General features: G+C 48.0%; 87 protein-coding genes and 1 pseudogene. 38 read left to right on the top strand and 50 right to left on the bottom strand.

All coding sequences use genetic code 11. The annotated features are described in order from the left end of the window. The first annotated feature begins 273 nt into the window (after positions 1–273). On the top strand, positions 274–2,151 hold the full coding sequence (locus tag MMIC_RS07050) for an alkaline phosphatase D family protein (protein ID WP_072659754.1): 1,878 nt from the start codon (positions 274–276) through the stop codon (positions 2,149–2,151). Between the two features lie 104 nt (positions 2,152–2,255). Here MMIC_RS07050 and MMIC_RS12475 read toward each other — a convergent pair whose 3' ends face one another. Beyond that, on the bottom strand, positions 2,256–4,043 hold the full coding sequence (locus MMIC_RS12475; protein WP_143144902.1) for an immunoglobulin-like domain-containing protein: 1,788 nt from the start codon (positions 4,041–4,043) through the stop codon (positions 2,256–2,258). A gap of 136 nt (positions 4,044–4,179) precedes the next feature. On the opposite strand from MMIC_RS12475, the gene MMIC_RS07025 reads away from it, so the two are divergent. Both MMIC_RS07025 and MMIC_RS07020 read left to right on the top strand, forming a co-directional pair. After that, positions 4,180–4,434, top strand: coding sequence for a VF530 family protein (locus MMIC_RS07025; RefSeq protein WP_072659753.1), 255 nt, complete (start codon positions 4,180–4,182; stop codon positions 4,432–4,434). A gap of 83 nt (positions 4,435–4,517) precedes the next feature. Further along, positions 4,518–7,994, top strand: coding sequence for a PPi-type phosphoenolpyruvate carboxykinase family protein (locus MMIC_RS07020; RefSeq protein ID WP_072659752.1), 3,477 nt, complete (start codon positions 4,518–4,520; stop codon positions 7,992–7,994). 38 nt (positions 7,995–8,032) lie between these two features. On the opposite strand, the gene MMIC_RS07015 is transcribed toward MMIC_RS07020, so the two are convergent. Together MMIC_RS07015 and MMIC_RS07010 are read right to left on the bottom strand one after the other, a co-directional pair. Further along, positions 8,033–10,297: a nitric oxide reductase activation protein NorD gene (locus MMIC_RS07015; protein WP_072659751.1), complete on the bottom strand. Its 2,265-nt coding sequence runs from the start codon at positions 10,295–10,297 to the stop codon at positions 8,033–8,035. Between the two features lie 38 nt (positions 10,298–10,335). Next, on the bottom strand, positions 10,336–11,139 hold the full coding sequence (locus MMIC_RS07010; RefSeq protein ID WP_072659750.1) for a CbbQ/NirQ/NorQ/GpvN family protein: 804 nt from the start codon (positions 11,137–11,139) through the stop codon (positions 10,336–10,338). A gap of 209 nt (positions 11,140–11,348) precedes the next feature. Here MMIC_RS07010 and MMIC_RS07005 point away from each other — a divergent pair, with 209 nt between their 5' ends. Genes MMIC_RS07005 through MMIC_RS06995 form a run of 3 tightly spaced genes read left to right on the top strand, consistent with a single transcriptional unit; the run spans position 11,349 to position 14,044 of the window. Beyond that, the gene (locus tag MMIC_RS07005) at positions 11,349–12,272 is read left to right on the top strand and encodes a metal ABC transporter substrate-binding protein (RefSeq protein ID WP_171966473.1); all 924 of its coding nucleotides are present in this window, start codon (positions 11,349–11,351) and stop codon (positions 12,270–12,272) included. Beyond that, complete coding sequence (locus MMIC_RS07000; RefSeq protein ID WP_072659748.1) at positions 12,269–13,096, top strand: metal ABC transporter permease; 828 nt, start codon at positions 12,269–12,271, stop codon at positions 13,094–13,096. Before MMIC_RS07005 ends, MMIC_RS07000 begins: the two co-directional genes overlap by 4 nt. A 60-nt stretch (positions 13,097–13,156) precedes the next feature. Next, positions 13,157–14,044, top strand: a complete 888-nt coding sequence (locus MMIC_RS06995; protein WP_072659747.1) for a hypothetical protein — start codon at positions 13,157–13,159, stop codon at positions 14,042–14,044. Here MMIC_RS06995 and MMIC_RS06990 read toward each other — a convergent pair. The 3 genes from MMIC_RS06990 to MMIC_RS06980 all read right to left on the bottom strand — a co-directional run bounded on the left by MMIC_RS06990 (position 14,031) and on the right by MMIC_RS06980 (position 15,863). Further along, a complete protein-coding gene (locus tag MMIC_RS06990) occupies positions 14,031–15,113 on the bottom strand; it encodes an adenylate/guanylate cyclase domain-containing protein (RefSeq protein WP_072659746.1) in 1,083 nt (360 codons plus the stop codon). The two genes, MMIC_RS06995 and MMIC_RS06990, sit on opposite strands and share 14 nt — an antisense overlap. A 5-nt stretch (positions 15,114–15,118) precedes the next feature. Then, complete coding sequence (locus MMIC_RS06985; RefSeq protein WP_072659745.1) at positions 15,119–15,499, bottom strand: PilZ domain-containing protein; 381 nt, start codon at positions 15,497–15,499, stop codon at positions 15,119–15,121. Between the two features lie 106 nt (positions 15,500–15,605). Then, entirely contained in the window at positions 15,606–15,863 is a 258-nt protein-coding gene (locus MMIC_RS06980) for a hypothetical protein (RefSeq protein ID WP_072659744.1), read from the bottom strand. Positions 15,864–16,265: 402 nt separating this feature from the next. On the opposite strand from MMIC_RS06980, the gene ppdK reads away from it, so the two are divergent. Next, a complete protein-coding gene (gene ppdK, locus MMIC_RS06975) occupies positions 16,266–19,028 on the top strand; it encodes a pyruvate, phosphate dikinase (RefSeq protein WP_072659743.1) in 2,763 nt (920 codons plus the stop codon). A gap of 104 nt (positions 19,029–19,132) precedes the next feature. On the opposite strand, the gene MMIC_RS06970 is transcribed toward ppdK, so the two are convergent. The 3 genes from MMIC_RS06970 to MMIC_RS06960 all read right to left on the bottom strand — a co-directional run bounded on the left by MMIC_RS06970 (position 19,133) and on the right by MMIC_RS06960 (position 22,210). Then, positions 19,133–19,759 carry a class I SAM-dependent methyltransferase gene (locus tag MMIC_RS06970; RefSeq protein ID WP_072659742.1) on the bottom strand — a complete coding sequence of 209 codons (627 nt, stop codon included), beginning with the start codon at positions 19,757–19,759 and terminating at the stop codon, positions 19,133–19,135. A gap of 189 nt (positions 19,760–19,948) precedes the next feature. Continuing rightward, positions 19,949–20,419 (bottom strand): cyclic nucleotide-binding domain-containing protein, encoded by a 471-nt coding sequence (locus MMIC_RS06965; RefSeq protein WP_072659741.1) that lies wholly within the window; start codon positions 20,417–20,419, stop codon positions 19,949–19,951. Between the two features lie 375 nt (positions 20,420–20,794). After that, entirely contained in the window at positions 20,795–22,210 is a 1,416-nt protein-coding gene (locus MMIC_RS06960) for a ribulose-bisphosphate carboxylase (protein WP_072659740.1), read from the bottom strand. 169 nt (positions 22,211–22,379) lie between these two features. On the opposite strand from MMIC_RS06960, the gene MMIC_RS06955 reads away from it, so the two are divergent. Then, positions 22,380–23,318: a LysR family transcriptional regulator gene (locus MMIC_RS06955; RefSeq protein ID WP_072659739.1), complete on the top strand. Its 939-nt coding sequence runs from the start codon at positions 22,380–22,382 to the stop codon at positions 23,316–23,318. Positions 23,319–23,341: 23 nt separating this feature from the next. On the opposite strand, the gene MMIC_RS06950 is transcribed toward MMIC_RS06955, so the two are convergent. From MMIC_RS06950 to rraA, 3 genes and pseudogenes are all read right to left on the bottom strand, one after another. Then, positions 23,342–25,051: a Na/Pi cotransporter family protein gene (locus tag MMIC_RS06950; protein ID WP_072659738.1), complete on the bottom strand. Its 1,710-nt coding sequence runs from the start codon at positions 25,049–25,051 to the stop codon at positions 23,342–23,344. A 126-nt stretch (positions 25,052–25,177) separates the two neighbouring features. After that, positions 25,178–25,930: a hypothetical protein gene (locus MMIC_RS06945; protein ID WP_072659737.1), complete on the bottom strand. Its 753-nt coding sequence runs from the start codon at positions 25,928–25,930 to the stop codon at positions 25,178–25,180. Between the two features lie 141 nt (positions 25,931–26,071). Beyond that, positions 26,072–26,542, bottom strand: a pseudogene (gene rraA / locus MMIC_RS06940) (ribonuclease E activity regulator RraA); the annotation flags it as partial. Positions 26,543–26,779: 237 nt separating this feature from the next. Between rraA and MMIC_RS06935 the strand changes: the two are divergent. From MMIC_RS06935 to MMIC_RS06920, 4 genes are read left to right on the top strand one after another with little or no spacing between them, the layout of a single operon-like run. Continuing rightward, the gene (locus MMIC_RS06935) at positions 26,780–27,007 is read left to right on the top strand and encodes an OadG family protein (RefSeq protein ID WP_072659736.1); all 228 of its coding nucleotides are present in this window, start codon (positions 26,780–26,782) and stop codon (positions 27,005–27,007) included. A gap of 36 nt (positions 27,008–27,043) precedes the next feature. Then, positions 27,044–28,825 carry a sodium-extruding oxaloacetate decarboxylase subunit alpha gene (oadA, locus tag MMIC_RS06930; protein ID WP_072659735.1) on the top strand — a complete coding sequence of 594 codons (1,782 nt, stop codon included), beginning with the start codon at positions 27,044–27,046 and terminating at the stop codon, positions 28,823–28,825. Between the two features lie 33 nt (positions 28,826–28,858). Then, positions 28,859–29,995 (top strand): sodium ion-translocating decarboxylase subunit beta, encoded by a 1,137-nt coding sequence (locus MMIC_RS06925; protein ID WP_072659734.1) that lies wholly within the window; start codon positions 28,859–28,861, stop codon positions 29,993–29,995. A gap of 15 nt (positions 29,996–30,010) precedes the next feature. After that, positions 30,011–30,472, top strand: coding sequence for an FKBP-type peptidyl-prolyl cis-trans isomerase (locus MMIC_RS06920; RefSeq protein WP_072659733.1), 462 nt, complete (start codon positions 30,011–30,013; stop codon positions 30,470–30,472). Between the two features lie 318 nt (positions 30,473–30,790). Here the strand turns inward: MMIC_RS06920 and MMIC_RS06915 are convergent, their stop codons facing one another. Beyond that, positions 30,791–31,762, bottom strand: coding sequence for an oxidoreductase family protein (locus MMIC_RS06915; RefSeq protein ID WP_072659732.1), 972 nt, complete (start codon positions 31,760–31,762; stop codon positions 30,791–30,793). A gap of 76 nt (positions 31,763–31,838) precedes the next feature. On the opposite strand from MMIC_RS06915, the gene MMIC_RS06910 reads away from it, so the two are divergent. After that, entirely contained in the window at positions 31,839–32,216 is a 378-nt protein-coding gene (locus tag MMIC_RS06910; RefSeq protein WP_072659765.1) for a YbaN family protein, read from the top strand. On the opposite strand, the gene MMIC_RS06905 is transcribed toward MMIC_RS06910, so the two are convergent. Both MMIC_RS06905 and MMIC_RS06900 read right to left on the bottom strand, forming a co-directional pair. Continuing rightward, the gene (locus MMIC_RS06905) at positions 32,213–32,542 is read right to left on the bottom strand and encodes an ASCH domain-containing protein (protein WP_072659731.1); all 330 of its coding nucleotides are present in this window, start codon (positions 32,540–32,542) and stop codon (positions 32,213–32,215) included. The genes MMIC_RS06910 and MMIC_RS06905 overlap by 4 nt on opposite strands. A gap of 238 nt (positions 32,543–32,780) precedes the next feature. Then, the gene (locus tag MMIC_RS06900) at positions 32,781–35,495 is read right to left on the bottom strand and encodes a PAS domain S-box protein (protein ID WP_072659730.1); all 2,715 of its coding nucleotides are present in this window, start codon (positions 35,493–35,495) and stop codon (positions 32,781–32,783) included. Between the two features lie 149 nt (positions 35,496–35,644). Between MMIC_RS06900 and MMIC_RS06895 the strand changes: the two genes are divergently transcribed. Beyond that, a complete protein-coding gene (locus MMIC_RS06895; RefSeq protein WP_373855351.1) occupies positions 35,645–35,806 on the top strand; it encodes a type II toxin-antitoxin system YoeB family toxin in 162 nt (53 codons plus the stop codon). On the opposite strand, the gene MMIC_RS06890 is transcribed toward MMIC_RS06895, so the two are convergent. The 15 genes from MMIC_RS06890 to tmk all read right to left on the bottom strand — a co-directional run bounded on the left by MMIC_RS06890 (position 35,797) and on the right by tmk (position 53,126). Continuing rightward, a complete protein-coding gene (locus tag MMIC_RS06890) occupies positions 35,797–36,252 on the bottom strand; it encodes a paraquat-inducible protein A (RefSeq protein WP_373855349.1) in 456 nt (151 codons plus the stop codon). The two genes, MMIC_RS06895 and MMIC_RS06890, sit on opposite strands and share 10 nt — an antisense overlap. 52 nt (positions 36,253–36,304) lie before the next feature. Further along, positions 36,305–37,747 (bottom strand): DNA recombination protein RmuC, encoded by a 1,443-nt coding sequence (locus tag MMIC_RS06885; RefSeq protein WP_227819405.1) that lies wholly within the window; start codon positions 37,745–37,747, stop codon positions 36,305–36,307. 10 nt (positions 37,748–37,757) lie between these two features. After that, positions 37,758–38,219 carry a YccS family putative transporter gene (locus tag MMIC_RS06880; RefSeq protein WP_072659727.1) on the bottom strand — a complete coding sequence of 154 codons (462 nt, stop codon included), beginning with the start codon at positions 38,217–38,219 and terminating at the stop codon, positions 37,758–37,760. A 4-nt stretch (positions 38,220–38,223) separates the two neighbouring features. Then, the gene (gene alaS, locus MMIC_RS06875) at positions 38,224–40,839 is read right to left on the bottom strand and encodes an alanine--tRNA ligase (RefSeq protein WP_072659726.1); all 2,616 of its coding nucleotides are present in this window, start codon (positions 40,837–40,839) and stop codon (positions 38,224–38,226) included. Positions 40,840–40,856: 17 nt separating this feature from the next. After that, positions 40,857–41,303 (bottom strand): regulatory protein RecX, encoded by a 447-nt coding sequence (locus MMIC_RS06870; RefSeq protein ID WP_373855348.1) that lies wholly within the window; start codon positions 41,301–41,303, stop codon positions 40,857–40,859. A 7-nt stretch (positions 41,304–41,310) separates the two neighbouring features. Continuing rightward, positions 41,311–42,318, bottom strand: coding sequence for a recombinase RecA (gene recA, locus MMIC_RS06865; RefSeq protein WP_072659725.1), 1,008 nt, complete (start codon positions 42,316–42,318; stop codon positions 41,311–41,313). Next, entirely contained in the window at positions 42,311–42,916 is a 606-nt protein-coding gene (thpR, locus tag MMIC_RS06860) for an RNA 2',3'-cyclic phosphodiesterase (protein WP_072659724.1), read from the bottom strand. The genes recA and thpR overlap by 8 nt, the downstream gene beginning before the upstream one ends. A gap of 262 nt (positions 42,917–43,178) precedes the next feature. Continuing rightward, positions 43,179–46,310 (bottom strand): efflux RND transporter permease subunit, encoded by a 3,132-nt coding sequence (locus tag MMIC_RS06855; RefSeq protein WP_072659723.1) that lies wholly within the window; start codon positions 46,308–46,310, stop codon positions 43,179–43,181. 9 nt (positions 46,311–46,319) lie between these two features. Next, positions 46,320–47,558, bottom strand: coding sequence for an efflux RND transporter periplasmic adaptor subunit (locus MMIC_RS06850; protein WP_083530489.1), 1,239 nt, complete (start codon positions 47,556–47,558; stop codon positions 46,320–46,322). Continuing rightward, positions 47,555–48,796 (bottom strand): TolC family protein, encoded by a 1,242-nt coding sequence (locus MMIC_RS06845; RefSeq protein ID WP_143144901.1) that lies wholly within the window; start codon positions 48,794–48,796, stop codon positions 47,555–47,557. Before MMIC_RS06845 ends, MMIC_RS06850 begins: the two co-directional genes overlap by 4 nt. A gap of 108 nt (positions 48,797–48,904) precedes the next feature. Beyond that, positions 48,905–49,225: a hypothetical protein gene (locus tag MMIC_RS12575; RefSeq protein ID WP_143144900.1), complete on the bottom strand. Its 321-nt coding sequence runs from the start codon at positions 49,223–49,225 to the stop codon at positions 48,905–48,907. 400 nt (positions 49,226–49,625) lie between these two features. After that, positions 49,626–49,787 (bottom strand): hypothetical protein, encoded by a 162-nt coding sequence (locus MMIC_RS12695; protein ID WP_171966472.1) that lies wholly within the window; start codon positions 49,785–49,787, stop codon positions 49,626–49,628. A gap of 151 nt (positions 49,788–49,938) precedes the next feature. Beyond that, positions 49,939–51,477 (bottom strand): methionine--tRNA ligase, encoded by a 1,539-nt coding sequence (gene metG, locus MMIC_RS06840; protein ID WP_072659760.1) that lies wholly within the window; start codon positions 51,475–51,477, stop codon positions 49,939–49,941. Positions 51,478–51,537: 60 nt separating this feature from the next. Then, positions 51,538–52,491, bottom strand: coding sequence for a DNA polymerase III subunit (locus MMIC_RS06835; RefSeq protein WP_072659722.1), 954 nt, complete (start codon positions 52,489–52,491; stop codon positions 51,538–51,540). Beyond that, on the bottom strand, positions 52,488–53,126 hold the full coding sequence (tmk, locus tag MMIC_RS06830; protein ID WP_072659721.1) for a dTMP kinase: 639 nt from the start codon (positions 53,124–53,126) through the stop codon (positions 52,488–52,490). Before tmk ends, MMIC_RS06835 begins: the two co-directional genes overlap by 4 nt. Before the next feature lie 219 nt (positions 53,127–53,345). On the opposite strand from tmk, the gene MMIC_RS06825 reads away from it, so the two are divergent. Continuing rightward, positions 53,346–53,714, top strand: coding sequence for a YMGG-like glycine zipper-containing protein (locus MMIC_RS06825; RefSeq protein ID WP_072659720.1), 369 nt, complete (start codon positions 53,346–53,348; stop codon positions 53,712–53,714). 119 nt (positions 53,715–53,833) lie between these two features. Here MMIC_RS06825 and MMIC_RS06820 read toward each other — a convergent pair whose 3' ends face one another. From MMIC_RS06820 to MMIC_RS06810, 3 genes are all read right to left on the bottom strand, one after another. Beyond that, entirely contained in the window at positions 53,834–54,202 is a 369-nt protein-coding gene (locus MMIC_RS06820) for a hypothetical protein (RefSeq protein ID WP_072659719.1), read from the bottom strand. 104 nt (positions 54,203–54,306) lie between these two features. Then, positions 54,307–55,119, bottom strand: a complete 813-nt coding sequence (locus tag MMIC_RS06815; RefSeq protein WP_072659718.1) for a lytic transglycosylase domain-containing protein — start codon at positions 55,117–55,119, stop codon at positions 54,307–54,309. 82 nt (positions 55,120–55,201) lie between these two features. Continuing rightward, complete coding sequence (locus MMIC_RS06810; protein ID WP_072659717.1) at positions 55,202–55,975, bottom strand: ribonuclease H family protein; 774 nt, start codon at positions 55,973–55,975, stop codon at positions 55,202–55,204. Positions 55,976–56,218: 243 nt separating this feature from the next. Between MMIC_RS06810 and MMIC_RS06805 the strand changes: the two genes are divergently transcribed. Next, the gene (locus tag MMIC_RS06805) at positions 56,219–56,725 is read left to right on the top strand and encodes an FKBP-type peptidyl-prolyl cis-trans isomerase (RefSeq protein ID WP_072659716.1); all 507 of its coding nucleotides are present in this window, start codon (positions 56,219–56,221) and stop codon (positions 56,723–56,725) included. A 349-nt stretch (positions 56,726–57,074) separates the two neighbouring features. Continuing rightward, positions 57,075–57,569, top strand: a complete 495-nt coding sequence (locus tag MMIC_RS06800; protein WP_072659715.1) for a hypothetical protein — start codon at positions 57,075–57,077, stop codon at positions 57,567–57,569. Here the strand turns inward: MMIC_RS06800 and MMIC_RS06795 are convergent. The 3 genes from MMIC_RS06795 to MMIC_RS06785 are packed head-to-tail and all read right to left on the bottom strand — an operon-like array spanning position 57,561 to position 59,891. Beyond that, positions 57,561–58,352: a dienelactone hydrolase family protein gene (locus MMIC_RS06795; RefSeq protein ID WP_072659714.1), complete on the bottom strand. Its 792-nt coding sequence runs from the start codon at positions 58,350–58,352 to the stop codon at positions 57,561–57,563. The genes MMIC_RS06800 and MMIC_RS06795 overlap by 9 nt on opposite strands. A 2-nt stretch (positions 58,353–58,354) precedes the next feature. Beyond that, the gene (locus tag MMIC_RS06790) at positions 58,355–58,969 is read right to left on the bottom strand and encodes a class I SAM-dependent methyltransferase (RefSeq protein ID WP_072659713.1); all 615 of its coding nucleotides are present in this window, start codon (positions 58,967–58,969) and stop codon (positions 58,355–58,357) included. A gap of 19 nt (positions 58,970–58,988) precedes the next feature. Continuing rightward, positions 58,989–59,891 carry a D-hexose-6-phosphate mutarotase gene (locus MMIC_RS06785; protein ID WP_072659712.1) on the bottom strand — a complete coding sequence of 301 codons (903 nt, stop codon included), beginning with the start codon at positions 59,889–59,891 and terminating at the stop codon, positions 58,989–58,991. A 148-nt stretch (positions 59,892–60,039) separates the two neighbouring features. On the opposite strand from MMIC_RS06785, the gene MMIC_RS06780 reads away from it, so the two are divergent. Next, entirely contained in the window at positions 60,040–60,957 is a 918-nt protein-coding gene (locus tag MMIC_RS06780) for a 3'-5' exonuclease (protein ID WP_072659711.1), read from the top strand. Next, positions 60,957–61,370 carry an alternative ribosome rescue aminoacyl-tRNA hydrolase ArfB gene (gene arfB / locus MMIC_RS06775; protein ID WP_072659710.1) on the top strand — a complete coding sequence of 138 codons (414 nt, stop codon included), beginning with the start codon at positions 60,957–60,959 and terminating at the stop codon, positions 61,368–61,370. Before MMIC_RS06780 ends, arfB begins: the two co-directional genes overlap by 1 nt. 21 nt (positions 61,371–61,391) lie before the next feature. On the opposite strand, the gene MMIC_RS06770 is transcribed toward arfB, so the two are convergent. From MMIC_RS06770 to MMIC_RS06755, 4 genes are read right to left on the bottom strand one after another with little or no spacing between them, the layout of a single operon-like run. Next, positions 61,392–62,177 (bottom strand): PhzF family phenazine biosynthesis protein, encoded by a 786-nt coding sequence (locus MMIC_RS06770; RefSeq protein ID WP_072659709.1) that lies wholly within the window; start codon positions 62,175–62,177, stop codon positions 61,392–61,394. Continuing rightward, the gene (locus MMIC_RS06765; RefSeq protein WP_171966471.1) at positions 62,177–62,440 is read right to left on the bottom strand and encodes a DUF4911 domain-containing protein; all 264 of its coding nucleotides are present in this window, start codon (positions 62,438–62,440) and stop codon (positions 62,177–62,179) included. Before MMIC_RS06765 ends, MMIC_RS06770 begins: the two co-directional genes overlap by 1 nt. Beyond that, entirely contained in the window at positions 62,430–63,413 is a 984-nt protein-coding gene (gene mltG, locus MMIC_RS06760; protein WP_072659707.1) for an endolytic transglycosylase MltG, read from the bottom strand. Before mltG ends, MMIC_RS06765 begins: the two co-directional genes overlap by 11 nt. Continuing rightward, complete coding sequence (locus tag MMIC_RS06755) at positions 63,410–64,192, bottom strand: aminotransferase class IV (protein ID WP_072659706.1); 783 nt, start codon at positions 64,190–64,192, stop codon at positions 63,410–63,412. Before MMIC_RS06755 ends, mltG begins: the two co-directional genes overlap by 4 nt. Before the next feature lie 39 nt (positions 64,193–64,231). Here MMIC_RS06755 and ilvA point away from each other — a divergent pair, with 39 nt between their 5' ends. Further along, entirely contained in the window at positions 64,232–65,743 is a 1,512-nt protein-coding gene (gene ilvA, locus MMIC_RS06750) for a threonine ammonia-lyase, biosynthetic (RefSeq protein WP_072659705.1), read from the top strand. Between the two features lie 40 nt (positions 65,744–65,783). Here the strand turns inward: ilvA and MMIC_RS06745 are convergent, their stop codons facing one another. Then, positions 65,784–66,887, bottom strand: coding sequence for a THUMP domain-containing class I SAM-dependent RNA methyltransferase (locus MMIC_RS06745; RefSeq protein WP_072659704.1), 1,104 nt, complete (start codon positions 66,885–66,887; stop codon positions 65,784–65,786). Positions 66,888–67,044: 157 nt separating this feature from the next. Between MMIC_RS06745 and MMIC_RS06740 the strand changes: the two genes are divergently transcribed. Continuing rightward, on the top strand, positions 67,045–68,445 hold the full coding sequence (locus tag MMIC_RS06740; protein ID WP_072659703.1) for an NAD(P)H-dependent flavin oxidoreductase: 1,401 nt from the start codon (positions 67,045–67,047) through the stop codon (positions 68,443–68,445). Positions 68,446–68,490: 45 nt separating this feature from the next. After that, a complete protein-coding gene (locus MMIC_RS06735; protein WP_083530487.1) occupies positions 68,491–70,080 on the top strand; it encodes a hypothetical protein in 1,590 nt (529 codons plus the stop codon). An 8-nt stretch (positions 70,081–70,088) separates the two neighbouring features. Here MMIC_RS06735 and MMIC_RS06730 read toward each other — a convergent pair whose 3' ends face one another. Next, positions 70,089–71,492, bottom strand: coding sequence for an adenylate/guanylate cyclase domain-containing protein (locus MMIC_RS06730; RefSeq protein ID WP_072659702.1), 1,404 nt, complete (start codon positions 71,490–71,492; stop codon positions 70,089–70,091). Positions 71,493–71,711: 219 nt separating this feature from the next. On the opposite strand from MMIC_RS06730, the gene MMIC_RS06725 reads away from it, so the two are divergent. After that, positions 71,712–72,563 (top strand): motility protein A, encoded by an 852-nt coding sequence (locus MMIC_RS06725; protein WP_072659701.1) that lies wholly within the window; start codon positions 71,712–71,714, stop codon positions 72,561–72,563. Continuing rightward, the gene (locus MMIC_RS06720; RefSeq protein ID WP_072659700.1) at positions 72,563–73,342 is read left to right on the top strand and encodes an OmpA/MotB family protein; all 780 of its coding nucleotides are present in this window, start codon (positions 72,563–72,565) and stop codon (positions 73,340–73,342) included. The genes MMIC_RS06725 and MMIC_RS06720 overlap by 1 nt, the downstream gene beginning before the upstream one ends. 8 nt (positions 73,343–73,350) lie before the next feature. Here MMIC_RS06720 and MMIC_RS06715 read toward each other — a convergent pair whose 3' ends face one another. From MMIC_RS06715 to MMIC_RS06680, 8 genes are all read right to left on the bottom strand, one after another. Beyond that, entirely contained in the window at positions 73,351–75,624 is a 2,274-nt protein-coding gene (locus MMIC_RS06715) for a hybrid sensor histidine kinase/response regulator (RefSeq protein ID WP_072659699.1), read from the bottom strand. After that, positions 75,621–76,601 carry an ABC transporter substrate-binding protein gene (locus MMIC_RS06710; protein ID WP_083530486.1) on the bottom strand — a complete coding sequence of 327 codons (981 nt, stop codon included), beginning with the start codon at positions 76,599–76,601 and terminating at the stop codon, positions 75,621–75,623. Before MMIC_RS06710 ends, MMIC_RS06715 begins: the two co-directional genes overlap by 4 nt. Positions 76,602–76,802: 201 nt before the next feature. Continuing rightward, a complete protein-coding gene (locus MMIC_RS06705; RefSeq protein ID WP_171966470.1) occupies positions 76,803–79,343 on the bottom strand; it encodes a hybrid sensor histidine kinase/response regulator in 2,541 nt (846 codons plus the stop codon). Positions 79,344–79,375: 32 nt separating this feature from the next. Further along, the gene (locus tag MMIC_RS06700; protein ID WP_072659758.1) at positions 79,376–80,173 is read right to left on the bottom strand and encodes a substrate-binding periplasmic protein; all 798 of its coding nucleotides are present in this window, start codon (positions 80,171–80,173) and stop codon (positions 79,376–79,378) included. Between the two features lie 60 nt (positions 80,174–80,233). Next, positions 80,234–81,067: a substrate-binding periplasmic protein gene (locus MMIC_RS06695; RefSeq protein WP_072659696.1), complete on the bottom strand. Its 834-nt coding sequence runs from the start codon at positions 81,065–81,067 to the stop codon at positions 80,234–80,236. Between the two features lie 50 nt (positions 81,068–81,117). After that, complete coding sequence (locus tag MMIC_RS06690; RefSeq protein WP_227819406.1) at positions 81,118–82,401, bottom strand: serine hydrolase domain-containing protein; 1,284 nt, start codon at positions 82,399–82,401, stop codon at positions 81,118–81,120. A gap of 175 nt (positions 82,402–82,576) precedes the next feature. Beyond that, a complete protein-coding gene (locus MMIC_RS06685; protein ID WP_227819402.1) occupies positions 82,577–83,707 on the bottom strand; it encodes an aminotransferase class V-fold PLP-dependent enzyme in 1,131 nt (376 codons plus the stop codon). A gap of 12 nt (positions 83,708–83,719) precedes the next feature. Beyond that, the gene (locus MMIC_RS06680) at positions 83,720–84,205 is read right to left on the bottom strand and encodes a YajQ family cyclic di-GMP-binding protein (protein WP_072659695.1); all 486 of its coding nucleotides are present in this window, start codon (positions 84,203–84,205) and stop codon (positions 83,720–83,722) included. A 128-nt stretch (positions 84,206–84,333) separates the two neighbouring features. Here MMIC_RS06680 and MMIC_RS06675 point away from each other — a divergent pair, with 128 nt between their 5' ends. The 14 genes from MMIC_RS06675 to MMIC_RS06605 all read left to right on the top strand — a co-directional run bounded on the left by MMIC_RS06675 (position 84,334) and on the right by MMIC_RS06605 (position 95,423). Further along, complete coding sequence (locus tag MMIC_RS06675) at positions 84,334–85,710, top strand: M23 family metallopeptidase (RefSeq protein WP_227819401.1); 1,377 nt, start codon at positions 84,334–84,336, stop codon at positions 85,708–85,710. A 1-nt stretch (position 85,711) separates the two neighbouring features. Further along, the gene (locus MMIC_RS06670; RefSeq protein WP_143144899.1) at positions 85,712–86,677 is read left to right on the top strand and encodes a KpsF/GutQ family sugar-phosphate isomerase; all 966 of its coding nucleotides are present in this window, start codon (positions 85,712–85,714) and stop codon (positions 86,675–86,677) included. Beyond that, positions 86,677–87,246: a KdsC family phosphatase gene (locus MMIC_RS06665; RefSeq protein WP_072659693.1), complete on the top strand. Its 570-nt coding sequence runs from the start codon at positions 86,677–86,679 to the stop codon at positions 87,244–87,246. The genes MMIC_RS06670 and MMIC_RS06665 overlap by 1 nt, the downstream gene beginning before the upstream one ends. Before the next feature lie 9 nt (positions 87,247–87,255). Beyond that, entirely contained in the window at positions 87,256–87,834 is a 579-nt protein-coding gene (gene lptC, locus MMIC_RS06660) for an LPS export ABC transporter periplasmic protein LptC (RefSeq protein ID WP_072659692.1), read from the top strand. Beyond that, positions 87,834–88,307, top strand: coding sequence for a lipopolysaccharide transport periplasmic protein LptA (gene lptA / locus MMIC_RS06655; protein ID WP_171966469.1), 474 nt, complete (start codon positions 87,834–87,836; stop codon positions 88,305–88,307). Before lptC ends, lptA begins: the two co-directional genes overlap by 1 nt. Then, entirely contained in the window at positions 88,304–89,035 is a 732-nt protein-coding gene (gene lptB, locus MMIC_RS06650; RefSeq protein WP_072659690.1) for an LPS export ABC transporter ATP-binding protein, read from the top strand. The genes lptA and lptB overlap by 4 nt, the downstream gene beginning before the upstream one ends. Before the next feature lie 116 nt (positions 89,036–89,151). Then, positions 89,152–89,769: a flavin prenyltransferase UbiX gene (locus MMIC_RS06645; RefSeq protein ID WP_072659689.1), complete on the top strand. Its 618-nt coding sequence runs from the start codon at positions 89,152–89,154 to the stop codon at positions 89,767–89,769. Then, positions 89,757–90,407, top strand: a complete 651-nt coding sequence (locus MMIC_RS06640; RefSeq protein WP_072659688.1) for an SH3 domain-containing protein — start codon at positions 89,757–89,759, stop codon at positions 90,405–90,407. Before MMIC_RS06645 ends, MMIC_RS06640 begins: the two co-directional genes overlap by 13 nt. A 1-nt stretch (position 90,408) precedes the next feature. Beyond that, positions 90,409–90,666 (top strand): accessory factor UbiK family protein, encoded by a 258-nt coding sequence (locus MMIC_RS06635; protein ID WP_072659687.1) that lies wholly within the window; start codon positions 90,409–90,411, stop codon positions 90,664–90,666. Between the two features lies 1 nt (position 90,667). Beyond that, entirely contained in the window at positions 90,668–91,678 is a 1,011-nt protein-coding gene (locus MMIC_RS06630; protein ID WP_083530482.1) for a YifB family Mg chelatase-like AAA ATPase, read from the top strand. A gap of 290 nt (positions 91,679–91,968) precedes the next feature. Continuing rightward, entirely contained in the window at positions 91,969–93,108 is a 1,140-nt protein-coding gene (locus MMIC_RS06625) for a tyrosine-type recombinase/integrase (protein WP_072659686.1), read from the top strand. Beyond that, complete coding sequence (locus tag MMIC_RS06620; protein WP_072659685.1) at positions 93,105–93,497, top strand: helix-turn-helix domain-containing protein; 393 nt, start codon at positions 93,105–93,107, stop codon at positions 93,495–93,497. The genes MMIC_RS06625 and MMIC_RS06620 overlap by 4 nt, the downstream gene beginning before the upstream one ends. Positions 93,498–93,969: 472 nt before the next feature. After that, entirely contained in the window at positions 93,970–94,221 is a 252-nt protein-coding gene (locus MMIC_RS06610; RefSeq protein WP_072659683.1) for a hypothetical protein, read from the top strand. Positions 94,222–94,268: 47 nt separating this feature from the next. Then, positions 94,269–95,423, top strand: coding sequence for a hypothetical protein (locus tag MMIC_RS06605; protein WP_072659682.1), 1,155 nt, complete (start codon positions 94,269–94,271; stop codon positions 95,421–95,423). The last annotated feature ends 179 nt before the right edge of the window (positions 95,424–95,602 follow it).

The following is a 95,602-nucleotide window of genomic DNA, read 5'->3' as shown; positions in this document are numbered from 1 at the left end:
GATAGCGGAATCGGTTCAGCGCCCGTTCTACCCAAGCATAAATATCATCTTTGCTGCCCTGAAGTCTAAGCTCGGTCTGATCTGTTCCTGACAGAAAGACTGAAATATCGGCAACTGTTTTGATCTTCCTTTCGTCCATCTGGATAAGCATCCCCATATGATGGACAGGACAACTACGTTTTCAGACTCATTTCATATTGGAAAAGACTCTGACTGGCCCTTTCTGAAAACTCGGCTATGCTGAATAGCAGTGGGAAGATCAGGGAGGTGTTTATGAGTCCAATTCTTTGTGGCCCGATTGTCAGGCGCACAACAACAACAGCGGTGTATATCTGGCTGGCAACCCAACAAGATGAAGAGCTTAGCGGAGAAATCAGACTACGTGGTCACAATGAAGTGATCAGCATCAATCAGGGAAGCAAGAAAATTCAACTCGGCAAAAACCTGTTCATACACCTTGTTCATTTATCTCCGGCTGCAGCCGGTTTTCCAACGGATAGCATCCTTCACTATGATATTTTACATAAGCTGCCCGATAATCAAAAGCTGAGTCTGCTGGGAGATGATCAGGAGATAAAATACCCCGGCGAACCATATCCCGGTTTTATTATCCCGGGCAAACTTGCTCAGGTTTTACATGGATCTTGCCGGAAACCTCAGTCAAACCCCGTAAAAAAAGCATGGGGAAACCTGGACCAGCTAAGCAGTGCGGATGACCTGCTGGCTGAATCATTCCAGAACCCCGAAGAGCGTCCTTCGACATTACTCATGACCGGTGATCAGATTTATGCCGATGATGTGTCCGGCCCCATGCTCGATCATCTGATCAAACTCGGCAATCATATCACCGGCTGGAATGAGGTGATGCCGCGCCGCAGGCCACCGGTTTGGCATGGTTACAATACCCCGGATGATCATAATTGTGCTGCTGAAATGCCTCTGTATGGCCGCAGGCCTCAACTGAGCAAGGAATTCACAGGTATCACATCACTGAGAACACGCAACCATCTGATGACTTTCGGTGAATACGCCGCCATGTATTTAACCGTATGGGGAGGACCCGGTGCAAAAACCAGTTTTGCACCATGGTCGGCAGTGAAAACACGTGCAAGTGCAACTGCTTCAGCCAATAGCTATGCAAAAGAACGTGAGCAGAATGAAATATTCTGCCAAACCCTGAGTAAAGTTCGCCGTCTATTGGCGAATATCTCTGTATATATGATTTTCGATGATCACGAGATTACCGATGACTGGAATATTAATCCTGCCTGGGAACAAAAGATCCACGAAAGTCCGCGTGCCCGGCGTGTAGTCTCGAATGGTCTTGCAGCCTATTGGGCATTTCAGGGCTGGGGAAATAACCCTGACCGCTTTGATGCACAATTTATGGGTACACTGGCACAACATCTCGATACGCAGGACTATCAGGGTGGTAAAGCTGATGCATTCGATACCTTGTTGTGGCAGAAAGAAGCGGACCGCTGGGCCTATGTAATCCCGACAAATCCAACAATCATCGTGCTGGACACAAGAACCAGTCGACAGCAGGGAAAACGCGCCAGTTCGCCTGCTGAGTTGATGAATCAGTCAGCCCTGAACTGGTTAAAAACCGAGCTGGAGAACGCTGTTGATATGAACAGGAAACATGTTTGCCTGATTTCAGCCACACCTGTATTTGGACTGAAAGCTATCGAAAATCTTCAGCAAATAGCTTATGTGATTGGGGGCAGTGCTGCAGCTGTTGATCTTGAGTCATGGAATGAAGGTTTGGATGAACTTGAGGCCGCCATCACCTCGGTCTCAAAACTCCCCGCTTCCATTGCCATACTCTCGGGTGATGTACATTACTCATTCATGCGAAAAAGTGCGTTTAAATCAGCAAGCGGTGACAATATCACCGTGTATCAAATGACAAGTAGTCCGTTTCATAATCAGGCTGTACCGAAACTCCAGTTCTGCCATCGTGATGTGTTGGTTCAAAACGGAGATTTTGTTGTATCCGAAGAAAAGTCTCTGGGTAAAGCTGCAGTCATTACGTCAATCAACAACCTTGCACAGGTCAACTTCGATGAGCATGGACAGGTTACAGGACAAAAATTAATAACCACTCTTCCTGACGGTCAAAAGAAGTACACGACATATAAGATATGAAACGATGTATAAATACCTGTTCACATTCCACTCAGGTGTACAAAAAATGGCTCCCAAACATCAGCTGTATGGGAGCCATAAACAATAAACACCTTCCCTCAGCTCTAGTTCTGTTTGAGGAACGCGATCAGGTTATCCAGATCAGAGCCTGAAACACCTTTGAAATTCATTCGGGTGGCAGCAGCTGAATCACCGGACACCTGCTTGACTGCATTTCTTGTTTTCTGACCCAGCCAGATTCTCAGCTTAGCTTCATCCCAGTTCCAGCTGGATGTTTTCAAGGTCTTGCCATAACGGAAGCCAGCAGCTGTACCCGCCCTGCGATTGAATACACCTTTCAGCCCCGGACCGGTCTTGTTCGCAGTTGTATCAAGATTATGACAAATCTTGCATTTCGCTTTGGCCAATGCAGCACCTGCAACCGGATTACCGGATACGATCACTTTGCGGCTTTTCACCATCGCTGCATTACCTGCCGCATCACTGACAGAATACTTCAGTACATAGGTACCGATTTTTGCAGTGTTCACTGAACCTGATTTATTGATTTTTGCAGTGAGATCGCCATCCACATCATCTGAGGCTTTCGCACCACTATCTTTATAGCTACCACCGACAATCACTGTTACCTTAGACTTTCCATTCAGGGTAATCACAGGACGAGTGGTATCTGATTCCTTCACCACTGTAATTGTTCTTGTGGCGGTCACTGCCGCATTCCCTGCTCTGTCTTTGACATCATATTTCAATGTATAAGTGCCGGGTTTTGTTTTATCGATTTCACCTGTTCTGCGAATACGTTTTGAAATGTCGCCATCAACGTTATCGGTTGCCAATGCGCCAACATCATCATAAATATCACCAACAGTAATCGTCGCCGAAGAACCACCAAACAGCTTAATAACCGGTGGAGTCCTATCACCAGATTTAACTACTTTCTTGGCAGCAGCCGCCTTCTTCGCAGCAGCCGCCTTCTTCGCAGCAGCCGCCTTCTTCGCAGCAGCCGCCTTCTTCGCAGCAGCCGCCTTCTTCGCAGCAGCCGCCTTCTTCGCATCAGCCGCCTTCTTCGCATCAGCCGCTTTCTTCGCATCAGCCGCTTTCTTCGCATCAGCCGCTTTCTTCGCATCAGCCGCTTTCTTCGCGTCAACCGCTTTCTTCGCGTCAGCCGCTTTCTTGGCCTCAGCTACTTTTGCGGCTTCAGCGGCCTTTGCAGCTTCAGCGGCTTTTGCAGCTTCAGCAGCCTTTGCAGCTTCAGCGGCCTTTGCAGCTTCAGCGGCCTTTGCAGCTTCAGCGGCCTTTGCAGCTTCAGCGGCCTTTGCAGCTTCAGCGGCCTTTGCAGCCTCAGCGGCTTTTGCAGCTTCAGCGGCCTTTGCAGCTTCAGCGGCCTTTGCAGCTTCAGCGGCCTTTGCAGCTTCAGCGGCCTTTGCAGCCTCAGCGGCCTTTGCAGCTTCTATGGCCTCTGCGGAACCGGCCTCAACGACTTTAACAAATCTGTAAACAGGTGCTGCAGCATTTCCAGCAGCATCACTTACGTTGTAACCCACGGCATACATGCCTGTTTTAGCAGCATCCAGGGTACTGGTGCTTCGGATCTGATCAGAAATATCTCCATCCACGTTATCCATTGCAGTTGCACCGGCATCTTTGTATGTGTCATCAACGGCGATAGTTACTGTATCAACACCGTTCAAAGTGATTACCGGTGCTGTCTTATCAACCGTAACAACTTTGACAGGCTCTTTAGAGGGTTTGCTTTCGGCATTTTGTGCAGCACCATCACTGACGTTGGCCTCTTCATCTTTTGCAGGCTTGGTGTAATTTCCGTCCGAATTATCACAACCAACCATCATCAATAATGATAACATGAGTGCAGTAAGTATATTTCTGTTCACTGGTCCTCTCCCTTTGTTACATGTGCTTGCATTAATAGATAAAACTGAAGATTTGTCAAATCTCTACCCTCAAATATCCATTTCAGGCACACTTTAAGCCATTATTTCTCTACCGGGAAAAAAGGACAGGCTAACAATGAACATACAACCCAACAATCCACTGCATGGCGTGACACTTGAGATGATGATTCATGCTCTGGTCGACCATTATGGCTGGGGCGAATTGGGTATACATGTGAAAATCCGCTGTTTCAATCAGGACCCTTCCGTGAAGTCCAGCCTCAAGTTCTTGCGTAAAACACCCTGGGCACGAGACAAGGTAGAAGCTTTGTATCTCGAGATGCTGAGAGAAAAAGAGGATGAGAAGAAGCCACGCTGGCCTTACGCATAACCATGATCATCGATTGTTCATATTGTCAGCTTAATCTGAAAACTGATATCATCAGGCAAGATAACTACTGATATGGACTACCAATGAATAACAACAGTGAATTCACCTATAGCGACAATAAAAAGAGTAGTGCTCCTCCGCATGTGTGGCACCAGCATATCAACCTCAAGTTGGCTGCACTGGGTCAGCCAACCTGCAAGCTGGATAGTAGCGACCACTCCTACCTGACCATTGCAGACAGTCTACTCAAACACTACGCACGTCAGCGCCGTCTCCTCTCGGCTTACCGCTGCCCTGCTGATCAGCGTATACAGAATTTTCTAAATGCATACCTGGCTGAAAACAATGTGCAACAAAGCGTTGAACTGCCGGGTAGTACATTTGTACTCGACCGCCCCGGCATGGCACGTGAAATATCACTGCCCCTGAATGGCACGCATTTCCACTCGGATCTGGTCGATTCCTATCGTCTCCTGCAGGGGGTGTTACATAACCCAAAAAGTGACCGTCGAACTACCAAGGGAGTATTTCACATTGCAGCCGGAGGACTTCCTGTACCTGCAGACAAGCTTGAAGTACCTGTAGAAACCTTTGCTGCGCTACTAAGGGAAGCTCTGGATCCACCGGGAGAGCTGCTTGAATTACCGGCAACCAGTCAGGAATCTGAAAAAGCCCGGGTTTGGGCATCACTACTACTTCGGCCAAAAGTGCGGCCCGGTGTGCCGGGTGTTGAGGGTGTCGCAGGGCTCATGTGGGACAAGAGCATGGAAGTTCGCATGTTCGCTCCCGGCGGTCTGGTCTCCAACCTTGATTTTGTTGAGTCAATATTCGGAAATGCTGGTGACCCTTTCCTGACGGAAAATGATGCGGCACATGATATCGATCACTGGACCGGCCAGAGCGGCTGCATCATTCTCGCTCCGCATCTGGTGAAACTGACGAAAAAAGCACTGGGTTTACCGCATGTAAACGATGCCAGCGAACGGCAACGTCGTGATGGTATGAGCTGGCAAAAAGAAGATGAGTTATACAATAACGGTAATGCTTTCAAACTGGTCTGCCGCGATATGCGCGGTGTAATTGTCACCATCATAGCCGACAACTATTTCGGTTACAGCAAAAAAGAGATCAAATCCCAAATCAGCTACTCGGCCAATCTGTTCGGCGGCTGTGAAGAAGAGCATGCAGGCGGTGCACTGGCATTCCCGCGCTATCATCTCGGGGAAGTATATATCCCACGGGCATCAGACATGCTCGACAATCACAGCTTTTCCGATCTCTGCCACCGTTTGGGGGAAAGCATAGAAATCAGACAGGAAGGATATGCGGTCGATATAAACTATCCCGAAATCATCTACCTGCCGGAAAATGCGCGCATCAGCCTGCACAATATGCAAGTGTGCTGGCAAAATACAGATGGTGAACAGGCCATCAAACTACTTGCTTCAAATATCTTTATTTATCCGAGTGGTTTCAGGGTGCGCATGTTGCGGCATCAGCACTCTCCCATCTGGCATCTGGTCGGCACCATCGGTGAAGGTACGTTCTGCCATAAACCCAGCACGGTATCCGGTGGCGGCAAGTCTGAAATTTCCAAATCCATTGCCGGTGCGGTGATATCCGGCCCGACCTATGTTGATGATTTTGAACAGGATATTCGACAAGTTCGTGCGATTTTTGAACGTGATTATTGCAACCGCTTTCGTCACCCCGAAGCTCAGGAACCGGATCATCGCAGCCTGCTCAGTAAAGAACGCAGTCTGGGCTCGGTTATCAAGATGCTAACCCCTTCAGATACCGACTATTCAGATGACTATAATGTATGGCTGAAAAGTATTCCCCATAACATCCTTGCACTGGTCTTCATGATTAAGCGCTTTTACAGGAGTGCCTGGGGTGATAACTGGCATGAGCATTTCTCTGTCGACACGGTGAATGGTAAACCCGGCCATGAATTGAGGTACAACGGACGTAAACTGACGGCTAACTATCTGCGTGTCGGTTTTGCCGATGATGGCAGCTGGCGCCTGTTCAAATTGCGTCAAGACTTTGTTGCCTCGTACAAACTGCAGATGGAAGATGATATCAGCGCCTCCATCGTGATTCCTGCAAACTATGTCAGCGGGCTGAATCCGGACTTTAACCACCCCAGTATCAAGCTGGTGGACAATTGTGAAGCCAGGCTGTTCCAGCGCCCTGATGAAGCAATCAACCGTGGCTCGGATATCCAAACCGAAAGCGACCTGTCCGGTGGCAACAGCTTCATCTCCAATTTTGAACCCCTGCAGGCTGAAGATGCGCGCGATATGATCGAAGACATCATGCAATTCGAGGCATTCAGCGCCCCTATGCAGTCTCTGATTCGCAATGCATCCCATATGGATGAATCACTCTATTTCGTCTCTTCAGCCCACCCCAGAATCGTGGACGGGAAGCCCAGTCTGAATGTACGTTATCTGCAGGATCGCCCCGACCTCGTTGACCCTCGCTCCACTTATCTGGCAGAGATAAGTACACGTTTGAGGCGTGGGCTGGAACCGGAGCAACAGGTCTATTTTCCAGTCAATGCTGTACTCACCGGCCGCCGTAACAACCCGCCTGAACCGGGAATCAGATCATTAGCTGTGTACAACCCGATTCACTATCAGGAGCTACCGGAACTGTTTATGGATTTTATCTGCAGTCTGACAGGAAAATCACCGTCAACAACCGGTGCCGGTTCAGAAGGCGCATTGACCAAAGGTCCGTTTAATTCCCTGTCTGCCACTGCAGACCTCAACAATGCGCTGGTATCATTCATTTTATGTGGATATGACGGTTTTTCCACTGCCGCCGGTTTTATCGGTTCACGCCGCCGAATTGATCATGACATCAGCATGTTAATCCCGGAGATCTGGTGTCGTCTGCCTGCCAAAGTTCAGAAACCTGATTATATGATCAAATGGGGCTATTTGAAAAAACTGAAAGATTTTGAGTACCAGGGCAAAACCGTGCAGGCCAGCCGGCTGGGCTATCGGATCACCAAGCGATTCGTACGCAATCATTTCGGGAAAGTGTTTGATACACCGGTAGCGGTGTTTGATAAAGCGATGTTAAAACCTGAAAGTCAGGATCTGGAAAGCTTTGTAGACGGTATCAATAATATTTGCGAGGCCCATCAACGCGTGGCCCTCAACTACTTTGCTGATGGAACGATTGATGATGCCTGCCCTCCTCTGAAAGCGTTGTTACACATTATGGCTTACGGACACTTCGAAGACAGAGATGCTCATGACCCTGCAATCCGGGCCATGTTCAGCCGTGACAATCTGCTGCAGAGCGACTGGTACAAAGAACGTTTGAACATCAAACAGGCTCGGGATACGCAGCTATGGCTGCAGCACAAGGAAAACCTGGCCAACCTGATGCAAAACCTCGATGAAGATGAATCCGACAGACGTATTCAGCTGGCAGAACGTATCCAGCAAACTGACGGCATGATTGAGCGGGTCACAAGTCAGGACTATCTGCTGCGTTTACAGGGTACGCTGGGCGCAGACTGGATTCACAGAGAGCAGTAAATCAAACGGCCCTGATGTTCAGGGCCGTTTGATTTATCCTACTTGGTCAGTGAGATAAACAGTTCCGGTAATTTTTCCGGCAGACGATCCACGTGGTCAATAATCGTGTACTGCTTACCGAAAATATCCGCCACATACTCATCCGCTTTGGGATCAAGATTGATGCAATAGCTGTAGATGCCATCGCTATCCAGCTCTTTCACTGCTTTCTGTGCATCTTGAATCAGCAGCTGATCATCATCAACATCAACATCAGCCGGTTCACCATCGGTGAGAATCAGCATCAGCTTTTTATCGGATGCCTGATTCTTCAGATAGTGACCTGCGTGTCGCATCGCTCCACCCATTCGGGTGGAGAAACCGGCTTCCATTGCGGCCAGCCGTGACTTCACTTCAGCATCCCAGGGCTCATTATAACCTTTCACATGGTAATATCGTACATCGTGACGGGTATTGGAGTGGAAGCCTGCTATGGCAAATTTATCACCCACCTGATCAACAGCCCAGGCCAGCAGAGAAACCGCCTCCTGAGAAAGCTGCAAAATCGTCTGATTGCTGCCTTCTGCCTTCTCGTTTGTAGATTGGGACAAATCGAGAAGCAACATCACGGCCACATCACGGCCATCGGTTTTGTGACTCATATTGATTCGCGTATCGGGTGCAGAACCACCCTTGAAATCGATCAAGGAACGAATAGCTACATCCAGATCCAGCTCAGAGCCCTCTTCCTGATAGCGAATACGCACTTTATCCTGAGGTTTGAGCATATCGAGCATGGCTTTTAAACGTTTGGCCAATGCACCATGCTTTTCAAGCAACTGATCAATTTTCGATGCATTGCCGCGAGGATGTAATGATTCATAGACGCTCACCCAGTCCGGACGATAATGGGCTGAGTTGTAATCCCACTCGTGGTAATGACGAGGTGGCAGACCTTTCAACTCTTCTTCGTCCTGCTGTCTCTGGTCGAGATGTTCAAAGGTGGTCTCTTCATCATCACCCTGCTCGATATAAATCCACAGGTGACGGTTATCATCACGATAATCCACCTCTGTATTTTCAAAATAGGTGTTCGGCAGAGCATCAGACTGTTTGCGGGTGCGGCCGATAAATGAGAGCGCGATCATAGCTACATTTTCACTTTTCGAGCTATCCTTCTCCATCTCGTCAAAGAATCGACCGACAAACTCACGCACATCTTCGTTCTCATACTGGTAATCTGGATCAAGAATCGCTCTTGAAACCATCGCCAGACGCAAATTAATCAACGAAGTATTCTCCAGCTGCAAGGCCTTCTCATCCGGGATCGGATGCAGAGCCAGAAAGATCTTCCTCAAACCGGGAAAACGTTGCATAGCCAGATATTCAACTCGCGAATCTTCAAATGTTTCAACAGCTAGCCGCTGGAACGGACTCCAGTTATCCACAACCATCGGCTGACTCCAGCGACGGTGAGCTGCCATATGGGCCAGTGCTGCACGATAACGGTTGATGCCGGATATGCCGCGATCATCATCATAAACATCAGGAATACGGATACCTAAAGCATCAAAATATGGCATTGGTTTGCGCAGTTCATCAAATGCCAGTGAATACGGCACAAGATAATCATGATCATTCCACAGACCACGCATATATTGATCCAGTTTGCGCTCATGATCGACAAGCAGCGTGCCATGGCGTTCCCGTTGCATCACTGCATGGGCATCCGCTGACTGAAAGCTGAAGTAGTCAACCTGGCGACCGGGATGGCTACTATAATAGTTTATGCCGTAATCAACCCAGTTTTTGAAACCTTCGAGGGAAAGCTCAATCAACAGGCGCGGTGCCTGCTTCATAAGATCAACCAGGCCCGGGCTGGGGAAAGTCGTGTGGTGACCATGCACTGAAACAGATGTTCGATCCATCATGTCACGTATGATTTCAATATACTGATTAAACAGGTCGTAGCTGTGCAAACGTCTGGCTACTGCTCCACTTGTCTGCAGGAACGGAACCATGGCTTTAAAATTCGTGTGCGTAGAGAGATAATGAGCGAATTCGCGCAAATCTTCGAGAGCTTCTTCACCCACCTCTTTGGCAACAAGCGGAGCCTCTTCCAGATAGACCAGCAGTGGTTCAGGACCACGCCCCATTTTACCCAGAAAGCGGGCATTCTCGATATATGAGTTAAGCCCCTCAGTGGAGAGCAACACCTTGGCCTCTTTCATGCAATCATCGAACACACGATTAGCCTGGGCGAAGTTGCAACCCAGCCTCTGCCAATACATTTCAACTTCTATACTTCTGGATAGTTCAGGCATCTTTGATCACTAGACCTCTAGCCACGTTGTAATCTGTTTTACCCGAAGGTCGCATCAATAGCGTGATCCAGCGTATCCCGGATATCCGCGTCATCAGTGATCGGGCGAACAAGTGCCATACGGCAAGCCGCTTTTTCATTAATACCACCCTTAATCAGGGCCGCTGCATAAGTCAGCAAGCGTGTTGAAATACCTTCATCCAGGCCATGACCTTTCAGGTTACGCGCAGTGCCGCCAATAGCTACCAGCTTGGCAGCCAGATCAGTATCAATACCTGTCTCTTTAGCAACAATAGAAGTCTCAACTTCAGCAGACGGATAATCAAATTCAAAACCACAAAAGCGCTGTTTAGTCGACTGTTTCAAATCCTTCATCAGGCTCTGGTAGCCGGGGTTATAGGAGATCACCAGCTGAAAATCGGGATGCGCTTCAATCAATTCACCCTTTTTATCCAACGGCAGCGTACGACGGTGGTCTGTCAACGGATGGATCACAACTGTGGTGTCCTGACGCGCTTCCACTACCTCATCAAGATAACAGATTGCGCCGATACGGGCTGCTGTCGTTAATGGACCATCCAGCCAGCGGGTGCCATTGGCATCCAGCAGATAACGACCAACCAGATCGGATGCAGTCATATCCTCATTACAGGCCACCGTAATCAGTGGCTTATCAAGTTTCCAGGCCATATGTTCAACAAAACGTGACTTACCGCAGCCTGTAGGACCTTTCACCATCACTGGCAGGCGTGCTGCATAAGCTGCTTCATAAAGCTCAACTTCATCTTCCTGAGCTTGATAAAATGGCTTTTCATGAATTTTGTATTGTTCTTTATCGGTCATAACTGCCCCCGCGCAAAATCTTGGGGATATTGTAACCAATGTTTGTAAAATAACTAACTTATAAAAATTATAGTCTGCATAAATAAAAATTATCTCACCCCAACAGCTTTGGCACTAAACCTGCTAACATTAGACAATCCATAGCAGGCCTGTCGTATTAAAGGATCGGATAATAATATAAGTCAAAACGAGAAATTATGCCTCGAGTGATGAAGATAATAAGAAGAACATCGTCTCTATATGCAGCAGCATTATTGCTCGTGTTATCCCTGTTTTTTGCGTCGCATGCCATCGCCAGACCCGTCGTTGTAGCTACTGTTCCGGCTCTCGGTCAAATCGCTCAGGCTATCGGTGGCGTTGATATTGATGTTAAAATCATCACCAGTATCGGACACGATCCCAATGTATTCTCCCCTCGTCCGGGTCATGCCCGCATGCTGATCAATGCCGATCTTATCTTTGCAGCAGGATTTGGCCTTGAATCTTCATGGCTCCCCTCACTGATCAAACTATCCGGTAATCAAAAGATTCTGCCGGGCAGCGATGGCTACCTTAGCGGTGGTGATGCTATAGAGGCGATCGGTGTACCCCTTGGCATGAGTTCCCATCAGATGAGTCAATGGTCTCCGGATAAAAATCCGCATTGGTGGCTTGATCCTGAAATGGGTATCAAAGTTGCCAAAACACTAAGTGTAAGATTAAGTGAAGTTGATACCGTCAATGCACAGCGCTACAAACTAAGGTTCAGGGAATTCGAACAGGCCATCAATGAAGCACTGCCACGCTGGCGTGATTATATGAAAATTCATACCGGTGCAGTCATCACCTATCACAATACCTATGTCTATTTCATGGACTCGATGCAAATTGAATTGGCTGGTTTTATCGAACCCAGATCCGGTATTGAACCGTCCACACGATACATGGAAAGCCTGCTGACAGTGATTAAAGAGCGAAATGTAAAACTGATCTGGGTGGAACCATATAATAACAGAGCCATAGCCAAACGTCTTGCTGACGAAGCCGGCATTAAAATGATGGTTTTACCTGATGCCGTAGAGGGCATTGGCACACAGGGTTATGTCGGCATGTTTGATAAAATGGTTGAGCGCATAGCGAGGTGGAGCCAATGATTCTGTTAACTGTATTAATCGCCACACTGGTCATTGCAGTCTGTCTGCCGGTTCTCGGACAACGCGTACTTGAACGTCGTATCGTGTTCGTGGATCTGGCGCTCGCACAGGTTGCAGCAACCGGTTATGCACTTGGCATGGCACTGGAAATTCCGGGTGTATATGCAGCCGCAGCAACCACAGCCATTGCCGTCATCATCATGGCTCTGATGGATGAGGAGACACCGCTGCCGAAAGAAGCCGTCATGGGTGGTGTATACGCTTTTGCTGCTTCGGTGGGCATGGTCCTGTTATCACTATTACCATACGGCGAAGGACAATTGATGGGTTTGCTATTCGGCAGTGTGCTGGGAATTGGCTGGGACGGCATCATAGAGCTGGCCATCTTTGCAGGCATGGGACTGCTTCTGGCCCTGCCGGAACATGCCAACAGCTTTGCCGGCCGTATGCGTTTCTATGCCGGTTTGAGTCTGATTATTGTACCGGCAATTTATGCTATCGGTGTACTGCTGGTATTCGCTTATCTGGTCATGCCTGCCCTTTCAGTCTGGCGACGTGGGCATAATGGCCCGGCCTGGCAGGCACTGACATTGGCCGTCATTGCCAGTACAGCAGGCACATTTATTGCAGACTTCCTCGATCTTCCTCCTTCAGCTACGGTCGTCCTGACTCTGGCAACCATTGCAGTAATTACCGGTACCATTATTCACTTTACCGACAGGGGAAATAATGAACCGGTTACCGCCGATGATGAAACCGATACGGCGGAAGAAGATGATGATGAGAGTAATTCGGAATCGGACACTGCCAGCAGCAAAACATAAGAAGAGCAGTGCATCCAACCTGCTGCTATGATGATCCATATCTTTTACAGGAGTCGCAATATGAGAGCAATCTGCATTTTCGTACTACTTGCCTGTTGCGTACAAGGGCAAGCTTTTGCCCAGCCAGCTGATCAGAAAATTCAGCAACTCATCGATGATCTTAAACAACTTACTGATCAGGCAGAACGTGATCGCTCAGCTAATTACCGTCTCATTGACCAGTTACGTGATTTAACTGCGCGCTATGATCGACCATGGAGAAAACGCATCCTGTTTGATGATTTCAGCGATGGCGAACTACAACGCAACCCTGCATGGCACAGCAACTCACAGGATTTCTGGGTCACTCGCAGCATTGGGTTGCGCAGCCAGCTCACTCATACTCCTCAGCAACAGCAGCAAACTGGGAAGCCTCAACGCACTGAAGAAGTCTTGCTTGGCATACTGCTTGATGGCGTCATGCAAAACCAAAACACCCGACCTCAAACCCGGCAGCAGACACGCAGACCACAAACAGCCAGCCGGGCAGACATTTCCACAGCTGCCAGCATCGATAACGCCTTTGCCATTGCCATTGAACTCAGTGTGCTTGGCCGGGATCGTAGCGGTAGTTATGAATGGGGCCCCTATCAGGGAAAAAACATGGAGTCAGGCTATCGTCTGGTCTATCAGTCCGGAAGCCGTCCCTCATTAAAACTACTGGCTTATCGACGCGGTATGACTTCCGTAGTTGATCAATTTGAGCAGGGTCAACTGCTCGAAGATGGCAACTCCCATCACATTGGATGGCAACGTACTGCTGATGGTTTCATGACAGTTTTAGTGGACAACAAAGTGGTGATGCAGGTGCGCGACAGAAGTTACCGTGATCGATTCAGTGGTTTTGTCATGACCAATCGGGGCGGCGAATATGGCATTCGCTCAGTTTCAATTTTTACTGCTCGATAAGCGCACGCTTTGATACCTGAAAACATTTAACTGCTGCGCTCCTGTTCTTCACCTTGATCTCACCCTTGGGCTGCATACGAATGTGGCTCTGACAATAATTATAGGTCTGTTCACCCACGATAATGCTTTGACCTTCCGCCATCTGTTCAAGGCGTGCTGCCACATTTACTGTATCGCCAATCACCGTGTAATCCATCCTGTTGCGGGAACCAACATTGCCCACCACAACATCGCCGGTATTCACACCAATACCGACTTCAAATACCGGGTAACCCTTTAAGCTGAATTCAGACATCAGACTTCTGCAGCGGGCCTGCATATCTATCGCCGCATGCAATGCATTGGATGGCCCCTCTTCCGGTTTACCCAGCAGTCCGAATATGGCCATCAACTCATCACCGACAAATTTATCCAGCACGCCATTATGCTGAAAAATAATTTTCACCATGGCATCAAAATAGCTATTGAGCATACCAATCACCTCCTCAGGCTTCATATGCTCGGAAATAGATGTAAATGAACGGATATCTGCAAACAGAATGGTTGCTTCCTGTCTGCTGTTTTGCAGTGGTGTATCCTCTTTGTTATTCATGATTTTGTCGGCCAGATTATGGTCAATATAGCGACTCAGTCGATGACGCTGCTCTCCCTCCTCCCTTAAACGCTGCTGATAATGCTCAATATCTCTGGCATATAACATCATTTTGGTAGTCATTTCCTGAAAGTTTTTTGCAGAACGTTCTGATTCCGCCATCATGGTATTGAAATGATGGACAATCCCAGCCAGCTCATCCGGCGTATTTTCATCCACTTCGATCGAATGCTTGTGATCAGCCATGACAACCAGAGCTGTTTTATCCCGAACTGACTTCAACTGTTTGCCGAATTTTCGTATACACATATACCCGGTCAACTGTGCGACCAGAGCAGCAAGAGCCACCAACAATACAGTTGTGGTGACTTCAATTTCAAGATACAGCACCAGGCAATATGCCAGAAGATATGGAATAAAACCGATCAGGCTGTAGCTGGCTTGCTCAACGTAGACAAATCGAACGGGCTTTTTCATCTGTGTTATGCCGAATTTCCGCGATCTTGAAAATGATGACTTTCAAATGACATGAAACCGTCCAGGCAAACACCTATCAGAGCATGCTTACAAGCTTCGTCATCAAGGCTGTCAGTATGATGAATCCATACCACTCTGGCCTGGCACTCCATTGACGGTTCAAGCTCATCGGTTCCCGGCAGATGCACTTTTAATGCTATATGCTGACCTGCACAATATAGTTCCGGCTGCTGCGTACAGAAACATACCCCACCTCCGGAGATATTTTTTAACAGGGTTTTATCGCAAAACTCCTCTGCCTGATCGCCCCCTGCGTTCACATCTACAGCAAAATCAATGGGATGGCGTTCAAATGCTCTTTGATCCTCATGATACTTTTCAGACATAACCCTTACCTCATGCGTGATCTATTATGAGACAGATTGAACACCTCTGTTCACTTATCATTATTGAGACGCACGATACGTGCCAACTTGCATTGCTACTTTCCCGTCAGGCAAACAGATCAATTTTAACTGCGTCATTCATAAGCGGATCAGGGAAGCCCTGCATATTATAAGTTAAAAAGAACACACCGTGATGGCTGCTGAATTCATCCAGCGAAGCACTATTCGTCTCCGGGGTGACATCAATAACCGGCTCAAGCGCGGGGGCTGAAATGATGCTGTTTCCCGGCGGCATGGATATGGGAGGTTTAGGCTCTGGCTGACTATTATCATACTGAAGGCCGAGAGCGAGTGTGAGCTTCATGAAAGCACCTCATGCAGGGGCAATATATGCCCTTCAGAAACGGCAAACATTTCCGGTCCGAATATATGGCCAGTATAAACAAAGCATTAACAAACCAATATAACCACCTGTTTTCAATAAGTTATTATCGCCATCCTCCATGTGTGACATTTATTAATGGTCACCGATATGTCGCAAACATGAGGCCATAGACAGCGATTGCGTTCTGATACAGAACCCGGGTGATTAAGAGTAATTCTATGGCTTCAAACAGATACACCTGAGGTTCAATTAATCCCTTTTCAGAAAAGGTATACAGGCGTATGATACTCGTGTTCAGCGTAAGCCAATTCTGACTTGCCCGGTACACATAAAAACCAGGAGCACTGCGTGTGTTTAACTGGACCCCAGGGAAAGTAAATCATGACAAATGAGCAAAAAAAATACGTCTACTCTTTTACAGAGGGAGATGGCAAAGCAAGACAGCTTCTAGGAGGCAAAGGTGCGAACCTGTGTGAGATGACGCAGATCGGCCTGAATGTCCCTCCAGGCTACACAATTACCACTGAAGCATGCCTTAGCTATCTGGAGAATGACAACACCTATCCGGATGGTCTGATGCAGGAAGTGAGAGAGCAGATGATCGCGCTTGAAAAGCTGACAGGCAAGGGATTCGGAGATGCGCATAATCCACTGCTGGTATCGGTACGATCAGGTTCAGCCATGTCGATGCCGGGCATGATGGATACCATTCTCAATCTCGGCATGAACAGCGATACATTGCAGGGCGAAATCGAACAGACTGGTGATGAACGCTTTGCCTATGATGCCTACCGTCGTTTTATTCAGCTGTTCGGGAAAGTTGCTCTCGGTATTGATGATGAGTACTTTGATGAACCATTTGAAGCCATCAAAAAACGTGAAGGCGTTAAAGAAGATGTAGGCCTATCCACTGATAATCTAAAAGAGATTGCAACCCTGTTTCTGGAAGTTGTGCATGCCCAGACTGGACGTGCTTTCCCGGAAGATCCTTATGAACAGCTGGATCTGGCAATCAAAGCCGTTCTCGGTTCCTGGTCGGGCAAACGTGCAGTTGATTACCGGCGCGAATTCAACATCACACCGGATCAAGCCAATGGTACTGCAGTAAACATCTGCACCATGGTCTTCGGCAACCGCGGTGATGACTGTGCAACCGGCGTAGCCTTTACCCGTAATCCGGGCACCGGCGAAAATGTTTTTTACGGTGAGTATCTGGTTAATGCACAGGGTGAAGACGTGGTTGCAGGTATTCGTACGCCTAAACCGATTGCCCAGATGGCTGATGAGATGCCTGATCTCTACCGTCAGTTAGAAGAGCTGCGCAGTAAACTGGAAAACCACTACTCCGAGATTCAGGATTTCGAGTTCACTATTGAGAAAGGTATCCTGTATTGCCTGCAGACCCGTAACGGCAAGATGAATACGCAAGCCATGGTTCGCACTTCGGTTGAACTGGTTGAAGAAGGACTGATTACTAAAGATCAGGCACTAATGCGTATTGCTCCCGAATCACTGGAACAGATGCTCTTCCCTCGCCTGGATCCAAACGCCAATGTCTCAGCTCTGGCAACCGGCCTGCCTGCCAGCCCCGGTGCTGCATGTGGCCATGTTGTTTTTGATGCAGACCGTGCTGTGGCACTGAAAAAAACCAGCGATAAACCTTTGATCCTGTTGCGTGAAGAGACAAAACCTGAAGATATCCATGGCTTCTTTGTCTCAGAAGCTATTCTCACTTCACGTGGCGGCAAAACCAGTCATGCAGCAGTTGTAGCACGCGGCATGGGGAAACCCTGTGTAGCCGGAGCCGATGGCATTGAAGTCGATGTTATGGCCCGCCGTGCTCATATCGGCGAAGTTGTTATTAAAGAGGGTGATATCATCACCCTTGATGGCACCTCAGGCAATGTCTATCTGGGCGCAGTTGCAACAGTTGAGGCTGAATTCTCCGATGAGCTGAAAACACTGTTATCGTGGGCTGATGAACGCGCACAGCTGAAGGTCATGGCCAACGCCGATATTCCCGAAGATGCGGAACGCGCTCTGAAATACGGTGCCATGGGTATCGGACTATGCCGCACAGAGCGTATGTTCAATGCAGCCGACCGTCTGCCTATCGTGCTTGAAATGATTGTCTCCGACACGCTTGAGCAACGTCAGGACGCACTCGATAAACTGCTACCCATTCAACGTCAGGATTTCATCGAACTGTTCTCAACCATGTCTCCAAGACCAGTGACAGTACGTCTGCTTGATCCACCTATTCATGAGTTCCTGCCATCAGAAAATCAGTTGATTGATGATCTGGTTCAGCTGAAACACCTGAAAGACACCATGCGTGGCTCTGAAGTACTTACTGCAACACTAAGTCTGCTTTCAGGCCAGAATGGTACGATGACCTCAATTCAGCAACTGGCAGATTCGTCTCTGGTTGATGAAGCGATCGAGAAGAAGGAAGCTATCCTCAAGAAAGTTCGTGCCCTGTTCGAAGTCAACCCGATGCTTGGGCATCGCGGCGTACGCCTGGGAATCACTTTCCCTGAAATCTACGCCATGCAGATTCGCGCAGTGCTTGAGGCAGCCTGCGAATGTCAAAAAGCGGGTATCGAAGTACATCCTGAAATTATGATTCCGCAGGTCTGTACTTCCGAAGAATTGAGAAACATCAAGGTGCATGTTGAAAACATCAGACTGGCGGTTGAAGAGGAGCAGGGTATTGCACCTGTCTTCAAATTCGGTTCCATGATGGAAGTAGTACGTGCCTGCATGCGGGCAGAGCAGTTGGCAGAAGAAGCCGAATTCTTCAGCTTCGGCACCAACGACCTGACTCAGGCAACCTTCTCGTTCTCGCGTGAGGATGCTGAAAACAAATTCCTGCCTATGTATAACGAGGCCGGCATTCTTCAGGACAATCCGTTTGAAGTGCTTGATGCCAACGGTGTCGGCAAGATTATGGAATTGGCTGTGAATTGGGGACGCGGTGTTAAACCCGGCATGAAGATCGGTATCTGTGGTGAACATGGAGGCCATCCAGCCTCCATCGGCTTCTGCCACAGCATTGGTCTGACCTATGTCTCCTGCTCAGGTCCACGCGTGCCAATTGCACGTCTTGCAGCTGCGCAGGCAGCACTACAGGAAACTGCTTAAAATACAGAGGGCGGCCAATATGGTCGCCCTTTTTTCTGCCTGACACTGCCATCCTATGCTTGAACTGGCTGCCTCTACCGGTTACTTCAGCCACAAACTGATATCTAGTCAGGTTTCTTTGCAACGATAAATACAGCCTTTGTTTTGCCGGGATGCCACTTGTAGTTGATCTCGAATCCGGCATCGGTGACGCTCTTTAATAGCTGTTTGGCGGAAAAGAACCTCACCACTTCCGGCGCCTTCCCGAACAGACGCATCATCGGAATCACCGGTTTCAGAAACCACATCGCATCGTTCATGCACATCGTACTGCTGACAAACAGGCCGCCCGGTTTGAGCATCTCGAATATTCTGGCAATAACTGCTTCCTTACCTTCCAGCAGGTGCAACAGGCTATGTGCCATCACCACATCCATACTTTCATCTACAACGTTCAGACTTTCCACAGCCGACACTTCAAATGTGATATTAGCGATCTGTTTTGCCTCAGCTTTACGCTTGGCAATTTCAATCATGTTCGGTGAAACATCAACAGCCCGGATATGCTCCACAAACGGCGCATGAACAATAGCTGTCGAGCCTGTTCCGCAACCCAGTTCCAGTACTTGCATATCCGACTTGAAGTAAGCTTGCGTAACTTTCAGCTTCTTCTGATACGAAACTTCATCGGCAACTGGCTGCTTCGAATACTTCTCCGCTATCTTGTCCCAAAACTTAACTGACTGATCCAATCACCACCTGCCTTGCCGTATAAAAAACCATATAGTTATTTAACATACTAGCCGGATGAATTCATTCTCAGCAAGCCCTGCCGCTTTCCCGGAGGTCCCTTTCTCACGAAGCAAATACGCCGAAGACATATTTCAAGAGAATATCAACGAGAACTCAAAAAACTCACGACAACAGACAATCAAATGTTCCTAAGCCTGCGTGGCAAGAAACAATTGATCGCCGGTCAGGCGTAAACGCCGACTGATCTCGCGGCCGATATTCATCTGGATAATGGTGAACTGTTCAAGATTGTGCTCGTGCAGCTTAAAGACCGCGCTCTGACTGATTTCGATGACTTCAACATCATTCAACGCCTGTACTGAACAACTGCGTGAATACAAGTCGAGCAGAGCCATCTCACCGAAACAGTCGCCCTGCTGCAGTTCTTTGAGAAGCAGTTCATGCTCTTCACGCAATTTGAGAACTGCAACCTCTCCTGACTGAATCACAAACATGGAGGCAGCAGTATCACCCTCATGAAAGATGTAATCCCATCGATTGAAATTGCGCCGCTCTGACAAGGACAACAAAAACTTCAGCGCTTCTCCCGATACACCGCCGAAAACCGGCATCGACTGCATCATGGCAATTTTGTCATCAATCGCTTCTAACCCGGTCATATTAGCGCATCATCCTGAATATCGAACGAACTGCCATACAAGGCCTCCTGTTTCAGTCGATTCATTCTGAAACAACTACTGCTCAAATTCCAGTGCAACAAGACACTCATAAAAAAGGTTCATCGCGGAAGTGCGGTAAACAGTCTTTGTAAATAAGAACTAAATGCGTTTCCGGTCTTACTATTATGGCTGGGGTATTTGTTCCAACTTTTCCAGAAAAGAAACGAACCAAAGCAACTTGAGTTCTACATCCAAGATACTATCGGATATATCTCGTCCTAAAAAACGTCAACCTGTTTCAGGACGACACAATAAAGCAAAAAAAGGCCCCCGCTTTCGCGGAGGCCTCTCATTTTTCGACTATGAAGTCGGAGCTTATTTATGAGCGCCGATTTTCTCACGCCAGTCGTCGCCGTAGATCTTGTCGGCATCGCCCGGGAATGAATCGAATGCACGTGCAAACTCGTTATGAGTCTTGGCGTATTCGATTGGATCAGTACCAGAAGTCCAGCACTCGTATGCCTGGCTAAGAGACTTGGCGCCAGCAGCAGGGCTGTCGATGTGACCGAATGAACCACCACCACAAGTGTTAATCACGTTGCCATGGCCAAGGTTTTCGAAGAAACCTGGCAGACGCAGTGCGTTCATACCACCGGAGATGATTGGAGCAGTAGGCTTCATGCCATACCATTTCTGGTTGAAGTAGTGACCCATGCACTCATCACGCTCAAGCATGTATGCCAGTACAGTTTCATTACCGTGACCTTCCATCTTACCGTAGCCCATGGTACCAGTGTGGATACCGGAAGCGCCGGAGAGACGAGAAATCTTCATGTAGCAGAGTGGATCCATGCCCATTGGTGATTTGTAAGAAGTTACAGCACCATGACCGGCACGGTGGAAGTGCAGGAATGTGTCAGGGAATGCACGACGTGCAGTAGTTACACCTGCAGGACCGGTTACAAAACCATCGATCAGGAAAGCAACATGTTTTTCGTTACCGTACTTGGCGAATGACTCAAGAATGAACTCACCACGCTTGATGCACTCACCATGGAAATCAGCAGTTGCGTTAGCAGAGAAAATCTTGGCTTCGCCAGTTTCCTGCTGCACACGATCCATGGTCTCAGCAACCATAGGAATAACTGTTTCCATCGGGCAGAACGGCTGGTTAGCCTGAGGCTCATCATTCTTGATGAAGTCGCCACCAAGCCAGAACTGGTAACAAGCTTTAACAAACGGCTCAGGACGCAGGCCCAGTTTAGGTTTGATGATAGTACCGGAGATGTAACCACCATCCACTTCAGGACGACCCAGAACTTTCCACATATCAGAAATGCCTGTGCTTGGACCATCGAAGTTTTTGATCATGACTTCAGGAACCATGAAGTCGAGCATACGCAGACCATTATGGTCACCCATACCCTGGTTATTACCCAGAATCAGAGACCACATGTGTGAAACATTAAAGTGACCATCGATCAGGTTCGGATCGAACAGATCAACAGGGTATGCGATTTTCATCAAACCGCCGCCAGTGACAGGGTGATCACCAAATGCAGTTTCATCGATTTCATATACAAGTGCATCTACGCCACGGGTAAAATCATCTGTAGTTGATACTTCAACGTTAGTACCGGTTGAAGATTCAGCTGCTACGTGTGCAGCAACTTCCAGGAAGCCATAGCCTTCAGCTGGAATAAGTTTATAGGCTACAAGCAGATGCTTGCCGCCTGCGATCAGATCTTCTTCTTTAAGACTTAGATCGGCGTAACGATTCGATTGATCCATTAGAGTGTACCCTCCAAATTTAATTTATAGCAGGAAGCTTGCGCCCCCCTCCTTCGCGGTAGAGCAGTTTAGCCCTCTTTTGCGATGGTGGGAAGTGTAGAAGTGGCTTCCATAATGTAAAATCAAAGGTTATGATATGGAACATCAATTTTACTTATAGGTTGGTTTTATGAATATTACTTTAAAGCAACTGAAGATTCTTGAAGCAGTCGTTGAACACAATAGTTACACCGATGCTGCCAAAGCACTGTTCATGACCCAACCGGCAGTTTCCATGCAGATTAAACAGATGGAACTTCAGATCGATCTGCCCCTGTTTGAGAGGGAAGGTAAACAGGTATCACTGACTGAAGCCGGCAGTGAATTATTACACTACGCCCGCATGATTCGCCAGCAACTGGATGAGGCGGAACTGATGCTGGAAGAACTCAAAGGACTCAAACGCGGTAAACTCCATCTCACTATGGCATCAACAGCCAACTATTTTGCTCCTCAATTGATTGCAGCCTTTCATCATGACTATCCCGGAGCGCAGGTTACACTTGCTGTAACCAATCGTACCGGCCTGCTTGATGCACTTAATAATAACACCACAGATATGGTCATCATGGGCAAACCACCCAAAGATCCCAGACTGGCCGGTATTCGATTCATGGATAATCCTCTCGTCGTTATCGCAGCCCCTTCTCACCCGCTCGCCAAACAAAAAAAGGTCATTCCACTACGAGACCTGGCAGATGAACCGTTCATTGTTCGTGAACGCGCTTCGGGCACTCGTATCGCGGCCGAGCGCTTTTTCGCCATGCATGACCTTCAACTGACAACCGGCATGGAGATGAACCGCTCGGAAGCAATCAAGCAGGCCGTCATGGCGGAATTAGGACTGGGCATAGTTTCCCTGCATACCATCGAGATGGAACTTGCCCTGAAAAGAGTTGTCGTACTGAAAATCGAAGATTTCCCCATCATGCGCCAGTGGCACATTGTTTATCGAAAAGGCAAACGCTTTGCCGCCATCCCCGAAGCATTTAAAAATTATGTATTGGAACACGCGGAAGCATTAATTAACATTGTACCTCTGGAAAACAACCACAGCGATAATCCGTAGGTGCAATTCAACAGGTTAGATATTCAGCCTTTTTCCTGCTCCTCACCCCCGCTTTCCAGGGTAGTATTCGCTTCATCCAAACCGTCTTCCTGATCATCTTCTAACGCCTCTTCCGGAGAGACCTGCCGGGCAAACAGATGCAATGTAGACTGCCCTTTTACACAGTGATTAACCTGCCGTTCAATATTTTTCATCACTTCAATCAAAGAAACCATGTGCCTGGCCGTTAACTTTCCGGTGGCTCCGGCGCGCAATAAGCGGGTTTTAATCGCCTCGTAATTTTCACCGAGCGCGGCTATGGCTGCAGCTTCTCTTTGAATAACTTCCTTATCAGTACCAACCTGCTTCACATCTTCCAGAATAGCGATCGCCTGACGACGCATCTCAGCCAGCGCATCTTCCAACTCCTCAAATACACCCACAACCTCTTTACTCTGCAAACGATCTATCTCCTCAGCCATTTCAGCCACATCAATAAAATAGCGCATGGATGCCAATGCCAGAGGCAGGGCTTCGGCTATCTCTTCCGGAAGATCCTTTCGCCGGAGTTTGGAGCAGAATGTTCCCACTGCATCAGATAGTTTATGCAACACCTCCAGATCAAGCTTTATACGTGGACTCAAGCTGGCCTCTGTATTGATTGCATCCTCTGCCATACGAATGGCAATAGCCTGAATACGCTGCAGCTCTTTAATCAAAGCCTCATGAGCCAGCTGCGGCGTGCCAATCAGAGTGTTATCCAGGTATTTTGGCTGCGCCTCATCTTCTTCTGCCGCGACAAATTGCCGCTTGAGAAATTTCACCAGCCTGTGGGTAAACGGCCATAGCAGAATGACGCCCAACAGATTAAATGTGGTATGAAACAGAGCCAGAAATGTTGCGGGACCTTCAGTCATGCCCGCCGACACCTGAAGCCATTCAATCGCATACAACAGGAAGGGCAACAGCAATAATGCAGCCACGCCGGTAATCACATTGAATATCACATGTCCGGCAGCCATTCTGCGGGCATTGGGCGTGGCACCAATCGCAGCAATCACAGCGGTCGATGTAGTACCCACATTGGCACCAATCACCATGCAGGCAGCCGATGCAATACCAATCACTCCACCCGCAGCAGCCGTCAGGGTTATCGCAATCGCAGCACTGGAAGATTGCATCATCAGTGTCATCATAAAACCAACAGCAATGAAGACTATAAGGCTCAACAGTCCACCCTCAGTAATGGCATCGAGAGAGATGAGTCCTTCAAGCCCTTCAAAGCCGGATTTCATCAGATCAATACCGAGGAAAAACAGGCCGAAACCAGCGATCACTTTACCAAGGGCTGCATAACGACCATTCTGAATCAGCAGAGTCATCAACATGCCGACTCCGATTGCCGGTAGCGCAAAGGCTTTCAAATTGACATGAAAGCCGATGATAGCCACCAGCCAACCGGTCATGGTGGTGCCGAGATTACTACCATAAGCCACACGAATCGCGTGTTTGAGTTTTAACAGTCCGGCATTCACAAAGCCGATAGTGGCAACCGTTACAGCACTGGATGATTGTACAAGCGACGTAATAAGCGCACCGGATAACACCCCTCTCATCGGGGTTTTGGTAGAACTTCTGAGGATGCGCTGCAGAGACTTTCCAGCCGACAATTTTAATCCATCGGTCATCAATTCCATGCCGAGCAGGAACAGTCCAACGCCACCAGCCAGTCCGGTAATGATCTGCCAGGTCAATATACACCTCTGAAAGACTGCCTGAAACAACGACAATCACTGCCAAATTTTAGCATGATTTATGCCAAATATGTAGCATTAACTTATAAGCACTAAATCACTATTAGATAAGGATAATTTCAAACTTCAAAAGCGGGGCTTCCGGGGAGAAACACTGCCTTCAGTGCAAAGTATTTTTTTCAACTCGCACAACTCGCATCTTTCAACAAAAAACTCATGATGCTCGGGGTATACAACCTCCGGACGCTTATCCAGATGTTTGATCGGACACCACTGTGACTCAACCTGCTCCAGTGCATTCGCAAGCAATAATGCACAACTGTGTTCATAACGGAGAAATGTGCTCCCCACCTTGCCAAAAACTGTAAACTCATCACCGAAACCGGTTTCTGACATCTTATCATACGCTTCTTTCATGCTTACCCGATGAAGCCCTAAAGGTGGAGATATGGTGATGTTATACATAAAAATAACAATTGATTGGCATAAAGCAGAAAGAAATGATGTAAACAGATACAAGCCCATCACCAAACCCCGGGAAAAACCAGTTGTTGAAATTCTGGCCTCGGTAGAAACATGGGTCAGCAGAACCCCCATGGCAACGCATAAGCCATTTGCATAACCACAGTAAACACAGTGAAATCTGGCAGTCATTGAAATGCCGGGGATCAGATGCCGGTCAATGATGATATAGTTTCTTAAGTTTATCCGCTCTACTCCAAGCAGCGGGCAAACCATAAGATTATACAGTAGCTTGATACAAATGAGATGCAGGAACAGGTAAACCGGAATAACCAGATACATGCCAATGGCTGGAAGCACGAGCCTTAACAAGCCTACTCTCTGCCAGTGACTGCCAAAAATAGGATTTCTCTTCATGATCCATTCTCTAAATTTCATCAACTCCAACCCGAGCCCGTATCATTACTGGCTCTTACTCATAATCGACTTTTCAACCAAAGCTATAGGTACACTGAAAGAGTGCAGGACGCAGTTTTTCAGAATATCCTTGGATCTGACCACCGGTTTCTCTGAAAGCACGATACCATCTTCATCAGCATACACATATTCACCCGGATTAAACACGACATCAGCAAAGCGAAGCGGGATATCCATGACGCCCTGATTGCGCTTTGTTGTTTTGCGAGGAATTGTTGCCAATGCCTTCACACCCAGATCCACCTTGGCCACATCAGCTGAGTCACGAATACAGCCATTGATAATCACACCTTCCCAACCATTGGAAGCGCCAAGAGAGGCCATCACATCACCCATCATGGCGCAACGCATAGAAGCTGCTGAATCCACCACCAGCACTTTACCCCTGCCATCTGTCTCAAATGCGGCTTTTAGAAAGGTATTATCTTCCAATGCCTTGAGCGTAACAATCTGACCGGAAAACGATTGCCGACCACCAAAATCACGAAAAACAGGCGCTGCAACCTGCAATGCCTCCAGATAGTCATCATACAAGTCTGTGGTTTTAAACATCCATCCCCTCCGCCAGAACAGCATTTTCCAATCTCAGGTTTGAACACTAACCACTTCACCATTTGAAAGGTAGATATCCATAAAACGTATTGAATCAACAGGATAAGAACATTCACAGCTGTTTTCCACACCCCTTCCCTTGCACAAAACAGCATATTCAAAGTGGAATGAAGATCTCTTTTCACATAGTATTCATGGCTGTTTGAGAAAAGAAATTTCGGAGTGCCGTGATAACCAATGAATGAACTATTAGCACAAGGCTTGCAATTAATGGGCGTAGGAATGGGATTTGTTTTCCTCTTTCTGGGACTACTGGTCGCTGTCGTTTCACTGGTGTCTCGTATAATTCAAGGTTATGAGGGCAAGCATGCTGCCCCTGCAGGAACAAGCACTACAAACGATGATGACCTGTTGCTGGTCGTCAGTGAAGCGATCAAACGCTACCGCCAGGAACACAACCGATAACTTTGAACTTGAAAACAGATCAGGAGAACTCTTCAGATGAATAAGCCGCTGGGTATTACCGAACTCGTCCTGCGTGACGGACATCAGTCCCTACTTGCCACTCGTATGCGCCTTGAGGATATGCTGCCCATTGCAGAAAAGCTGGACCGTGTCGGATTCTGGTCTGTCGAAATGTGGGGTGGTGCAACATTTGATTCCTGCATCCGCTTCCTCGGTGAAGATCCGTGGGAACGTCTGCGCCTGATTAGTGAAGCTATGCCGAATACCCGTAAGCAGATGCTGTTTCGCGGACAGAACATTCTTGGTTATCGTCACTATGCCGATGATGTGGTGAATACCTTTGTAGAGCGCGCGGCTAAAAATGGCATGGATGTATTCCGTATCTTTGATGCCATGAATGATACGCGCAATCTGGAAACCGCTGTAAAGGCAACATTGAAAGTTGATAAACATGCACAGGGTACCATCTCTTATACCGTCAGTCCGGTACATACTCCTGAGATGTGGATTGATATGGGCAAACAGCTGGAAGATATGGGCTGTCACTCCATCTGCATTAAAGATATGGCTGGCCTGCTTAAACCTTATGTGGCTGAAGAGATGGTCAGAAAGCTGAAGCAATCCGTTGCCATCCCGATCTCCCTGCACTGCCATGCCACTACCGGCATGAGTACCTCTGCGATTATTAAAGCAGCAGAAGCGGGTGTGGATGTTGTCGACACATCGATCTCATCGATGAGTCAGACTTATGGACACTCTGCCACTGAATCCGTTGTTGCCATTATGGAAGACGAGAAGCGTGCTACCGGACTGAATCTGAAACTGCTGGAAGAAGTCGCTGCTGATCTCAGAGAAGTGCGTCTGAAATACGAAAAATTTGAAGGTTCACTGCGCGGTATCGATTCACGCATTCTTGTCGCTCAGGTGCCTGGTGGCATGCTGACCAATCTGGAAAGTCAGTTAGAGCAGCAAAATGCCTCCAACCGATTTGATGAAGTACTTAAAGAGATTCCAAAAGTACGTGAAGACCTTGGCTTCCTGCCGCTGGTCACCCCTACCTCCCAGATTGTAGGCACACAGGCTGTATTTAATGTTCTTTCAGGTGAGCGTTACCAGACCATCACCAAAGAAACTGCGGGGGTACTGAAAGGTGAATACGGCAAGCCGCCTGCAGAAGTCAATAAAGAGCTGCAGGTCAGAGTCCTTGAAGGTGCTAAACCTATCACCTGTCGCCCTGCAGATTTAATCGAAGATGAAATGGATGCACTGACCGTCGAACTCTGCGGCATTGCCAATGAGAAAGGCTTTGAACTGTCTGACAAGCTGATTGAAGATGTGCTGATCTATGCCCTGTTCCCACAGGTTGGACTCAAATATCTGCAAAACAGAGATAACCCTGCAGCCTTTGAAACGAAACCCTGGCTCGAAGAAGACACAAAACCATCAGCGCCTACAGTAGCTGAGCGATACAGCATCAGTGTCAATGGTAAGGACTATAATGTAGTGGTTTCTCCGGAAGGAGAGGTAACATCCCTTAAACCAGCTACTGCAGCTCCGGCAGCGACGGCTCCAGTGCCGGCAGCGGCTCCGGCAGTAAATACACCTGCCATTTCAGTGGGTGCGCCAATGGCAGGCAATATCTTCAAAATCAATGTCACGCCAAATCAGCACGTCAACGATGGTGATGTCATCCTGATCATGGAAGCGATGAAAATGGAGACCGAAGTGCGCTCCACTCACAGTGGCACCATTGTCAGCATTGAAGTCAGAGAGGGTGACCCTGTCAACGTTGGTCAGGCTCTGGTCACGATCTCCTGATACGACTTAAGAGAAGCGAGCGAATTAATCACTATGCAGAATGAACTGTTAGATAAACTCTGGGTCACCACCGGCATCGCCAACTTCGAGTGGGGACAGATACTGATGATCGGTGTGGGCCTGTTGCTGCTCTATCTGGCCATCGTTAAAAAATTCGAGCCCCTGTTGCTGGTTCCAATTGGTTTTGGTGCCATCCTGAGTAATATTCCGGTTGCCGCGATTTCCGGCCCTGAAGGTATGCTCGGCATGATTTACCATGTCGGCATTGAAACCGGCATCTTCCCGTTGCTGATTTTCATGGGCGTGGGTGCACTCACCGACTTTGGCGCTCTGATCGCCATGCCGAGAACCCTGATGCTCGGTGCAGCCGCTCAGTTCGGTATTTTCACCACACTGCTTGGTGCTCTGGCCCTGAATATGATACCCGGCTTTGAGTTCAGCCTCGCAGATGCTGCTGCGATCGGCATTATCGGTGGTGCTGATGGTCCGACAGCTATTTTCCTTGCTTCAAGACTCGCCCCAGACCTGCTTGGTGCGATTGCTGTAGCTGCCTACTCTTATATGGCACTGGTTCCTCTGATTCAGCCGCCAATCATGAAGCTGCTCACAAGCGAGAGCGAACGTAAGATTAAAATGACACAGCTGCGTCATGTCAGTCGAACTGAGAAAATTGTTTTTCCGCTCACCGTTCTGCTGCTCTGCGTGATCTTCCTGCCTACTGCTGCACCACTGATTGGCATGCTCACATTCGGCAATCTGTTGCGCGAATGTGGCGTGGTTGATCGTCTATCCAATGCATCCCAGAATGAGATCATCAATACTGTAACCATATTCCTCGGTCTTGCGGTGGGTTCGAAACTATCGGCTGAGAAATTCCTCAATGTTGAAACACTGGGCATTCTCGTGCTTGGCATGCTCGCATTTGCAATGGGAACTGCTGCAGGCATTCTGATGGGTAAACTCATGTGTCGCCTTAGCGGTGGAAAAATCAATCCGCTGATCGGTGCTGCAGGCGTGTCCGCAGTACCTATGGCTGCTCGTGTGGTTAACAAGGTTGGCCTGGAAGCTGATCACCATAACTTCCTGCTCATGCACGCTATGGGGCCGAATGTTGCCGGTGTAATCGGTTCTGCGGTCGCTGCAGGTATCCTGCTGGCCCTTGCCGGTTAAATAAGCCTTAAAACAATGCAGATAACAAATCATTGCAGGGTTTCCATTCACTACACACTGACCAAACCTGATGGTGACATTATTGAATCCTCACCAGACGGTGAACCGCTTGATTACGTGCATGGTACAGAAGCACTAGTTCCCGGCCTTGAAAAAGCGTTAGAGGGAAGATCTGCTGGCGAGCGCATTGCTGTCAGCGTGCAGCCTGCGGAGGGCTATGGCGAGCGCAGCGATCAACTGATTCAGAATATCTCCCGCGATATTTTTCACTTTGATGGTGATATTGAACCGGGTATGCGCTTTCAGGCTGATACCGGCCAAGGCATTGAACTGGTTACTGTCATCAATGTTGATGAGAACCTTATCACTATTGATGCCAATCACCCGCTGGCTGGCGAAATACTGAATTTCACCGTTGATATCATAGCGGTTCATGAAGCTTCTCAAGTAGTTTCTTCTGCCTCATCAACAGCCTGAACAGGCTTGAAAAAAAGATCCATTTCTGGTATAAATAGTTCTGCTTAAAGAGTACATCTCATCAAAAGGAGAATGCTTATGCTCGGTAGACACCAACACACCTCACCTGAGGAAACCACACTTATTACGGTGGAATGGAAAAAGGCTCATCAGTGGCACACCTCGGAAAAAAGACGTTTAAAAAGAGCCATGAATAAACGTTTGAGGCAGTGTAATAAGCATGAGGTCAGAACCGCCCTGCTCTTCAAAGTTTAATTGCCACAGCAAGCACTAAGAAAGCCCTTCGGATGAATAAACCGGAGGGCTTTCAAGTTTTAGCTACAGCCTCTCAAGAAGTTCAACAGCCACGCGTTTGTTATAATCATTAATCTTCCAATGTGTCGGCATCCAACCCACCAGAAAGCGGTAAAAGTCCGTTTGCGCTACAGGGAATAAATACCGCCACTCTTTTTCTAAAGCATCCGGATCTATTTGACTCTGCTGATCTATGAGGGCACACCTTAATACTGAAAAATAGTAGTCCAGCAATTGCGTTTCAAACTGCTCATGCTCCCTGTCGCTCAAACAGCTTCCCAGAAAGTAGGCAACGTCCTTCATACCGCAACCTGCCCCCACATACTGAAAATCTACGGCTGCCACATCTTTGCTATCTGATGAAAAACAGAAATTAGCCAGTTTTGCATCACCATGGACCAGCGTCTGATATGTCGCATGACTTAACATGGAATCAATGACCGGTGCCGCATCACGCAACACATCATCATCCATCACTGCCAATTCGTCAGGCCTGGTTGCCAGATGCCAGTAGGTTCCTGTCGACCATAATCCTTTTGGCTCTTCACCGATAAATGCCGCATGGAAATTTGCCAGCCACTGCAGACACAGGTAGACACCATCCAGATCCAGCGATGATCTGCGCAGCGGAAAACCTGCTGCATCCAGATCCTCCAGCACAATAAGGTGCTCATCACCTATTGTTTCAGAGGCATAACATTGCGGCACTCTGCATCTGTCATCGCAACGCCCTGCCCAGTATTGATACCAGCTCATCTCTACTTCGTAGGATTTCACTTTTCGCTGATGCGACAAATCATTATGCCAACCACGTGGATGATTCACTTCGGATGGAAATATCACATGTTTGAGCACAACACTGGGATCATCTGAGCCAGTCAAGGCATAACGTACGATTTCACCATAACCGCTCCACAGCGACTGGATTACTTCGCCACGTTCACTGGATGCAGCTCCGGTAGCCTTTACTACAATTTCATTCAACTGCTTGTTCATTGTTTATTCTCTTTCTTTGTGGATGAAACCCGCCCCTTCACTTGGCTATCATATCAGAGCAGATATGATTCGCACCATGGCATTATACAAAGCAATGGGATTTCTATTTCTTGGACTAGGCTTTATCGGTGTGTTTTTACCGCTACTGCCGACTACCCCATTTATCCTTCTCGCAGCAGGCTGTTTCGCAAAGTCTTCCGAGTCATGGCACAGGTGGTTGCTAAATAACCGCACCTTCGGCCCGATGATCAAAAACTGGCAGGAGAACGAGTGCATTTCCTGCAACTCCAGGCGCGTCGCTCTGTTATCGGTCATTCTCTTTGGTGGTTATTCAGCGGCTTTTGCTCTGGCCAATCCCTATCTCGTAGCATTTGGCACGGCATTGATTCTTTTTACAATCATCTACCTGTTGCGCATGAATGTTTGCGAACAAAAGAGTCAGGACAGCGATTAATCCTTGCGCTTGAAGCAGTGCACCCACACCTGTGCATCATCCTTCCATTCCATACCTTTATGCATTTTCAGAATCAGCGACTTATACATTTCCAATGACGGATAACCTTCAGCCTGTGCATCGGCATCGGTCATATCACCGATATTCTGGCGTTTCAGATCAGTTACGATAAACGGCACACCATCGAGTTCAAACTCTTCGTTCGGGTAGGCATACACACCATCGCGACGCTGTTCTGTCTTTTTACCTGCAAGGCTTGCTGCAACCAGTTTCGGGTGACGCACCAGACGATCAATATCACAGGTTTTTTCAGGAAATTTATTCATATTACCGCCATATCCAAGATTGAATATTGGTAAATTATTCACATACACAGGAAATAACAACCATTATGGATTGACTGCTTTTTCAGTCTGCAGACGGCAATCCACTCAACAGGCTAAAGCAACAAGCTACAGATCAGTTCGCCAATATCTACCCTGCTTAACATTGACTTGGCTGCCGACTCAGTTCGGCCCGAAACAGGATTATTCACACTGATTCCATTGCAGTGGAATCAGTGTGTTATTTGGTCTTGATTATTTTTTGAATCAGCTGCGACAAATCACTGAACGAGAATGGCTTGCTAATAACCAGACTATTATCCAAAGGGATATCACCCACTAAGACATCATCCATATCATAACCTGTAGCAAGAATGATCGGTATAGCTCCATCAAACTGACGTACGGCCTGGGCCAGTTCCAATCCACCCATTTCCGGCATGACCAGGTCTGTGATAATGAGATCAATATTTTTCATATTAGACTTGAAGGTCTCCAAACCTTGCTTGCCATCAACAGATACGAGGACTTCATAACCAAGGCCACGAAGTACTTCGGCTGTTGTGCTTCGCATGATGTCATCATCATCAATAAAGAGTATTTTCTCTCCTTGCCCCTGGATAATATCAACCTGTTTATCACTGATAGTCTCAGGCTGCTGCTCTACTTGCGGCAGATAGATATGAAAGACTGTTCCTTCGCCAACCTCACTCTGCAACTCAATAATACCGTTATGACGCTCTACTGCTCCAAAGACCATGGAAAGCCCCAAACCACTCCCCTTGCCTACACTCTTGGTAGTAAAAAAGGGCTCAAATATTCTATCCAGTTTATCCTGAGGGATCCCATGGCCATTATCAGAAACCAACAAGTGGATAAAATTATCTGTATTATTTTCCGGATGTTTTATTCTGAACGAATCATCGGCAGAAAATGGTTCGAGCTGGCAATGGATTGCTGGTTTTGAGACGCCGGAAACTGCATCGCGCGCGTTGTTGAGAAGATTCATGATTAACTGTTGTAGCTGTGTGCTGTCACCTTGAATCAGCATTTGTTCTTCAGAGATATTGTAGCTTAAGTTGATATTTTCGGGAACACCACTTTCGGCCAGCCTTAAAGCCTCTTTGAAGAATGATGCGGCCATAACTGTTTTCATAGTGACCTTATCTTTGCGTGCAAAGATAAGCAGTTGCTTAATCATATCAGCAGCCCTTCCACCCAGAGTTTCCACTCTATCCAGCTTTTCAACAACCTCCGTATTGTCTCCTGCCTTTCTTTTGGCCAGAAAAACATTACCTGCGATACCTGCCAGCATATTATTGAAATCATGTGCAATACCACCGACAAGAGTGCCTACCGCCTCCATCTTCTGAGACTGTAAAAGCTGCTCCTCAAGTTGCCGGTGTTCAGTCATATCCTGCTGTAAGGATACATAGTGGGTAATTTCACCTTGATCATCATGAATCGGTGCAACAGACATCATGGCAGGATAGAAGCTGCCATCTTTCTTTCTATCGATCAGGGTTCCACTCCACACCTCTCCACGCGTAATAGTTTCCCATAAGTCCTTGTAAAAAGAAGGATCCTGAGCATGGCTCTTGAGCATGGCTGGCGTCTTTCCTATGGCTTCCTCTGCCCCATAACCTGTAATGTTGCTAAATGCCGGATTGACGTAATCAATGACTGCATTTTCATCCGTGATAATAATGCCTTCACCAGCACTGTTCACCGCTTGAGAGAGCTTACGGAACTCCAACTCATTTTGCCTACGCTCGGTGATGTCCCGGAAATACCAGATCCGTCCATAATATTGCTTCCTTTCTCCAAACACAGGTGCGGAATAGCGATCAATGACCCTTCCATCCCGTAACAGCAACTCCTCGTGACTGCTCTCCTCTCTGTGTTCATATAAGTATCTTACCCGGGATAGAAATGCTTCAGAATCCATGACCTGACTTACAACGGTCTGTAGAACGGGTTCATCTACACCTGCAATAACCAGATCTTCCGGGATATTCCACAGTTCAACAAAACGCTGATTGTAGGAGGCTATCATTGCATTCTCATCTACCACGAGAATGGCATCTGGTGAGGTTTCCTGCTGAATTGAAAGAATAGAGTTCTTAACTTTCAAGTCTTTCAACAGATTAATACGTTCAGTGATATCCAGTGTCGTACCAATGGAGCGCAGGGGCGTACCGTTATCATCATAGAAGGTCTTGCAGGCTTCATTGACCCATTTGATTGAGCCATCCTGCATCAATAGCCTGTGCTCAATATTATAGGGCGTATTGTTCTTTACTGATTCTTTGTATGCCGTATCCACAAATTCATAGTCATCAGGATGTACAGTCTTCAGAAAAGTATCATATGTATTCACCGTGCCGGGTTTCACCCCGAATATGCGATAATTCTCATCCGACCAGACAAGTTCATTGTCGACCAGATCAAGGTCCCAGTGACCGAGGTGAGCAATTTTCTGGGCTTCTTCATGTTCACCCTGCCTCTTAGTCAGTGCTTCTTCTATCAGCTTGCGCTCGGTAATGTCCTTCATCAGGCCACTCCATAGAATATCTCCATTGGACAGCTGGTTGGGCTCTGAATTTATCTCTACCCACTTCATTTCACCGTCAACGATAAATCGCCCTTCCCATGAAAAAATTTTCCCACTATCAATAGCATGTTTATTAGCAGTAATCAGGCTTTCGTAATCATCAGGATGTGTCGAGTTAAATGCGACTGATGGGTCACGCATGAACTCCTCTTCTGGAATATTATAAATCTCGCAAAATCTGGGGCTGACAAAATCGAAGCGCATACCTCCATCTGCAGAGGATACAAACAGATAAACGCCGATAGGGATTCGGTTAATTAAATTGCTTAAATGCTCTTTCACTTCGCGTCTATATTGTTCATCCTGATTTGCAGGTTGACCTTGTTGTTGTTCAATCGCCAAGCTATCTCTCCTCGATAGAGTTCATTTACACGTGTAACAGTTCTTGCGTCAATCAAGCCTCTGCAGCTGAAACAAGCATCGCAATGCGAATTTAATGATCCAGTCAGGCAAGCAAGAGCCATACCATCTACTGCCCGGGGGGGCCTCATATAAACAGATTAATTCAGAATATGTTGTCGATCCCCTTTCCCGAACCACTGAGGGAAAATCTATCCACTTGCTGGTCATTAAGGATCGACGAATCCAACCGTCTTGTTTATGCAGTTGATGACAAACCTTTAACCATCATCTCCTGCAGCGATCACTGTTGAATCAATACAGGTCTCAGTTCATAACCTGAAAGAAGCCTGTGGACGAGCAACATGCTGGTGACTACGCCTGCACCGAAAACGTATAAGCCAACATGCACTTCAATGGTGGCGATCATGCCCAGCTTTACTGTGGCAGCCAGAACAGCAATAACAAATACGTCAGTCATCGACCATTTGCCAACAATAGCCAGTCGATTGATTGTTTTGATTTTTCGCTCCGGATCTTTAATAAGATTGCTCACCAATAATAATGATAGAACCATTTTGTAGAATGGCAGCGCAATACTGAAAGCGAAAAGAATCAGAAACAGGAAGAATTCCCCTTCCTTAAACAGAAAGGTGACACCGCCCAGCAGTGAAAATGTATCATTGAAGATGTAGAACTTGTTGAATGAAAACATTGGCAGACCATACCGAGAATCAATAAAAGCGATGATACACACCAGAGAATAAGCCCGAATCTGATTGTTTCAGAGGAAATACCGGATAAGGGCTGGCTCACGTTTTATCTTCTGTCTGATCCTGAAGTGCGGCTGATTCAACAAGGTGTGTTGGCAGCTCTTTTTTTGTCTTACCCGCAAGCGTTCCCAATGTCGCGATCTGACTTAAGACATTACCGCGACCAGATTTAATGCGATTGTGGGCTTTAGCATAGGCATCCTGAGCCTGATCCAGGCGTTGGCCGACATCCTCAAAAGCTGAAATAAAATCGACCATTTTATCGTGCAACTTACTGGCCCGGTCAATCAGGTGCACGACGTTTTCACTCTGGCGTTCTGACCGCCATAGCTGTTCGATTAATTTCAACGTGGCATACAGAGTCGATGGGGTCACAACAGCTACGCGTTGCTCGAAAGCACTTTCAAAAATACTCTGATCCGCTTCAATAGCCATCAAATAGGCACCTTCAATCGGTACAAACATCAACACATAATCGGGTGAATTCACATTCGGCAAATGATCGTAACGTTTGGATGAAAGAGCTTTGATATGATCTTTGAGGCTACGCAAGTGCGCTTTAACAGCTATGTCCCGCGTTGATGTGTCTTCCGCAGAAATAGCCTGCTCATAATCGGTCAGAGATACTTTGGAATCGACGATCACCTGTTTGTCGCCCGGCATATAGATGACGACATCGGGGCGGAACCTTCTACCCTCTTCATCGGCAAATGACTGTTCACGAATAAATTCATGCCCTTCCCGCAAACCTGTTGATTCAAGCAAACGCTCAAGAATCATTTCGCCCCAGTTACCCTGAGCTTTGCTGTCACCCTTGAGGGCCTGGGTAAGATTCAATGCATCTTCCGACATCTGACGATTCAGTTTCTCGAGATGGGACAGGTGTTCTTTCAGCGAAGCGCGATCTTTCGAATCATTCAAATGGACTTCATCCACACGTTTACGAAATTCACCCAGCTGTTCACGCATCGGTTTCAATACTTCATCAAGGCTGGCCTGATTCTTCACGGAAAAGGCTTTACCCCTCTCCTCGAATATTTCATTGGCCAGCAGCTTGAATTCGGAAGACATTTTGGCCTTGGCATCTTCCAGCAGTGCCAGCTTTTCTTCCGCAGCCTGCCTCTCCTTATCCAGCGTAGTTTCCAGTTCCGCAATATGGGAAAGATGCCTGATCAATTCAGCATTGATTTGAGCGATACTCTGATCTTTGCCAATCACTTGCATACGTTCATCGGCCAACTGCCTATCCAGCTGTTCAATACGCTCTGTCAGTGTTGCATGCGCAACTCTCTGGTCAGCGAATTCAGCTTCCAGTGCCTGACAGGAAACACGGAACCGTTCTCCTTCCTGTTCAAGCGATTCAATCTGTTTTTGCTGATTATGGTAAGTGACCAGCCAGGCCAGCAAGGCAATAATTAACAATACCATCAAGGCAATGGATACAGGCTGAGACAGTGACTCGATCAGGGCTGCATCAACCACAGCAGATCACTTAAACATTCCCATTCTGTTGTATATAGGCTTTAAATTGCTCTTCTTTGCAATGAGGGCAAGTGCCATGTGGCAATTCCCCTTCCCCGTTCAACATCAGATACTCTTCGAGTAAATCCCAATATTCCTTGTCATCACGAACTTTTTTACAACAGGAACAGACAGGCACAAGCTGACCTAGTTCTTTGACACTAGCCTGAGCGACTTGCAATGATTCATTGGCCTGATTCAGCTCTACAATCATGTTCAACAACAGATAAATAACCGGTGGGGCAATCAACAGCGGGCCGAAAATTGAAAACTTAATCCAGAGTCCGGTTTGCCCTTGTACACCAAACAGAGTCATCACCGTAAACATCAATGCCAGGGAACCAACTACTGCCAACAAGGTAAAAAGAACACAACTGCCAGCAATACCAAGCTTACTAATCAAAGGATATAGTCTGACCGATGTGTTCCCCATAGAATTACTCCTTCAGCAGGCCTGAAACAGATGCCAATGCATCTTGCAACTTATCTGGTTCAGTGCCACCGGCCATCGCCATATCGGGTTTTCCACCACCCTTACCGCCACAGATCATTGCCACTTCGCGCACAATATTCCCGGCATGGAACTGGCCAGTCAGATCAGCAGTCACACCTGCAACCAGCTGAACTTTAGCCCCATTCTTCATGCCGAATACCAGCACACCCGATTTCAGTTTTCCTTTGGCTTTATCCATGAAATCTCGCATGTCTTTTACACCGCTGACTTCAGCCGCCAGCAGATTCACACCATTCACATCAACAGCCTGTTTTACCAGATCGTCCAGCAAGCCTGTCGCCTGTCTGGCACGCAAACTGGCCAAATCTTTTTCTGTCTCTTTCAGCTTGGCCTGCAGGTTTGCAACTGCCTCCGCCGCCTCGAACGGACGTACTTTCAAAGAACCTGCTGTTTCGTTCAATGTGCCAATATCAGCCACAAAACTCTGATACGCTGCAGGGCCTGTAACAGCTTCAATACGACGCACGCCGGCAGCAATACCTGTTTCCGACACGATACGGAACGGACCGATATCACCGGTACGCGATACATGTGTGCCGCCACATAGCTCGGTAGAAAAACCTGCCGAAACTACACGCACTTCATCACCATATTTTTCACCGAACAGTGCCATCGCACCGCTTGCAACTGCTTCATCCTGAGTCATCAGTTTGGTTTCAACGCTGTCATTGCTCCAGACCGCCGCATTTACTGCCGCTTCAATTCTGGCAACATCTTCACCGGAAACCGGCTGGAAATGATTAAAATCAAAACGGAGACGCTCAGGATTCACCAGTGAACCGGCCTGTTTCACGTGATCACCCAACACATCGCGCAATACACTATGCATCAGATGCGTTGCTGTATGATTGCGGCGAATAGCATCGCGGCGATCCGTTTCAACAGACAGATGCGCAATACCCCCTGATTTGATCGAACCTCTGGACACTTTGCCGACATGAACCACCAGATCAGAAAGCAGTTTTTTGGTGTCACTAACAACAAACTCGGAACCTTCAGAGGTAATCACACCTGAATCACCAACCTGACCACCGGATTCACCATAAAACGGCGTCTGATTACAAATCAGCCAGGCCTCATCGCCTTCATTCAAGGCTTCGACAGCAGCGCCGTCTTTGATCAGCCCGGAAATCACACCTTCAGCCACCAATGTTGAGTAACCGAGGAATTCAGTCGGCCCGCGTTCTTCACGCAACTCAAAGACCGCTTTCGGCAGCGCAGATTCGCCTGAACCGCCCCAGGCTGCACGCGCACGTGTACGCTGCTCTTCCATGCATGTCTCAAAGCCGGCCATATCCAGATGGATATCGGAACCCTTGAGAATATCTGCAGTCAGATCGGTCGGAAAACCAAATGTATCGTAGAGCGTAAACAGCGTCTGGCCGGGAATCGTGCCCCCCTCTCCTGCATCAGCCACAGCCTGCTCAACCAGCTTCAAACCTTTATCCAGTGTTTTGATGAATCGCTCTTCTTCAATGCGGATAACCTGCTCGATATTGGCCTGATTATCCTTCAGTTCGGTGTAATGCGCACCCATCTCACTGACCAGTGCTTCCACCAGTTTGTAGATGAATGCTTCCTGCATGCCAATCAGACGGCCATGACGGCAAGCTCTGCGTAGAATTCGTCTCAGCACAAAGCCACGCCCTTCATTGCTTGGCAGTACACCGTCAGCCAGTAAAAATGACACAGAGCGCAAATGATCGGCCAGAACACGCAAAGAAACATCCTGTTCGGCATTGGCACCAAAGCGAACGCCGGTAATATCACAGGCTTTGGCAATCAGGCTTTTAAACAGATCAATATCGTAGTTATTGTGAACGCCCTGCATCACAGCAGCAACACGTTCCAGCCCCATACCTGTATCAACAGAGGGTTTCGGCAGTGGATTCAGCGTTCCCTCTTCATCACGATCATATTGCATGAACACCAGATTCCAGATCTCAACATAGCGGTCACCATCTTCTTCGGGAGTACCCGGAGGGCCACCCCAGACATCTGCACCATGATCAAAAAAGATTTCCGAACAAGGACCGCACGGGCCGGTATCACCCATGGACCAGAAATTATCTTTCGCGCCAATGCGGGCAATTTTATCTTCCGGGACTCCAATCTCTTTGGTCCAGATATCATAGGCCTCATCATCATCTTCAAAGACGGTTACAAACAGACGGGCCGGTTCAAGTTTCAGATCAACGGTGAGAAATTCCCATGCATAACGAATGGCATCATGTTTGAAATAATCGCCAAAGGAGAAGTTGCCCAGCATTTCGAAAAATGTGTGATGGCGAGCAGTATGACCTACATTTTCCAGATCATTGTGTTTGCCGCCAGCACGTACACATTTCTGTGAAGAGGTGGCGGTGACATAGGGGCGGCTTTCATTACCCAGAAACACATGTTTAAACGGCACCATACCTGCATTGGTAAACATCAGTGTCGGATCACCATGTGGCACCAACGAGCTGGAGTCCACAGCCTCATGCCCCTTGGATACAAAGTAATCGAGAAATTTTTGTCGAATCTCGGATGTCTTCACCGGGAATCCTCCACCTATTATTCAGATCTTTCTTTCAATACGCGCAGAATAGTAGCACTGCTATAACCTTTATTCCGCAAAAAACGGGCCTGACGCTGCCATACCCGTTCATCTTCAAAACGAAATCCTGCCGGGTCTCTCATGTTCAACACTTCACGCGCCGCTTGCGGTTCATCATAAGCTTCGTTTATCTCGCCAAGCACCTCTTCCAGCGCCCTGTGATCGGCGCCTTTCTGCCTGGCCTTTTGAGCAGCCAACCACGGGGTTTCACCCCGCTTCATGCGTGAGCGTAAAAAAGCCTCGGCATAACGCTGTTCACTGAGATAATTATCAGCCTTGAGCTGCTTAATTACCGTCGTGACAGTCTCTTCATCATAATCTTTGCCAGCCAGACGCTGCCGCATCTCAAACGTGTTGAATTCACGTCCGGCCAACAGACGTACAGCACTGGTATATGCTGCCAGTTCCTGTTTATTCAGCGCTTGCTGCCTCTTCGTTCAACCCCAGTTCAGTACGAACCGAGTTTTCAATATCTGCCAGCATCTCGGGATTTGCTTTCAGGAAGTTAATCGTATTATCCCTGCCCTGACCGATTTTCTCATTGTCCTTGGCATACCAGGCGCCGCTCTTGTTCACAAACCCGTATTTCACACCCATGTCGAGTACTTCGCCGGCATGGGATACACCCTCGCCATACATGATCGAGAATTCAGCCTGCTTGAATGGCGGCGCCATCTTGTTTTTCACGACTTTCACACGGGTATCATTACCCAATACTTCATCACCTTTCTTGATTGCTCCGGTACGGCGCACATCAAGACGAACAGATGCATAGAATTTTAATGCGTTACCACCGGTCGTGGTTTCAGGGTTACCGAACATCACACCAATCTTCATGCGAATCTGGTTAATGAAAACAATTGTTGTTTTAGAACGGGCAATTGAGCCGGTAAGCTTACGTAAAGCCTGAGACATTAAACGCGCATGCAGACCCATGTGCGAATCGCCCATATCACCTTCGAGTTCGGATTTCGGTGTAAGAGCGGCAACCGAATCCACCACGATAATATCCAGTGCTCCGGAACGGGTCAGCAGATCCACAACTTCCAGCGCCTGCTCACCGGAATCCGGCTGTGATACCAGCAGGTCATCAAGATTCACACCCAGCTTTTCGGCATAGATTGGATCAAGCGCATGCTCCGCATCAACAAAAGCAGCCTGGCCACCCATACGCTGAGCTTCTGCAATTGCGTGCAGAGCCAGGGTAGTTTTACCTGATGATTCAGGACCGTAAATCTCGATCACACGGCCACGCGGGTAACCGCCTACACCCAGAGCCACATCCAGCGCCAGAGAACCACTGGGAATCACTTCTGTGGCCACCCTGCCCTCGTCGCCAAGACGCATAATAGTACCTTTACCAAACTGGCGTTCGATCTGGCTTAATGCGCTATCGAGTGCTTTTGATTTATCAGACATACAATCCCCTCGTTCCCTTAGCGGAACCTTTCAATTCAAATGTTTCCAGTCGCCGGTATTGTGGTCCATCCGGTTGCAGAATGGACTGGAACAGGCTCAAGCGATCTGCGCACCAGCTTATAGACGAAACTTCCGGTATCAACTCAAAATCAGCCGGAGTTATTGCTGCAGGAAAACCCCTGCTTCGCGCCACAGTAATATGACCGCGAAAAGCCGTTTCACCAGCCGTGCGTTTGCGAACCGTAGCATGGCCGGCATACCTGCAACAATGGGCAAGACGTTTTAACTTTTTACCCTCATCGGCTTCGCTTACGCCTGCCCAAAACACACGGGGACGGGCCGGCCTCGGAAAGAATCCCAGCCCCCCGCTTTGTAAATACATTCCGGGGCTTTTTTCTGCACACTGCAGCAAGGCTTCAGCCAGATCATCTGCATCGTGCCCATCCACATCACCATAAAATGCCAGTGTCAGATGCCAGAGATGAGGAGAAACGGGTCGCCAGTCAGAAGGTTTCAGAAAGCATTGCGCCGACTGCCACCATTGATTCAGTTCATCTACAACATGGTCAGGCAGTTCAAGCGCAGCAAACAGTCTCATTTTGCAAGTATAAACAGATCGGCAGGCAGCAAAAAGAAAAAGGCACACATACTACAAAGTACCCCTCATCCCGACCTAAACAGGAGATTCTGAAGTTCAGTCAGATGGATGAATATTCTCGTGCTCTTTTGCCCCCGATCCATGATGATGTTGGCTATGTTTAGTAATACTATGATCCAGCGGCTTCCACTCCCCACATCCAGTAAGCCCGAATGAAATACCAACTAAAACAATTACTCCAAAAGAAATGCTACGTACCATACTACTTTCCTTCCTTGATGTGGCCCTTGCTAAATCGTTCATAAAGGCATGGCAAAACAAACAGTGTTAATAGCGTAGATGATACGAGTCCTCCTACTACTACCGTTGCAAGTGGTCTTTGGATCTCAGAGCCAATACCTGTAGCTAGCAGTAAAGGAATCAGGCCAAGTGCCGCTATCATGGCAGTCATAAGTACCGGTCTTAAACGACTCTCAGCACCATGACGAATGGCATCACCAAGCTCGTGTTCATCCAGATGCCGATTAATCGCATCAACCAACACAACACCGTTGAGTACTGCAACTCCGAATAGTGCAATAAAGCCAATGCTGGATGGTACGGATAGATATTGCCCCGAAACTAATAAAGCGAGAATTCCGCCAATTAGGGCCATCGGTACATTGAGCATAATGAGCGCCGCTTGCCCAACAGAATGGAATGCAAAATAGAGCAGCAGGAAGATCATCAGTAAAGAAAGTGGCACAACAATCATCAACTTGGCCTGAGCACGCCGTTGGTTTTCAAACTGACCGCCAAACACCACGGTATAACCTGGAGGAAGATCGACTTCATTCTGAATGCGCTGATCCAGTTCAGCTACAAGACTACCCATGTCACGCCCTTCAACATTACTTTGAATCACGACGCGGCGCTGCACATCATCACGTTTGATCATAGGAGGGCCTTGCTCCACCCCAATAGTGGCCACATCTTCAAGGCGCACCCATGCACCGCCTGGCGATTGTAAGATCAGGCTGCCAATCGATTCAGTATTGTGACGGTAATCTTTAGCCAGTCGGACATAAATATCATAACGTTCATTGCCCTGAATTACCTGTCCAGCAGATGCACCGCCAATAGCATCCGCAACCAGACTCATCACATCATCCACAGGGATGCCATAACGATCCAGCTTGCTGCGATCAGGACGAACTACTAACTGAGCTTCACCCTCAATCTGTTCCATCTCAACATCTCGCGTGCCTTCAGTACTTTTCGCTACTGTTTCAATTTTCTTACCCATTTCTGCCAGGACTTTAAGATCAGGTCCAAAGAGTTTAATTGCTAATGCAGCCTTCACACCCGACAACAACTCATCCACACGCATGGCAATAGGCTGGGTGAACGAAATAAGAATTCCGGGAACGACTTCCATCTTCTCCCGCATAAGGCTCTGTAGTTCTTTTCTATCAGAGGCACTTGTCCACTCTTCTATAGGCTTCAAGCCGACATAAAACTCAATATTGGATGCTGGCTCGGGATCACCACCAATTTCTGCCCTGCCTGTGCGTGCTGATGCATACGTAACTTCGGGGAACTCACTGAGCAACACATGCTCCAACTTTTCCCCTACATCTCTCGCATAAGCAAGCGAAGATGATGGAGCCAGGGTAATACGAATAGCCAACGTCCCTTCTTCAAGTTCCGGCACAAATTCAGTACCCAGGAATGGAACTGTAGCAAGCGTTAGAACAAAAGCTGCGGCTGCACCACCAACCACTGCTTTGCGCGCCTTCAGGGCGGATTTAAGCAGTCCGTGATACGCACGAGCAATCGGTGCTAACACAGGACTATCTTTGTGAACCACGCCTTTGGTGAAAGCATAAGTTGCCAATACAGGCATGACCAGCAGGGCCACCAGCAGGGATGCAAACATGGCAAAGCAGATGGAGAGCGCCATCGGCGTAAACATCTTGCCTTCCACACCCTCAAGCGTGAACAGCGGTGTAAAAACCAGCAGAATGATCAGCACTGCAAACAGCACTGGACGCGCAACTTCTTTTGCCGCCTCTGTGATGAGCAGGGCAATGCCATGGTCTCCTTCACGAGCTTTCTCCAAGTGTTTGAAAATATTCTCCACCATCACCACTGAGCCATCAACCATCATACCGATAGCAATCGCCAAACCACCCAGACTCATCAGGTTGGCTGAAATACCGTAATGTTGCATAACGCCCAATGCTGCGAGAATTGAAATCGGAACAGATAGCAATACCAGTGTTGCTGCTCGCATGTTCATCAGAAACAGGAACAGCACGATGATGATTAGAATAAATGCTTCCAGCAGTGCTTTTTCAACTGTCCAGACTGCCTTGTTAATCAAATCAGACTGATCATAAAAAGGCTGAATGGTCACGCCTTTGGGAAGCGCTTTCTGCACGATCTCCAGTCTTGATTTAACATCATCAATGGTATTTTTGGTGTTGGCACCAAAACGTTTAAGCGTGATGCCTACGACGACTTCACCCAGTGAGGTGATCTTTCCGTCTTCAGTTCGTTCAGTCATGGTCACTGCGCCCTGACGAATTTCACCACCAAAGGCCACAGTCGCGACATCAGAGACTCGAACAGACGTACCATTCACGGTTTTGACCGGAATCGCAGCAATGGCCTTCAATCCTTCTTCACCACCGGGAACCCAGCCGACACCGCGAATCACCAACTGCTCATCACCTTGCGGCAGATACCAGCCACCGGCATTGCGATTATTCGCTTCAATGGCCTTGGCCACGTCATCTACATGCAGACTGTAGGAAAGCAGCTGCTCGGGATTCACTTGCACCTGGTACTGACGCACCTCTCCGCCATAAGAGAGAATGTCAGTCACACCTTCTACCGGCATTAGCATCAACTTCACTACCCAGTCATTCAGTGCTCTGAGTGTCATTGCATCAAAACCGGCTTCCGGAGCCGACTTGATAATATACTGGAACACCTGCCCGAGACCTGATGTGTTCGGCCCTATTTTTGGCGTACCTGCCCACGCCGGAACAGTCTGACTGGCATCCTGCAACTTCTGGAATACCAGCTGTCTGGCGAAATAGATATCGGTGCCTTCTTTGAACACAACTGTAATCACCGAAAGTCCTGTTTTGGAAATCGAGCGGACCTCTTCAACATCCGGCAATGCATACATCACGGCCTCAATCGGATAGGTGATTAACTGCTCCACCTCTTCCGAGGCTAACCCTTGCGATTCGGTATTAATCTGCACCTGCACATTGGTCACATCGGGAAATGCATCGAGATTCAATTTGGGTACAACGAACAAGGCATAAGCCATTGAACCCAGCAATAACAATAAAATCAGAAGACGGTTGTTAACCGCCGCATCAATCAGTTTGCTAAACATGGATACACCTCAATGATTGTGTACTTCAAAGCCGGATTTCGCCAGCTCTGAAGCAAGGACAAATGCACCCTTCACAACAACAGATTCCCCCTCTTTCACGCCTTCAAGAACCGGGACAAACCCCATGCCAGGCTTGCCAACACGAACCTCTCTACGCTCAAAGTGGCCCGGTTCCTCCTCAACAAACACAATGAGCTCACTGCCCTGTCGTTGAATGGCATTCTCAGGCAATAACAAGGACTCCTCAGCAGAGTCTGTTTCAATCTCAGCACTCACAAACATACCTGGATGCAATGCATCTTCCGGGTTCTGCACCTCAAGGCGCACACCCACAGTACGCGTCTTCTCGTCAAGCTGATGGTGCACGTTGATTACCCTGGCTTTGTAATGCTTTGCATTGTCTTTCGTTGATACAACAGCTGAACGCCCTGTAGCTATCCCACCCATCTGAGACTGAGACAGCTTCACTTCAACCCAAACTGTTGATTCATCAACGACCTGCATCAAGCGAGTACCGGCAGCAATGTGCTGACCTATACGAAAATCATCTGCGACAATCGTTCCTGAACTTGGGGCATAAAGGGTTAACTGACCATATTGACGCGAACGTATCAGTGCATCTATTTTCTTACCTGACAGACCATATGAAGATAGTGAGGCACGCGCTGCCGCCAGATTTGCATGAGCTGCCTGATGAATACTTGTTGCCTGTTGAAGCCGCGCTTGCGATACAATCTTTTCCTTTGCCAGGCCTTCAATGCGCTTCAGGTCCAGTTTACTTTTACGATGCTCTGCTTCAGCTCTCAGGTAACCAGCTTCAGATTGTGCTAAAGCTGAACTGGTAAGAGTCACCAACTTCTGTCCTTTTTTAACCTCGTCACCCAGACGCACATGACGAGCATGGATAGCACCATCAACCAGGGTAGTGATGTCAGCTAGTTTATAAGCATTGAAATCCACACCTCCCGGAGCATTGATGGTCTGCACTTTTTTCCGTCGCTGAATCACCTGACTTTCTATGCCTGCCTGTTTGATCTGCGCTGGAGTTAATTTGACAGATCCATTTTCTCCTGCGTGACCGCCATGTTCACCATGGGCATCGCGCTTTTCATTGTCATGACCATCTTCTTTATGATCACCATGCTTTTCATGAGCATGTTCAGCTTCTTCATGGCCATGATCCTCTGCGATGGCAGGAGCACTCATAAATAATGCAAGTGTCGTTATTAACGCTATTAATGTTTTCATTCTTGGGTTCCTTGGAGAATATATTCCGGGTGGCCCAGCACTTCAGCCAGGCGAATACGAGCTAACCAGCCCTGTTTCAGAATTGCAGCGGAATTGATGCGTGACTCAAGTATCTGGTTGATATGTACGACCAACGCTTCGATATTTAACTCGCCGGCATCAAAAGCAGCCTTGGCCAAATCGATGCTATCCGAAGATGAGTTTTTCCCTTGGGCTTTACTTATTGCCAATAGTGCCTGCATGGCAGTGGTATGACTGAATTTCGCTTCCTGAACCTCGAGCTTCACGCGCTGTTCAAACCATTCCAGTTCGGTTTTATAGGCTGATGCCTGAGATAATGCAGCCCTATATGCGCCACTGTGGCTGTTCAATACCGGAATTGGCATTGTAAAACCAAGTGAGACGAGTTTATCACCAGCCTCCCTGCCAGCCATCAAGCCAACAGTGACATCAGGAATGCGGTTTGCATCTGCAAGATCTGCCTGAGCTGAATACTGGGCAAGTCTCTGTCGTTTAGCGGCAATGTCCGGACGAGAGTTCATGGCAATCTCAACGGGATCGGACAGTGGTTGCCAACCTACGAGAAGTTTTGGCAACTCAGGCTGAATATTTTCAATATCACCACCTGCACCGACAGCTATCACATACCTTGACACATTCATGGCATGTTCCCTATTTGCCTGTGATTCAGCATTGATAGCCTGAGTTAATGATGCCTGAGAAAGATTTACATCCAGCTGGTTGGCTTCGCCAAGCTCCATCTGCCTAGTGACCGCTTTATGCAACTGCAACAATGTTCTTGTTTGCTGGTTTCGCCATACAAGTTCTCGCTTAGAAAAATACAGACCAACAAGAGCTCTGGCCGCATTGAAAGACACTTGTTGATACATGTTATCTGATTCGAGTTTGGCAGCTTCTACAGCCGCCTGAGCTGACAACTCACGATACTTTTGTTTACCACCAAGCTCGACCCCTTGTGACAAGGTGACGTAGTAATCATGTGATGTACCGCCGCCATTCAGTTTGCGCCGCTGAGGCTCAACGGAAAGCTCAGGATTATATGCATAAGAGCCTTGCTCCTGAAGCTCACCTTGAGCACCGTCAATCTGCATTTTTGAGATCGTTAACATGGGATGTTTTTCTACAGCAGCATCCATTGCTGCCTTCAGCGTTACTGCATTGGTATTGAATGGGTGAATGCATAATAGCATTCCGATCATTAATAATCGTATTCGCACAGTTTCCCCCTGTGAATTTATTAAATTGATTGGGGAAGGGCTGACCTCTAAATGGATAGAACAGGCGCAGTCCTTTTCAGACTGTCCTTATGCTACCAAATAAGAAAATCAGCAGTGCTGTAACTTTGGAGGGTGCTCTATTAAGCATGGCAGGCTCTTCAAATAAGACTCTGCCAATATAAAATGCTGAGGCGTAGAAACTACAGATATCGAATTAATCTGCTTCTCATCAGCCATAGTAAACGAATGCGATGAATGAACATGGCATCCATGGTCGTGTGAATCTTGTTCATGATCAGCGCCATCATCATGGATATGTTCAGCAATATGGCTATCATCAATACCTGCCGCATGCACGTGAATATCGAATCCACATGTAAATACAGATAACTGCAGGGCGAGAAAAGCCATGAGGGCCAAGGAGCGCATGAAGACAAGATAATGATAGTCATTCACTGTGGCAACAATGTCTTGAATACCTCTTAAGAAATATCCGGCAATTCTAGTCCCTGAATGACTGCTCTTTTAGTCATACCTTTCAAGATCGATTATTATAAATTGCTAAGGCCCACTATACCTTCACCCTGGTCCACAAATAAAAAAGGAGACGCTGTGAAGCATCTCCTTATAAATCGAGTATATTGAATGACTTAAAAGTTAGCGCTCAGCCATTCTGGAATATCATAGGTCACGCCATTGATTGAAGACTGTGAAACCGCTGCACTGTTATCTGCCATTTCATGAAATGTTTTTTTCAGAAAGCTCATATGATACCCCCTTATCTCTGAATCTTAATATTGAATAGTACTAAAAACTGGTTACGGATGTTTTAAACAGTGACCTGAAATGAAGAAAAGTAACATTCACTCGCAGTGTCTTCAAAAGAGTACGCACCGCTGCATTCACCGTTGGAGACATGGCATGTTGCACTCATTGCTGCCAGTTCCTTCTCGTGCATCAGTTCGTTCATCATGTTATTAATAAAGTTCATAACATCCTCCTGCATGAGGCGCGTTATCTGCGCAACCCATGCAGCGAAGTATATGAAGAAATTAAAGTGCGTATGTGAGTCCCATCACAAAGATGAAAAATAGTTCGATAGTTATAAACAGAATCAAATAAGCAATAATTTCTGAGGGCGCTTAATCCATTCTCGGGAAAATCGGCTGCGGCCTGGAGCACTGATGACCTGCCTGCAAAAGCCCCCAGCCACCATGCAAGGCAGCGGTCATTTCTTCTGCGTTCACCTCTTCACCGTGAATCTGTGAAAGCATTGCGCTCATTTTGGTCGGCATGAATGGCGTCAGCTGCATAGCGACCAGACGCAGGGTTTCAACCAGATGATAAAGCACTGTTGCCAGTCGTTTATCATCACCGGCTTTGGCCAGCGCCCAGGGCGCATTGTCTTCCACATATCGGTTACCATGACGTACCACGACACTGATGCGCTCAAGGGCCAGATGAAATGCCTGACGATCCAGCGCCTGGGCAACATCCATCTGCATACCTTCAATATCTGCAATCAAAGCACGATCCATGTCCTGCTCCTCATTCACTTCACCCAGTACACCATCACTATATTTGTTCAGCATCGCCAGCGAACGGTTCAGCAGATTGCCTACATCATTGGCAAGCTCGGAGTTATAACGCTGCTTCAAAGCAGTGAATGAAAAATCACCATCCTGACCGAATGGCACTTCGCGCAGCAGGAAATAGCGCAATACATCGGCATCGTACTCCTTGAGCAAATCAGCCGGTCGCAGCGCATTGCCCAGCGATTTACTCATCTTCTCTCCTTCCACTGTCCACCAGCCATGTGCATATATGCGTTTCGGCAACGGCAGTTCGGCAGCCATCAACATGGCAGCCCAGTAAACGGCATGAAAACGAAGGATATCCTTGCCGATCAGCTGAACATCAGCAGGCCAGTGTTTGTTGATATCCTTATCAGGAAAACCAAGCGCAGAGATATAATTGGTCAGGGCATCGATCCAGACATAAATCACATGTTTCTCATCACCGGGTACAGGTACACCCCATGAAAAGGTCGTGCGTGATACGGAAAGATCCCTTAAACCACCCTCGACAAAACTCAGTACCTCGTTGCGACGTGACGTTGGCTGAATAAAATCAGGATTAGCCTTGATATGTTCGACCAGACGATCCTGAAAAGCACTAAGACGGAAGAAATAGGACTCTTCCTGAATTTTCTCAACAGCACGTTTGCAGTCCGGGCAGGATTTATCTTCCCATCGCCCGGCATCTTTTAGCTGTGTTTCAGTCCAGTAGCTTTCGCAAGGCACACAATACCAGTCTTCATAAAAGTCTTTATAGATGGTGCCTGCATTCTCAAGCTTTCGCCACATGCCCTGCACACCGGCCTTATGCCGCTCGGAACTGGTACGAATAAAATCATCATTGCTGATGGAAAATTCAGGCCAGAGGCTTTCATAACGTGCGACCACCTGGTCCGCCAGTTCAATCGGTTCAATCTCACGCGCTTCCGCCGCCTGCTGCACCTTCTGGCCATGTTCATCAACACCAGTCAGGAAAAATACATCCTTCCCACACTGCCGCTGATAACGGGCCAGTACATCTGCGGCAATCGTGGTATAGATATGGCCGAGATGCGGTTCATCATTCACATAATAAATTGGTGTGGTGACGTAATAGCTTTCCATGTTTGAACTTTCCATATTATAAACCGACTCCCTGACTCATCGAGCGGAAGTGTAACCGCCTTATCGCTGAATAACAGGGTTACGAAGAGCACTACGCAGTTCCAGCAGGCAAGCCAGCAGCGATGGCGCTGCCCTGAGACTCTGGCGTTGTACTTCACCGGGCCAGCGCATACAGCCTCGCACAGCCTTGTGTAACAGCTGTGCCGCCTCAAAAGCTTCCGGCTTCAGATTCTGCAGCAGTGGATACAATGGCTGCAAAAGCACGCGAATAATCAGTTCATGCGGCACAGATGCCACATTACTTCTGCACCAGTTTTCCACCTTGGCGATATCCGCATCGGCTATATTTTCTGTCAACCGGGACCAGAGCTGTAAGGCATCGATAATGTTGCGCTCGTGCAGACAACTTACCGCACCCGGACAGCCATCGGCAAAACCTACAACCAGATCCAGCAGCACTGCGTCAGCGCCCAGCGTATCAGCAAATTCCAGCTGTAACACTTCGCGAACCCCTGGCTCATCCAGCGGGGCGCAATGCTGCAGGAGGCAACGCGAACGCACTGTGGCTGGCAATTTTTCAATATCGGCGCAAACAATCAGCAGCAGGCTTCCGGGTGATGGTTCTTCCAGTCCCTTGAGCAAGGCATTGGCAGCCTGATTATTCAGACGCTCCGCATCATCAAGGATAACAACTCTGCGTTCACTCTCGGAACCACTGAGTGCAAGAAAGCCAAGCAGATCACGCACCTGATCAATAGATATATCGCGTTTTTTCTCCAGCAAGCCGATGTGATATACATCCGGATGTGAACCGGCTTCCAGCATCCGGCAAGCGTGGCATGTCCCGCATGCGCTATGCGAATCACATAACAAGCGTGCGGTCAGATTCTCGGCCAGCGTATGTTTGCCTATGCCCTTGATGCCATGCAATAGCCATGCATGATGCAGATTGCCGCGTTGCAATGCATCGGCAAAGCGCTGTTCAACAAGCTGATGCCCGATTACATTTTTCATGACAGTGAAAAGTGTGCCTCTAAAGCCTGTTCCACCTGAGCAAACACGCCGTTGATATCTTTCTCTGCATCTATGCGAGTGATGCGTCCCGAATTGAATTCAAATTGATGGCCGAATGCCTCAGCAACTCGCTGATGAAATGAAGCAGCCTCATCATCCAGTCGGGTCGCCTTCTCCCCTGCCTCGGCGCGTTTTTTCATGCGCTGCATGGCAACAGTCACCGACACATCGAACCAGAGCGTTAGCTGGGGACTTACACCACATTCAGCAAAACGAAGCATATCTTTCAAATTGGCTGCGCCCTCGGCCAGTTTTCTGGCAGCCAACTGATACGCCAGCGTGGAATCAGTATAACGATCGCACAATACCCAGGCGCCTGAATCCAATGCCGGCTGAATCTTTTCACGCACATGTTGGGCACGATCCGCCAGAAACATCAGCAACTCAGCTTCAGCAACAGGCACAAATTCACCCGCCAGGAGAAGTGTGCGAATCTCTTTGCCAAGTGATGTATCACCCGGCTCAAATGCCGTTACAACCTGCTCACCACGTCCCCTCAACCACTGAGCTGCAAGTTTCAATTGGGTGCTTTTACCGCAACCATCCACACCTTCAAACGTAATCAATCTGTTCACTGACCAACCCCTGCCCTTGTCTCTTCACCTGAATGCTTAACGCTGCTGAATACAAATCATTTCGTAAACCCGAGAATGATGATTCTGAAAGGGATAAAAAAACATTCACATCAAGTTTTACAATTTCTTTGCATTCATTTTACACAGTAGATGCACAGCTAAACATTTCAGCCCGTAATGTTTGCTGCATGAGGGACACCATCCCGCAGGAGACAAATCATGAAACGATTCATTGCCACCATCCTGTTAAGCGCATCCCTGCTGGCAGCCCCACTTGTTCAGGCAGCCTCATATCAGGACCGCGCTATGGCCACAGGTGCCGTTGTCGGTGCAACAACCGGTGCTGTTGTAGGATCAAGTCAGAATCAGGTTGTTGAAGGTGCGATCTTCGGCGCTGTTCTCGGCACCATCGCCGGTGCAGTAATCGGCAGCCAGTATGAACCTGCTTATGTCGTTCATCGGCACCGCCCACAATACAGGCCTGCAAGATATCGCCATGAGTATCGTGAACACAGATCATCATATTCCCGTAGTCATGACCGGTATCACTCACGTCACTCCAGATACCGCCATCATGATGATGATTAACTGATATAACGATTTCGACTGCCAATCCATCTCCCCCTCCCCCTCTACAGGATTGGCCGTTCGTTAAAGAGCCTCCCGCAATGGGAGGCTCTTTTAATTCCTGAAGATCGAATTGTGGTTTACTCTATATTTAACCAAGCGACTGCTTCGTCCCGATCTTTAAACACCATAATTTCACCATGCTTCTCGCCAGTGACCATCTGGAACATACGTGCCAGCCCGTAATGAAATGTATTGTCTGAAGCATAAATCGCACGGCGTGCACTTGAACCGAACGGACAGGTCTTGGAAAGACTGAAAATCGAGGTACTTGCAAGCGCGACACTTTTTAACGCACTGCCATCAATCAGCTCGCAACCTGAAGGATCAAAATCCTTATCAGAGCCAAGCTTGATATGATGGGCCACACACTCTTCGAAATTCAGCACTCCGGAAAGCGTCGTGATTACAAGGTTGCGCTGCGTATCAATAGAATAGTCAATGGCCATACGATGCTAATATAGTGCAGAGTAGTAAAATAATGCAATAGCCATAATATTTACGCGGAAATGTGTTTAAAAACTATCCTCTTCGGCCAAAATCGTCTGGATAATCACGCTGCTTTATTCATCAGACCGGTAATTTTGGCAACGTAATTTACCGTCTCTTCCGGCATCCGGTCGGGATGGCGTTCAAGATTACCCATACCCCAGTTATAAGCAGCCAGCGCCAACCCGGTATCCCCGTCATAGCGATCAAGAAGCTGTTTCAGATATCGGCTACCTGCCTGAATATTCTCCTCGGGATCAAACACATCACGCACTCCGAGATCGGCTGCAGTACCGGGCATCAGTTGCATCAAGCCCTGTGCACCGGCATGGGATACGACCTGAGGATTAAAATCACTCTCTGTCTGAATCACCGCCGCAATCAAATTCGGATCTAGTCCGTTCATCTCTGCGGCACGTTCAATCATTGGAGCATACTGCTGCCGTCCTTTGCCCAAAGAGACAGATCCCTGATGAACTGTTTTCTCAGGCGTAACACTACTGTCCGGCTTAGCAGTCGCAGTGGCCAGAGCATCTCTGTTATTCATCATGGAGTTCATAGGTGAATGAGTACTGTTGCGCATAGCCATAAACAGGTCCGTAGACAAATAATCTGCAGCCGAACCAGCCGATCTTGCATCGGCATCAGAAAACAGTGCATGCATACTGGCTCGATCCAGAGCCAACATAAGCTTGGCTGCCAGTGATCGGATAACATCCGGGCTCATGTCTCTAGCATCCAGAGATGATAACTCATCACTGCTTTTATCCAGATACTGCTGGAATGAATCGGCAGTTGCTTGACCACGAGTCTGCTCAGGCTGCTTGAGCAGCTTACCACCCCAATCCATTTGTCCAATATCCAGATGAACACTCATATGGATGTATGAGCAATAGCCATGCCATTATTTCAAACAAACTGTTTAAACAGGAGACAAAGTTGGCGTTAGCAGATTGAGATCACCCTTCTCTGAGTGCCAGCAGGGCTTCAATATCTATTTTCTCTGCATAAGGTTTAAAATCTCTGTTTTTAGTCTCTATCGCCAGAATCGACATGCGGTCAGCCAATTCATTACCTTCAACACCGACGTGCCCGTTCACATGTAATACCTGAACCTTGTCTTTCAATGACTGATGCAGTGCGAACATCGCTTTGATCAATTCCAGGTTCTTGATTTCACCACCGGCTTTTTTCCAGCCCTTCTTCTGCCAGTTGATTGCCCACTGGGTAATACATTGAATAGAATATTTGGAGTCACAAAATATAGCCACAGACTTATGCTTGTTGATTTCTCCTTTTGCCATCATCAGAGCCTGATGCAGTGCATTCAATTCAGCAGTATTGTTCGTGCCATGCGGGTTATATAAACCGTACCACAGCTCATCAATAACATTTTTGCGATACACGGCAATACCTGAGCCTGCTTTGCCGGGATTCGGCTCACAACCGCCATCGGTAAAGATCTTGGTATCGACCTTCATGGCTGCGATCTCTGTCGCCACATAGGTTTTAACAGTCTGCTTCGATGTTCTCTTTTGGGCTGAAGAAGAAAGACCTGCGCTTTTACGCGCTGTTGCCCTGTTTCCGGCAAATGCAGCTTCAGCCTCGGCCAGGGTCGAAAACGACTTGTATCTGGCTCCGGCAAACTTATCGATATGCTTTTTGCACGTATTCCAATCCGTAAAAATTCCGGTTTCTCTTCCTTGCCATACCACGTAAAACTTTTTGGCCACCTGAATACCTCTTCTTAGATTGATAAAAAACACGCGCGTCAGTCGGGGAAAGCATAACCTGAAGTCGACCTCATTCGAAGCAGACATGTACTCAAATAGTTCAAAACAGTTTCATTTAGATAAGCCAGGCTGCTCAAAAGCAGAGAGGGAGCCGCAGATGTTTGTCATCCGGTTTGGCATGAGTAGCTTGCCGCGCATTAAGAATCGGCGATAAGAGATTTCACCTGTTCACTGGAGATAAACATGCAGATCAGTAATCATAAAGTTGTTTCATTTCAATACACCCTGACCAATGCTGCAGGAGATATCATCGACTCATCCGTAGGTGGCGATGCGCTGGTTTACCTGCATGGCGAAGAGAACATCATCCCTGGTCTGGAACTGGCACTGGAAGGCAAGTCTGTTGGCGATAAACTGAAGGTGTCGCTTGAAGCTGCTGATGCCTATGGTGAGATCGATCCGGCTATGGTTGAAGTGGTATCGCGTGAAGTGTTCGAGGGCATCGATAGCCTTGAAGTAGGCATGGAATTTGAGACCGCCACCGATGATGGCAATGACATCCAGTTTGTACGCATTAGCGACATTGATGGTGACAATATTACTGTTGACGGCAATCACCCGCTGGCCGGGAAAAATCTGAATTTCGATGTAGAGATTGAAGATATTCGTGATGCAACAGCAGAAGAGTTAGAGCATGGCCATGTACATGGCGGCGAAGCATGTTGCGGTGCAGGCGACTGCTGCAGCTAATCGCTAAAACAACAACTAAAACAGCTCCCCCTCGGGGGGCATTTTTTGGAGTTTGTCGCGCATTAGCGGGAAGCATCAACTTATGGCAACTATTCAGCCTTACTCAAGTAAAAAACAGCCAACCACGAATGACAAGCTATTCATTGTTATGACCAACTTAACCATTTGGTGAACAGTAAAGCCGGACAGGGTGCCCTTGGGCAATGATTTCACATACTACACTGCCTCATTATTCACGTTCATTCGTGTGTATTCGTGACTCGCTTATCTATCGATCCCTCACCACAGGCATGGTTGAATATCCTGAGAAACATGCTTTATTAATATTATTGTTGTGCAGGAGAGCTGAATGGAGCCTGGCCTTAAGCAGATGCTCAAACTACTTACTCAGCCATTCTGGCCGGATGTCCGTGAACACAGAGGTCGCAAACTTGCCATAGTATATGGAGCTGCACTGGCAGTGTGGATGTGTCTGATATACGTCATCATTATCTATGAGCTGTGCTTCATAGATGAAAGCACAACGCTGGCAAAGCAACTGGAAACACTTATGTATTTTGGCCCGTTAATGCTACTCGCACCATTTCTTGGCTGGCGCATCTGGAGACATGCCGGATATATCAGCGCTATTATCATGTTGGCCTGGGTTTCGGTTCGATTGTTATGGGAAATGATCCCCCTGCTGTTCATCAGTAATACACAACCGGGTAATATGCAAGGAATCACCATTGAAACCATGGTCTATTATTTCGCCATGTTATTTTTCTCAATGCATGGCGTCAGAGGCACCATGCCCGGAAACAGCAAAGAGAGCCGGGCTCCGCACAACGATAAATCACTCTGATCTGAAAACCTTCTGAAAGAGCTGTAACATCTGCTGCCACGAGTCTTCATCGGCGGCTCTGTTATAGGCCAGTGGCATTTTGAACCGTGCCGCAAAACCATCCGCATCCGGATTGGTGAAACTGTGTTTGACACCCGGATAAGACTTTAGCGTGTAAACCACTCCGGCTGATTTCATTTCCTGCTCGAATGCCTGCACCTGCTCAGTTGGCACAAATGGATCGGCTGCACCGGTAAACACCATGATTTCGGCTTTGACCTGCCCTGCTGTGACAGGCGTTTCAGTTCCCAAAGAGCCATGAAACACAACAATAACATCCAGATCAATACCTGAACGGGCCATGTTCAGCGCCATGCCACCGCCCATGCAGTAACCGATGGCGGCTATTTTGTTTCTATCCACGTTTGCCTGATCTGTGAGAATTTTCAATCCAGCCTGAAAACGTTTCACCATCTCCACTTTGTCACCAGTCACTGCCATCATAAATGCTTTGGCATCTTCAGGATGTGCAGCCAGTTTACCTGTGCCATACATATCGAGTGCAAATGCAGTATAGCCAAGAGCGGCAAGCATTTCGGCCCGTTTACGCGCATAGGCATTATGTCCCCACCACTCATGCAACACGAGTATGCCCGGTCGTTTGCCTTTTACTGCATCATCGAATGCCAGAAACCCAGTGAATTCAGTGTCACCCACCTGATAGATAATCTCTTTGCCCTGCACTCCCGCATAAGCATTCAGGTTGATGAGACAGAGCAATAACGTGAATAGAGCTTTATACATGTTCACTCCTGTCGCTGACTGACGATAGCCAGCCAGGTTTGTTTATCCCTTGGCAAACCTTCAGGCCGGTAATAGTGATGGACAATACTGAACCCAGCTTGCTCCAAAATGGCCTGCATAGTTTCAAGTTCCATATAATGTCCATAACGTGGCCCGTTCCAGCCTTCTGAATTTCCTCTTGGATTGGATGAGAAAAGAACACCTCCGGCTCTTAGGGCAGTGTGCAACTGTTCCAATACCCTGCTCAGTTGTGAACCGGGAATATGAAATAACGAAGCATTGGCAAAGATGCCATCAAAAGCTCCCTGCTCCAGCTTCAGGCTAAGAAACTGCTGATGTAATACCGGGCAGCTGCTATGAAGCTGTGCCATCCGGCAGAACGTTTCACTGCCATCCAGACCTGTTGGCCTGTGCCCCAGCTGTTTGAATGTGTAGAGGTCACGTCCCGGGCCACAACCGAAATCCAGAATATCCAGGGCCTGTTCATCAGGCATTGCCTGCAGAAAAGCTTCAATATTCTGGCTGACATCGTGATCCTGAGTCCCCAGCCAGAACGACTCGGCTGTCTGCTCGTAATGATCCAGCGTCAGCTTTTCTATCTTATCAAGGTCAGACATTTTCACTGGAACAGCCTGCTTACTTTTCGATGCTGTAGCGTACCCATAAACGATGTGTATAACCGGGAGCCAGTTTCACCATATCAGCATCAGCATTGGCACTTTCAACACAAACCATACCCAGATATCCATCATCGCTTCCGAAATCGCCCATGCGCAGGGTTTTATCAATCCACGGATTCCAGACTATGGTTGAATGGCTGTTACGTTTCTCAATACGGATATCACGGTGCATTATCGGATCTCTGATTACAATATCCTGCCCCTGATCAAAATAGATGCGGTCAACTTCCTGATCGAAGTTAATATTCCCCTTCTGGGTTTTGCGTACTGTCGGGCCGACCTTATCCAGATATTCACAAGCATCTAAACCGCGCACGGATACTTTACTCACATCTGAAACACAGAAATATGTGTGCAAAGCATCACCGACTGTGACTGATTCCTCACTCCGGTTTTTCGTAACCAGTTCCATCTCCAGCCTTGCCCCGATCTGCATATGCATTTCAACCGGCACCTGATCGCTCCACATATCTCGATTGATCTCAGCAATACGAAAGCTGATACATGTGGTTCCATCATCAAGCGAAGAAGTATTGATAACATCCCATGCAACTGTACGGGCAAAACCATGCGCAGAAAAATCGGCTTCAGTGGCATGAGCGCCAAACCAGGGCCAGCAGATAGGCACGCCACCACGAATGGATTTACCCTCCGCAAGCGTGGCTGCAGGTGACATCCAGATCACCGGCTCCTCACCTTTTGGATTCCAGCGCATCAAATGCGCCCCCTGCAAGGCAATCGTGGCAGTACAATGGCAGTTATCGATATCGATAACAATGAAACCTTCCCCTGCATCACGAAAGGCCAGATGCCCGTTTTCGCCAAAATCATCATTCAGTGTGGAAGTCAGTGCATTCATATCCCCTCCAGAACCAGCCAACACACTGTGATGCTTTCAGGCAGCTTCGGCAAGGTGAAATGAATATCAAATCCTGCTGAGCATTATTTTATTTTTTCCGTATCACGTGCAGTGTTGCTGTTATAGTCAGGGAACTGTGGAGTAGTAGATGAACGATAGCGCGCTTATTCAGCAACTGGAGAAATCAGGCCAGTACAAGGTCATTGAACGCCTGAATCCTCCCGATTTTTATACAGCAGGGAAACCTGCCACGGCCCGCATCGGAATCGTTATTGATGTTGAAGCAACCGGTCTGGATACAGTACATGATAAAATCATCGAACTTGGCTTCATTGTGTTTGAGTACGATGCAGGCACAGGGCTGATTTACCGCATACTGCATAGCTATGGAGGTTTTGAAGATCCCGGTGAACCGCTGGCAGAGATCATCAGACAGATCACCGGCATCAGCGATGATATGGTAGCTGGTCAAAAGCTGGATGATGCTGAAATCAATGTCTGGCTGCAACAGGCAGACCTGATCATAGCCCATAACGCGGCTTATGATCGTCAAATGCTTGAGCGCCGCTTTCCGGTCATCAGCCAGACAAACTGGGCCTGCACCTTTAATGATATCAACTGGATGGAAGAGGAGATAGCCAGCCTCAAACTTGATTATATAGCTTATAAGATGGGTTATTTTTTCGACGGGCACAGGGCAGTGAATGACGCACAGGCCACACTGCATCTGCTCAGTAAACCTCTTCCCCAATCCGGCACACTGGCGATGAGTGCTCTGCTTGCTCAGGCTCGGGAAAAGAGCCGTCGCTATTTTGCAGTAGCTGCACCCTTTGATAAAAAAGATGATCTGAAAGCGCGTGGATACCGCTGGATGGCAGACTTCGCATACAGTGAGCGCGGCAAACAGAGAAAAGGCGTGTGGAGTAAATCGGTGTCCGAGGCAACTATCGAGGCCGAACAGCAATGGCTGACAGATGTGGTTTACGGTGGCAAAAGCGAGCTGTTTACGTTTAAGGATGTGAGTGCAAAAGACCGTTATTCGATCAGGGAACTTTCGGCAGGTTAATGCTGAACATTTCAAGACTTGTCAGCATTCCCGACGGTGAGATTGAAATGTCTGCCATTCGCGCTCAGGGCGCTGGTGGCCAGAACGTCAATAAAGTTTCCAGTGCTGTTCACCTGCGCTTTAACATTGAGGCCTCATCACTGCCGGAGGTTTATAAGGAGCGCTTATTGCAACTCAGAGATCGTCGCATCAGCTCAGAAGGCATCATTATTATCAAGGCACGGCAGTTCAGGTCTCAGGATAAAAACAGGAGCGATGCACTAAACAGGCTGCAAGCCCTGATCAGAACAGCAATGGTTGTGCAGAAAAAGAGAACACCAACACGCAAATCCCGCGCATCGGTTAAACGGCGACTGGAGTCCAAGAACCGGCGCAGTCAAATCAAGTCGTTAAGAAAAAAGGTCATCGATTAAACTTAGACTCCCCTGCTATCGCTAAAGCTTAAGGTCAATCTCGCCCTGCAGATATTTCACAGCCTTGCCTGCTATGGACACCCTCTGCTCATGAAGCTCGCAAATCACATTACCACCCCGGCTGGAAAGCTGCCTGGCTACAAGTTTTTTCAAGCCAAGCCGGTTCGACCAGAATGGAACCAGCTGCGTATAAGCAGAGCCGGTGACCGGATCTTCATTGATGCCATATTTCGGGGCAAAGAAGCGCGCCACGAAATCATACGAGTCCGACGTTGAAGTAATGATGACACCTCTCCCATCGAGCTCTTTGAGCAATTCAATATTCGGCTCAGTCGTCAAAACATCTTCCTCAAACTCAAATACGATGATGTAATCTTCACCCTTAAGACATTCAACCGGTTCAATACCAAAGGCATGCAAGATTGCTTCGGGAGTTTCACAACTGACAGGAACCTGAGCCGGGAAATCCAGAACCAGAAGGTCATCCGCTTTCGAGACCGTGAGTAGCCCTGAGCGCGACTCAAACGTAATCATATCCGGCTCATAAGCAAGACACTCAAGCAACACATAAGCTGCAGCCAGTGTTGCATGGCCGCATAGATCAACCTCGGTAGTCGGCGTAAACCAGCGGATATGAAAACCCGCCTCTGTTGGCACAAAAAAAGCAGTTTCAGAAAGGTTATTTTCTTCTGCTATCAACTGCATCAAGGCATCGGGCAGCCAGGTTTGCAATGGACACACTGCAGCAGGATTTCCCTCGAATGATTTCTCTGCAAATGCATCAATCTGGTAGATTGGCAATTTCATTACACCACCCCTCCATTGCTTCTTGCATCACGCCAGACCCATTCGTCTGATAGCTGAACCTCAACTGCTTCAGGCAGTGTACTCAGCCATTCCAGCAGTTCTCCTCTCTGGTCAGGTGTTGTCCATAGCTGTTGCTTTTTATGCTCGGGATCAAAGCAGCGCATCACTGCCAGCCCCTCTTCGGCTTCCAGCAACGATTGAAAGATGAACGTCTGTTTCGATGATAGCTTAACTTCTATAATCAGCGTCTGTTTACTTGCCACGATTCATCTTCTTTTCGATCTTGATCCACTGTTTCACATTGGCCTGATGCTCGGCAAGTGTGGCGGCAAACTTGTGACCACCCGTTCCATCTGCGACAAAATAGAGATAATCGACATCGGCAGGAGTGGCTGCTGCACGTAAGGATGCAGCACCCGGATTACCGATTGGTGTTGGCGGCAAACCACGCCGTGTGTAGGTGTTCCACAGTGTATCAGTGGTGAGATCTTTCCTGTGAATATTACCCGAAAAACTGCCCTTGCTGCGCCATATACCGTAAATCACCGTTGGATCCATCTGCAAAGGCATACCCTTCTTCAAGCGATTATGAATGGCTGCGGAAACCAGAGGCCGCTCATGATCGAGCATGGTTTCCTTCTCTATAATGGAAGCCATGATGCGCAGCCGGTCCTGCTGACTGACATCCGCACTCAATGCTGCGAGCTCTTTCTTTTGTGCGTCGATCATCGACTGCAGCAGGCGTTTCGGCTCAATCGGTTTACTGTATTGGTAGGTTTCAGGCAGCAAGCGCCCCTCCACCTCGCCCGGCAGCAGTGCTTTCAAGGCAGCCTGCCACTGCGGCAGTTTCACATCTGTTTTATGTGCCAGAATGGCAAGCATCTCATCAGTTCTCAGCCCTTCAGGCAGTGTAACACTGAATGACATGACATCACCGGATTCGAGTCTGCTAATGATTGTATGGATATTGGCCGGCTCCTCAAAGCGGTACAGTCCACTATGCAGACCTGCTCCGACGCCTTTCAGACGCACGGCCAGACGGAATGCCAAAGGAGATGTTATCACACCCTCAGCATGCAGCAGACGGCCGATTTTAATCGTAGATGCACCCTTAGGTACGGATATCTCCACCGGAGTAAGCAATGCGACGTCAGCAGAGGCCTGCCAGAACACCCAGACAAAGGGCAGCATAAGCAGCAACAAACCGACGATGGAAAATATCACGAGTTTTTTCATAACAGTTGCACACCCTCTTGTTGCTGCAAAATATCTATTAATGGCTGCAATGCAGTGTGGTGAATGTCCATTGCATCCTGCCTTGCAACATCAACGATACAGGCTAGCGGCTGGATAAACAGACCACTATTACATATTGCTGCCGCTTCGCAATCTTCCAGCCACGCAACCGGACATGGCTCCTCAACCAGCAGGGCATTACGAATCAGAAAATCTCTCACTCTGCCCGGCAACACCCCCGCATCCGCATTCGGTGTAGACCAGTGACCATCACGGTATAACAGAATGTTTGCAGTTGCAGTAGAGATAAGCATCCCATCCTGCTCAAACAGTACATGACTATCATTTACCCCACGCAAGGCACGCAGCGTTTCGGCATAGTCTGATGTGAATTTAGACTGCTTTTTCCTCAGAGGAAACGGCCAGCTCTGCAGCCTGAGAGCGCCGGGAGCATGGTTGCCTGTATAAGGCATGCACTGTATATATACAGCCGCTTCCCCGGCCTTTGCTGTCAAACCCCAGCTTGCCTCTCCACCGGATATGGTCAGGCGCAGCAGCACATCAGGGCCAGTCCTGGCAGCTTCACGAAGACAGGCACACAGCACCTCCTGATCCTGGCCTGCCGGAACATCTAAACCGAACTCGCTCAGGCCACTCGCCAAACGCTGCCAGTGACCTGGCCAGTCGAAAATCTGGCCGTTTATCACCCGAAAAGTCTCAAAGCAGGCCTCGCCATAGGCAAGCCCCCGCTCCAGATTTTCTACTTTAGTTATCTTCAAACTCGAATCCTTTTACCGTTCGTGGTAGCAAGCCGCCCCATGAGCGATTTATACCTTGAGGCCATCGAACAAGCACGTGTCTATGACGTGGCAATTGAAACACCATTGGAATTGGCGCCGAAGCTTTCTTCACGCCTGAACAATGAAGTGCTGTTTAAACGTGAAGATCTGCAGCCTGTATTCTCTTTTAAATTGCGTGGTGCTTACAATAAAATCGCTCAACTGACTGATGATGAACGGGCCCGTGGCGTGATCTGCGCTTCTGCAGGCAACCATGCCCAGGGGGTTGCCCTCTCCAGTCACAAGCTTGGCATTGATGCCACAATTGTTATGCCGAACACCACACCCGACATTAAAGTTAAAGCTGTTAAACGTCTGGGCGGTAGCGTCGTTCTGTTTGGCGACAGCTATTCCGATGCCAGCGCACATGCCATGGAACTGTGCGAGACGTCCGGAAAGGTCTTTGTGCATCCCTATGACGATCCGCAGGTGATTGCCGGCCAGGGAACCATTGCTGAAGAGATGATGCGTCAGAATCCGGGAGATCTGGATGCTGTTTTTGTGCCCATTGGCGGTGGCGGACTGATTGCAGGTATGGCTATCTATTTGAAAGCCAATTCACCGAAGACAAAAATCATCGGTGTGGAACCTGTAGATTCGGCAGCCATGCATGATTCCATCAAGGCCGGAAAGCGCCTTACGCTCGATCAGGTCGGTATTTTTGCCGATGGCGTAGCTGTGAAAAAGGTCGGCAAATATACCTTTGATCTGGTACAGCAGTATGTGGACGACATTATTCTGGTCGACACAGATGAGATCTGCGCTGCCATCAAGGATATCTATGAGGATAACCGCTCAATTGTAGAGCCTGCCGGAGCACTCGGTGTTGCAGGACTGAAGAAATATGTACGTCAGACCGGTGCACGTGGTCAGTTGCTTGCTGCCATTAACAGTGGCGCCAATATGAATTTTGATCGTATGCGTCATGTGGCTGAACGCACCGAAATGGGTGAAGGTAAAGAAGCCCTGTTTGCCGTCACTATTCCTGAGCGTCCCGGTTCATTTCTGGAGTTCTGTCGCATTATCGGTGACCGCAACATCACCGAGTTCAATTATCGCATGTCCAGTCGCAATGAGGCGCACGTGTTTGCCGGTATAAGCATCGGCGATGATGATGAGGCTACTGCACTTGAACAAGCCATGAAAAATGCCGGTCTGCCAACCCTGAACCTGCATGATAATGAGCTGGCTAAACTGCACATCCGTCACATGGTTGGTGGCCATTGTCCGATGTCCGAGAGTGAAGTGTTATACCGATTTGAGTTTCCTGAACGACCGGGTGCCCTGCTTGAGTTTCTCGGTCGGGCCGGTGGACGCTGGAATATCTCACTGTTCCACTATCGCAACCATGCTGCAGCCTTCGGACGGGTGCTAGCTGGCGTGGAAGTGCCTGCTAACGACAGACATGAGTTTGAAAAATACCTCACTGCACTCGGCTACCCTTATGTTAATGAATCAGATAACCCTGCCTACTCTATCTTCCTGAAATAAAAAGGATAAAGACCATGCATAAAAAGCATGCAAGGCTTGTTTAAAGCTCCAGAACGTAAATCCAGCGACCGCCGTGTTTGATTTTCATGCGACGTTTTACCGTCAGCCCCAGTGCATGTTCACAACCCTGATCCGGCACAATAACAGCCATGCGCCAGCCACCGAAACGCTCAGAAAACAGCTGACCAATGGCTTTATACAGCGTACGCACATCACCCTTAACCCGGTCGCCATAAGGCGGATTACAGACGATTAATCCGGCCTTGCTTGCAGATTCAGGAACGGTCATTTCGCGCACGTCCAGTTTCGCAAAATGAATGCATTCAGAAACACCGGCAAGCTTCGCATTTTCCTTTGCCTGATCCAATATACCTGCAGCCAGATCAGTCGCATAAATTTGCGGCTTCCCGTCTGAATGCATGGATTCAGCTTTCTGCAGTGCCCGCTGCCAGCGCTTCTGTTTTAATGACGGCCAATGAGCAAATGGAAAATCATGCTTCAGATTGGTTGCCCGTTTTTCAGCCATGAGTGCCGCTTCAATGGCAAAGGTGCCGGAGCCGCACATGGGGGCCAGCAGCGGTTCATCAGCCTGCCAGTCCATCCAGCGCAGTATGCCTGCCGCTATGGTTTCCCGCACAGGTGCAAGGCCTGAATATTTGCGGTAGCCACGTCTGTCCAGACGCTCACCGGATGTGTCGAGGCTGATAGTGCAGATATTATCATCGATGCGCAGCATCACTTGTTGTTTTAAAGGACCTGTCTGGCGCTCCTGCATACCTTCCGAGGCATTGATACCATCGATCACAGCCTGCTCGGCGCGCCCTGAATGCAACAGCTTGGATCGGTGACAGCTAGCCTTGACCTCAACAGTCACACCATTGCCAAGGTATTTCTGCCAGAGCTGTTTCCTGACTTTATGATACAGCTCAGGATATGTCAGCGCTTTGGATGTCGACAGGCGAATGACGATACGTGTGGCGCAACGCGAGCGCAGATTAATACGGAACAGTGTATCCATCGACGCTGTAAAACTGACGCCACCCTCCTCCTGCTTTACATCATGAGCAGAGAGTTCAATAAGTTCATCGGCAAGCAAGCCTTCAAGACCGGGTACAACAATTGCAAAACAAGATAGTTTTTCCATGCCCGCACCATATCAGTCTGTGGCTGCATGATATAGTGAGCTTTGCTAGACCGTCCTCCTTTGCTAGTCTCAGCAACTTCATTATTACGACACACGGATACCAGCAGAACCAATATCTCTCTTCATGGATGAAGAGTAACCCCAAGGAAGCGAATTCATGTCTTTTGACCTTCAACCACTAATGATTTCAGGTAAAGAAGTGTTACCACTGATAGAAGGAGGCAAAGGCGTTGCCGTTTCTACCGGAGAAAGTTCAGGCGCATGGGCTGCTGCTGGTGGTGTTGGTACCTTTTCAGCCGTAAATGCCGATGAAGTGGATGAAAACGGGCAGGTTATCCGAACCGTTTACCACGGCCGCAGCAGGAAAGAGCGCTTTGAAGAGCTGGTAGCCCAGGGTATTGCCGGTGGCATCAAACAGGCAAAAATTGCACATGAAGTATCGAATGGTAACGGTCGCCTGCATATGAATGTATTGTGGGAGATGGGCGGAGCCGAGCGTGTACTCGAGGGTGTCATGGAGGGTGCTAAAGGCATGATACATGGCATCACCTGCGGTGCAGGCATGCCATTCCGTCTGGCGCCATTGGCTGCGAAATATAATGTCCACTACTACCCTATCATCTCATCGGCACGTGCCTTCCGCGCACTCTGGTTACGCTCCTACCGCAAACTGCCTGATCTGTTGGGGGGCGTTGTTTATGAAGACCCCTGGCTTGCAGGAGGCCACAATGGCCTGTCCAACTCCGAAAGCCCTGATAAACCTGAAGATCCGTTTCCGCGCGTCGCAGCGCTGCGTAAAACCATGAACGAATTCGGCCTGAATCATGTACCGATTGTCATGGCTGGTGGTGTATGGTTCCTGCGTGAATGGGAGAACTGGCTGAATAACCCTGAGATCGGCCCGATCACATTCCAGTATGGTACCCGTCCCCTGCTGACTCAGGAGAGTCCGATTTCTGACCTCTGGAAGAAACGGCTTCTCACCCTGAAAGAAGGTGATATCAGCCTGAACCGCTTCTCACCGACCGGCTTCTACAGTTCCGCTGTTTATAACTCGTTCCTGCATGAAATGTATGAACGCTCTGACCGCGAAGTGGCCTTTGTCGATCACCCGGCTGGAGATCATTCTGAGGTATTCACCTTTGGCGTGCGTAACAAAGAGGTCTATCTGACCAAAGCCGACCTGAAACGTGCCAGAGACTACATCGCAGAAGGCTTCGTTAAAGCGCTGCCAACACCTGACTCAACTCTTATCTTTGTCGATGCCGATAAAGCCAAAGAGATTCGCCAGGATCAGCTCGATTGCATGGGCTGCCTCTCCATGTGCAAATTCAGTAACTGGGCTGCCAATGATGCAGGAACAACAGGCCATAAGGCTGATCCACGCAGTTTCTGTATTCAGAAAACATTGCAGCAAATTGGTCATGGCGATAATCCGGATAATAATCTGATGTTTGCCGGCCATGCCGCATACCGCTTTGGCAGCGACCCGTTTTATGCCGATGGCTTCATCCCTACTGTTAAACAACTGGTCGACCGCATCTGCACTGGGGACTAAGACCTTGCAGGCCATACAGTTTTGAATTGCAGCTGTGCAGCCTGAATGAACGACAGACCATCCCACCCCCTGTCAACCACTCCACTGGAGCTGGACAGTGATCTGCGTCTGCATGCGCAGCGACTCCAGCTTGGCCGGGCCGAACTGCTTACCGATGCATTGACCCTGCCTTTCAACGACATTGAAAGCAGACTTGCCCAATTTGCTCTGAACACATCCACCCAGCAGGCGGAACAGTTGCGCAAAGGCATGAAACATTATCTGGGCAGATTAAACTCTAATCCGCTCATCCCACTACAATTTCGCCTGAAGGTGCTCAACCGTTTCGAACAGGAACTGGATCTGTTCGATGCGGATATGACTGCCGCTGTACTCAATTCACACAAAATAGCCGTGGAAATGGTACAAAAGGCTGCCAGAGACAAAAACAGCTATTATCCCATTCTGGTTGATATGCTCAGCAGTGCCATGGAACTGGCACTTAAACTGCTGTTAATCTCTCTGGAGAAATATCAGGCAGCAAGCATTATCGCCACGCGTCAGTTCTTTGAACTGGCCAAACTTGCACTGGCTGTCTCGAGCACCCTGAATAACCAGTTTCCGGAAAAAAACGCGCGACTGAACAGTGTAATATGTAAATTTGAACTACTGAGGTTGCTCGATTTCTACAGCAAAACCGGGAATGAGCAGAAACAGACCTGGAAAGAGTTACAGCACCATATCGGCAGTCTGCAGGCCGGTTTATATCGTAGTGGTGAGGCAGACATACCACTCAATGGCGATCGTTTTCTGGTCACCAATCTCAATCGCCCCAATAACAGCGCCATGGTATTAGCCGAAGTACCCGCCCCCCTACAGTACGACTGTATCATCATCCCCATCGACAAACTGATCAGCCGCCTCAGCATGGCCGTTGAGCATATCCGGTCGATACTAGGCAATCCTGAACATCAGAAAGAGCTGTATACCGAAGAGGCCATGACAACCACCCTGATTGGAGGCAAGGCCATTCTTGCCGCACTTGCAGGTCAAAAGCGTAGCGGCAAACGTTCAGACATGCCCGACACTCAGGCGCTGATAGAATGGGACTGTAGCAAAGCCCTGTCATCTTTTGCCTCCGGTATCGATCACAGCCAACCCGGGAGTATGCTTAATCATAGCAGTCCATCGCAATGGCTGGTCATCAATCACAATGCGCAGGGTGCCTGTTTGGAGCGCCTCTCCTATAAAGCAATGACCGGATATGTCGGCAGCCTGATTGGCTTTCACTGCTTAACGGATGACGAAAAACCCCGCCTTGGTTTTGTTCGCTGGGCCAAGGAGATAAAAACCGGCGAACAACGTTTGGGTATTGCGTTTCTGCAGGGGCGCATGCAACTGCTACAAGGCATGATATCCGGCGGCAGTGAAGATATGGACCTTAAACGTTCATGGCCTGTGCTGATCACTGCCGTCAACGAAAACAAGCTCACCGGCCTGTTCCCGGACAACCGCATCTACCGCAATATGACTTTTGCACTGATCAAAGATAACAAACGCTTTCACTACCGTATTAACCGGATTATAGAAAAAGGACCGAATTACAGTCGCTGCGAATGTGTACGCGCCAAAGTGAAGGGGAAATCAGAAACCTGAGGCTCTGCTTACCAGCCTTCATCTTCATACATATCATCAGGTTCAGCCCGCACTAAGGCCTTGGCCAGCACCTCATCAATTTCCTGATTCACGTATGCCTCGCCGGCCAGAATACTGATGCAACGCAACTCGCGCCCATTTGGCAAGCGCTTTTGCCCCAGTTCCTTCTGCTTAAAGCCATGCCCCAGTGCCAGCATGGTGCCATACTGGGCAGTCAGCGTCTGAGCATCACCAATCTTGGCGATTTGGGCTGCAAGCGATAAAGGCTCGCCAATGACTGTGAATTCTTTCCTGCGCCCGACCCCCAGGTGACCAACCGACACCTCACCGATAGCCATGCCGACACGGAAACCGACATGACCACCATCAGGCCGCTTCAATGCCATATTTTCACTGGCCTGTATGACCGCCAGCCCGGCCTTCACAGCCTGATTCTCGTGGCATTTCAGGTCAAAGGGATGATTGAACAGTGCAATCATCTTATCACCGGAAATTTGATCCACATGACCACCGAATTCCTGAATAATCTGCTGAAACAGCGCAAAGATACGATTAAGCATCGGAATAAGCTCATCATCACGGCTCTGCTGTGCATAAGCATTGAAAGCAATCATATCAATGGCAAGCACACTGACTTCACGTGACAAATGATCACTGCGGAATGTGTTTCTGTCGTATTCATCAGCCACCAGTTGCGGACGCTGATAACGTCCATACAGATCATACACTTTTTCCCTCTGCTCAAGACTGGAAACCATCAAATTGAACTGGTTAAAGGCTTTGCCGAATTCATTGGATGAACGAATCGGCAGATGTACGGAGTAATCGCCACTACCCAGCCGCTTGGAACCGCGTGCAAGCATGCGTAACTGATTCACTGTACGCCCGCTCAAGCCATACACCAGCAGTGCAGCCAGAAGTGCAATGGATGCTGCCGTTGCCGTCAAATTCATTTTGATCTGCAGATCATTCTCACGCCATGACTTGCCCGGGAAATACATCGAAATTGTCCCCAGCTGCGTAGTGTTATAATTGACACCCATGCCATACCATCTGTCCTGCCCTTCAATGGCTGCTGCCTCCCCTGGCAGCTTGTTCACGGCTTCAATTTCATCAGGAATCGCACTGTCGGAAAATGATTCTGTATGTCCACTGGCCCAACGCAGAAAAACTGACGTACCCGGCACCCGGTGTTTGAACATTTTAATCAGTGTATCCACTTCAGCTGTCGAGCCTGCAACCATGGGCATTTTCAGCTCATCAGAGAGCAGCGTAATCAATAATTTGGCCTGCTGCTGTTCACTATCTTTCCAGGCCCGTTTTTCAATCTCCGCGATACTTGCCATCATCACCACAGCCACAACGGCAACCAGTATAATCGTGAACAAACTCCATAACATACGCAGTGACATATTCTCTCCCGGTGCATGCCCGAAAAGCCGGACAGACAAGCTAACCCGTTCATCTAGCATATTGTTTGCCAACCTATATACGGACAAAGCGCAGGCAGGTGTCAAAATCAGGTCGGCATGAAGCATGTAATCAACCGGCATCTGAAAACAAAGGTTGGCCGCAAATTTGCTTAATTCACCGACAGACAGTGACCACTTAGCATTCTTCAGGAGATCATTATGGATCTATCAACCATTGCAGGCATCTTGGCAGGATTGGGGCTAATCGTTCTATCAATCTTTTTCTCTGCAGTTGAACCCGGTGTATATATCAATCTTCCCGGCCTTCTTGTGGTGATTGGTGGCACAATCGCTGCCACACTGGTCAGTTTCCCGACATCCGAACTGGGTAAAGTCTGGCGTGTGCTGGGTTATGCATTCCGCAACCGCCAATATTCAGTGCGTGACGATATCTCTGAAATTGCCCATGCAGCTCGTCTGCGCCGCCACGGTGATCTTGCCCGCATTGAAGATCAGCTGGAACGCATTGCCAACCCCTTCCTGAAGACCTCGATTCAGCTGGTTATTGATAACACTCCTACTGATGAAATTGTGAATATCCTGCAATGGCGTATCAAACGTCTGCGTGAACAGGAGCGGGCAGAAGCACAGATTTTCCACACCATGAGTGTCTATGCACCAGCTTTTGGCATGTTCGGCACACTGATCGGCATGGTGAACATGCTCTACGGCATCAATGGGCCGGATCTGAACAATGTCGGCCATAATATGGCTGTAGCACTGATGACCACCTTGTACGGACTGGTACTCTCCAACCTTATTTTTAAACCGATTGCCATCAAGGTGGAACGGCGTACTGAGAAACGTGCCATGATCATGCGTATGATTGTGGAGGGCACAATCATGCTGGCCGGCAATCGCAGTCCGGTATTCATTCGTGAAACACTGAAATCGTTTTCAGCCGAGCATGATGATGAACTCAGAGGTGAAAGCAGTGCGTTTAGTGATGAGTTGCGTGCCCCTGAAAAAAAATCATCGAAGAAAAACCGTAATCTGGATGAAGATTTCTAATGAATGTTGCAGACGAAAAATCCGGCGGTTTCACGCCCCACTCCAGCATGGAGTCTGTCCGCAGCAATATCATGGCGGATCCCGATAGTGGCATGCATGACGAGCAGACTGATGAGATCACCCAGAATGTCGCCCATGATGGCTGGATGGTGGCCTATCTGGACCTGATGACTCTTCTTCTGGCGCTGTTCATTATCATGGGAGCTGTCAGCCATGCCAAAGCAGGCTTGAAAATGCAGGCCCCTACATCACCGCAGAAAACCGCCACCGAAGGTTCGCCTGTATCGGATAATGCGACAGTCAAAAGACAGGGGCAGCGTCAGGGCACAGAAAACAGTGTGAAACGCATCCTCGGCAGCAACTCACTCGGCGGGGTCATGGATTATAAACTCTCACCGGGCCAGATCCGTCTGCAGATGCATGCCAGCATGTTGTTTGGCGCTGCAGGAACTGAGCTGAGTGACAAGGCCATGCACACATTAAAGAACATTGCTCTGGTATTGCATAACTATCGCGGCAAAGTGGAAGTGGCCGGACATACCGACAATATTCCACTCAAAAGAGGCCGCTTTAAATCCAACTGGGAACTTTCCAGCGCACGTGCATCAGCTGTGGTCATAGCTTTAATCAATCTTGGTATTCCACCTGAGCGTCTGCATGCCACTGGTTATTCCGACACCATGCCACTTGCTTCCAATGCCACACCGGAAGGGCGCGCAAAAAATCGTCGGGTAGAATTCATTGTTGAGATGGGGCCGGAGTTCCTTTACGAGCGCTAAGGCGAGGTTTATTTTCCCGAAGCCACAACAGTTGCGATTATTTTAAGCATTTTGGAAGGATCAACCGGTTTATTCAAAACAATAGCGTCTGCTACAGCAGCAGATACAGATGTCATTTGATCGTGATCGTAACCTGTCTGAAAAATGACAGCTATATCCTGTCGAATCCTGCGCATCTGTTCTGCAGCAGCAACGCCGCCAAGCCTGGGCATAACCATGTCGAGCACCACCGCATGAAATGATTCCGGATCAGCCGAAAAATATTCAACAGCCTCTGCGCCATCAACAGCTAACTGAATCTGATAACCGGCATCTACGAGTACCTCGCCAAGCGTTTCCCGCACTGCCAATTCATCATCTGCGATCAGAATTTTCTCGCCATACCCAAGGGAAAATTCCTGTTTATCATCAACTTCATGAGGGTTCTCATCAACCAGAGGGAAATAAAGTTTAAAACTACTCCCCTGACTGACGGTACTATCGAGCTTGATGAAACCATTATGTTGTTCCACCGCGCCAAACACCATCGAAAGACCCAAACCGGTTCCTTCACCCACACTACGTGTTGTATAAAAAGGCTCAAAAATCCGGGAAATATTTTTCTCTTCTATTCCATGGCCATTATCAGATACGCAAAGCATGGCATATGAATCAACTGCATCAGGATGTTCTTTGCGCAGTTCTGCATCGGTTTGAATCTGTTGCAGTTGAATGGAAATACACGGCTTCTCAATATCAACAACAGCATCTCTCGCATTGGCCAATAGATTCATCAATATCTGATGAATCTGAGTTTTATCACCATTGATCACCAATGCTTCATCACTCAGGTCCAGAGAGAGTTCTACAGACTCCGGCACACTGACGTGAATTAACTTGATGGTCTCATGCATGAACGATGTCAGGTCCAGACTGGTAAATTCGCTTGAGCCCTGCCGTGAAAAGGCCAGCAACTGCTTGATCATCTCAGCTGCCCGATAGCCAAGTTTCTCAATACGATCAATGGACTCTATCACATCATCCTTGCCTGCCGCTCTTTGGCGAGCGATGTAGAGATTACCGACCATACCAGCGAGCATATTGTTAAATTCATGCGCAATACCGCCCACCAGAGTCCCCAGAGACTCCATTTTCATTGCATGAGTCAATTTCTCATCCTTGGCCAACTGTTCGGTAATATCTTCCTGCACAGCAACATAATGGCTGATGACGCCCTTTTCATCGGTTACAGGCACAACCGAAGAGCGGACATAATAGAGATCACCATTTTTACGGCGATCTGTCATCTGACCGCTCCAGACACTGCCCGAGAGCAAGCGAGACCAGAAAGCCTGATAGAATTCAGGTGGATGCTCACCACTCTTGAGAAATCTGGGATTCTTACCCACAGCCTCGGCTGCACTGTATCCCGTGACCTTTGTAAAGGCCGGATTTACGTATTCAATATTTCCATTTACATCAGTGATGAATACGCACTCAACCATCGTTTCAATCGCACTGACCAGTTTAGCCTGTTGCCTGATTGACGTCTGAATCTGATCGGCCATTTGATCAAATGCATCTGAAATTCGGCCCAGCTCATCCATGCCTGTAAGTGCAGATCGTGCCTGCAGGTCTCCCGAAGCAAATGCTTCGGCCGATCGGACAATACGCTGTACGCGTTTGGTTAGGGCATAGTGAGAAAGTAGCCAGATAAATATGGATATCAGAGAAAACAGGCCGATAAACAGTCGCAATCGGGCCTCTACGTCGTGGTAAATCTGCTGTTTTGTCGGGTGCAGATCATAACGAGCCACCAGAGAACCGTAATTCATGGGTCGAATATCACTCTCATCACCTTGGAAACGGACAGGAAAATGCACGTAGAGACTGTTTCTGTCTTCCGAAAAATGCGCGTGCCCCTGCATACGCTGGGGAGTAGAGAGCGTCAGTGAACGCAGGTCTTCATCAATGCTATCGACTGCCTCATCAAGCCAGGCAACTCTCGATGCATAAAGCACCTTATGATCAGGGGCAACCAACACCAGTGCACCCAGGCCTTCTTCAGTAGCAAGTCCTGACAGTTCCGCAGTTACGGCTGCCGTATCCTGTCGAAGCAGCATATACTCCGCAAAACTTGCTGCACGAAACAGATCCCTGAACACATCTTCTTTTTTGCTATGTTCAAATGCGCGAATGCTCTGATGAGTCTCATAAAAATAGAATGCTACAGATGAAAAGGCAGCTGTTCCCAGCATCAACAAGGGAATCATCCATCGCATAGGCAGCCATGTCAGAGTCATCTGGTTGTTTCCATAGCATGCAGTAACGACGCATCCATGATGTCGTTTTCTGGAAACTTATGAATCAGGCGCTTGTTGATCATCATTTCTGCCATTTTCTGTGAAGACTCAAACAATCGGCTTTCATTGCCACCGGAGAGTACCGCCAGGTTTTCATTCAAGTCAGGCAATCTCAGCCCCTCATACTGTGCCAGCACCTCTTTAACAGACAGCTTCAGGCGGGGCTGCATTCGCTTGGCTGCATCATTCGGGTGCTCAGTCAGATAATCAAGAGCACGGAACCATGCTGCGATCAATTGTTCAAGACGATCTCTGTTTGATTCGAGAACATTATCGTGAACTACGAGCACATCTACAACTTCCGATGGAATACGGGCGCTATCAAAAATCACCTGCGCTCCGGCTCGCTTCAATTCGGATTTTACCGGCTCAAATGTCACAACAGCATCAACGCTGCCGCTTTTATAGGCAGCGGTATGTTCATTGGCTGGTATGGAAATAATAGTGAGATCACCAGGTTGCAGTTGGCCGACATCCATGGCTCTGCTGATCATATATGCTCCCAGCGCTGTGGTTTCCGCTGCAACCCGCTTGCCTTTCAATTCCTGTAATGAGCCAATCCCGGAACGGGCCAGTATTGCATCAGCCCCTGACGATTCATCCATCACCAGCACAATGCGAATGTTAGGATCATCCTGATACAGCAGTAGCGCTTCATCCAGAGTCATCGCTGCCACCTCAAGGGTATGGTCTCGCATCGCCCTGAGCACACTGGTTGTAGAGGTGAACTCCACCAGTTTCACATTCGGCTCATCCAGCCAGCCGAGACTGCGTGCCAGATATAGCGGTTCATAACCCGCCCAGACATTGGTACCCAGTCGAACAGGTTCGACCGGAGCCGGGGTACAGCCGGCAATCAGCAGCAGCAGAAATGACCACAACAGTTTGAGATTCATATTGCCAGAAGAATCCTCCATACCATCAACATGTCATGCATCATATCATACAACTGTTTATTGAATACAAAAAAACTACAGCGAGAGAGATACTTTTTTTGTGAGAACAGGGAGCTTTTTTAAACAGACGGCCACACAAATGTCGCAACTAATCCATATGGATGCAGCTTCCCCGGAATGAACCAATTCAGCCATCAACCAGATGCACAAATGCCTCATGGTTTAATCAAGTAACTCGCGTATGGACTGGCTGAGTTTGCTGATTGCGAACGGCTTACTGATCACCTTCTCTGTCATTTCCTGTTGATCTGTACTCAACGTGCTGAGTCTATCGTATCCGGTCGCAAATATGGCTTTCACCTCCGGATTGATGGTTCTGATTCGTTTTAAAGCTTCAACGCCTCCTAATTCCGGCATCACCACATCCAGAATGATCAAATCTATGTCAGCCCTATGCGACTGATACATTTCAACAGCCAGCAATCCGTTTGTAGCCGTCAGCACTGCATAGCCCAAGCCTTCAAGCACATCGGTCCCGGTCTCCAGCACTGTCTCATTATCATTAACAAGCAAAATTGTCTCACCATTGCCAGCCATCACCTGTTGGTTAACTGAAGAATCAAACACAGCTTGGTCTGAATTCATGAGCGGTAAGAAAATCTGGACAATAGTTTCAGGCTTTTCCCCCTGCGAAGATTGCACATCAATAAAGCCACCATGTGTTTTCACAGCACCATAAACCATGGCCATACCCAGGCCTGTTCCCTTGCCCGGTTCCTTGGTGGTAAAAAATGGTTCAAAAATATGCTCAATATATTCTGGTTTTATACCCGTACCATTATCCACCACTGAGATGCAGGCATATTCGCCGCTCAGTACTCCTTCATGCCGATCTGCAAAATTATGATCGACATTCAAGCGATTCAGATGAACCTGGATGGATGGACTGTCCTTTTCCTTGACTGCGTCATGAGCATTATTAATCAGATTCATCAGCACCTGCTGCAACTGATTGATATCACCGTTTACCTGCATATCTGTATCATTCACCTGCAATTGAAAATTGATATTTTCAGGCAATGATACCTGATTCAATTTGATGGTTTCCTTCAAAAATGAAGAGATCGATAGAGGGTGCATCTCAACAATCCCCTTACGAGAGAAAGCGAGCAACTGCTGGATTGTTGCTGCTGCAGAAAATGAAAGTTGCTCAACACTATTGAGTCGTTTCACAACCTCGGGCAGTGCTTTGGCTGCCTTTTTCGCCAGGTAGAGATTGCCTGTAATACCTGCCAGGTTGTTATTGAAATCATGTGCAATGCCGCCCACCAGTGTACCAATCGCTTCCATTTTCTGTGACTGATGAAATTGTGCTTCAAGTTCTTCGAATTTTTCCAGATTCTGCTGGATGCCAATATAATGGGTGGTTTTTCCAGCCTCATTCTTGATCGGTGAGACCGTCAGCATAGCGGGGTAAAATTCACCGCTCTTCTTCTTGTTGATCACTTTCCCCTGCCATGTCTGCCCGTAAATGAGAGTATCCCACATATTTTCATAAAATTGAGAACTCTGGCTGCCACTTTTCAGGATGCGGGGGTTCTGGCCTAAAACCTCTTTCTCAGAATAGCCGGTAATCAGGGTAAATGTCGGATTAATATGTTCGATTACCCCCATGTGATTGGTAATAACTATGGCCTCACCCGACTGCTCCAAAGCCTGTGAAAAGAGTTGAATTTTTTCTTCAGCCTTCTGCCGCTCTGAAATATCTGTAAAGGTGACAACTGCACCAATGATTTCGCCCTGCTGCCAGACAGGAAATGACCTGTATTCAGAGGGAAAGCTGCCACCGCTCTTGTTCCACATGACTTCACCAACCACATGGGTGCCCTCACCTCTTTCGAATGCCTCGTAGATATGACATTCATTAGCCGGGTATGGACTGCCATCATTGCGTGTATGGTGAATCAGGTCATGCATGTTTTCACCAAGACACTCATCTTCGCTCTCATAACCCAATATTGTGAGACACTGTTTGTTTACAAAGGTACACCTGCCATCCATATCCAGGCCATAAACAGCTTCGGCAGTGGAATCGAGTAATAGCCTGATGCGATCCTCACGTTGCTGGATATTTTTCTTCATGGCATTGATACCACTGGCCAGCAAATCAACCTCATCATGCTGGCTGACATGCAAATCATGTGAATAATCACCGTTTGCAATTGCCCTGGTAACATAGAGAATTTTCTGCAGACGCTGCACCACCACCCTGTTCAACAGTAAAATCAAAATGAGGGTCACAAACAGGGTGATAAACACCAAAGCTATAGCTTCCCTAATGAGCCTTTCAAACAGGGTCTGCTGCATGAACTTCTGGCTGAGATAGACTGTTACTGAACCAATGATTTCTTTATCTTGTATGATATTATTGGAGTGAACAATGTAGTCACCGGCAATATCAGGCAAAGCCTGAACCAGCTGCCAGTTTTCATCCCGTTTTTTCCCTGCAAACATTTTTCTTTCTGAAGACACAGTAATGGCATAGACCTGTTTATCCTGCATTTCCGAATCAATGATTTTGCTTACCCAATCCTTATCAACCTCCCACAAGGGTAGAATCAGGCTTTCAGCCAGGCGATCAGCTTTAATTTGAGACAATTCATTCAGGTTCTGCAGAGCAGTTTGTTTAGCCCGGCTGTGATCAAATAGTTCAAACACCATGAACCCCAGACTGACAGTCGCCACCACAATCAGGATAATCATGCTCTTGATGCTATTCTTCACCTGTCCCATCATTACTCTTCAGCCTCGGCATATAGATAGGAAAACCTGTCCAGTTGATTGAAATAGTTCTTCGGCAATGTTTCTGATGAATAATATTTATCCAAAATCCGCTGATACTCACCATTATCCCTGACCTGTTGCAGGGCATCTCTTAAACGCTTGCCCAAGGCTATGCTATCAGGCTGGTTCTCAGCTAACAGGACCGCAATAGGCGCATCGGATCTGGGCATCACAGCAACACCGAACTGTTCCACTTCATCCGGAAACAGATTCCTGATGATCTGTTGACCAATCAGATCCACCTCAATCACCATATCCAGTCTGCCCTTACGCAACTTCTTGAACATCGACTGATGGGAATAACTTTCTTCAAACTGAATACCTAACTGCTCGAAGGAGGAGCGATCAACGAGTGTACCCTTTAACAGGCCAACTTTATGGTTTTTCAGATGCTCCAGTGGCATCGCCGATGAATCATGAGGTTGATTTGGAAGGTAGTAAAAAATTGACACATGATATACTGCGATGGGAATAACGGCTGAAAATTCCTGATTTTTCATAAAAAAGGCAGGATTGCCGAGATCATTATTGGCATCGTTTTCTATCATACGTTTTAGTGGTTTAAAGGAAATGGATGCTTCAACATCAGCGGCTTTTGACATCGCCTGAACAATTTCACCACACATCCCGTTTCCCGGCAGTGATGCCGACCAGAATGGCGCACTCTCATTGGCATCCAGCTTCAAAACAGGACCGGAAAAAGCCGGCAGGGAAAACAGCCCCATAAGACTCAGAGAGATGATAAACATCCCTGTCCGGTTCATTGCTCTACCTGACTGTAAAATTTCAATCTCCTGTCCATTGCATCACTATTTGAATGTCTCCAGCCTTCTCAAGAACATTTTACCATTATCACTATCACCAAAGTGTTTTTTCGAGATGGCTGCAGAAGTGCCATCGCTGACCATAGCCGAAAGTGCCTGCTTGAATTTCTCTGCAGCCACTTCACCCGATGGGTGCTTGCGGTTGAATACAATAAAATACACCTGATGCTCTGCGTGTGCTTCGGTGGAAATAAAGCGACCTTTTTCTTCCGGCATATATCGATCAACCAGCCACTCCACGGACTGAGGTGGTGCACAGATAAAGTCCAGATCACCCTGCCTGAGTTTTTTCAGCATGGTGATAGTTCTGCCGAAATGCACTTCAGCTCCGGCCTTTGCAAAGTAACTTTTCTCTTCACCCTTGTGCGCCCCATAATGCTTTCCTTTCAGGTTGCCGGCTTCGTTGAGATTCAGCCCATTGGGATAAGCAGGCTTGTAATAGAAAAACTTCTCGGACAAGCCTGAAATGGGAACAAATATCAGCTGCTTCCTCTGTTCTTTTGAAAATTGAAAATGCCAGCCCATCACAGCTAGGGCATCTTCCTGCAACAGATAATAGCGGACCATGCGTTTTAACGGATGCGTGGTAATCACAGCATCCAGTTTCGCTCGTTTCAACGCTATTCTAACTATCTCGGAAATTGGCCCGCCATCGACAACTTCCTCAGTTACAAAGGGAGGGAAATCCACCGCATGCACTTCATTTTTATCCGGTGAGAATAAAGCTGTAGTCACGCGCGGGCCGGTTGCCTGTGCTGAACCCGGCAAAAGTATAGCCAACGCTGCTGCTGCAAATATAAACTCGGCAAATCGTTGCATGGTTAATCTCCTGTACCCCCAAAACACCACTCTTCGCATATCCCTGTCACCTAATCCGCTATGGCCGATGCAGACTGCACCAGCACCTTATCCCATAGCTCGAAATGATGACCAAACGGGTTGGTCTGACTCATGAATATGGTGATTTTCTCTTCTTTGGGATCAACGCTGAAGCGGGTGGAATAGATGCCGGCCCACTCAAAAGTACCCACATCGCCGCTATCCACCGGATGTTCCCTGTCCTGCTGTATGGCAAAGCCCAGGCCAAATTTCCAGCCCTTGCTGTGCAGGAACTCTGCTTCATGTGCACCGATATGATTGGTTGCCGTCATCAATTCAACCGTCTTGCGACTGAGCAGGCGCACACCATCGAGTTGACCGCCATTAAGGAGCATCTGCGCAAATCGGAAATAATCATAAACAGTGGATAGCACATTAGCTCCACCAGCAAGATACTTGCCGGATAGTGCTTCTGCATCGGATGGATTCAGGCACAGGTCCCCTGCCATGATCGGTTTCTCATCTGCGCGTTGTAAGTCGCCATGCCAGTCGCTCTTCCAGACCGCAGCCAGACGCGGTAATTTTTCTTTGGGAATATAGAAATGGCTGTCATGCATTTTCAGGGGGTTAAAGATATTCCGCTCAACAAAAGCATCGAATTTCATGCCTGAGACCACTTCCACCAGATAACCCAACACATCGCTGTTCAAGCCATAATCCCACACTTCGCCGGGCTGTGCATATAATGGCAGGCGCGCCAAACGTTTGACCATATCGCCAATCTCTTCGTCAGGCCTGCAAAAACCATCAGTAATGCCCGCCTCTTTATACAGATCAACAACCATTTTACGTCCCGGATTAGAATACACATCGTTAAGAAAAAGATAAAGAATGCCGGATGTATGCGCCAGCAAATCCCGAATCTGCACCTCACGTTTTACCGGCACGAGCTTGTAAGGAAATGCCGAACCTTCCGGCAATGGCACGAGAACTTTCTGGTTTCTGAATTCAGGAATATATTTGGATACCGGATCGGAGAGCAGCAACTTACCCTGTTCATACAACATCATAATTGCTGTACTGGTAATCGACTTGGTCATCGAGACGATTCTGAAAATGGTGTCGCGCTGCATGGGTTTGCCAACATCGGCCAGACCGGATGCCTTGAAATAGGCAACTTTGCCTTTACGCGCCACCATCACTACTGCACCGGCAATCTGTTTTCGCTCCACATACCCGTCAATCAGACGATCCATGTTTTTCAAACGTTCGGAAGAGAGACCCACCTTTTCTGGTTTGACTGTCTTGTAATCAGCCGCAGAGGCAGGCGTCACGGCAATCAAAAACGTTGTTATAAAAAAAGAAGCGCTTTTTGCATGGCATATCCTTTGAAAAGGCCTCTGAAACAAAACGCGCACGATATGCAGTTATTAGTCAGGGCCTTAACTTTTTATTTATCGCGGATTTCTTAGCAAAGATTAGCAATTCACTTGCCAATAGATGAATGTCTTACAAAGAGAATGCTGCCCGGAAATTTTCTACAAGATTAACATCAGAATAAAAATGCGGCGCAAAGCGGATACCGCCGGCACGATTAGCGCAAATGACCCCGTCTGCCATCAACTTACGGTAAAGCCCGGCATGGCCTTCCCTGTCCAGCTTCTTGTGACGGAAGGTGACAATACCTGCAAAACGACCGGGTTGATCCGTTGTAATCAATTCCAGTTGTGCTTCGGATGCGACCCAGTCCATTAACTGTCTTGCGTTGGCGAGCACCTTTTCCTCGACCACATCCATACCGATATCTTCAAACAGGGAGAGGCTGGCATTGAGTGCATAGATACCAAGCATGTTCGGGCTACCCGGTTCAAAACGGCGGGCTGATCTGGCAGGCGACCAATCTGTTGCATCGAAGTCCCCTGCCCGCTCCACCATATGCCAGCCATATTGCGAAAGCTTTAATTGCTCTCTCGCCTCAGGTCTGGAATAAAAGACTGCAATGCCTTCCGGACCGAGCATCCATTTATGTGCATCAGCCACCACAAAGTCTGCCTGACAAGCCTCCACATCAAACTGCATCGCTCCAAGGCTCTGGATTGCATCCACGCAGAACAGAATGTCATTCCGGCTACAGAAATGCCCCAAACGATTCAGGTCCATACGCAACCCAGTTCCATACTGCACCGAACTCACCGTCAGCAAGCGCGTGCGTTCATCACACAACTCCTGCATGGCTGATTCAGGGTCGGTTTCTGACAGGTCTGCCAGACGCAGTTCAACGCCTCTCTCTTTCAGCGATTCCCAGACGATGCGATTGGATGGAAACTCCTGATTGGTGGAAACGATATTATCCCCTGCCTGCCACTCCAGACCATAAGCGATCAGTGACAATGCTTCGGATGTATTTTTACTCAGTGCAATATCATCCACTGAATCGGCATTGATTAACCGTTTCAGCCTTCCACGCAGCTCCCTCTCGGTTTTCATCCATTCCAGATATCCAGCAGCCCCGCGGTGCATATTCTCATCAGCAAAGGCTTTCACCGCATCCGCCGTACGTTTCGGCCAGACACCGACGGCAGCATGATTGAGATAAATCAGGTCATCATAAAGAGGAAACTCATGGCTAAAATCAATCACGCTGGGAAATTGTTAATCCCTGAAATTGCTGAACGAGAGTGGACGATCGGAGTCCATGCCGCGGATCAGGGCCATCACGGCTTGCAGTTCGTCGCGTTTCTTGCCGGTTACACGCACCTGATCGCCCTGGATGGAGGACTGCACCTTCATCTTTTCGTCCTTGATCTTTTTGACAATCTTCTTGGCCAGTTCCGTGCTTACACCCTGTTTGATGGTGATCACCTGTCGTTTGGTGCCGCCGCTGGCATCTTCCGGCTCGCCATATTCCAGACATTTTGGTTCCAGATTACGGCGCACAAGTTTAGCGCGCAGAATTTCGGTCACTGTATTCAGCTTATTGATGTCATCACCCACAGCTGTAATCGAAGTCTCACCCAGTTCAATACTGGCCTTGCTTCCCTTGAAATCATAACGCGTGGTAATCTCCTTGATCACCTGATTCACCGCGTTGGTCATCTCCTGCATATCGGTTTCACTGACCACATCAAAACTGGGCATATCCCCTCCAACTCTCCAATAATAGATGGACACATTAGACTGTGATCCATTCAATAGCGAAATGTTGCCTTCTCAGGCTTTGACAAGCAATGCGCCACACTTAGGTTTACCCCGTCAGGAGGGCATCTTTGCCAAAGAACTTCAATCATGATTTTTCCGACAGGTTTGCAAACGGAAACGGCAATGCTCGTAAAAGAGCTAAGAAGCCCAGGCGTCTGAATTTTTCACTGCCAAAGCTGACTATGCCCAGACTGCCCAGGCCCGGAATATTTCCTGTAGTCGGCGCACTGGTCGGTTTTGCATTTATTATGCTGTTCATCAGTTCCGGTGGCGAGGATGTCAATGCTCGCTCACAACCGCATGAAGAATGGTTAACTCCCGAACTAACCCTGGCTGCCGATGGTTCATCGCAGAAAAGTCAGACTACGCTGCAACCGGGTGATAATGCAGTTTCTGCATTGATGCGCCTTGGCTTCGACAGAAGCACCAGTCACAACATCATTACTGCCGCCAACTCCAGTTATAAACTGAAAAACATTCGAGCCGGCAAAACATTCAAGCGTGCTGATAGCGAGGCTGGCATTGAAGTCTCCTACAATATTGATGCGCTCCAACGTCTGCAGATGCGTCTGCCCGCCGGTGAAAAAACATGGCAAGCCGAACTTGTTAAGAGAAAGGTTTATACCCGCCAGCGTATTTCATCAGGCAGCATTGAAGACAGCCTGTTCAGTTCAGCGGCAAGAGCTGGCATGGATCAGCGCACAACCATGAACCTGGTTGATATCTTTGCCTGGGATATCGATTTTGCCAGAGACATGCGCAGTGGTGATAGTTTCCAGGTGATCTACGAAGAGCGTTTCGATGACGAAGGCAGAACGCTGGAGAGCAGTATTCTGGCCGCCAAGTTTGTAAATCAGGGTAGAGAATTTCTGGCTGCTCGTTATGAACAGGCCAATGGCAAAGTTGATTACTTTGACCCTGATGGCAAAAGCATGCGCAAAGCGTATTTGAAAGCACCCGTGAAATTTTCCCGCATCTCTTCAAGGTTCAGGCTGAAACGCAAACATCCGGTGCTCGGTTATACCCGTGCACACCGTGGTGTGGATTATGCTTCACCTTCCGGCACACCTGTCCACTCAATCGGTGATGGCTATGTGACCTTTGCCGGATGGAAAGGCGGCTATGGCCGTATCGTTCAGATCCGCCACAACAACCGTAATCACACCACCTTCTATGCTCACCTGCGCAAATACGGCAAAGGCATTAAAAAAGGGGTTCGTATTCGTCAGGGAAGAGTCATCGGTTATGTCGGCATGTCAGGACTGGCTACCGGCCCGCACCTTCACTTTGAGTTTCGTTCACGTGGCCGTGCGGTAAATCCACTAACCATTAAACACCCACCTGCCAAACCCATTGAAAAAGCAGAGAAAGAGCATTTTCTGCAACAGACTGCCCCGCTGCTGGGTAGTTTAAAGCAACCTCCAACACAATATAACTGGGGCTGATATGAACCGAAAAGCGTGGCTGGCCAAAGCCGGTGAAGTGCTGGATATCGAAATCGATGCACTAAAAGCCCAACGTGATGCATTGGATGAAGAGTTCGCTGATGCTGTTGAAACCATACTTGCCATTGACGGTAGACTGGTTGTCGTAGGCATGGGTAAATCCGGCATTATTGCCAAAAAAATTGCCGCCACATTCGCCTCAACCGGCACTGCAGCATTTTTTGTGCATGCCGCCGAGGCACAGCATGGTGACCTGGGAATGATTACAGGCTCTGATGCCGTACTTGCCCTCTCGCACAGTGGTGAAACAGTTGAAGTATGCGGTCTGCTGCCGGAAATCAAACGGCGTGGAGCCAAAGTGATTGCCATTACCGGTAACACCAGCTCTACCCTGGCACGCCATGCCGATACGGTTTTGCATATTCCGGTTACCAAAGAGGCCTGCCCGCTGAATCTGGCCCCCACTGCATCCACCACAGCTACGCTTGCGCTTGGAGATGCACTGGCCGTAGTCATCCTGAACCATCGCGGATTCAGGGAAGAGGATTTTGCCCGCGTGCATCCGGCAGGTAGTCTTGGCCGCAAATTGCTGCGCGTTTCTGATGTTATGCATCAGGGCAAAGAGCTGCCACTGGTCGATCATCTGGCCAGTTTGCGTGAAGCCATTATGGAGATGAGTTCACACCGACTCGGTATTACCGGTATTACGGATGAAGCCGGCAATCTGGTTGGCTGTTTAAGTGATGGTGACCTTCGCCGTGTCCTTGAATCCGGGCACATGGATCTCGATGCTCCTGTGCAAACACTGATGCATCGCAATCCTATGCAGATCAGTGCAAATAAACTTGCCAGTGAAGCCCTGCTGGTCATGGAAGAGCATAAAATCATGGTTCTGTTTGTCTCTGATGAAGAGCAACAACTGCAAGGCGTAGTGCATATGCATGATATTCTGCAGGGAGGTCTGTGATGAGTCAGAAAACAGGGTTTGATTTTCCTTTCGATAAAGCCGCAGACATTCGCATGCTTATACTCGATGTCGATGGTGTCATGACAGACGGGTCCATCATCATGGACAAACACGGTGATGAACTCAAAGCCTTCAATGTGCGTGATGGTCACGGTATTAAACTGCTGCAGCGTATCGGAGTGAAAATTGCCATTATTACAGGCCGTACTTCGCCTGTTGTCGAGGCAAGAGCCCGCGACCTGGGTATCGATTTTGTCACCCAGAAAAGCCTCAATAAAGATGAAGCGCTGGCAGCACTGGAGCTCAAATCAGGTATCCCGGCACAACAATGTGCCATGATGGGTGATGACATTATCGATCTGCCTCCCATGTATCGCTGTGGATTAACACTTGCCCCGGCTGATGCCTGCCTGGCAGTACTCAACCATGTCGACTGGATTTCAGATAACCCAGGTGGTCGTGGTGCCATCAGACAGGCTGCAGAAGGCATTATCCTCGCTCAGGACAGCTGGAATGATGTCATGGACCGTTATCAGGTCAGTCCTGCCGACAGCGGCTGGAGCGCATAAGCCCGAACAATGCGATTTTCTTTCTGGCCATGGCTAAAATGGGCAAGTCTGCTGCTTTCAGTTGGCAGTATTGTTATCGCTATTACCTTGATGTGGCTGCAATCCCCCCAGGAGGTAGCTGTTGAAGAAACCCAGGTTGAAAAGCCACAGACCAAGGTTGAAAGCCCGCTTATCGTAGAACGAAAAGATGGCAAGGTGATATGGCAACTCAAAGCTGAAGAGGCAAAACAGCAACTGGACGGACAGATGAATCTGGTGTCACCTACCTTGAGTCTGTTTACGCAATCGGGGGACAAGATAACGATAGACAGTAAACAGGCGTGGTTTAATCCCCTGAGTCGAGACATTCGTTTCGAAGATCAGGTTAACGTCGTCTATGATCTCTGGCATCTGACAACCGATATGATGATTTATACCAGTGCAACAGATGTGTTACATGTGCCGGAGAAGTTCAACATTAAAGGTGAATCGATGTCCGCCAGAGGTAAAAATATGCGCTTGCATCGACAGCGTGAAGAGATCATCGTAGATGAAGGTATCTGGATTCAGGATAACAGTAGCCCGCAATGGCAAGGAGCAAAACCGTGATGAAAACCATGTTAGCATTGCTATTGATTCTCAGCTCCGGCTCAGCGCTGGCTGGACCTGTCGAAATAGAGTCCGGCAAAATGACTTTTTTCCATAAAACCAGTCAGGCTGAATTCATCGGGAAGGTGCAACTCACAAGGGATGATTTTCAACTGCACTGCGACAAGCTGATTGCCTATTACAAAAACAACCAACTCGACCATGCTGAAGCATTCGGCAACATCAAGCTCAAACAGGGTAAAATCACCGGCTCATCAAACAAAGCTGTGCTGGATCAGGTTAAAGGAAAACTCACATTGATTGGCAATGCCAGCCTGCAGCAACAGGGCAGTCGGATTCAGGGTGAGACCATCATTCACTACATTAATCAGGAGAAAACCATCGTACAGCCCAAAGCTGGTGGAAGAACGCATATGGTCATTGAGTCGGATCAGAATGGCTCCACTCCGATGTCTGGCGGGAGCAAAAAATGAGCAGCGTCCATCACCTCTCTGCCAAAGGCCTGTGTAAATCATACCGCAGCAAACAGGTTGTCAGCGGCGTAAACCTTGATGTTTTCTCCGGCGAATGCATCGGCCTGCTGGGCCCTAATGGCGCGGGTAAAACCACAAGCTTCTACATGGTATGCGGACTAATTCAATCGGATACCGGATCAGTTTCATTTAATGAGGACGATATCACTGCCCTGCCGATGCATCTTCGCGCCCGCAGCGGCATCGGTTACCTGCCTCAGGAGGCCAGCATCTTCCGCAAATTAAGCGTACGGGAAAACCTGCTGGCCATCTTTGAGACACTCGACATACCGGAGATTCAAGTTGAAGAAGAACTTGAACAGCTGCTTATCGATTTCGGCATTGAGGGCGTACAACATCAGAAAGCCTATACCCTCTCCGGTGGTCAGCGCAGGCGTACAGAAATTGCCCGCGCCCTGGTCACCAAACCACGATTCCTGCTGCTTGATGAACCCTTTGCCGGTGTGGACCCTATCGCCGTCGAAGATATTCAAACCATCATTGCCGAGCTTAAAAGCAAAGGCATCGGCATTCTGATCACCGACCACAATGTTCGTGACACACTCTCCATCTGCGACCGCGCATATCTGATGAGTGCTGGGGAAATTATTGTGCAGGGTACGTCAGATGAGATTATTGCTCACCCGGATGCCCGACGTCTCTATCTGGGTGAAAGCTTTTCGATGTAGGGCTGTACTCTCTGTACAGTGGAATTCGCATCAAAATAACACAATACTTGCAGACAGTTAGACTGTTCAGCATGATTAATGTTTGCAGTTATTAACAGGAGAGGCTGAAACCAGTGATGCAAAGCGGTAACGAAAACAGATCTGTCATTACTGCAATGACCGGTGCATCCGGAGCAGCCTACGGTTTGAGACTGATTCAACGTCTGGCTGAGGCAGGTGTAGCGCAACATTTGCTACTCTCCAAAGCAGCCAGAGTTGTACTGCAACAGGAAACCGGTTTAAACCTGCCTGAGCAGACCGAACTGGTTATATCTGCGCTGGCAAAGCATCTCAATATTTCAAGTCACCTGCTGCATAACTATGAACTGAAAGACTGGTTTTCACCTGCGGCATCTGGTTCTGCCGGCATCAAACAGATGGTCATCATCCCATGCTCGATGGGTACGATGGCGCGCATTGCCGGAGGCATGTCGGACAACCTGATCGAACGTGCTGCCGATGTGATACTGAAAGAAAAGCGGCAACTGATTATTGTACCTCGAGAAACCCCTTTATCATCTATTCATCTGGAAAACATGCTCAAACTCTCGCATCTGGGAACCCATATTATCCCTGCCATGCCCGGCTTTTATCATAAACCGGAATCGATAACTGAGATCATTGATTTTATTGTAGACCGCGTGCTCGATCATCTGGACCTGTCTAATCCGGAGGCTAAAAAATGGGGCATTTAAGACTCGTTCGTGTATCAGCGCTTATCATACTGCTGCCATTCATGTTGTCTGGCTGTGTCGCTGTCACTGCAGTTTCGGCGATTCCCGGAGCCGTATTCGAAGTGTTGGGCAACCAGTTTGTCGGCCTGGAAAAAAGCTTCCCATCCAGCATGAAACGCACGCTGGCTGCTATCCAGAGTTCACTAAGGGATATGAAACTGGATATTGATGTGCTTGAAATCCAGGAAGATGGCGGTTATGGCATTGGCTTTGGCAATCAGCGTCTGGACGGTACAATGACTGTGAGACGGCAAACACCTCAACTCACAACTGTTTATATAAAAGTGCGCAGTTCATCTCGTGAAGAGTCCGTTGAAACCGCCATCACAGAACTGATCGAAGTCAAACTGAAAAAATTGCCCAGATACACTCGTTTCAGCAGGAAAAAATATAACAATCTGAGAGCCAAGACTTCAGTTGACTCCAAACGGGTCGGCTGGTTCAGGCCCGGTGCCAGTCTTGAAGTCAGTAAAATCGGTTCTCAGGGCTGGTTAATGATTAAACTGCCTTCAGGTAAAACAGCCTATCTGAAAGGTGCTATAATCGATAAACAAGAGAAGAATAAACGAAAATCAATCTTGAGCAGAGCGGAGAAATAAGATGAGCAGCAATAATCAACAGTCATTGGACGATATTGCAGAAAAAATTGCCGGCGGCCTTCGTCTGCTGGGTGGCCTCAAACAGGGTGCCGAAGCACAGGTTAAAAGTATTGTTGAAGGCGCGCTTGATCAGTTTGATGTGGTGACCCATGAGCGTATGCAGGTTCAGGAAGCCATGTTAAGGAAAGCACGTGAAGAACTCTCGGCACTGGAAGCCCGAGTAAGCGAGCTGGAAGCTCAAATCAAAAAACTGAGTTAATATGCTCGCCCGGCTTGCTTCCGCCAGTTTACGTGGTTTGGATGCTGAAGCCGTTGATGTTGAAGTTGATCTGTCTCGCGGCATTCCCTGCTGGTCTCTGGTTGGGCTGCCCGAAGCCGCAGTTCGTGAGGCTCGCGACAGAGTCCGCTCATCGGTTATTAATTCTGGGTTTGAATTTCCGCTGCGTCGAATCACGGTGAACCTCTCCCCTGCCGATATGCGCAAGGACGGCTCCTATTTCGACCTTCCTATTGCCATCGGACTGCTCATGGCATCAGGGCAGATCCAGCTCGATAATGCATTGAAGCTTTCCAGTTCGGCATCAGTTTCACAGAACGAAAGCAAGCTTCCCTTCCTGATCGGTGAACTGGCTCTTGATGGCCGCATCAATCCTGTGAACGGTGTATTACCGCTGGTGCTTTTTGCCCGCTCACATGGTTTTCAATCTATCATCCTGCCCACGGATAATATCAATGAAGTGGCCGCCATCGATGACATACAGATTTATCCTGCTGCCAACCTGCTAACTGTTGTAGAACATTTGACCGGCTTTAAAGCGATAGAACAGGCTTACTTCGAAACTGATGACACACAGATTTCTGAGAATATACCGGATATGTGTGATGTGCGAGGTCAGCAACAGGCACGCAGGGCACTGGAGATTGCTGCAGCTGGCGGACATCATCTGCTGCTCAATGGCAGCCCCGGAGTCGGTAAAAGCATGCTGGCCAAACGCCTGCCGGGAATCATGCCTCCACTGACCTCGGAACAGGCTCTGGAAGTTACCCGTATATACAGTGTGTCAGGGGATCGATCACGGCCTGCCATGAGTAAATTGCCTCCGATCAGAACGCCTCATCATACTGCTTCCAATGTGGCCATTATCGGTGGCGGAAGCAATCCCAAACCGGGAGAAATATCCAAGGCAGATTTTGGCATATTATTCCTCGATGAGTTACCAACCTTCCAATATTACCAGTATTCAAATCAAGATCGTCAATACGCGGGCTAAGTGGTTGTTTATATGTAACTTATTGAACATTACAAACTTCACCCTACACTATGAATCTTGCATTAAATGCAAGTATTTTCTGAACATTGGAGTTTCCACCCCCCACTTAAAAAACCTTTCAGATCAGATAGTTGCATTTAATGTAATGTTCACCACCCTACTTTATGCCCCCATGCAGGAATGTCGCATTAAATGCTTGCATATTGCATTAAATGCAATTATAATGCGCTTTATGCAGAGAGAAGATTGGAAATTCCGCATTGTTGAATTAAGTAGATTAGGAGGCAACCATGCCTCGTAAGCACGTGCAAGTTGTCCAGACTCAAGCCAACCATCTTAATATTTCTGAAAAGGAGCAAGCTCTACTGAGCGCCATCACCAAGGGTTATGAGCAGCGTAGACTTGGCTCATTAAATCACACTGAAAAATCAGTCCAAGGTGATTTGAGAACGCTGAATGATTTCCTGACTTACACTCAGAAAGCTCCCTGGAATGCAGACGAAGATGATTTTGATGCTTGGTGCTACCACATAGGCGTGGAGCGGAAACTAGCTACTGAATCACAGAGAAAGTATCAGACGGCGATTCAGCAATATTATAGATACTTCACTAACAATGTGAAATTTCGTGCAGAAATTTTGAACAGCTTTGGCGTGAAAGCTCGCCAGATCGTCACAGAAGAAAATAAGATCCCTCACGTCAACGAAAGGCAGCGTACAAATGAACGCCCTGCTTTCACACATCTGCAGATTGAACAATTTTTTGATGCTATTGATGAACAGATAGTCGAAGCATATAAATTCAGGTCCAAAGAGTTTTTAATTCTACAGCGTGATAAAGCCATGTTCTATACACTCTACATTTTAGCATTGAGGAATTCAGAGGCTCGTGGACTAACCACGAACTCATTTAGAGAAAACCCTGGAACTCCAGAGTATGGTGATTTTGGTTTTGCCACAGTATATGGAAAAGGCAGTAATGGCAGTGGCCCCAAGATCCGAACTGTTCCGGTGGATAATGTTAACTTACCTCCAATCCTTCAATGGTATGTTGATGAGGTTCGCCCCAGATTCCTTGAAAAACCTCACTGTGACCCGAACACAGAGGCATTCTTTTTGACTGAACGTGGCACCCACCTGAATTCCAGGACCCTTATTTATCGTTTCAATAAAATTTTGAAATATGCCGGCCTTGAAGGTTTAGGCTTTGTCCCCCACTGCCTTCGACACACATATACAACCCACGCAGCAGAAGCAGGTCTTAGCGTTGAATACAGCAGACGCAAACTCGGACATGAATTCTCCGCAACCACACAGGGCTATACCCATTGCGGTGATGAGTTTGTAAATAAGCTGCTCAATGATTACAACAGATCACAAATCGATACCGCATTACAGAGTAAAGATACCAACGGAGGAGGGAAAAAATGAAAATCACATGGAACCTTAGAGTAATGATGGCGCAACATGATATCAAATCAGCAACTGAACTTGCTCGTCAACTCGATGCACTTGGGGTTGAAATATCTACCGCACAAGTAACCAGAATTGTTAACAAGATGCCTGACAGAATTAGTGTTACTGTTTTACGTGGGCTAATGGAAATATTTCACTGCTACCCCAATGACTTAATTGTTGTTGAGCATGATGAACCCAAAGATTCAAAGCCACCGGTAGGAAGAATACATGCTGAAAAAGGTGCAGCCACACCAACTACCAAACCAAAAGGCAGACAAAAAACAACTGAACCCAGAGAAGTAGATAACATTTTATCAATTACCGGTGGGAAAGCTCTCCCTATGCCTGTAAAAGGACAGTAAATAGCCGTGTGTAGTAAATCCGTTCTCCCGTGCGATTCCTGTGCCCGTCCTATGACAGGGCGCGTATATTCATTCAGGAACGCACCAAAGAATGGGTTTTGTAAGGGATGCTATGACAACCTACCCAAAATCCCTTGCACATGCTGTGGAAAGGTATGCAACACAATGCCGCAAGATGACTTCATTTGCCATGGCTGCAAAACCAAGGCACGTACATGCGATCATTGCGGTAACAATGCCTATTCAGGGGGAAGAGTCCTTGATGGAAAAGTTGTTTGTGCAAAATGCGCATACAGGCTTCTTGTAACGAGACCGTGTACCATCTGTAAAAAAGATTTCTCAGGAACTGCAGATTGGCCAGAAAGTCGGCCAATATGTCCTAGCTGCAGAGAACGGGTTAAAAAAGCAAAGCCATGTGCACATTGTGGTACCTACAGCCTATTTACACAGGCCGATTCAAATGCAGGCATTCATGAAGCTGTTTGTCCAAGCTGCAGAAAGAATGCCCGCATCACTTGCCCTGGCTGTCATAAACATCGTAGCCCTGAAGCTCTCGATGCTCAGGGGCGACAGATATGTAGAGAGTGCCATGAACGTGGAACAAATCCATTTATCTGCCCTCAATGCGGAGAAAAAGGAGTTAAGCATAGCAAGACCAAGTGCGAAGACTGCTACTGGCGTGACTATGCAGTTAAACGTGTTGTGCGTTGCCAAAGCCTATTGAACACTGACTGGGCTAAAGAATGCTTTGCTGACTTCATTCAGTCGTTAATGGAACTTCAAACCCCCAATTATGGTGCCATGAAAGTTGAGCAATATTTTCCCTTCTTCATGAAGCTGGATGTTATGTTTCCTTCACGTGATTCAGTTTGCGGGCATGCATTATTAAAGGAATTTGGGGCAAATGGACTACGTGTGTTCACAACACCGTATGACTACATGGCCAGCCTTGGATTATTCACTCCACTAACCCGCGATGAAATCCGTGCTGCTGCTGAGAAGCGACGTCAGAATATGTATGTAGCACAAGCATGTGGAAAATGGTTTGAAAAGGAAATGATCGCATTTCAAGAGCACCTTGAAACCATCGCCAAGCGATATGCAGATCGCGGTTGGAAAGGAAAAAAGGCTAGGTTTAGGCCGAGAACTATTTCAAGTGCACTTCAGGTCGCTATTCGATTTTATAACCATATTGATGCATGTGGAATCATAAATAACCGTCAAATACATCAGGATATTGTTGATGGATTTATTTTTCACAATCCTGGCTACAAACAGCCACTGCGCACACTTGTTAGTTATTTTAACAGGCATGGCAAGGTGTTCAGGAAACTGAAAATTGAGCCGGTTAATTTAAACATCCCTAAAGATGCATTATTGCCCCCAGACAAATGCAATGAGCTAATTAAAAACTGGTTATGCTCTGAAGGAAAAGAATCCAAGAAAGGATTGATTGGCATATTAATGCTCATGTATGCCCAGCAGCCAAGCAAACTAGTGCGACTTCGCATGTCGGAAATCCAAAGAAATGAAAAAGGCATATATAGCGTCGCTTTCGGAACAACTGAACTTGAACTGGAACCAGAAATTAGCGCCTTGTTTGACCGATATTTGGAACACCGTCATGCACTTTCCATGATGGAAGACGACCTTCACAATGAATGGTTGTTCCCAGGGAGGAAATTCGGCTGTCACATGACATCCTCAGCCGTTTCATGTGTGCTAAAAGATATGGGGGTCACAGCAGACCAGTTGTTTGCAACATCAATTTATAATGCTTATCAATCTGGCATGCGGCATTCGAAAGTGTTGGTAAACGCTTATGGTATTTCTCCACTCACAGCAATCAAGTACCTAAAGCTATTAGACCCACGCATGTACGATGAAGCAGACTCCACAAACCAATCACAGCATGCAACAGGTTGATAGCTGGTGGCTCTACATGCTGGAATGCCGGGGCGGTGGCATTTATGTTGGCATGTTATTCAGCGTTCAAAATTGACCCCCTAGAGGGGTAAATCAGCGTCCAAATTTGACCCCCCTGTAGTATCCCCAGCTAATGATTTAGTTGGAGGAAAAAACAGGAGTGATCACAGTGGAAACGA

Source organism: Mariprofundus micogutta, from assembly GCF_001895085.1.
Taxonomy (GTDB): domain Bacteria; phylum Pseudomonadota; class Zetaproteobacteria; order Mariprofundales; family Mariprofundaceae; genus Mariprofundus; species Mariprofundus micogutta.
The sequence above is the reverse complement of the archived record's forward strand: the minus strand, read 5'-3'. Positions and strand labels throughout refer to the sequence as shown.

Coding starts and splice junctions, on each gene's coding strand:
- MMIC_RS06920 (WP_072659733.1), top strand. CDS start 30,011: ATGCAGATAACAAATCATTGCAGGGTTTCCATTCACTACACACTGACC.
- MMIC_RS06915 (WP_072659732.1), bottom strand. CDS start 31,762: ATGAACAAGCAGTTGAATGAAATTGTAGTAAAGGCTACCGGAGCTGCA.
- MMIC_RS06850 (WP_083530489.1), bottom strand. CDS start 47,558: ATGAAAACATTAATAGCGTTAATAACGACACTTGCATTATTTATGAGT.
- MMIC_RS06995 (WP_072659747.1), top strand. CDS start 13,157: ATGAGAGCAATCTGCATTTTCGTACTACTTGCCTGTTGCGTACAAGGG.
- MMIC_RS07015 (WP_072659751.1), bottom strand. CDS start 10,297: ATGCCTGAACTATCCAGAAGTATAGAAGTTGAAATGTATTGGCAGAGG.
- MMIC_RS06825 (WP_072659720.1), top strand. CDS start 53,346: ATGAAACGATTCATTGCCACCATCCTGTTAAGCGCATCCCTGCTGGCA.
- MMIC_RS06790 (WP_072659713.1), bottom strand. CDS start 58,969: ATGTCTGACCTTGATAAGATAGAAAAGCTGACGCTGGATCATTACGAG.
- MMIC_RS06965 (WP_072659741.1), bottom strand. CDS start 20,419: ATGACCGGGTTAGAAGCGATTGATGACAAAATTGCCATGATGCAGTCG.
- MMIC_RS06990 (WP_072659746.1), bottom strand. CDS start 15,113: ATGAAAAAGCCCGTTCGATTTGTCTACGTTGAGCAAGCCAGCTACAGC.
- MMIC_RS06835 (WP_072659722.1), bottom strand. CDS start 52,491: ATGAAAAATGTAATCGGGCATCAGCTTGTTGAACAGCGCTTTGCCGAT.
- MMIC_RS06815 (WP_072659718.1), bottom strand. CDS start 55,119: ATGAGTGTTCATCTGGATATTGGACAAATGGATTGGGGTGGTAAGCTG.
- oadA (WP_072659735.1), top strand. CDS start 27,044: ATGAATAAGCCGCTGGGTATTACCGAACTCGTCCTGCGTGACGGACAT.
- MMIC_RS06715 (WP_072659699.1), bottom strand. CDS start 75,624: ATGACTCTGACATGGCTGCCTATGCGATGGATGATTCCCTTGTTGATG.
- MMIC_RS06645 (WP_072659689.1), top strand. CDS start 89,152: ATGCAAAGCGGTAACGAAAACAGATCTGTCATTACTGCAATGACCGGT.
- recA (WP_072659725.1), bottom strand. CDS start 42,318: ATGTCTGATAAATCAAAAGCACTCGATAGCGCATTAAGCCAGATCGAA.
- MMIC_RS06735 (WP_083530487.1), top strand. CDS start 68,491: ATGAACGACAGACCATCCCACCCCCTGTCAACCACTCCACTGGAGCTG.
- MMIC_RS06640 (WP_072659688.1), top strand. CDS start 89,757: ATGGGGCATTTAAGACTCGTTCGTGTATCAGCGCTTATCATACTGCTG.
- MMIC_RS06905 (WP_072659731.1), bottom strand. CDS start 32,542: ATGAATAAATTTCCTGAAAAAACCTGTGATATTGATCGTCTGGTGCGT.
- MMIC_RS06780 (WP_072659711.1), top strand. CDS start 60,040: ATGAACGATAGCGCGCTTATTCAGCAACTGGAGAAATCAGGCCAGTAC.
- MMIC_RS06855 (WP_072659723.1), bottom strand. CDS start 46,310: ATGTTTAGCAAACTGATTGATGCGGCGGTTAACAACCGTCTTCTGATT.
- MMIC_RS06820 (WP_072659719.1), bottom strand. CDS start 54,202: ATGGCCATTGACTATTCTATTGATACGCAGCGCAACCTTGTAATCACG.
- MMIC_RS06625 (WP_072659686.1), top strand. CDS start 91,969: ATGCCTCGTAAGCACGTGCAAGTTGTCCAGACTCAAGCCAACCATCTT.
- MMIC_RS06620 (WP_072659685.1), top strand. CDS start 93,105: ATGAAAATCACATGGAACCTTAGAGTAATGATGGCGCAACATGATATC.
- MMIC_RS06700 (WP_072659758.1), bottom strand. CDS start 80,173: ATGTTTATCATCTCTCTGAGTCTTATGGGGCTGTTTTCCCTGCCGGCT.
- thpR (WP_072659724.1), bottom strand. CDS start 42,916: ATGAGACTGTTTGCTGCGCTTGAACTGCCTGACCATGTTGTAGATGAA.
- arfB (WP_072659710.1), top strand. CDS start 60,957: ATGCTGAACATTTCAAGACTTGTCAGCATTCCCGACGGTGAGATTGAA.
- ilvA (WP_072659705.1), top strand. CDS start 64,232: ATGAGCGATTTATACCTTGAGGCCATCGAACAAGCACGTGTCTATGAC.
- MMIC_RS06880 (WP_072659727.1), bottom strand. CDS start 38,219: ATGGGGAACACATCGGTCAGACTATATCCTTTGATTAGTAAGCTTGGT.
- MMIC_RS06770 (WP_072659709.1), bottom strand. CDS start 62,177: ATGAAATTGCCAATCTACCAGATTGATGCATTTGCAGAGAAATCATTC.
- MMIC_RS06945 (WP_072659737.1), bottom strand. CDS start 25,930: ATGAAGAGAAATCCTATTTTTGGCAGTCACTGGCAGAGAGTAGGCTTG.
- MMIC_RS06935 (WP_072659736.1), top strand. CDS start 26,780: ATGAATGAACTATTAGCACAAGGCTTGCAATTAATGGGCGTAGGAATG.
- MMIC_RS07005 (WP_171966473.1), top strand. CDS start 11,349: ATGAAGATAATAAGAAGAACATCGTCTCTATATGCAGCAGCATTATTG.
- MMIC_RS06795 (WP_072659714.1), bottom strand. CDS start 58,352: ATGTATAAAGCTCTATTCACGTTATTGCTCTGTCTCATCAACCTGAAT.
- MMIC_RS06745 (WP_072659704.1), bottom strand. CDS start 66,887: ATGGAAAAACTATCTTGTTTTGCAATTGTTGTACCCGGTCTTGAAGGC.
- MMIC_RS06725 (WP_072659701.1), top strand. CDS start 71,712: ATGGATCTATCAACCATTGCAGGCATCTTGGCAGGATTGGGGCTAATC.
- MMIC_RS12695 (WP_171966472.1), bottom strand. CDS start 49,787: ATGAACTTTATTAATAACATGATGAACGAACTGATGCACGAGAAGGAA.
- lptA (WP_171966469.1), top strand. CDS start 87,834: ATGAAAACCATGTTAGCATTGCTATTGATTCTCAGCTCCGGCTCAGCG.
- MMIC_RS07020 (WP_072659752.1), top strand. CDS start 4,518: ATGAATAACAACAGTGAATTCACCTATAGCGACAATAAAAAGAGTAGT.
- MMIC_RS07000 (WP_072659748.1), top strand. CDS start 12,269: ATGATTCTGTTAACTGTATTAATCGCCACACTGGTCATTGCAGTCTGT.
- MMIC_RS06705 (WP_171966470.1), bottom strand. CDS start 79,343: ATGATTATCCTGATTGTGGTGGCGACTGTCAGTCTGGGGTTCATGGTG.
- MMIC_RS06665 (WP_072659693.1), top strand. CDS start 86,677: ATGAGTCAGAAAACAGGGTTTGATTTTCCTTTCGATAAAGCCGCAGAC.
- lptC (WP_072659692.1), top strand. CDS start 87,256: ATGCGATTTTCTTTCTGGCCATGGCTAAAATGGGCAAGTCTGCTGCTT.
- MMIC_RS06630 (WP_083530482.1), top strand. CDS start 90,668: ATGCTCGCCCGGCTTGCTTCCGCCAGTTTACGTGGTTTGGATGCTGAA.
- MMIC_RS06605 (WP_072659682.1), top strand. CDS start 94,269: ATGGAACTTCAAACCCCCAATTATGGTGCCATGAAAGTTGAGCAATAT.
- MMIC_RS06610 (WP_072659683.1), top strand. CDS start 93,970: ATGAAGCTGTTTGTCCAAGCTGCAGAAAGAATGCCCGCATCACTTGCC.
- MMIC_RS06910 (WP_072659765.1), top strand. CDS start 31,839: ATGGCATTATACAAAGCAATGGGATTTCTATTTCTTGGACTAGGCTTT.
- MMIC_RS06680 (WP_072659695.1), bottom strand. CDS start 84,205: ATGCCCAGTTTTGATGTGGTCAGTGAAACCGATATGCAGGAGATGACC.
- MMIC_RS06635 (WP_072659687.1), top strand. CDS start 90,409: ATGAGCAGCAATAATCAACAGTCATTGGACGATATTGCAGAAAAAATT.
- MMIC_RS07050 (WP_072659754.1), top strand. CDS start 274: ATGAGTCCAATTCTTTGTGGCCCGATTGTCAGGCGCACAACAACAACA.
- mltG (WP_072659707.1), bottom strand. CDS start 63,413: ATGAAAAAACTCGTGATATTTTCCATCGTCGGTTTGTTGCTGCTTATG.
- MMIC_RS06670 (WP_143144899.1), top strand. CDS start 85,712: ATGAACCGAAAAGCGTGGCTGGCCAAAGCCGGTGAAGTGCTGGATATC.
- MMIC_RS07010 (WP_072659750.1), bottom strand. CDS start 11,139: ATGACCGATAAAGAACAATACAAAATTCATGAAAAGCCATTTTATCAA.
- ppdK (WP_072659743.1), top strand. CDS start 16,266: ATGACAAATGAGCAAAAAAAATACGTCTACTCTTTTACAGAGGGAGAT.
- MMIC_RS06925 (WP_072659734.1), top strand. CDS start 28,859: ATGCAGAATGAACTGTTAGATAAACTCTGGGTCACCACCGGCATCGCC.
- MMIC_RS06805 (WP_072659716.1), top strand. CDS start 56,219: ATGCAGATCAGTAATCATAAAGTTGTTTCATTTCAATACACCCTGACC.
- lptB (WP_072659690.1), top strand. CDS start 88,304: ATGAGCAGCGTCCATCACCTCTCTGCCAAAGGCCTGTGTAAATCATAC.
- MMIC_RS06955 (WP_072659739.1), top strand. CDS start 22,380: ATGAATATTACTTTAAAGCAACTGAAGATTCTTGAAGCAGTCGTTGAA.
- MMIC_RS06985 (WP_072659745.1), bottom strand. CDS start 15,499: ATGTCTGAAAAGTATCATGAGGATCAAAGAGCATTTGAACGCCATCCC.
- MMIC_RS06785 (WP_072659712.1), bottom strand. CDS start 59,891: ATGAATGCACTGACTTCCACACTGAATGATGATTTTGGCGAAAACGGG.
- MMIC_RS06740 (WP_072659703.1), top strand. CDS start 67,045: ATGTCTTTTGACCTTCAACCACTAATGATTTCAGGTAAAGAAGTGTTA.
- MMIC_RS06980 (WP_072659744.1), bottom strand. CDS start 15,863: ATGAAGCTCACACTCGCTCTCGGCCTTCAGTATGATAATAGTCAGCCA.
- metG (WP_072659760.1), bottom strand. CDS start 51,477: ATGGAAAGCTATTACGTCACCACACCAATTTATTATGTGAATGATGAA.
- MMIC_RS06800 (WP_072659715.1), top strand. CDS start 57,075: ATGGAGCCTGGCCTTAAGCAGATGCTCAAACTACTTACTCAGCCATTC.
- MMIC_RS06960 (WP_072659740.1), bottom strand. CDS start 22,210: ATGGATCAATCGAATCGTTACGCCGATCTAAGTCTTAAAGAAGAAGAT.
- MMIC_RS06695 (WP_072659696.1), bottom strand. CDS start 81,067: ATGCAACGATTTGCCGAGTTTATATTTGCAGCAGCAGCGTTGGCTATA.
- MMIC_RS12575 (WP_143144900.1), bottom strand. CDS start 49,225: ATGCGCTCCTTGGCCCTCATGGCTTTTCTCGCCCTGCAGTTATCTGTA.
- MMIC_RS06720 (WP_072659700.1), top strand. CDS start 72,563: ATGAATGTTGCAGACGAAAAATCCGGCGGTTTCACGCCCCACTCCAGC.
- MMIC_RS06710 (WP_083530486.1), bottom strand. CDS start 76,601: ATGGAGGATTCTTCTGGCAATATGAATCTCAAACTGTTGTGGTCATTT.
- MMIC_RS07025 (WP_072659753.1), top strand. CDS start 4,180: ATGAACATACAACCCAACAATCCACTGCATGGCGTGACACTTGAGATG.
- MMIC_RS06730 (WP_072659702.1), bottom strand. CDS start 71,492: ATGTCACTGCGTATGTTATGGAGTTTGTTCACGATTATACTGGTTGCC.